The sequence below is a fragment of the Staphylococcus sp. 191 genome (genome assembly GCF_011174885.1).
GTDB lineage: Bacteria > Bacillota > Bacilli > Staphylococcales > Staphylococcaceae > Staphylococcus > Staphylococcus coagulans.
Genome location: NZ_PNRJ01000005.1, coordinates 57,672 through 173,014, shown reverse-complemented (window position 1 = coordinate 173,014; position 115,343 = coordinate 57,672). Strand labels below are relative to the sequence as shown.

The 115,343-nt window shown below is 35.5% G+C and carries 102 protein-coding genes, 1 pseudogene, 2 riboswitches and 2 other annotated features (2 of these 107 cut by a window edge); of the genes and pseudogenes, 80 read left to right on the top strand and 23 right to left on the bottom strand.

Annotation, left to right across the window (positions count from 1 at the left end):
• Together C1H58_RS05870 and C1H58_RS05865 are read left to right on the top strand one after the other, a co-directional pair.
• A protein-coding gene (locus tag C1H58_RS05870; protein WP_165545626.1) for a transaldolase crosses the window boundary here: on the top strand, positions 1–539 show its 3' portion. It extends 172 nt beyond the left edge of the window; the window shows 539 of its 711 coding nt (coding positions 173–711); its start codon lies beyond the left edge, outside the window; its stop codon occupies positions 537–539.
• Positions 540–786: 247 nt separating this feature from the next.
• Positions 787–1,236: a hypothetical protein gene (locus C1H58_RS05865; RefSeq protein ID WP_165545625.1), complete on the top strand. Its 450-nt coding sequence runs from the start codon at positions 787–789 to the stop codon at positions 1,234–1,236.
• 2 nt (positions 1,237–1,238) lie between these two features.
• Here C1H58_RS05865 and C1H58_RS05860 read toward each other — a convergent pair whose 3' ends face one another.
• Complete coding sequence (locus C1H58_RS05860) at positions 1,239–1,667, bottom strand: hypothetical protein (RefSeq protein ID WP_165545624.1); 429 nt, start codon at positions 1,665–1,667, stop codon at positions 1,239–1,241.
• Positions 1,668–1,669: 2 nt separating this feature from the next.
• Positions 1,670–2,158: a sigma-70 family RNA polymerase sigma factor gene (locus C1H58_RS05855; protein ID WP_082165720.1), complete on the bottom strand. Its 489-nt coding sequence runs from the start codon at positions 2,156–2,158 to the stop codon at positions 1,670–1,672.
• Positions 2,159–2,362: 204 nt separating this feature from the next.
• On the opposite strand from C1H58_RS05855, the gene C1H58_RS05850 reads away from it, so the two are divergent.
• Together C1H58_RS05850 and sagB are read left to right on the top strand one after the other, a co-directional pair.
• On the top strand, positions 2,363–2,584 hold the full coding sequence (locus C1H58_RS05850; protein WP_016425399.1) for a hypothetical protein: 222 nt from the start codon (positions 2,363–2,365) through the stop codon (positions 2,582–2,584).
• Between the two features lie 156 nt (positions 2,585–2,740).
• Positions 2,741–3,604, top strand: coding sequence for a peptidoglycan release complex glucosaminidase SagB (sagB, locus tag C1H58_RS05845; RefSeq protein WP_165545623.1), 864 nt, complete (start codon positions 2,741–2,743; stop codon positions 3,602–3,604).
• A 320-nt stretch (positions 3,605–3,924) separates the two neighbouring features.
• Here the strand turns inward: sagB and C1H58_RS05840 are convergent, their stop codons facing one another.
• Positions 3,925–4,812 (bottom strand): osmoprotectant ABC transporter substrate-binding protein, encoded by an 888-nt coding sequence (locus C1H58_RS05840; RefSeq protein WP_165545640.1) that lies wholly within the window; start codon positions 4,810–4,812, stop codon positions 3,925–3,927.
• A gap of 224 nt (positions 4,813–5,036) precedes the next feature.
• On the opposite strand from C1H58_RS05840, the gene C1H58_RS05835 reads away from it, so the two are divergent.
• From C1H58_RS05835 to ribH, 5 genes are all read left to right on the top strand, one after another.
• The gene (locus C1H58_RS05835; RefSeq protein WP_165545622.1) at positions 5,037–6,602 is read left to right on the top strand and encodes an FAD/NAD(P)-binding protein; all 1,566 of its coding nucleotides are present in this window, start codon (positions 5,037–5,039) and stop codon (positions 6,600–6,602) included.
• Positions 6,603–6,868: 266 nt separating this feature from the next.
• Positions 6,869–7,001, top strand: a riboswitch (FMN riboswitch).
• Positions 7,002–7,141: 140 nt separating this feature from the next.
• Positions 7,142–8,188, top strand: coding sequence for a bifunctional diaminohydroxyphosphoribosylaminopyrimidine deaminase/5-amino-6-(5-phosphoribosylamino)uracil reductase RibD (ribD, locus tag C1H58_RS05830; protein ID WP_165545621.1), 1,047 nt, complete (start codon positions 7,142–7,144; stop codon positions 8,186–8,188).
• Between the two features lie 4 nt (positions 8,189–8,192).
• Entirely contained in the window at positions 8,193–8,822 is a 630-nt protein-coding gene (locus C1H58_RS05825; RefSeq protein ID WP_050330632.1) for a riboflavin synthase, read from the top strand.
• A gap of 14 nt (positions 8,823–8,836) precedes the next feature.
• Complete coding sequence (gene ribB / locus C1H58_RS05820; protein WP_165545620.1) at positions 8,837–10,018, top strand: 3,4-dihydroxy-2-butanone-4-phosphate synthase; 1,182 nt, start codon at positions 8,837–8,839, stop codon at positions 10,016–10,018.
• An 18-nt stretch (positions 10,019–10,036) separates the two neighbouring features.
• Positions 10,037–10,495 (top strand): 6,7-dimethyl-8-ribityllumazine synthase, encoded by a 459-nt coding sequence (gene ribH / locus C1H58_RS05815; RefSeq protein ID WP_050345483.1) that lies wholly within the window; start codon positions 10,037–10,039, stop codon positions 10,493–10,495.
• A gap of 204 nt (positions 10,496–10,699) precedes the next feature.
• Here the strand turns inward: ribH and C1H58_RS05810 are convergent, their stop codons facing one another.
• Positions 10,700–11,683: a proline dehydrogenase family protein gene (locus C1H58_RS05810; RefSeq protein WP_165545619.1), complete on the bottom strand. Its 984-nt coding sequence runs from the start codon at positions 11,681–11,683 to the stop codon at positions 10,700–10,702.
• A 156-nt stretch (positions 11,684–11,839) separates the two neighbouring features.
• Positions 11,840–11,977, bottom strand: coding sequence for a hypothetical protein (locus tag C1H58_RS05805; RefSeq protein WP_165545618.1), 138 nt, complete (start codon positions 11,975–11,977; stop codon positions 11,840–11,842).
• Between the two features lie 217 nt (positions 11,978–12,194).
• Here C1H58_RS05805 and C1H58_RS05800 point away from each other — a divergent pair, with 217 nt between their 5' ends.
• The 4 genes from C1H58_RS05800 to C1H58_RS05785 all read left to right on the top strand — a co-directional run bounded on the left by C1H58_RS05800 (position 12,195) and on the right by C1H58_RS05785 (position 15,453).
• On the top strand, positions 12,195–12,527 hold the full coding sequence (locus C1H58_RS05800) for a hypothetical protein (protein ID WP_050330636.1): 333 nt from the start codon (positions 12,195–12,197) through the stop codon (positions 12,525–12,527).
• Positions 12,528–12,729: 202 nt separating this feature from the next.
• On the top strand, positions 12,730–13,554 hold the full coding sequence (locus tag C1H58_RS05795) for an alpha/beta fold hydrolase (protein WP_060829741.1): 825 nt from the start codon (positions 12,730–12,732) through the stop codon (positions 13,552–13,554).
• A 156-nt stretch (positions 13,555–13,710) separates the two neighbouring features.
• On the top strand, positions 13,711–14,664 hold the full coding sequence (locus tag C1H58_RS05790; RefSeq protein ID WP_165545617.1) for an L-lactate dehydrogenase: 954 nt from the start codon (positions 13,711–13,713) through the stop codon (positions 14,662–14,664).
• A gap of 378 nt (positions 14,665–15,042) precedes the next feature.
• Positions 15,043–15,453 carry a transcriptional regulator, SarA/Rot family gene (locus tag C1H58_RS05785; RefSeq protein WP_165545616.1) on the top strand — a complete coding sequence of 137 codons (411 nt, stop codon included), beginning with the start codon at positions 15,043–15,045 and terminating at the stop codon, positions 15,451–15,453.
• A 50-nt stretch (positions 15,454–15,503) separates the two neighbouring features.
• On the opposite strand, the gene mnmM is transcribed toward C1H58_RS05785, so the two are convergent.
• Together mnmM and mnmL are read right to left on the bottom strand one after the other, a co-directional pair.
• A complete protein-coding gene (mnmM, locus tag C1H58_RS05780) occupies positions 15,504–16,064 on the bottom strand; it encodes a tRNA 5-(aminomethyl)-2-thiouridylate-methyltransferase MnmM (protein WP_060829744.1) in 561 nt (186 codons plus the stop codon).
• Positions 16,061–17,014, bottom strand: coding sequence for a tRNA modification radical SAM protein MnmL/YtqA (gene mnmL, locus C1H58_RS05775; RefSeq protein WP_050345488.1), 954 nt, complete (start codon positions 17,012–17,014; stop codon positions 16,061–16,063). Before mnmL ends, mnmM begins: the two co-directional genes overlap by 4 nt.
• A gap of 144 nt (positions 17,015–17,158) precedes the next feature.
• Between mnmL and C1H58_RS05770 the strand changes: the two genes are divergently transcribed.
• The 3 genes from C1H58_RS05770 to C1H58_RS05760 all read left to right on the top strand — a co-directional run bounded on the left by C1H58_RS05770 (position 17,159) and on the right by C1H58_RS05760 (position 21,457).
• Positions 17,159–18,340, top strand: coding sequence for an MDR family MFS transporter (locus tag C1H58_RS05770; RefSeq protein ID WP_165545615.1), 1,182 nt, complete (start codon positions 17,159–17,161; stop codon positions 18,338–18,340).
• Positions 18,341–18,478: 138 nt separating this feature from the next.
• Positions 18,479–18,666: a binding site (T-box leader), on the top strand.
• Between the two features lie 49 nt (positions 18,667–18,715).
• A complete protein-coding gene (gene leuS / locus C1H58_RS05765) occupies positions 18,716–21,127 on the top strand; it encodes a leucine--tRNA ligase (protein WP_165545614.1) in 2,412 nt (803 codons plus the stop codon).
• Between the two features lie 18 nt (positions 21,128–21,145).
• Positions 21,146–21,457: a rhodanese-like domain-containing protein gene (locus C1H58_RS05760; RefSeq protein WP_165545613.1), complete on the top strand. Its 312-nt coding sequence runs from the start codon at positions 21,146–21,148 to the stop codon at positions 21,455–21,457.
• Between the two features lie 176 nt (positions 21,458–21,633).
• On the opposite strand, the gene C1H58_RS05755 is transcribed toward C1H58_RS05760, so the two are convergent.
• Positions 21,634–22,890 (bottom strand): BaiN/RdsA family NAD(P)/FAD-dependent oxidoreductase, encoded by a 1,257-nt coding sequence (locus C1H58_RS05755; RefSeq protein WP_165545612.1) that lies wholly within the window; start codon positions 22,888–22,890, stop codon positions 21,634–21,636.
• Between the two features lie 116 nt (positions 22,891–23,006).
• Between C1H58_RS05755 and C1H58_RS05750 the strand changes: the two genes are divergently transcribed.
• The 9 genes from C1H58_RS05750 to C1H58_RS05715 all read left to right on the top strand — a co-directional run bounded on the left by C1H58_RS05750 (position 23,007) and on the right by C1H58_RS05715 (position 31,309).
• Positions 23,007–24,641, top strand: coding sequence for a putative polysaccharide biosynthesis protein (locus C1H58_RS05750; RefSeq protein ID WP_165545611.1), 1,635 nt, complete (start codon positions 23,007–23,009; stop codon positions 24,639–24,641).
• The gene (locus C1H58_RS05745) at positions 24,641–25,354 is read left to right on the top strand and encodes a pseudouridine synthase (RefSeq protein ID WP_165545610.1); all 714 of its coding nucleotides are present in this window, start codon (positions 24,641–24,643) and stop codon (positions 25,352–25,354) included. The genes C1H58_RS05750 and C1H58_RS05745 overlap by 1 nt, the downstream gene beginning before the upstream one ends.
• A gap of 55 nt (positions 25,355–25,409) precedes the next feature.
• Positions 25,410–25,820, top strand: coding sequence for a YtxH domain-containing protein (locus C1H58_RS05740; protein ID WP_165545609.1), 411 nt, complete (start codon positions 25,410–25,412; stop codon positions 25,818–25,820).
• 203 nt (positions 25,821–26,023) lie between these two features.
• Entirely contained in the window at positions 26,024–26,188 is a 165-nt protein-coding gene (locus tag C1H58_RS12200) for a hypothetical protein (RefSeq protein ID WP_207623135.1), read from the top strand.
• Between the two features lie 88 nt (positions 26,189–26,276).
• The gene (pepV, locus tag C1H58_RS05735) at positions 26,277–27,686 is read left to right on the top strand and encodes a dipeptidase PepV (RefSeq protein ID WP_165545608.1); all 1,410 of its coding nucleotides are present in this window, start codon (positions 26,277–26,279) and stop codon (positions 27,684–27,686) included.
• Positions 27,687–27,688: 2 nt separating this feature from the next.
• Complete coding sequence (dat, locus tag C1H58_RS05730; RefSeq protein WP_103356443.1) at positions 27,689–28,537, top strand: D-amino-acid transaminase; 849 nt, start codon at positions 27,689–27,691, stop codon at positions 28,535–28,537.
• A 233-nt stretch (positions 28,538–28,770) separates the two neighbouring features.
• Positions 28,771–29,562 (top strand): phosphotransferase family protein, encoded by a 792-nt coding sequence (locus tag C1H58_RS05725; RefSeq protein ID WP_050330650.1) that lies wholly within the window; start codon positions 28,771–28,773, stop codon positions 29,560–29,562.
• Positions 29,563–29,574: 12 nt separating this feature from the next.
• Positions 29,575–30,222 (top strand): tRNA (guanosine(46)-N7)-methyltransferase TrmB, encoded by a 648-nt coding sequence (gene trmB, locus C1H58_RS05720; protein ID WP_050345496.1) that lies wholly within the window; start codon positions 29,575–29,577, stop codon positions 30,220–30,222.
• 265 nt (positions 30,223–30,487) lie between these two features.
• A complete protein-coding gene (locus C1H58_RS05715) occupies positions 30,488–31,309 on the top strand; it encodes a YtnP family quorum-quenching lactonase (protein ID WP_165545607.1) in 822 nt (273 codons plus the stop codon).
• Positions 31,310–31,349: 40 nt separating this feature from the next.
• On the opposite strand, the gene C1H58_RS05710 is transcribed toward C1H58_RS05715, so the two are convergent.
• Positions 31,350–31,667 (bottom strand): hypothetical protein, encoded by a 318-nt coding sequence (locus tag C1H58_RS05710; protein ID WP_016425369.1) that lies wholly within the window; start codon positions 31,665–31,667, stop codon positions 31,350–31,352.
• A gap of 94 nt (positions 31,668–31,761) precedes the next feature.
• Between C1H58_RS05710 and C1H58_RS05705 the strand changes: the two genes are divergently transcribed.
• The 10 genes and pseudogenes from C1H58_RS05705 to ccpA all read left to right on the top strand — a co-directional run bounded on the left by C1H58_RS05705 (position 31,762) and on the right by ccpA (position 43,932).
• A complete protein-coding gene (locus C1H58_RS05705; RefSeq protein ID WP_165545606.1) occupies positions 31,762–32,829 on the top strand; it encodes a M42 family metallopeptidase in 1,068 nt (355 codons plus the stop codon).
• 11 nt (positions 32,830–32,840) lie between these two features.
• Positions 32,841–33,149 (top strand): thioredoxin family protein, encoded by a 309-nt coding sequence (locus tag C1H58_RS05700; protein ID WP_165545605.1) that lies wholly within the window; start codon positions 32,841–32,843, stop codon positions 33,147–33,149.
• 92 nt (positions 33,150–33,241) lie between these two features.
• Entirely contained in the window at positions 33,242–34,108 is an 867-nt protein-coding gene (locus C1H58_RS05695; RefSeq protein WP_165545604.1) for a DUF1444 domain-containing protein, read from the top strand.
• Between the two features lie 5 nt (positions 34,109–34,113).
• Positions 34,114–34,713 (top strand): YtpR family tRNA-binding protein, encoded by a 600-nt coding sequence (gene ytpR / locus C1H58_RS05690; RefSeq protein WP_050330656.1) that lies wholly within the window; start codon positions 34,114–34,116, stop codon positions 34,711–34,713.
• Positions 34,714–34,731: 18 nt separating this feature from the next.
• Positions 34,732–37,932: a DNA translocase FtsK gene (locus tag C1H58_RS05685; protein WP_165545603.1), complete on the top strand. Its 3,201-nt coding sequence runs from the start codon at positions 34,732–34,734 to the stop codon at positions 37,930–37,932.
• 30 nt (positions 37,933–37,962) lie between these two features.
• Positions 37,963–39,276 (top strand): UDP-N-acetylmuramate--L-alanine ligase, encoded by a 1,314-nt coding sequence (gene murC / locus C1H58_RS05680; RefSeq protein ID WP_050330658.1) that lies wholly within the window; start codon positions 37,963–37,965, stop codon positions 39,274–39,276.
• A gap of 77 nt (positions 39,277–39,353) precedes the next feature.
• A pseudogene (locus C1H58_RS05675) lies at positions 39,354–39,815 on the top strand (DUF948 domain-containing protein); the annotation flags it as partial.
• A gap of 250 nt (positions 39,816–40,065) precedes the next feature.
• Positions 40,066–40,947 (top strand): hypothetical protein, encoded by an 882-nt coding sequence (locus tag C1H58_RS05670; RefSeq protein ID WP_165545602.1) that lies wholly within the window; start codon positions 40,066–40,068, stop codon positions 40,945–40,947.
• A gap of 545 nt (positions 40,948–41,492) precedes the next feature.
• The gene (locus C1H58_RS05665) at positions 41,493–42,584 is read left to right on the top strand and encodes a bifunctional 3-deoxy-7-phosphoheptulonate synthase/chorismate mutase (protein ID WP_016425359.1); all 1,092 of its coding nucleotides are present in this window, start codon (positions 41,493–41,495) and stop codon (positions 42,582–42,584) included.
• A 358-nt stretch (positions 42,585–42,942) separates the two neighbouring features.
• Positions 42,943–43,932 carry a catabolite control protein A gene (gene ccpA / locus C1H58_RS05660; protein ID WP_165545601.1) on the top strand — a complete coding sequence of 330 codons (990 nt, stop codon included), beginning with the start codon at positions 42,943–42,945 and terminating at the stop codon, positions 43,930–43,932.
• Positions 43,933–44,014: 82 nt separating this feature from the next.
• Here ccpA and C1H58_RS05655 read toward each other — a convergent pair whose 3' ends face one another.
• Both C1H58_RS05655 and C1H58_RS05650 read right to left on the bottom strand, forming a co-directional pair.
• Positions 44,015–45,169, bottom strand: coding sequence for an acetoin utilization protein AcuC (locus C1H58_RS05655; protein ID WP_165545600.1), 1,155 nt, complete (start codon positions 45,167–45,169; stop codon positions 44,015–44,017).
• A gap of 12 nt (positions 45,170–45,181) precedes the next feature.
• On the bottom strand, positions 45,182–45,814 hold the full coding sequence (locus C1H58_RS05650; protein WP_050330663.1) for a GNAT family N-acetyltransferase: 633 nt from the start codon (positions 45,812–45,814) through the stop codon (positions 45,182–45,184).
• Positions 45,815–45,969: 155 nt separating this feature from the next.
• Between C1H58_RS05650 and acsA the strand changes: the two genes are divergently transcribed.
• Both acsA and C1H58_RS05640 read left to right on the top strand, forming a co-directional pair.
• A complete protein-coding gene (acsA, locus tag C1H58_RS05645; protein WP_165545599.1) occupies positions 45,970–47,679 on the top strand; it encodes an acetate--CoA ligase in 1,710 nt (569 codons plus the stop codon).
• 639 nt (positions 47,680–48,318) lie between these two features.
• Positions 48,319–49,986, top strand: a complete 1,668-nt coding sequence (locus C1H58_RS05640) for a formate--tetrahydrofolate ligase (RefSeq protein ID WP_165545639.1) — start codon at positions 48,319–48,321, stop codon at positions 49,984–49,986.
• Positions 49,987–50,065: 79 nt separating this feature from the next.
• Here the strand turns inward: C1H58_RS05640 and C1H58_RS05635 are convergent, their stop codons facing one another.
• Complete coding sequence (locus C1H58_RS05635; RefSeq protein WP_165545598.1) at positions 50,066–50,968, bottom strand: biosynthetic peptidoglycan transglycosylase; 903 nt, start codon at positions 50,966–50,968, stop codon at positions 50,066–50,068.
• Between the two features lie 359 nt (positions 50,969–51,327).
• On the opposite strand from C1H58_RS05635, the gene tyrS reads away from it, so the two are divergent.
• Entirely contained in the window at positions 51,328–52,590 is a 1,263-nt protein-coding gene (gene tyrS, locus C1H58_RS05630; RefSeq protein WP_165545597.1) for a tyrosine--tRNA ligase, read from the top strand.
• Positions 52,591–52,969: 379 nt separating this feature from the next.
• On the opposite strand, the gene C1H58_RS05625 is transcribed toward tyrS, so the two are convergent.
• The gene (locus C1H58_RS05625; RefSeq protein ID WP_165545596.1) at positions 52,970–54,250 is read right to left on the bottom strand and encodes a S1C family serine protease; all 1,281 of its coding nucleotides are present in this window, start codon (positions 54,248–54,250) and stop codon (positions 52,970–52,972) included.
• Positions 54,251–54,404: 154 nt separating this feature from the next.
• Between C1H58_RS05625 and C1H58_RS05620 the strand changes: the two genes are divergently transcribed.
• Both C1H58_RS05620 and C1H58_RS05615 read left to right on the top strand, forming a co-directional pair.
• Positions 54,405–55,022 carry a lysophospholipid acyltransferase family protein gene (locus tag C1H58_RS05620; protein ID WP_165545595.1) on the top strand — a complete coding sequence of 206 codons (618 nt, stop codon included), beginning with the start codon at positions 54,405–54,407 and terminating at the stop codon, positions 55,020–55,022.
• A 169-nt stretch (positions 55,023–55,191) separates the two neighbouring features.
• Positions 55,192–56,331: an HAD family hydrolase gene (locus C1H58_RS05615; RefSeq protein ID WP_165545594.1), complete on the top strand. Its 1,140-nt coding sequence runs from the start codon at positions 55,192–55,194 to the stop codon at positions 56,329–56,331.
• Positions 56,332–56,794: 463 nt separating this feature from the next.
• Here C1H58_RS05615 and serA read toward each other — a convergent pair whose 3' ends face one another.
• The 3 genes from serA to C1H58_RS05600 all read right to left on the bottom strand — a co-directional run bounded on the left by serA (position 56,795) and on the right by C1H58_RS05600 (position 60,263).
• Positions 56,795–58,393 (bottom strand): phosphoglycerate dehydrogenase, encoded by a 1,599-nt coding sequence (gene serA, locus C1H58_RS05610; RefSeq protein ID WP_165545593.1) that lies wholly within the window; start codon positions 58,391–58,393, stop codon positions 56,795–56,797.
• On the bottom strand, positions 58,383–59,543 hold the full coding sequence (locus C1H58_RS05605; RefSeq protein WP_165545592.1) for a pyridoxal-phosphate-dependent aminotransferase family protein: 1,161 nt from the start codon (positions 59,541–59,543) through the stop codon (positions 58,383–58,385). The genes serA and C1H58_RS05605 overlap by 11 nt, the downstream gene beginning before the upstream one ends.
• 234 nt (positions 59,544–59,777) lie before the next feature.
• Positions 59,778–60,263 (bottom strand): SACOL1771 family peroxiredoxin, encoded by a 486-nt coding sequence (locus tag C1H58_RS05600; RefSeq protein WP_050330672.1) that lies wholly within the window; start codon positions 60,261–60,263, stop codon positions 59,778–59,780.
• A 76-nt stretch (positions 60,264–60,339) separates the two neighbouring features.
• Between C1H58_RS05600 and C1H58_RS05595 the strand changes: the two genes are divergently transcribed.
• Positions 60,340–61,083, top strand: coding sequence for a glycerophosphodiester phosphodiesterase (locus tag C1H58_RS05595; protein WP_165545591.1), 744 nt, complete (start codon positions 60,340–60,342; stop codon positions 61,081–61,083).
• Positions 61,084–61,185: 102 nt separating this feature from the next.
• Here the strand turns inward: C1H58_RS05595 and C1H58_RS05590 are convergent, their stop codons facing one another.
• From C1H58_RS05590 to C1H58_RS05580, 3 genes are all read right to left on the bottom strand, one after another.
• Complete coding sequence (locus C1H58_RS05590) at positions 61,186–62,142, bottom strand: ornithine cyclodeaminase family protein (RefSeq protein WP_165545590.1); 957 nt, start codon at positions 62,140–62,142, stop codon at positions 61,186–61,188.
• Positions 62,143–62,503: 361 nt separating this feature from the next.
• Positions 62,504–63,106, bottom strand: coding sequence for a 30S ribosomal protein S4 (gene rpsD / locus C1H58_RS05585; protein WP_050330675.1), 603 nt, complete (start codon positions 63,104–63,106; stop codon positions 62,504–62,506).
• A gap of 232 nt (positions 63,107–63,338) precedes the next feature.
• Positions 63,339–63,794, bottom strand: coding sequence for a GAF domain-containing protein (locus C1H58_RS05580; protein ID WP_165545589.1), 456 nt, complete (start codon positions 63,792–63,794; stop codon positions 63,339–63,341).
• Between the two features lie 182 nt (positions 63,795–63,976).
• Here C1H58_RS05580 and ezrA point away from each other — a divergent pair, with 182 nt between their 5' ends.
• The 9 genes from ezrA to C1H58_RS05535 all read left to right on the top strand — a co-directional run bounded on the left by ezrA (position 63,977) and on the right by C1H58_RS05535 (position 73,629).
• Positions 63,977–65,677: a septation ring formation regulator EzrA gene (gene ezrA, locus C1H58_RS05575; RefSeq protein ID WP_050331953.1), complete on the top strand. Its 1,701-nt coding sequence runs from the start codon at positions 63,977–63,979 to the stop codon at positions 65,675–65,677.
• 181 nt (positions 65,678–65,858) lie between these two features.
• A complete protein-coding gene (locus C1H58_RS05570; protein WP_050345509.1) occupies positions 65,859–66,992 on the top strand; it encodes a cysteine desulfurase family protein in 1,134 nt (377 codons plus the stop codon).
• Entirely contained in the window at positions 66,989–68,209 is a 1,221-nt protein-coding gene (gene thiI / locus C1H58_RS05565; protein WP_165545588.1) for a tRNA uracil 4-sulfurtransferase ThiI, read from the top strand. Before C1H58_RS05570 ends, thiI begins: the two co-directional genes overlap by 4 nt.
• 19 nt (positions 68,210–68,228) lie before the next feature.
• A complete protein-coding gene (locus C1H58_RS05560; RefSeq protein WP_165545587.1) occupies positions 68,229–69,005 on the top strand; it encodes a TSUP family transporter in 777 nt (258 codons plus the stop codon).
• A gap of 152 nt (positions 69,006–69,157) precedes the next feature.
• Positions 69,158–70,147, top strand: coding sequence for a signal peptide peptidase SppA (gene sppA, locus C1H58_RS05555; RefSeq protein WP_050345512.1), 990 nt, complete (start codon positions 69,158–69,160; stop codon positions 70,145–70,147).
• 8 nt (positions 70,148–70,155) lie between these two features.
• Entirely contained in the window at positions 70,156–70,740 is a 585-nt protein-coding gene (locus C1H58_RS05550) for an RDD family protein (protein ID WP_103356062.1), read from the top strand.
• A 61-nt stretch (positions 70,741–70,801) separates the two neighbouring features.
• Positions 70,802–71,296: a thiol peroxidase gene (gene tpx / locus C1H58_RS05545; protein WP_016425334.1), complete on the top strand. Its 495-nt coding sequence runs from the start codon at positions 70,802–70,804 to the stop codon at positions 71,294–71,296.
• Positions 71,297–71,403: 107 nt separating this feature from the next.
• Positions 71,404–72,351, top strand: coding sequence for a class I SAM-dependent methyltransferase (locus C1H58_RS05540; RefSeq protein WP_165545586.1), 948 nt, complete (start codon positions 71,404–71,406; stop codon positions 72,349–72,351).
• A gap of 78 nt (positions 72,352–72,429) precedes the next feature.
• The gene (locus C1H58_RS05535) at positions 72,430–73,629 is read left to right on the top strand and encodes an acetate kinase (RefSeq protein ID WP_050330683.1); all 1,200 of its coding nucleotides are present in this window, start codon (positions 72,430–72,432) and stop codon (positions 73,627–73,629) included.
• A 322-nt stretch (positions 73,630–73,951) separates the two neighbouring features.
• Here the strand turns inward: C1H58_RS05535 and C1H58_RS05530 are convergent, their stop codons facing one another.
• Positions 73,952–74,455 carry a universal stress protein gene (locus C1H58_RS05530; protein WP_050330684.1) on the bottom strand — a complete coding sequence of 168 codons (504 nt, stop codon included), beginning with the start codon at positions 74,453–74,455 and terminating at the stop codon, positions 73,952–73,954.
• 145 nt (positions 74,456–74,600) lie between these two features.
• On the opposite strand from C1H58_RS05530, the gene ald reads away from it, so the two are divergent.
• Positions 74,601–75,725: an alanine dehydrogenase gene (gene ald, locus C1H58_RS05525; RefSeq protein WP_165545585.1), complete on the top strand. Its 1,125-nt coding sequence runs from the start codon at positions 74,601–74,603 to the stop codon at positions 75,723–75,725.
• Positions 75,726–75,847: 122 nt separating this feature from the next.
• Here the strand turns inward: ald and C1H58_RS05520 are convergent, their stop codons facing one another.
• Both C1H58_RS05520 and C1H58_RS05515 read right to left on the bottom strand, forming a co-directional pair.
• A complete protein-coding gene (locus C1H58_RS05520) occupies positions 75,848–76,498 on the bottom strand; it encodes a copper homeostasis protein CutC (RefSeq protein ID WP_165545584.1) in 651 nt (216 codons plus the stop codon).
• Positions 76,495–77,550 (bottom strand): M24 family metallopeptidase, encoded by a 1,056-nt coding sequence (locus C1H58_RS05515; protein WP_165545583.1) that lies wholly within the window; start codon positions 77,548–77,550, stop codon positions 76,495–76,497. Before C1H58_RS05515 ends, C1H58_RS05520 begins: the two co-directional genes overlap by 4 nt.
• A gap of 218 nt (positions 77,551–77,768) precedes the next feature.
• On the opposite strand from C1H58_RS05515, the gene C1H58_RS05510 reads away from it, so the two are divergent.
• Positions 77,769–78,458 (top strand): metal-dependent hydrolase, encoded by a 690-nt coding sequence (locus tag C1H58_RS05510; RefSeq protein WP_050330688.1) that lies wholly within the window; start codon positions 77,769–77,771, stop codon positions 78,456–78,458.
• A gap of 152 nt (positions 78,459–78,610) precedes the next feature.
• On the opposite strand, the gene C1H58_RS05505 is transcribed toward C1H58_RS05510, so the two are convergent.
• Positions 78,611–79,024, bottom strand: coding sequence for a universal stress protein (locus C1H58_RS05505; protein ID WP_165545582.1), 414 nt, complete (start codon positions 79,022–79,024; stop codon positions 78,611–78,613).
• A 320-nt stretch (positions 79,025–79,344) separates the two neighbouring features.
• On the opposite strand from C1H58_RS05505, the gene C1H58_RS05500 reads away from it, so the two are divergent.
• The 28 genes from C1H58_RS05500 to clpX form a co-directional block, all read left to right on the top strand.
• Complete coding sequence (locus tag C1H58_RS05500; RefSeq protein ID WP_060829778.1) at positions 79,345–80,640, top strand: DRTGG domain-containing protein; 1,296 nt, start codon at positions 79,345–79,347, stop codon at positions 80,638–80,640.
• Positions 80,641–80,649: 9 nt separating this feature from the next.
• A complete protein-coding gene (locus tag C1H58_RS05495; RefSeq protein ID WP_060830511.1) occupies positions 80,650–81,585 on the top strand; it encodes a DHH family phosphoesterase in 936 nt (311 codons plus the stop codon).
• A gap of 15 nt (positions 81,586–81,600) precedes the next feature.
• On the top strand, positions 81,601–84,789 hold the full coding sequence (locus C1H58_RS05490) for a DNA polymerase III subunit alpha (protein WP_165545581.1): 3,189 nt from the start codon (positions 81,601–81,603) through the stop codon (positions 84,787–84,789).
• A gap of 145 nt (positions 84,790–84,934) precedes the next feature.
• On the top strand, positions 84,935–86,173 hold the full coding sequence (gene ystJ, locus C1H58_RS05485) for an NADP-dependent malic enzyme (protein ID WP_165545580.1): 1,239 nt from the start codon (positions 84,935–84,937) through the stop codon (positions 86,171–86,173).
• 38 nt (positions 86,174–86,211) lie between these two features.
• A complete protein-coding gene (accD, locus tag C1H58_RS05480) occupies positions 86,212–87,072 on the top strand; it encodes an acetyl-CoA carboxylase, carboxyltransferase subunit beta (protein WP_050330693.1) in 861 nt (286 codons plus the stop codon).
• Complete coding sequence (locus tag C1H58_RS05475; RefSeq protein ID WP_165545579.1) at positions 87,072–88,016, top strand: acetyl-CoA carboxylase carboxyltransferase subunit alpha; 945 nt, start codon at positions 87,072–87,074, stop codon at positions 88,014–88,016. The genes accD and C1H58_RS05475 overlap by 1 nt, the downstream gene beginning before the upstream one ends.
• Positions 88,017–88,686: 670 nt before the next feature.
• Positions 88,687–89,655: a 6-phosphofructokinase gene (pfkA, locus tag C1H58_RS05470; RefSeq protein WP_050330695.1), complete on the top strand. Its 969-nt coding sequence runs from the start codon at positions 88,687–88,689 to the stop codon at positions 89,653–89,655.
• A gap of 19 nt (positions 89,656–89,674) precedes the next feature.
• Complete coding sequence (gene pyk, locus C1H58_RS05465; protein WP_060829781.1) at positions 89,675–91,435, top strand: pyruvate kinase; 1,761 nt, start codon at positions 89,675–89,677, stop codon at positions 91,433–91,435.
• Between the two features lie 468 nt (positions 91,436–91,903).
• On the top strand, positions 91,904–93,022 hold the full coding sequence (locus C1H58_RS05460; protein ID WP_165545578.1) for a citrate synthase: 1,119 nt from the start codon (positions 91,904–91,906) through the stop codon (positions 93,020–93,022).
• Between the two features lie 44 nt (positions 93,023–93,066).
• Positions 93,067–94,329 (top strand): NADP-dependent isocitrate dehydrogenase, encoded by a 1,263-nt coding sequence (gene icd / locus C1H58_RS05455; protein WP_050345520.1) that lies wholly within the window; start codon positions 93,067–93,069, stop codon positions 94,327–94,329.
• Positions 94,330–94,680: 351 nt separating this feature from the next.
• Positions 94,681–95,385: a response regulator transcription factor gene (locus C1H58_RS05450; protein WP_050330698.1), complete on the top strand. Its 705-nt coding sequence runs from the start codon at positions 94,681–94,683 to the stop codon at positions 95,383–95,385.
• A complete protein-coding gene (gene pnpS, locus C1H58_RS05445) occupies positions 95,386–97,086 on the top strand; it encodes a two-component system histidine kinase PnpS (protein WP_165545577.1) in 1,701 nt (566 codons plus the stop codon).
• A 293-nt stretch (positions 97,087–97,379) separates the two neighbouring features.
• Positions 97,380–100,007 (top strand): DNA polymerase I, encoded by a 2,628-nt coding sequence (gene polA, locus C1H58_RS05440; RefSeq protein ID WP_165545576.1) that lies wholly within the window; start codon positions 97,380–97,382, stop codon positions 100,005–100,007.
• Between the two features lie 19 nt (positions 100,008–100,026).
• On the top strand, positions 100,027–100,899 hold the full coding sequence (gene mutM / locus C1H58_RS05435) for a bifunctional DNA-formamidopyrimidine glycosylase/DNA-(apurinic or apyrimidinic site) lyase (protein WP_165545575.1): 873 nt from the start codon (positions 100,027–100,029) through the stop codon (positions 100,897–100,899).
• A gap of 14 nt (positions 100,900–100,913) precedes the next feature.
• Positions 100,914–101,540 (top strand): dephospho-CoA kinase, encoded by a 627-nt coding sequence (coaE, locus tag C1H58_RS05430; protein WP_165545574.1) that lies wholly within the window; start codon positions 100,914–100,916, stop codon positions 101,538–101,540.
• Positions 101,541–101,902: 362 nt separating this feature from the next.
• Positions 101,903–102,916 carry a glyceraldehyde-3-phosphate dehydrogenase gene (locus C1H58_RS05425; protein ID WP_165545573.1) on the top strand — a complete coding sequence of 338 codons (1,014 nt, stop codon included), beginning with the start codon at positions 101,903–101,905 and terminating at the stop codon, positions 102,914–102,916.
• A 227-nt stretch (positions 102,917–103,143) separates the two neighbouring features.
• Positions 103,144–103,611 (top strand): transcriptional regulator NrdR, encoded by a 468-nt coding sequence (gene nrdR / locus C1H58_RS05420; protein ID WP_050330704.1) that lies wholly within the window; start codon positions 103,144–103,146, stop codon positions 103,609–103,611.
• 3 nt (positions 103,612–103,614) lie between these two features.
• The gene (locus C1H58_RS05415; protein ID WP_165545572.1) at positions 103,615–104,994 is read left to right on the top strand and encodes a replicative helicase loading/DNA remodeling protein DnaB; all 1,380 of its coding nucleotides are present in this window, start codon (positions 103,615–103,617) and stop codon (positions 104,992–104,994) included.
• The gene (gene dnaI / locus C1H58_RS05410; protein WP_050330706.1) at positions 104,994–105,917 is read left to right on the top strand and encodes a primosomal protein DnaI; all 924 of its coding nucleotides are present in this window, start codon (positions 104,994–104,996) and stop codon (positions 105,915–105,917) included. Before C1H58_RS05415 ends, dnaI begins: the two co-directional genes overlap by 1 nt.
• A gap of 315 nt (positions 105,918–106,232) precedes the next feature.
• Positions 106,233–108,170, top strand: a complete 1,938-nt coding sequence (gene thrS / locus C1H58_RS05405; protein ID WP_050330707.1) for a threonine--tRNA ligase — start codon at positions 106,233–106,235, stop codon at positions 108,168–108,170.
• Positions 108,171–108,226: 56 nt separating this feature from the next.
• Positions 108,227–108,398: riboswitch (Lysine riboswitch) on the top strand.
• 140 nt (positions 108,399–108,538) lie between these two features.
• Positions 108,539–110,047 (top strand): amino acid permease, encoded by a 1,509-nt coding sequence (locus C1H58_RS05400; RefSeq protein ID WP_165545571.1) that lies wholly within the window; start codon positions 108,539–108,541, stop codon positions 110,045–110,047.
• 41 nt (positions 110,048–110,088) lie between these two features.
• Positions 110,089–110,225: a sequence feature (ribosomal protein L20 leader region), on the top strand.
• Positions 110,226–110,249: 24 nt separating this feature from the next.
• The gene (gene infC, locus C1H58_RS05395; protein ID WP_081635164.1) at positions 110,250–110,777 is read left to right on the top strand and encodes a translation initiation factor IF-3; all 528 of its coding nucleotides are present in this window, start codon (positions 110,250–110,252) and stop codon (positions 110,775–110,777) included.
• Positions 110,778–110,802: 25 nt separating this feature from the next.
• Entirely contained in the window at positions 110,803–111,003 is a 201-nt protein-coding gene (gene rpmI / locus C1H58_RS05390) for a 50S ribosomal protein L35 (RefSeq protein ID WP_016425303.1), read from the top strand.
• A gap of 73 nt (positions 111,004–111,076) precedes the next feature.
• Positions 111,077–111,433: a 50S ribosomal protein L20 gene (rplT, locus tag C1H58_RS05385; RefSeq protein ID WP_016425302.1), complete on the top strand. Its 357-nt coding sequence runs from the start codon at positions 111,077–111,079 to the stop codon at positions 111,431–111,433.
• Positions 111,434–111,584: 151 nt separating this feature from the next.
• The gene (locus tag C1H58_RS05380) at positions 111,585–112,196 is read left to right on the top strand and encodes an NUDIX domain-containing protein (protein WP_165545570.1); all 612 of its coding nucleotides are present in this window, start codon (positions 111,585–111,587) and stop codon (positions 112,194–112,196) included.
• Between the two features lie 36 nt (positions 112,197–112,232).
• A complete protein-coding gene (locus C1H58_RS05375; protein ID WP_242681002.1) occupies positions 112,233–113,129 on the top strand; it encodes a hypothetical protein in 897 nt (298 codons plus the stop codon).
• Between the two features lie 87 nt (positions 113,130–113,216).
• Positions 113,217–114,539: a trigger factor gene (gene tig / locus C1H58_RS05370; protein WP_165545568.1), complete on the top strand. Its 1,323-nt coding sequence runs from the start codon at positions 113,217–113,219 to the stop codon at positions 114,537–114,539.
• 422 nt (positions 114,540–114,961) lie between these two features.
• A protein-coding gene (clpX, locus tag C1H58_RS05365; RefSeq protein ID WP_050345531.1) for an ATP-dependent Clp protease ATP-binding subunit ClpX crosses the window boundary here: on the top strand, positions 114,962–115,343 show its beginning. It continues 881 nt past the right edge of the window; the window shows 382 of its 1,263 coding nt (coding positions 1–382); the start codon lies at positions 114,962–114,964; its stop codon lies beyond the right edge, outside the window.

The window sequence follows — 115,343 nt, the reverse complement described above, 5'->3', positions numbered from 1 at the left end:
ATGCATCGATTTCATTCGAAGTTTTTGCTGATGACATGGAAACAATGGAAAAAGAAGCAGAAATCATCCAACAATTTGGTGAAAACATTTTTGTTAAAATTCCAGTTGTAAATTCTAAAGGTGAATCAATGATTCCATTAATTGAAAAATTATCAGCTAAAGGCGTTAAATTGAATGTCACTGCTGTCTATACGATTGAACAAGTTAAAGCTATCACTGAAGCTGTGACTGAAGGTGTAGAAACATATGTGTCTGTTTTTGCAGGACGTATTGCAGATACAGGTGTGGACCCTATGCCATTAATGAAAGAATCAGTTGAAGTGACACATAGTAAAAAAGGCGTGCAATTATTATGGGCAAGCTGTCGCGAGTTATTCAATGTCATTCAAGCTGATGAAATTGGCGCAGATATCATTACATGTCCCTCAGACGTTGTGAAAAAAGTGCCTAACATTGGACGTGACATCAATGAATTATCTGTAGATACAGTTAAAGGATTTGAGAAAGATATTAAATCTTCTGGATTAAGTATCTTATAATTTTTAACTTGTGAGACAGATTTGAATTAATTTCAATGGCTTGTCCCGCTCTGGAAGTCAAGCTACGAAAAGGTTAATTACAAGTTTAAGCGTGAAAAAGTGACTGTGTCTGAAGCATGAGTTGATGCCTCAGACGCAGTCACTTTTTAATTTCTAATGAGTGAAACTCTTATTAGGATCTGCGCTTGTGATATGATAAAGTGAACATAAAAAATGCTGCAAAGATGAAAGGGGGCGCATGTTGCACATGCAGAATCAAGCATTTCAACATCAAATTGAAAAAGATTTATGGTATCTCAATCAACGTGAGAAAAAAGCACTGCACACATATTTAAAATCGCGCGAGATGGATGATATACAAAATAAATATCGTACACCTCAGCGATTTGTTTCCTATTATTTAAAAAATCACATATTTTCGAATGAATTAAAAACGGCCAGTTATTTAACAATGACTTTGATTGGTTTGTTTGTTGTCAATGTGATGCTATTAGGACTATTTATAGGTGCATTACTCTTATGTTTAAGTTCAGCCCATTATTTTATCCAACCGAGCATGAATTTATCAGTAGGATTAGTCATCACGATTATGTTGACTGCACTGATTTCTTTAGTTCTCATTGTCTATTTGATGAAAGTAGCGAATGGGTATTTTACAAAGCGACTCATCGATTATAAATTTAATAAAGCAAAATAAAACTATAATAACTTGGAAAGCATCATAGCATCTTTCCATTTTTTTATAAATTGTATGAGCGGTATAGGTACGATGAGGGTGATATTATGTTCGAAATGGACTTTCGTTTGTTCAAAATAAGAAGAGGCCGCAATGACTTGAACCATATTGATGTATATCTGTACAGGTGCACGTTGAGGTTGCATGGGGCATAAGATGAGTTTTGGATTCAAATAGAAGGGTGATAAATGATACGTATTTAAAAGTTGAATAGAGAGATTTTTCTGAGTACGGAGCTCTTTTTGTGACGTTAATGCCAAATCGTTTAAGAAGCGAGGAAGTGATTGCTTGCTATGGTGCGTATGAGATACATATTTAATTAAAAGTGGATACTCTATATTTTCAGAAGTTTTGAAGTAAAGCATAGTTTCGTGCGCATATTGTATCGTCATCGTTAAAATCCTTTCTTAATATCGTCATATGTGAGAACTTGTTTCAAGTGTTTCAAAGCATGCGTCTTGTATTTCCTTATTGTTGTCGGAGAACGTTGCATCAACTGTTGAATTTCTTTTTGTCGATAGCCTTGTAAATAGTAACGGAACCATTGCTGTTCTGGAGGTTTTAATGCTTTTGTTAAATCACTTAACAACAAATGAGTGGTATTTAGAGATGTTGTTCGTAGCTCTATTTGCTTCACTTCTAGAGGTAAGGGTGTGGGCTGTTGAGATGATTGACGTAATAAATCAATAAGATAGAATTGTAAGTGATAGGTGATATATTTTTTGAAGCATTGATTAAAGGAAGGATCATACTTTAAAGATAGAGACCATAATTTGATTAATAAAAGTTGAAAATACTCATCATAATTATAATCAATATGATACTTGTGCAGTAAAAAATGGATTAACTTATAATATTGGACATAAAGTGTATTAAATTGCATGGACATGACTCCTCAATAATGAATGAACTGACCGGTCATTTCCTTTGTAACACAGCTAAAAGATTGAGGCATTTCACGATTTGTGCTATTTTATGTTTAATACAAGTTTTATCAATGACAAATAGGTTTAGAATCTTTGTATATTTGTTGTTGAATGCATTTTAATGACATTTAATTTATAAGTTAACATTCGAGGAGGAAATTATGGACTACGATCATTTAAATTTAGAGCATTTTTTTGCACGCAATGATGATTTAGATGTTATTCGAGATCGTTCAGAATTTGTAATGATTAACAATATGACAAAACAAATGATGTATCGAGATGGCGAAGTAGAAGGTACGATTGATCTCGCACGTTATTATTATAAAAACCGCTCTCAAGCTGCAAGTTTCATTATGATGGATTATCATCGCGATGAATAGTAATGAAGAACTTTACATATTCATTACTATTTTTTTATGAATGTGTAACAACGAGGGTATCTCGTTGTATAGATGCATTGAAGGTGGTAAAATTTGAATTCAAGCGGATAAAATAAATATATGAATTAAAATGAAACATTCTGAAGAGGTGTGTTTATGAGAAAGCACAAAAATGGCTCGATAATTGCTGTAATAGCGTCTTTTATTATTTTTGTTATTGCAGGTTTTTTCTTTTTTAGCATGATTAAAGATCAAATCTTTTTTAAATATGTTAATCAAGTAGAGCAGGTTGAGAAACTAGATGTAACACTTGATAAGGCAGCGAAGAAACAAATTGATAACTATACTAGTCAACAAGTTTCAAATAAAAATCATACGAATTGGCGTGACGCATCTGATTCAGAAATTCGCGATGCGATGGATAGTTCGGTGTTTATGGACGACAAGAGACAGAAGTATCAATTTTTAAATTTGTCGAAATATCAAGGTATTGATAAAAATAGAATTAAAAGAATGTTGAGAAATCATCCAACATTATTGGCACATACGGATGATTTTTTAAATGCTGCTAAAGAAAAACAAGTGAATGAAGTTTACTTAATTTCACACGCATTGTTAGAGACTGGCTCGGTTATGTCAGAGCTGTCGAATGGTGTCGAAATTGACGGTAAAAAGTATTATAATTTTTACGGTGTTGGGGCACTCGATGAAGACCCGATTAAAACGGGCGCTAAATATGCGAAGAAAAAAGGCTGGGATACGCCAGAAAAAGCGATTTATGGTGGCGCAGAATTTATCCACGATCATTACTTATCAAACCCAAATCAGAATACGTTATACAGTATGAGATGGAATCCTAAAAATCCTGGAGAACATCAATATGCAACAGATATTAATTGGGCGAAAAGTAACGCCGTCATTATGGCAGATTTTTACAAAGATATGAAAACAGAAGGTAAATATTTTAACTGGTATGTTTATAAAGATGACAAAAAACATCAAGATGGTAAAAATTACTAGTTTATAGAGAATTACAGAATATACGATTATCAATACAATAAAGCGGAACAGAACGCGAACACTTATGTGTAGGTTTCTGTTCCGCTTTATTATGTGCTATCTCTAGGAAGAAAGTGTATGTGAGTTTCAAAGTTGCTTTATATATGTGTTTATATGGTCGATGTCCCATTATTCCGCTTTGTTACGACGCCCTAATAAAAAAAAGAATGCAATTGTTAAAATGAGCACTTTACCTATTTTTTTAATCAAAATCAATCACCTCACGCTATTATAAGTTTGTTCAATTTCATTTTCCGTTTAGTTATTAAACATTGGCGTAATTAATGTTCAAAATAATGATGGGCTTTTAAAAAATCTTCTGCGACGACAGCAGGCTCTTTTCCTTCTCCATCAGCCTCATAATTCAATTTTTGCATTTGTTTCGTATTGATTTTACCCGATAAATCTTTTAAAGACTTTTTCAGTTCAGGATGTGTTTTTAAAATTTGATCCGTTGCAACGACACTAGCGTCATAAGGCGGGAAGAAGTGTTTATCATCTTTCAAAACAACAAGATCATAGGCTGAAATTCGACCATCAGTAGTATATCCTAATGCAACATCCAATTTTTTATTTTTTAAAGCATCGTACACTAAACCAATTTGCATCGGCCGGATTGTATCAAAATCAAAGCCATATGCTTTTGTAAAAGCAGGGTATCCATCACCGGCACGTTTAATCCAAGTACTATCTGTCCCTAAACGCAGTTCATCGCTATGTTTTTTTAAATCTGATACATTTTTTAGATGATACTTACGCGCTGTTTCTTTAGTGACCATAAATGCAAATGTATTTTCAAATCCATAAGAGTCAAACCAAGTTTGATGGAAACGTTTTTCAAATTCTTTTTGTGTAATCGCCATTGCTTTTTTAGGGTTTTTGATTGGATCCATTTCTAATGCACCGACAAGATCCGTACCCGTATAACGAGTCGAAGAAATATTTCCATCTCCGTTGATTAAAGCATTATGTTGAATCGTACTAGAGCCCAAATTATTAATGATTGCGGGTTTGATTTTTCCTTTTGTATCATGCTCGATTTTAAGGCGGACCATGTGAGCCATAATTTGTGATTCACTTGTTGATAGAGCCGTAATTTTTACACTATCTTTTGAAGTTCCACCTAAACCGGGAAGTGAACAACCAGACAAAATAATCAAACTTAACATAAATAAAGCCAATTTTTTATACACGATGACAAAGCCTCCGAATATTAATATCATACTTCAATTAAACAAAAAGGGTAAAAATATCTTGTGAGATTATTATACCATAGTAATTTTTTTATTGTTCTTTATCACAATTGGATATAAAAATAACGTTTTTTCATTATTTCTTATTATTAAGGGTATAATGAATTTGAGTGAGATACTTAAAATAAGGATGATGCAAGATGAGAGTAGCCATTATAGGAATGGGCACAGCAGGTGTGAGTGTGCTCAGACAATTAGTTAAATATAAGCATTTTAAGAAAATTCAATTAGATATTTATGATAACGAGGAAAATATGGGACAAGGCAAGCCCTTTCAAAATGATAGTGAGGATTTGCTCATCAATGTACCAGTTGATATGTTGTCATTGAATATAGATAATATTTTAGAATTTAGAGAATGGTATAACGAACAAGATACTTTTAATTACGGTGATGCGGACTACTTACCGCGTTATGTATTTGGTCATTACATGAAAAGCTATTTAGAACAATTTGATCATGAATTCGACAATGTAAATGTAATTAAAAAAGAAGTTAAACATATGTATATTGAAGAGCAAGCCAATGAAATTATTCCTAAGCGAATCATTGTATGTACCGATGATGAAGTGGAATCTTGTAAAGACTATGACTATGTGTTTTTTACAATTGGTACGATGTCATATCACGATCCATACCAACTCAAAGGTCAAAAAGGGTATATTCAAGCGCCTTACCCGGCTAATCAAACACTGTCAGAAGTTAAAAAAGATGACACAATCGCCATAATCGGTACGGGTCTGGCAAGTTTAGACGTCATTCGATATACATTGTCTCATCATCAGAAAAAGCCTATTATTATGGCGAGTCGCGGTGGTAAGTTGCCAAGTGTCCGGGGTGAGATGCAAACGATTGAATTCAAATATCTTACACTTGAAAATTTTGACCAGTTAAAAGCAGAAAATATGGGTGTGGTTCCATTAGAAGATGCGGTGGAATTATTTAAAAAAGAATGTGAAGCGCGAGAGATTCCACTTCAAAAACTACTTAAACGTCGAAAGTATGATGCGATCCGTGATTTAAATTATGACTTGAATCACCCTGAAGAATTAGGGGCTTTGCAGAGTGTGTTTGAGGCATTAAAAGAAAATATGGATTGGATTTGGAACAGTTTGAGTCGTGAAGGTCAAACACAATTTATATCTAAGTACCATAGATATTTAAAAGAAAATACAAATCCGATGCCGAGAGAAACAGCTTTATTGTTGATTGACGCAATTAAAGCTGGTGATTTAGAAATATTATCCGGACTCGAAAATGTACGCCAATATTATGGTAAATACCGACTTGCCTTTAAAAATAAAGAGGATGAATTAAAAGTGGATATTGTCATCAATGCTACGGGTCCGAAAAAACATTTGAGTCAGTTAGATGATGATGATGCCTTATTGTTGGATGTTGCGAATCGAGAAATTATACAACCGCATCCAATGGGAGGAATTCAAATTGTACCGTCGACAAATGAAGTGATTAGTCCATTGTATGGTACATTGCGCAATTTAAGAGCAATTGGTCAAATTACCAATGGTGTCAATTTTGAGCGCAACGGTGTCACAATGATTGTTCAACAAGCAGTAAGAGCTGTCGACAATTTATATGACACCTATAAAGCTAAAAAAGCACTTGATAAAGAGAAAAAGAAAGCACAGAAAAAGGCGCAAAAAAAGAAAAAAGATAAAAAGAAGAAAAAGAAAAAGAAAAAATAAGTTGTCCAACTTAAAAGATGACAATATGATTCGTCTGTTTTGTAAAGAAGATTGTGTCTACTTTCTTCAAAGAGTCAATATGATTGTTATACATTGGCAGGGCATAGTTTTAAAAAGGCATATTATTATGTAATAATGATTTTTATAGAATAAGTTTAATTCCTGATTTTATATTCAAACAATTGTAAAATTTAAAAAGTTACGGTAATATAGACGCATGGGCTTTGACAGTCCATGCGTATCTTTTATACTCAATACAATTTCATATATTCTTTCGGGGCTGGGTGAAATTCCCAACCGGCAGTAAATTAAAGCCTGCGACCCATATTGCAAAGCGATATGGCTGATCTAGTGAGAATCTAGAGCCGACAGTTAAAGTCTGGATGGGAGGAAGAATAGGTATGGCAATTTCACAAAGTATTGTGAAGCTTATTTGTCGTACCAAATGATATATGAATCCGACTGTCTTTAAAGAGATAGCGATTTCTAATTCCCACTACTCGATTTTAAACGAGTGGTTTTTTTATTGAGGTGAAAGATTGGAAAATTATTTAGAACAAGCAATACAACTCGCACAAATGGTCAACGGCCAAACAGGAACGAATCCTCCTGTAGGCGCTGTTGTTGTTAAAAACGGTAGAATCATTGGATTAGGCGCACATTTGAGAAAAGGCGACAAACATGCTGAAATTCAAGCCATTGATATGGCTGGTGAAGCAAATGTAAAAGATGCATCGATTTATGTATCATTAGAGCCTTGTTCTCATTATGGAAGTACACCGCCTTGTGCCAAAAGAATCATCGACACAGGGATTAAAAAGGTGGTATACGCAGCTAAAGACATCACTTTAGATACAGCGGGTCACCAAATGATGGTGGAAGCGGGTATTGATGTAGAATACCGTCCGATGAAACAAGCCTTGGATTTATATGCTGACTTTTTCAAAAGTAAATCAGAGGGACGACCTATTGTAACTGTCAAAGTCAGTGCAAGTTTAGATGGCAAACAAGCTACAGATCTTGAAGAGAGTCAGTGGATTACTTCAAAAACTGTGAAGCAAGATGTTTTTAATTTGAGGCATAATCATGATGCTATTATTACTGGTAATGGGACGCTTCGCAAAGATAATCCAAGTTTGACAACGCGTATCGAAGATGGACATCATCCGGCAAAGGTCATTCTTTCGCGTTCTGGTGACGTAAATTGGAATGCGCAACTCTTTAAAGATGAAACGACACCGATTTATATTTATACCGAAAACCATAGTTTAACATCGACAGAAGACCATATTCATATTATTAAAGCGAATCAATTAAATGTTGATTTTATATTAAAAGATTTATTTCAAAAAGGTTTCGGTCGGATACTTGTTGAAGCCGGACCGAACGTGACATCACAATTTTTAGCGTCACTTGATGTGACAAACTTCATCCTATATTTAGCCCCGAAAATCATAGGTGGTCAAGGTAAATATCAATTTTATCAAACAAATGATGTAATGCCTTTAGACCAACTACCACAATTTGAAATTGTACACAGTGAAATAATAGATACCGACATGAAATTACGAATGAAGAGGAAGTGAATCCATGTTCACAGGTATCGTTGAAGAAATAGGTACAATTGAAAAAATTCAAAAGCAAAATCCCACAACTGAACTGACTATACAGTGTCAACATATATTAACGGATATGCATATTGGTGATTCTATAAGTGTCAACGGCACGTGCTTAACGGTAACAACTTTTAATGCACACAGTTTTTCAGTGGAAGTTATTTTAGGTACTGAAAATAAAACATATCTTGCTGAACTTAAGACAGGAGATAAAGTCAATCTTGAGCGCGCGTTATTAGCAACTGGCCGCTTAGGAGGTCACTTTGTGCAAGGCCATGTAGACGGGAAAGGTCGTATCAAACAAATTCAATCATCACAAAATGAATGGATTTATACGATTGAAGCACCTACTCATTTAATGGAACAAATGATTTCACAAGGCTCTATTGCTGTTGACGGTATCAGTTTAACGATTTTTAAAAAGCACCCTCATGCTTTTGACATTCATTTAATTCCAGAAACAAGAAAATCTACAACTTTATCTACGAAGAAACAAGGAGATCCTGTTCATTTAGAGACGGACATGTTATTTAAATATGTCCAATCGATAACAACACAAAAATCAGACTTATCAATGGAAGATTTGCTGAAAGCAGGATTTTAATGGAGGCGTAAGTAATGAAATTAGATACAATTGATGAAGCGCTCAGAGCTTTAAAAAATGGAGAAATGATTATTGTTGTAGACGATGAAGATCGTGAAAATGAAGGCGACCTCGTTGCTATAACGGAGTGGATGCACGATGACACCATTAATTTTATGACTAAACATGGAAGAGGACTTATATGTGCACCTATCACAAAAGAAATCGCTGAAAAAGCAGGATTGGATGGAATGGTTAAACACAATAATGATCCGCACGGCACTGCTTTTACACAAAGTATTGACCATATTCAATCGACCACTGGGATTAGCGCTTATGAAAGGATGCATACTGCGCGTGCTTTAATCGATGAACAAATGGACCAATATACCTTTAATCAACCGGGCCATTTATTTCCGTTGATTGCAAAAAAGCATGGTGTTTTAGAACGTCGTGGTCATACAGAAGCCACAACTGATTTAGCACGGTTAACAGGTGCCACACCTGCAGGATTAATTTGTGAAATTATGAATGAAGATGGAACAATGGCTAAAGGCCCGCAACTTGACCAGTTCAAAGAGATGCATCAATTGAAAATGATTTCTATTGAGGATCTTGTTGGATACATTAAAGTGAATCGCAAAATCATAACTGAGCAAGCGAAAGTTAAGTTACCTACGCGATTTGGTACTTTTGATATGTATGGATTTACTTCTAATATAGATGGTACCGAACATTTAGCTATTGTTAAGGGTGAAATTCACCCAACGATGAATGTACGTATTCATTCTGCTTGTGCTACAGGAGATATTTTTCATAGTGCACGCTGTGATTGTGGAGATCAACTTGAAGCAGCAATGGCCTATATTGAACAACATGGTGGTATGATTTTATACTTACCCCAAGAAGGTAGAGGCATTGGCTTAATGAATAAATTAAAAGCGTATGAACTGATTGAGCAAGGCTATAATACGGTTTCCGCTAATGAAGCGTTAGGTTTTGAACCAGATTTAAGGGAATACGATATCGCTGCACAGATGCTAAGACACTTTAATGTAGATCATGTGCATTTATTGAGTAATAATCCAGAAAAATTTCATGGATTAAAACGCTATGGGATTCAAATTGGTAAGAGAATTCCACTCATAGCTGAAGAAAATGAACACAATCATGATTATATGCATGTCAAAAAAACACAAATGGGGCATATGATTTAAATATAGGAGGTACAAAAAATGAAATTTGAAGGTCAACTTATAGGTAAAGGTTTAAAAATAGGAATTGTCGTAAGTCGCTTTAATGATTTTATCACTGGTCGCTTAGTTGAAGGTGCGCTTGATGCTTTAAAACGCCACCAAGTCGAAGCTGACGATATTGATATTGCTTATGTACCGGGGGCATTTGAACTTCCAATTGTGGCCAAAAAAATGGCACAAACTCAAAAATATGATGCGGTAATTACGCTTGGCTGCGTGATTCGCGGTGCAACATCTCATTATGATTATGTTTGTAATGAGGCTGCTAAAGGCATAGCTAAAGCGGGAGATGATACAGGTATTCCTGTAATATTTGGTGTTTTAACAACTGAAAATATTGAGCAAGCAATTGAACGTGCAGGTACAAAAGCAGGTAACAAAGGTGCAGAAGTTGCAGTAGGCGCAATAGAAATGGCTAACTTACTGAAACAGTTTTAATGAAATATAGTTCGCGTGTTTCAATTTCGTAGCGATTACAAATTTTTTATAATTGAAAATGATAATTTGGAGTGGTGCTAAGACACGATATCAATATAGGCGACCACACCGTTTTGTTAACGTGATATCAATAAATAGAAGCCACAACAGCTATGATTAAGGCATGTTGTGGCTTGTTAAAATTGACATGAGCGTCAAACAATTTTACTTATTTTTTAATAGCTTAAATAATGTTCCGACTGCGAGTCCAATTGCCCCTATAGAGAGTAGGGCTTTTGGTTTAACAAATTCTTTGAAGGCTAATGTTAGGTTTTGAGGTCTTTCTGCTAATCGTCGCATAAAGTAACCAAACCAATCATCACCATAAGGGACATAAATCGTAAAATTATATCCTTCCTTTGCAATCGCCTCTGCTAAATCGCTTCTAAATCCATACAACATTTGAAATTCGAATTGAGATTTATCAATATGATTGTCCTCAACAAATTTTTTAACATGGTTAATTATTTTGTGATCATGAGTAGCAATTGAAGTGAAACTTTTAGAATTTAACAATCTTTTTTCGATAAGTCGAATATAATTTTGATCAATTTCTTCCTTAGTTTGATAGGCGATATGTGGTGATTCTTTATAGGCACCTTTTACTAGGCGTAAGCGGAGTTCAGGATATTTATCGATGAGTACATCTGCTTTAAATAAGTAAGCTTGAATCACTGTTCCAATATTTGAATAATTAGATTTTAATCGATCTAAAGTTTGTGTAATATCGAAAAGGCTATCATACTTTTCTGTATCGATGTTAATATGCATATGATCATAGCTACTTGCTTTCGAAACAATTTCTTCAATGTTTTCAAAACATAAGGCACGATTAAATTCACTACCTAACTGGCTGAGCTTAACCGACATATGCGCGTTGAGTTGATTTTCGTGAATCGCATCCATAACTTTTAATATATTTTCTTTAGCTGCAATTGCATCTCGCTCATTATTTACAAACTCACCCAGATTATCGACTGTTGCTGCGATATTTTTGTCGTTTAATTTCTTAATCGTAGTGACAACCTCTTCTATCGTATTACCAGCAACAACTCTATTTGCACCTAATGAAGGTCCTACAGTTTTTGCTAATGAATTTAAATAAGCATTGTTTGATAGTGTAATAAAAAAGTTTTTGATTAAGCTCATTTTAATTCCTCCCATATCCTTTGTTCATTGTCATAATGATAGTGTATCATGAACAGATAATGGAAGAAAACGTTTTCATAATACATAATTACAATTTTAGCGCGTATTTTTCTTTTAGAACTATGAATATTTAAATTTTTTATTTGTTTCTTGTGGCTAAGATGGTAAATTTTGTGAAGCGGTGAGTGGTGGTTTCTGTAAATCAGTATCAATCGGTTCTTGTGCTAGTGCTAAAAAGAGGGGCATCATAAGCAAAAACAATAAACTAATCACACATTTAACGATGATTTTCATTAACGACACCTTCAATTTAAATTTATTTTCAACTAAAACGTATCATACGATTATCAAGTAGGTGTGAATATGTTGTAAAGATGTGCTTTAAAAAGTAAACAGCGTCAAATATTAACGTAATGTAAAGTCCACAATTGAAACTTTACGATATCTTAAAATTTCAATCGGTATGTGCATGTTAAAATAAGAGTGAAATCTTTTTAAGGGAGATTATGACATGTTTAGAGATATGGCATTTTATATATTTGGGACGCAGTTAGATACGTTTGTACAGTACTTTGTTTTTGAACTTATTATTTTAGTTCTGATTGGATTAATTGTGGGGGTGCTTACACACCGAATGTGGCTAGTAGCTGTTGTAATTATAGGATTAAATCTTATTGATGCTGGCATTATAGCGCATTTTAATGTTTCTCAAGGAGATGGCTCACTGGTTGGTCAATTTTTCTTAATGTTAGTCGCAAAATTTTTTCCAACTTTTTATGAATTACTTTTAGCAATTTTATTATTACGTTTACCATTCATACGTAAAACTTTTAAATTATCTTAACGATGGAAAGAGCGACATCATAGTAAATATTTAAAGTCACACGCGCTTTTTTTTATATTCATCAGTGACTCATATCAACAGGATAGAAAATTTACGTCTCATGTAGATTTCTATCCTGTTTTTATGATTTCCTTTTTATTCGCAAACACGAATAAAATCACGCTATAATAAAAAAAAGAACGTAAAGGAAGGGTAATGTTGTATGTGGAAATGGGAAACAGATAGTAAAGCTAAAGGCGTCATCGTTATTGTTCATAATATGTTAGAACATACAGGAAGATACGCCTATGTCATTACACATTTAAAGCGTAATGGTTATCATGTGATTATGGGCGATTTACCTGGGCAAGGACAAACGTCACGTATGAATAAGGGGCAAATCGAAAGCTTTGAAATCTATCAAGAACGGGTACTTGAGTGGATTGAAATTGCAGAAGCGTATCATCTTCCTACATTTATTATTGGGGTCGGATTAGGTGGACTCATTTGTGTCAATCTATTAGAAAAAGTGCAACTTGATATTGAAGGATTGATTTTAATTTCCCCATTAATGGCTTTTCATAATAGTAATAAGACACGTAAAAATTTCTTAACAGCGAACATAGGTGATGTCTCTAAAAGTGCAAAATTTGATCTCGGTTTTCAAGTAACTGATTTGACTCGAAATCCTGAAGTTCAAGAGGAAACATTAAATGATGCAATGATGTTAAAGAAAGTAAGCTACCATTGGTACAAAGAAGTTATCAGAACAATGAAAGAAACTGCGGATCATATGGATCAATTCATGCGCATTCCGATGTGCGTCATGTATGGTACAGAAGATGTGATTTCAGATACAAAAGTAACTTATCAATTTGTGAATAATCTCAGTTACGATGAACTTTATTTTAAAGCGTGGGAAGGTTTAGCGCATGAAATTCATAATGAGCCTGAACGCGAAGCCGTTATGCGTTATATCCTTAGCTTTTTAAATAATAAAGTTTTTACAGCAGGATATTTAATCGATGACGAAAATAGTATTAAGTAATTATTTTAAACATTTTACATACAATGGAAAATAATTTCTCTTTGCATTACTAAAAATTTTTATTGAAATATTGTGATAAACATGGTAGATTATATGTGAAAAGAATCACAAATATTGTGATGAATATAAATTTGCAAAATAGGAGCGTGTTTTTCAATGGGAAAAAACAGTAACAAAGTCGTATTAGTTGGTAATGGCGCAGTTGGCGCGAGTTATGCATTTACAATGGTAAGTCAAGGCGTCGCTGATGAATTAGTCATTATCGACATTAATAAAGACAAAGTACTTGGTGATGTACTTGATTTAAATCACGGCGCGCCTTATGCTGAATCACCTGTAAAAGTTAAAGCAGGTGAATATAGCGATTGTGGTGACGCTGATCTTATTGTGATTTGCGCAGGTGCTCCACAAAAAGTCGGTGAAACACGATTAGACCTTGTAGAGAAAAATGCTAAAATTTATAAAGATATTATCACTTCCATTATGGACAGTGGTTTCGATGGTATTTTCCTTATTGCTGCTAATCCTGTTGATATTTTAACTTATGTAACGCTTAGATATTCTGGTTTACCTAAGCATAGAGTCATCGGTTCAGGCACAATTTTAGATACTGCACGCTTTAAACATTTAATTAGTGAAGCTTTTGACGTAGCGCCAAGCAGTGTTCATGCGAATATTATTGGTGAGCACGGTGATTCTGAAGTTCCAGTATGGTCAAGTGCAACAATTGCAGGTGTTTCAATTTATGATGAATTGAAAAAGGATCCTTCAAAATCACATCTAATTGAAGATATTTACGTACAAACACGTGATGCTGCATACGATATTATCAAAGCAAAAGGTGCAACATATTATGGTGTAGCTATGGGATTAATGCACATTTCAAAAGCAATATTGAGAAATCAAAATACAGTCTTAACTGTATCAAGCTACCTAGAAGGTGAGTACGGACATAGTGGTGTGTATACAGGTGTGCCAACAGTGATTAACGGTGAAGGTGCAACACGCATCGTTGAAACACCTTTAAATGAAGAAGAAAAAGAAAAATTTGAAAAATCAGTTAATATCTTAAAAAATATGCAACAATCTATAGAACATCTTTTTGATTAATCAAGACTAAATATTAAACAGACTCGGACATGAGTTCTCAGTCTCCAAAGAAAGCACCCCAAAAATCATTTAAGCGATTTTTGAGGTGCTTTCTTATTTTGTATATCCAACACGTCATAGACACCGGGAAATTATTTATGCACATCTAAAAGCATGTTGGGCTATGACATATTTAATTTACATTTATATTCATCTATGATATTTTCGGTTTGATAGAAATCATAGAAAGTTAACCAGAAACCTAGAAATGTCAGTCGGTATTTTAAGATTTAAAATTAATTTATTACCAATAAATCAAACTTTTATACATTATGATTGAATTATAATAATTTGGGTAAAGATTCATGATAGGCAGTCTAATTGAATGGGGGCTTAATCATGGCTAAAAAGAAAAACTATCAAGTAAGTGATATTGTGTTATTAGATAATCTTCAAAAAGAGGTTGAATATATTTTTGAAGCGATTGAGGAAAAGTATCATTTATCAAAAGAAGAATTTTTGATTTTACTTACACTTTGGGATAAAGGGTCAATGACGTTAAAAGAAATGGATCACTATGTCAAAGTCAAAACGTACAGACGGACAAGAACTTTCAACAATCTTGTAGAGTTGAAATGGTTAGTAAAAGAACGACCATCTGATGATGAGAGAACAGTCATAATTCATTTTAATGAAGAAAAAGAACAAGATAAACAAGAACTGATTAACTTTGCGTGTAACGAAATTGAAAACCGAGAACAAAACTTAAAAGATTTACTGAATTCTATTATAAACGGTTGCGATATATAATAAAAAAACTGGATTTGAGTCCAAAGAATGACTTAAATCCAGTTTTTGTTTTATCTTTTTTCAATACCTATAATAAAAGGGGGACGATTTTGTTGATTGATGAATTCGTACTTCAAGATATGTGCTTTTTGCTGATCAAATGCTGTTAAATATTGCAATAGCGCTTGACTTTCTTCATAACCTTCATCGTGACCAGGGTACACTGCTAACACGATGATACCTTGAGGTTGTAAAAGTTCAAAAATATGTTCTATCGCTTGAATTGTCGTTGAAGGCCGTGTGACAATAGATTTATCTCCTTTAGGCAGATAACCTAAATTAAAAAGTGCAGCGTGAATACGATCACGATGTTTCTCTGAAATAAATTGTGTAATTTTTTCATGACCCGTTTGGTAAAGTGACACATTTTTAAAATCGGCAACTTTCTTTGCGGTGTTTTCAATTGCGGTTGATTGAATGTCGCATCCATATACATGACCAGAAGGGACGGCCTGTGCTAAAAAAAGCGTGTCATAACCATTTCCACAAGTTGCATCGATCACAACGCTTTCTGGTGAAATATGACTTTGGATAAGTGATTTTGCGAATGGGAGGATACGTTCAACTATCATAGTTGTACCTGTGCTTCATAGTATTGACCTTGCACTGTACCACGTCTTTCAAGTTCAGTATCAATATCATTCAATACTTCCCATTTATTCACACTCCACATTGGTCCAATCATTAAATCAATAGGGCCATCGCCTGTGATTCGATGAACGACCATTTCAGGTGGCAGTTGCTCAAGTTGATCACATACTAAACTAATGTATTCTGATTTAGACATAAAAGTTAGTAACCCTTTTTCATACTGTTTTACCATTGGTGTCCCTTTTAATAGATGGAGAAGGTGAATCTTAATACCTTGAACATCCATTTGTGCTACAGTTTTAGCAGTCTCCATCATCATGTCATAGTCTTCACCAGGTAGACCGTTAATAATGTGAGAGCAGACATTGATATCATGTTTTCTAAGTTTAGCGACACCTTCATAGTAGCAATTCATATCATGTGCACGATTGATTAAGTCTGACGTAGACTGGTGGACCGTTTGGAGACCCAGTTCGACCCATAAATATGTACGTTGATTTAACTCTGCTAAATATTCAACAACATCATCTGGTAAACAATCTGGACGTGTACCAATTGATAAACCAACGACGCCCGGTTGTTTTAGAGCACTTTCAAATTTTTCACGGAGCACATCTACAGGGGCGTGTGTATTAGTAAATGCTTGGAAATAGGCAATATACTGACCTTCACGCCACTTTTCATGCATGCGTGATTTTATTTCTTTGAATTGTACTTCTATTGGATCGACACGATTGCCCGCAAAGTCTCCGCTACCCGCAGCAGAACAAAATGTACAACCGCCATGTGCGACAGTTCCATCTCGGTTGGGACAATCAAAGCCGGCATCGAGTGCCACTTTAAATATTTTTTGATTAAATTTATTTTTTAGAAGATAGTTTAATGTATGATAGCGTTTTTGATCAAATGCATATGGAAAATAAACCCCCATGATTATCGTCCTTTCAAAATTCATAATTAAAACGGATTTTTTGATACTGTGTTAAAATTCTTATTAACTGTATTTCAAGATTTTAACATATTTTAGACTAATCGTGTTATAGTGTGATTTAGATAGAAAAGGAGTGTGTCATCAATGAAAATGCCAAAAGAAATATGGTGGCTTGTAATTGGTATGGCAATAAATATTACGGGAGCGAGTTTTTTATGGCCACTCAACACGATTTATATGAGTCAAGCTTTAGGTAAATCGTTAAGTACAGCCGGTGTTGTATTAATGGTGAATTCATTTGGTATGATAGCGGGTAATTTGTTAGGTGGAACTTTATTTGATAAGTTGGGTGGCTATCGAACGATTATGTTGGGTACGGTTATCAGCTTATGTGCAACCCTACTATTGAATTTATTTCACGGATGGCCATGGTATGCAGTTTGGCTCATTATGCTTGGATTTGGAGGCGGCATGATTATCCCGGCTATTTATGCAATGGCAGGTGCTGTTTGGCCACAAGGTGGGAGACAAACATTTAATGCCATTTATTTAGCCCAAAATATCGGTGTTGCTTTAGGGGCGGCTTTAGGCGGTGTCGTAGCAGAATTAAGCTTTAATTATATATTTATGGCAAACCTTGCGATGTATGTTGTATTTTTCTTCATCGCTCTATTTAATTTCAACATGGATTATCATGCGACGGTTAAGCAACACGATACGATTGAAGAAATTGCACATCTGCAGAATAAAAAACATTTTAATGCACTTCTTTTATTGTGTGTCATGTTTGCTTGTTGTTGGATTACGTATGTTCAATGGCAAACAACGATTGCTTCATTTACACAAAGTATCGGCATTTCTATGAGTCAATATAGTTTATTATGGACTATTAACGGTGTCTTGATACTCATTGGTCAACCTTTAATTACACCAATCGTTCAATTTTTCAAAGGACAGTTAAAAAAACAATTATATTTCGGATTGTTTGTCTTTATATTATCCTTTTTGGTGACGAGCTTTGCCAAATCATTTTCAATTTTTGTCGTAGGTATCGTCATTATGACGTTTGCAGAAATGTTTGTATGGCCAGCTGTACCAACGATAGCAAATGCGTTAGCACCTAAGGGTCGTCAAGGTGTCTATCAAGGTATCGTCAATTCAGCTTCTACTGTCGGCAAAGCTTTCGGACCGTTAATCGGTGGGATATTAGTAGACCTCTTTAATATGCAAGTGATGTTTTTATCTATGATAGGATTGTTAGTTATCGCAATGATATTTTTATCTATCTATGATAGAAAAGTGGATCCAAAGATTTTATATCATTAACGATGCTAAAATGAGGCTTGCATATTTGTGTTAATTTTTTTAATATAGATAATGATTAAAGTCATCGGAAGCATAGTTTTTAACGGTTTCATCTCAAAGTTTCTTTAATAACGAAGTATTGAGTGTAATTGTACTATTTTCAAGTGATTAAAATGGAGTAGTAACTTAACTGTATTTCTTAAGAGAGCTAGTGGTGGTGCGAACTAGTGAAAACATTAAGTGAACTTGCCAATGTAATTAAATAATAATTAACATCTCTAACTATTTTTATGAAGTGCACGTTTAGCGTGAATAAGGGTGGTACCGCGGCATGAGTCGTCCCTTACCATTGAAGAATAGTTCGAGATGTTTTTTTATGAATAGGAGGATTTAGTAGTGAATTATAATCATCAAGAAATTGAAAAAAAGTGGCAAACGTATTGGTTACAAAACAAAACTTTTAAAACGGAAGATCATTTAGGTCAAAAGAAATTTTATGCATTAGATATGTTTCCATATCCTTCAGGAGCAGGCTTACATGTAGGGCATCCAGAGGGCTATACTGCAACTGACATTTTGTCACGTTATAAAAGAATGCAAGGTTACAATGTGCTTCATCCAATGGGGTGGGATGCGTTTGGCTTACCTGCAGAGCAATATGCTTTAGATACGGGTAATGATCCAGCAGAATTTACGCGTACAAACATCCAAACTTTTAAAAGACAAATCCAAGAGCTTGGTTTTAGTTACGATTGGGATCGTGAGTTAAGTACAACAGATCCAGACTATTATAAATGGACGCAATGGATTTTTATTCAATTGTATAAAAAAGGTTTAGCTTATATCGATGAAATCCCAGTAAACTGGTGTGAAGCATTAGGTACGGTTCTATCAAACGAAGAAGTTGTAGATGGTGTATCTGAACGTGGCGGACATCCTGTTGTACGCCGCCCTATGAAACAATGGGTGCTTCGTATTACAGAATATGCGGATCGTTTATTGGAAGACTTAGATGATCTGGATTGGCCAGAGTCCCTTAAAGACATGCAACGAAATTGGATTGGTCGTTCAGAGGGTGCCAAAGTTATTTATAAAGAAGCGAAATCAGAAAAAGCGATTGAAGTGTTTACGACGCGACCTGATACTATTTACGGTGCTACTTTCCTAGTATTAAGTCCTGAACATGCATTAGTCAATGAAATAACAACGACTGAACAATCGCAAGCTGTCCAAAAATATCAAGACGAAGCGAGTAAAAAATCTGATTTAGAGCGAACGGATTTAGCAAAAGAAAAGACGGGTGTGTTTACAGGTGCTTATGCGATTCATCCGATGACAGGCGAACAAATTCCAATTTGGATTGCAGATTATGTGCTTGCTTCTTATGGTACCGGCGCGGTAATGGCTGTACCTGGACACGATGAACGTGACTATGAATTTGCTGAGACATTTAATTTACCAGTTAAAACAGTTATTGATAATGACGCTGATACACCTTACTACACGGGTAATGGTCCGCATATTCATTCTGAATCGTTAAGTGGTCTTGAAAATGAAGATGCGATTGCGAAAGCGATTCAACTCCTTGAAGAAAAAGGCGTCGGTGAAAAGAAAGTTAATTATAAACTTCGAGATTGGTTGTTTAGTCGTCAACGTTATTGGGGTGAACCGATTCCGATTATTCATTGGGAAGATGGTTCAATGTCAACTGTACCAGAAAATGAATTACCATTATTGCTTCCTAAAACAGATCAAATCAAACCTTCTGGTACAGGTGAATCTCCATTAGCTAATATAGACGCATTTGTGAATGTTACAGATCCTGAAACAGGGATGAAAGGGCGTCGAGAAACCAATACAATGCCACAATGGGCTGGAAGTTGCTGGTATTATTTACGCTATATTGATCCTAAAAATGATCAAATGTTAGCAGACCCTGAAAAATTGAAACATTGGTTGCCTGTTGATTTATATATTGGTGGCGTTGAACATGCGGTATTACACCTACTCTACGCGCGTTTTTGGCATAAAGTGCTTTATGATTTAGGTGTGGTCCCAACTAAAGAGCCATTCCAAAAATTATTTAACCAAGGTATGATTTTAGGTGAAGGTCATGAGAAAATGAGTAAATCGAAAGGAAACGTTGTAAATCCTGACGATATTATTGTTTCTCATGGTGCAGACACTTTACGACTTTATGAAATGTTCATGGGGCCTTTAGAAGCTTCAATCTCTTGGAGTGAGAAAGGTTTAGATGGTTCACGTCGCTTTTTAGATCGCGTTTGGCGTTTATTTGTAAATGAAGATGGTACATTAACAGATAAAGTCGTTGATGATGATACGCCGGCATTACAAAATGTTTATCATCAAACAGTTAAAAAAGTAACGGAAGACTTTGAATCCCTTAATTTTAATACAGCAATCAGTCAATTAATGGTCTTTATCAATGATTGTTATAAGGCTGAGACGATTTCTCGTGCTTATGTGGAAGGTTTTGTTAAAATGTTAGCACCGATTGCACCACATTTAGGGGAAGAATTGTGGTCAATTTTAGGACATGAGACAACGATTACTTATCAACCATGGCCAAGTTATGATGAATCCCTTCTTGAAGCAGCAGTTGTCGAGATTGTGTTACAAGTCAATGGCAAAGTGCGTGCGAAAGTGGAAATTCCTAAAGACCTGTCAAAAGAAGAAATGGAACAAATGGCATTGGCCAATGACAGTGTAAAAACAGCAATTGAGGGTAAAGAGATTAAGAAAGTGATTGCGGTTCCGCAAAAACTTGTTAATATTGTTGCGAAATAATTGAAAGGATGAGGAAGTGTGAGAGAGATCAGTGTCGATCAATTAAAAGAAATGATTATGAGCTCAGAACCTGTTCATGTCGTCGATGTTCGTGAAGATGAAGAGGTTGCGATGGGAATGATTCCTGAAGCGGAGCACATTCCAATGAATCAAATTCCTGAAAAGCTCGATGATTTTAATAAAAATACAACATATTATATCGTTTGCGCTGGGGGCGTTCGAAGTGCAAAAGTTGTAGATTATTTAAATCAACATGATATTGATGCGGTCAATATCGAAGGTGGTATGCACGCATGGGGCGATGGGGGCTTAGAATATAAACGCATCTAATGATGTATTAGATAGGTCGCTTCATGATGGAGAGGGATAACGAAGGATTTTCCAATGTTATCCTCATTCCTACCCCATATAACTCAATATGAGTATTAAAGAAGTTAGACAGACGAGGTTGGAATACTTTTCCCAGCCTCGTCTATATTTTTGATTATTTAACAATTTATCATTGGTTACTCTACAAATCCTGCGAAGTAGCCCGCAACATAGCCTGTTACTAATGCACTTGTAATATTATAACCCCCGGTGTAACCATGAATATCTAAAACTTCACCACACAAAAATAAACCAGGTGTAATCTTTGATTCCATGGTGCTCGGCACAATTTCTTTAATATCCACACCGCCACCTGTAACAAATGCTTTTTCAATAGGGAGGGTTCCATGTACCTCGAAAGTAAAGGCCTTGAACAAATGCGTGAGTTCAGTCAATTTTTGTTGACTTAAATGATGATAAGTCATTTGAGGTGCAATGTTCGCTTCATCTATTATAAAAGATAAGTAACGTTCTTCTATAAGACCTTTGAGCGCATTTTTGATATGTTTATCAGGTTGAGATTTTAATTTCTGTTCAATTTGTTGTTTTAATGTACTTTCTTTAATATCAGGAAAAGCATCAATTTGCATTTTGATATGTGTTTGTTGTTGTGCTTTTTGTTCATAATAGACGAATTGACTACATCTTAAAGCAGCAGGACCACTAATACCAAAATGAGTGAAGATCATATCCATTTGATGAGTGATTCTTTTTTTGCCATTTTTTCTTAAAACTGAAAGTCCAACATTACTCAAGCTAAGCCCTTTTAATTGTTGTTTTTTAATAAAAGGGGCATTTGATTTAATAGGGACTTCAGTTGGGAAAAGTGGTGTAATATGATGACCTAACACTGTAGCAAAACGGTAACCATCTCCAGTGGAACCTGTTTGTGGGACACTTGTGCCACCTGTTGCAATAATTATGGATTTACCTTGATACGTTGTGCCATCTTGCAACTTGACAATAAAATGGCCTTCGTTTTGCTTTTCAACGGATGTGACCACATGTTGTTCTTTAATAGTGACATTATGATCATGAAGTGTTTTGATGAGTGCATCTAAAACATCTTGTGATTGATTCGATACCGGAAACATGCGTCCATGATCTTCTTCTTTTAAAGGCACACCCCGTGTTTCAAAAAATTCTATAATGGATTGATTATCGAAAATAGAAAAGGGACTATATAAAAATTTACCGTTTCCTGGTATGTTTTTAATGATCTCAGCATAGGGGAGACGGTTAGTTACATTACAACGTCCTCCACCAGAGATTTTTAATTTGCGACCTAAACCTTTCTTTTTTTCTAGTAATAGGACGGACTTACCATGTTGGCTCGCTGATATTGCAGCCATAAGCCCACTCGGTCCACCGCCGATGACGATTGATTGATACATATTGTAAAAACCCCTTAAAGTTGATATTTTGATTTTAACATATCTTTATTCGGTGTATAATAACCATATTGTGTTATAATTTGAGTTTGAAAAATTGAAGAGTAGGTAGGTTGGCTATGAGTGAAAATAAGGAATTGGTAAGAGGGACTTTTTTACTCACATTAAGTATCCTCATTACTAAAGTTTTAGGCATCATTTATATTATTCCGTTTTATCGAATTATCGGTGGCGCCGATAATTTAGCGCCTTTTAACTATGCGTATGGGCCATACAATATCGCGATAGCGGTTGCGACAGCAGGTGTTCCGCTTGCAGCATCAAAATATGTAGCAAAGTATAACGCATTAGGCGCATATCGTGTCAGTCAAAAGTTATACAAATCGAGTTTTGTGGTGATGAGTATCACCGGTATTTTAGGCTTTTTAGCACTGTATTTGTTATCTCCAACAATTGCGTCAATAACAATTGCAAACAATACAGATCAAAAAGCAGGATGGACAGTTGATCAAATAACTTCCATCATTAGAACAATTAGTTTTGTGGTGATTTTTATACCTGTACTTGCAACTTGGCGAGGTGTGTTTCAAGGTTATAAATCCATGGGGCCTACTGCGCTTTCAGAAGTGACAGAACAAATTGCGCGTATTATTTTTATCCTTTTAGGAAGCTATCTTGTATTGAACGTTTTTGATGGTTCAGTCTTATTGGCGAATGGTATCGCAACTTTTGGTGCGGCAATTGGGGCGATTGCAGGTATTTTGACACTATGGTGGTACTGGATTAAACGTCGTAAAGGAATACATGAAATGGTTGAATCCGATACGACAGGAATCGATGTTTCGTATAAACATATGTACAAAGAAATTATATCTTACAGTATTCCTTTCGTTATTGTGAGTTTGAATTTCCCATTATTTATGATTGTTGACCAATTAACACACAATCACGCTTTAGCGATTGCCGGTGTTGAAACACGTTTACAAGATATGTTCTTTACAATGTTAAACATGACGACTAACAAGATTGTCATGATTCCTACGTCTTTAGCGGCAGGTTTTGCGATTAGTTTGATTCCTTTTATTACGAAAACGTATGAAAAAGGTGATTTTGAAGAGATGCATCACCAAATTCAAACGGCTTTAGGTGTCTTAATGTATATTACTGTACCTGCCAGTTTAGGGATTATGTCTCTAGCTGTGCCATTATATACTGTTTTTTATGAATATAGTATTGATGGTAGTCGTTTATTGTTTTATTATGCACCAGTCGCAATTTTAATTTCTTTATTAAGCGTGACTGCTTCAATGCTTCAAGGTATTGATAAACAGAAACTTACTGTTTTCATTATTTTAGGTTCTGTCGTATTGAAATTCCTATTAAACATGCCGCTTATTATTATGTTTGAAACAGCTGGAGCGATTTTAAGTACTGCAATTGCATTACTCTTTGCGATTTTATGTAATTTTGTTGTATTAAAAAAATATGCACGTTTTAAATTCTATGACACGCTACTGGATACATGTAAAATTTTATTCTATGGCTTTTTAATGATGATTATCGTAGAAGCTATCTATTACGTGTTACAACTCTTTATTTCTCCAGCGAGTCACGTAGGTGCATTCATTATAACTATGATTTGTGCAGTCATTGGTGCATTAATCTACGGTGGCATTACAATAAAAACGAGACTTGCAGATAAGTTTTTAGGTAATATTCCAAATAAAATTCGTCAAAAAGTTGTTTTCTTATAATGAGAATTGATAAGTTTCTCTCTCAAATGGGATTCGGTACACGTTCTGAGGTCAAAGTATTAATTAAAAAAGGTGTTGTAACTTGTAATCAAGACCGTATTAAAAGTCCAAAATTTCAAATCGATGCGGATACCGATTTAATAGAAGTTAATGGTGAAAAAGTTCAATATGAGCCTTTTCAATATTTAATGATGAATAAACCTAAAGGCGTTATCTCAGCAACCGAAGACCCAGTCCATGAAACGGTTATTGATTTAGTAAAGGACAATTCACATTTAGACTTATTTCCTGTAGGTCGATTAGATAAAGATACTGAAGGCTTATTATTCATTACTAACGATGGGAAATTTAATCATGAATTAATGAGTCCGAACAAGCATGTTGCAAAAACTTATTGGGTTGAAGCTAAAAACCAACTTGAAATGTCGAATATTACCGCATTTGAAAAAGGGATTACTTTAAAAGAAGGATTACTCAAACCTGCGCAATTAGAAATATTAGAACCTCAAAACACTGCGCTTGTTACGATACAAGAAGGGAAATATCATCAAGTTAAGCGGATGTTTCATGCGATTGATAATGAAGTGTTGGCATTGAAACGGATAGCCATTGGTGATGTACAATTGGATGAGACGCTTAAGCCAGGTGAATGTCGGGCGTTAACTGCAGAAGAACTAACTGCTCTTTATCCCACTTTGAATTCAAAAAATTAATGTTTAAATCTTTGTTAGCCGGGTAACCTTACACTAAACAAATTGAGGTGATATCATGGCTAAATCTGGAAAATTTTTAAGAGCGGCTATCGGTATTGGAAGCGCTGTTGCTGCAGTTGTACTTTCTAATAAAGATAACCGTGACAAATTAAAAAAAGAATATAACAAATATAAAGAAAACCCAGAAGATTATAAAAAACGCGCACAAGAAAAAGCTTCGCAACTTGGTGAAGCTGCCACACAAGAATTTAATAAAGTGAAAGAGGATCCAAAAGCTTACGTGAATGAAGCTAAGCAATACCCAAAAAGTTTTATTAATAATAAAAAAGAACAGTTGTTAAATAATGATACTACAGACACAACGGATAAAAGAGCAGCCAAATTCGATGATGAAGGTGGCGGTAATCCAGCAAATAATTTGCGCATTGTGACTGAAGAGGAATTGAATAATAAGAATCAATCATAAAGTAAAGGATTTGTGAAACGATAAATCATTTTGATCTACTTTCATTTATTTAACTGGAAGTTGAGTGACATATACGTCTGAACAACCAATAGTGATTGCGTCATTTAATCGTTTTACAATGACTTTCTAGGGTTGGGGGATTATTACAAATTTGACTACAAATGGCTTTGTATTAATAATTCTGCAACCCTAGTTCATTCAAATTGAAGACATATCAATTTGAAATTGTCGACGAATCAGTATTTGGTGTATATCAAGTGAGCTGGTTCGTTTTTTTATTCAATAAAACCAAAAAAGAATGTACGCGTGCTGATGAGGGCAGATTGCGCTTCGTCTGTCGCAAACGATTGATTATGTTTGAAAAATAAAATGTGAGCCCATCAGTTTTACTGTTGTTTATTGAATAATTCATGTAGAATAGAAAGTACAATTATTAAAAAGGAAGAGATGATCAGCATGTGGAGAGAAAAAGTACAAGAATATGAAGCGCAAATGATCGAAGACTTAAAAGGACTTTTATCTATTAAATCCGTACGTGATGATGCAGCAGCTACCGCAGAGGCACCAGTTGGACCTGGTCCAAGAGCGGCATTAGATTATATGTATCAACTCGCTGAAAGAGATGGGTTTAACACATTTGATACAGATCACTTAGCAGGTCGTATTGAGATTGGAAAAGGCGCGGAGTTGTTCGGAATTTTGGGTCATGTCGACGTTGTACCTGCTGGAGACGGATGGGATACAGATCCATTTGACCCGGTTGAAACAGAAGACCGCATTATTGCACGTGGTACATTAGATGACAAAGGCCCAACTATTGCCGCATATTACGCAGTTAAAATTCTTAATGATATGAATGTGGATTGGAAAAAAAGAATACATATTATCATTGGAAGTGATGAGGAATCTGATTGGAAATGTACAGAGCGCTATTTTAAAACAGAGGAAATGCCGTCAATCGGTATTGCACCAGATGCAGAGTTCCCGTTAATTCATGGTGAAAAAGGAATTACAACTTTTGATATTAAACAACAAACATTGGCGCAAGATGAAGATGAACCTGAAATTGAGTTGCAACAATTTGAATCTGGTGAACGTTACAACATGGTGCCTGATAAAGCACATGCACACATTTTAGTTAAAGAAAATATGACGGATACGATTCAACGGTTTGAGGCATTTCTAGCAGCGCATCAATTGACAGGAGAACATGAAGTTGACAGCGGAATTTTAAAATTAAGTGTGTACGGTAAGGCTGTACATGCAATGGATCCATCTATCGGTGTCAATGCAGGATTATATTTGATTCATTTCCTAAATACATTAAATTTAAATCAATCTGCGAAAGCATGGGCCACATTGAGTGATCAATACTTATTCGAGTCACATTTCGGAGAGAAAATGAATATGCAATTTCATTCTGAGGAAATGGGTGATGTCACTACAAACCCTGGTGTGATTCATTATGATCGTGAAAATGGAGGTACTTTCGGCATTAACCTCCGTTATCCAGAAGGCTTTGATTTTGACGCTGCGATTGCAGCATTTGAAAAAGAATTAGTATCGAAAGGTTTTGAACTTGAATTGCATAAAGTTCAAACACCACACTTTGTTAATCCGGATGATCCATTCATTCAAAAACTGTTAACAGCATATCGTAACCAAACAGGCGATATGAAACCGTCATTTACAATTGGTGGCGGAACATATGCCCGTAATTTAGATAAAGGTGTGGCATTTGGAGCAATGTTTGATGACTCTGAAGATTTAATGCACCAAAAAAATGAATATATTACTAAGAAGCAGTTATTTAACGCAACGAGCATTTATTTAGAGGCTATTTATTCGGTTTGTGTGGAGGGATAAGTATGACAAAAATATTATTGAATCAAAGTTTTGTCGATGAAAGTGAAGCAAAAGTACCTTTTAATGATAGAGGTTACAATTTTGGCGACGGCATTTATGAATATATCCGTGTTTATGATGGTAAATTATTTACTTCAAAAGAACACTTCGAGCGTTTGCTAAGAAGTGCAGCTGAAATTGGTCTTGATTTAAATCATACTGTTGAATCTTTAACAGAGCTTGTGCGTGAATTAGCTGAAGTGAATCAAGTTGTCAATGGTGGAATCTATATACAAGTGACACGTGGTGTTGCAGCTCGTGATCACGCGTTTCCTACGCCACCTGTTGAACCTGTTATCACAGGCTTTGCTAAACACTATGATCGTCCCTATGAAGCACTTGATGAAGGTGTCTCTGCAGTCACTACAGAAGATATTCGTTGGTTAAGATGTGATATTAAGAGCTTAAATCTTTTAGGTAATGTGTTAGCTAAGGAATATGCTTCGAAATATAATGCAACTGAAGCCATTCAACATCGTGATGGCGTTGTAACAGAAGGTGCATCAAGTAACGTGTATGCGATTAAAGATAACGTTGTTTATACACATCCAGTAAGCCATCTTATTTTGAATGGTATTACACGACAAGTGATTAAATGGGTTTGTGAGGACGAAAACATTACAATGAAAGAGGAACCTTTCACAGTCGCATTTTTGAAAGAGGCAGATGAAGTCATCATTTCAAGTACCTCTGTAGAAGTAATGCCGATTGTCACTTTAGATGGTGAATCTGTAAACGATGGGAAGGTCGGCCCAATCACACGCCAATTGCAAAAAGGTTTCGAACGTTATATCCGTTCTCATTCACATTAAAAAATAAATCTAATTTAACTTATGATATTTTTATGAAATTTTGTGTTGCACAAAGGTAAAAAGTCACATTTTGTGTTCCATTTTTGGTTGAAAAAAAAGGCCAATAATTATAAAATTTAACTTGAGTGCAAAACGTGAACAGAAATAAAATCATTGAAAATTGATGATGTAAATATGGCTCTTGAATAATTTTTCATGAGCCTTTTCTAATTGGAAAGTGAGGTGAGTGAGTTGTGGAGCAGTTTTATCAGTTAGGATGGACGCTTGACTCTGCTGGCGGGGCATCAGGGGAAGCTTATATGGCTGAGCAAGATGGACAAAAACTGTTTTTGAAACGGAATTCAAATCCATTTATTGCGGCATTATCAGCTGAAGGTATTGTTCCAAAATTGGTTTGGACGAAGCGGATTGAAACAGGTGAAGTAGTCACTGCGCAACATTGGAAAAATGGGCGTGAATTAACTTCAGACGAAATGGCTCAAGATAGAGTCGCCTATTTATTAAGAAAAATCCATCAATCAAAACCACTATTAACAATGCTAAAACGCATGGAAATGGCACCCATCACGCCTGAAATCATGCTGAATAAAATTAATGCTTCTTTATCGAGAGAAGTATTGACACATCATGTGATTCGTAAAGCTTTGACTTATTTAGAAGAGCATATGCCTGAATATGATCCGCGTTTTTATACAGTGGTCCATGGTGATGTTAACCACAATAACTGGTTATTATCAGATACAGATGAACTTTTCTTAGTTGACTGGGAAGGTGCGATGATTGCTGATCCAGCGATTGACATCGGTATGTTGCTCTACAACTACGTACCTGAAACCCAATGGTCTGAATGGTTTGATATATACGAGGTTAAAGAGACCTTAAATTTGAAAAAGCGAATGAAATGGTATACTGTCATTCAATCTATCGGTATGGTACAGTGGAATGAAGAACATAAACGTTATAAAGATATGAACACGTGGCTTAAATTTTTAAATCAAGTGATGGAAAGTAACGTTTTTATATAAGGAGAACGAATCATGAGAATGAGAAATAAACCGTGGGCTGAGTCCTATCTGATTGAGCATAGTGATATTGTCGATTTGGACGGTTCACATGCGCAAGAAGTCAGTAACTGGTTTGAGAAGTCACAGCCTATTCATATCGAAGTGGGCTCGGGTATGGGTAAATTCATCACGACACTTGCAAGTCAAAATCCGAATATTAATTATGTAGCAATTGAACGAGATAAAAATGTGATGATTCGCGTGTTAGATAAAGTCAATGCGTTGAAACTGACAAATATCAAATTATTATGCAATGATGCGATAAAGCTAACAGATTATTTTAAAAATGATGAAGTTGATAGAATCTATCTTAACTTTTCTGACCCATGGCCAAAAAAACGTCATACTAAACGACGTTTAACTTACCATACATTTTTAAAAATATACGAGCAAATCTTGAAAAATGATGGTGAGCTTCATTTCAAAACCGATAACCGTGGATTATTTGCATATAGTTTAGAAAGTATGTCGCAATATGGCATGTATTTTACAAAAATCAATTTAAACCTACATCAAGAAGATGAAGGTAACAATATACCTACAGAATACGAACATAAATTTGCTGAAAAAGGCTCTAGAATTTATCGTATGGAAGCCAAGTTTCACAATAAAAACCAATAGATGAAGGATCGGGCTGATAAGCATGTCAATGTTTATCAATCCGATTTTTGCTTTTTACTGGTTTTTTGTAGAGGTAACCAATTGAGGTTGCGTATGATGATACTAACTACAAATATTATATCTAAACGGAGCGAGATAGATTTGTCAGTTGGTATCGGGATTAATTCTATCATCTGGTTTGTTTATAAATGTTGTAATTTATCTTGCAATTCGTTGCATTGAACTGTTTGAGCGTCTTACAATTAATATATTAAGGAGTGGTAACATGGAAATTGGTAAATTTAAAGTTGATGCATTAGATGGTGGCTTTACTCAAATGGATGGTGGGGCTATTTTTGGTGTTGTACCTAAACCATTATGGGAAAAACAATATGCAGTGAATGATAAAAATCAAGTTCCGTTAGTCACGCATCCTATTCTAATTCGAACAGGCGATTGTAATATTCTAATTGATGCAGGTATTGGCAATCAAAAATTAACTGAGAAACAATTACGTAATTATGGTGTGATCAATGAGTCTCGTATTAAGGAAGGATTAGCACATTTTTCATTAACGCCTGAAGATATAGATCTTGTCTTAATGACACATATGCACTTTGATCATGCGACAGGGCTTACTGACGCTGAGGGGAACGCACAGTTTCCAAATGCACGCCATTATATACAACAAGACGAGTGGCATGAATTTATAGCACCTAATATTAGAAGCCAAGCAACATATTGGCCAAGTAATAGAGGCACGTATGAAGATCGAATGATTTTGTTTGAAGATACGATTGAACCCTATCCGGGTATAAAGATGAAACATACAGGTGGACATAGCTATGGGCATGTTTTAATTGAAATAGAAAGTGAAAATGAAAAAGCTGTACACATGGCAGATATTTTTAGCACAGCGGCACATCGTAATCCGCTTTGGGTGACTGCCTATGATGATTATCCGATGCAATCGATAAGAGAAAAAGAGCGCTTAACACGCTATTATGTGGCAAACCATTATTGGTTTTTGTTTTATCATGATGTTGAATATTTTGCGATACAATTAAGTGATGACTTAAAAAACATTCAAGCGCAAATCTTGAGATAACAAAAAAGGGTGGACATTAAATTGTGTCCAATCCCCTCTGCTATATTTCTATAATGTCAATGATTTGGCCATCATATGCGTCAGCGATAAATTCATAGTGGTAAATTTTACCATTGCGCTCAGCACTGATGCCCCCTTTGTATACCTCATATTCGATACCAAATTTACGATATGTTGTCGGTTCATAAAGGATATAAGACCCTGTGACATGCTTAAAATAGCTTTTAACAGAATCTATCACTTTATTGGCTGGGATATATTTCTGTTTATTCATATTCAGCACATAAAAATAACTTCCTGCAAGAACCACGCCGATTGTGATTGGTATCAATAAAGGCCAGTTTTTTTTCGATAACATAATTCACATCTCCTTGTTGAAGACTTAATTCTAGTTTACCACAGTAGAGATGATATACTAAATAAAGAGATTAAAAAAATAAGGAGTGTGCGATATGACAACAAGTACGATTGAAAAAATTAAGACTTTAACGGAACTACACGGTGCTCCTAATTTTGAACATCGCGTACGTGAATATATGAAATCAAGTATGACCCCTTACGTTGACACATTTGTATATGACCGAATGGGCGGATTTTACGGTGTAAAGAAAAGTAAAAATAAAAATGCGAAACGTATAATGGTCGCAGCTCATATGGATGAGATTGGGTTTATGATAACAGAAGTAACAACACAAGGCTTGATTAAATTTACGGCACTAGGTGGAGTGGCAAACGATATTTGGCAAGGGCAGCGTCTTAAAATTTTGACACAACAAAATGAAGAAATCATAGGGGTTGTGGCGAATATACCAAGTCACTTTAGAACAGGGCAAGAAGGCGCACCACGTATTGAAGATTTACTTTTAGATATTGGAGAAAGTTCTAAAGAGGATGTTTTAAAGCGAGGGGTACAATTAGGAGACCCTATTGTGCCACATACAGAATTATTGCAGTTATCCGAACATCGATATGCAGCGAAAGCTTGGGATAATCGTTATGGCTGTGTCATCGGTCTAGAATTACTCGAACAACTTAAAGACGTTGATTTAGATTTTGATTTATATGTTGGCGCGAATGTACAAGAAGAAGTAGGTTTACGGGGCGCTGAAGCCGCTGCTCGGCTGATCAATCCAGATGTAGCTTTTGTCGTTGATTGCTCACCTGCAAACGATATGAAAGGGCGTCAAGGTCTTTCGGGTGTACTAGGAGAAGGTGCGTTGTTAAGAATTAAAGATGGTACGATGCTACTCAAACCAGCCTTTAAATCTTATTTACAACAAGTTGCAGCTGAACACCACATCCAATATCAACATTATATCTCACCCGGAGGTACAGACGGCGGCGTCATTCATAAATCGAATATTGGTGTACCAACTGCTGTTATAGGTGTGTGTGCAAGATACATTCATAGTGTTGATGCTGTTTTTGATATTCGTGATTATCAAGCAGCAAAAGCGTGGTTAACGGCGTCTATTCGTCAATTAGATGATGAGACGATAGAACAATTACAATATCAATAGGAGTGATAGTGATGATTCAATTAGAAAGTGAACAACAATTTAATGTATTTGCTCAAAAAAATACCGTTTTCTTATTTAGTGCAGATTGGTGTCCAGATTGTCATGTCATTGAGCCGGGTTTACCTGGACTGGAAGAAAAGTATCAACAATTTGACTTTGTAAAAGTGGACCGAGATCAATTTATTGATTTAGCAATTGAACACGGTATTATGGGCATTCCGAGTTTCTTATTTTATCAAAATGGTAAACAAGTGGGTTCTTATATTGGAAAAGAACGAAAAACAGTAGAACAAATCGATCAATTTTTGAGTCAATTTTAAATAGATTTTAACCCTTGGGACATAGTTTTTCTCTAGTCCTAAGGGTATATTTATTGTAAACTAATAAAAGGCATTAAATTAGGAGTGAAAAAATGAATGTCTTTAAAATGAGAGATTTGATTAAGTCACGATTAGAAGATTTAGAGGTTCATTATCAATTTAATCGTAAAGAAGAATCTTTGAGAATTTATCGAACTGATAACCATAAAGGCTTAACAGTTAAACTTTCCCCAATTGTTGCTAAATTCAACAAAGGGCAAGAAAATATTATTGATGAAATTATTTATTACATTGAAGAAACCATTCATCAAATGAAAGATGAATCCTATAAAGCATTAGATGAGATACGTGTGATGCCTGTCATACGTTCGACAAGTTTTAATGAGAAAACAGATGATGGTAAAGTGTTTATTACTGAACCCCATACTGCTGAAACACGTATTTATTTTGCACTAGATTTAGGAAAATCGTATCGTCTCATTGATGAAACACTTATGACATCATTAAAGTTGTCCAAACAACAAATTAAAGAAATGGCGATGTTTAACGTACGTAAACTTGATAATACGTTTACGACGGATGAAGTAAAAGGGAATATCTTTTATTTTATTAATCAAAATGACGGCTATGATGCAAGTCGCATCATGAACGCAAAGCTATTAAGTGAATTTGAAGAACGATGCCAAGGTGAAATGTTAGTCGCCGTTCCACATCAAGATGTGCTCATTATTGCAGATATACGGAACAAAACAGGTTATGACGTGATGGCACATATTACTATGGACTTTTTTGCTAAAGGATTAGTTCCGATAACCTCACTTTCGTTTGCTTATCAAGAGGGGCACTTCGAACCTATTTTCATTTTAGGTAAAAATAATAAGCCTAAAAATCAAGCGCAGCCTAATGTCGTACATCACTTACGCGCAACTAAAGATAATGATAATCAAAATGAGGAGTAATGAATATGAATTTATTTTATAATCCAACAGGAGTTGGAAACGTTGCATTTTTACAAATTGACCAAGTGGAAGGACCATTTGAATATGAAAATTATGGAGATGTTGTTGCAATAAAAAAAGAAGGTGAAATCGTCGGCTTCAACCTTTTTAATGCGACGAATCACTTGAGCCTTTCAGGAGAAGGACATATTAAATTGACGGCTTCACATATTGATGACATTCAAAAAATGATTGATGAAACAGATTTGAATTATCAACTTGAAGCAGATTTATCACCGAAATTTGTAGTAGGTTATGTGCAATCAAAAGAAAAGCACCCAGATGCTGATAAATTGAGCGTTTGTCAAATTGATGTAGGTTCTGAGACGTTACAAATCGTCTGCGGTGCACCAAACATTGAGCAAGGTCAAAAAGTTGTTGTTGCTAAAGTTGGAGCTGTAATGCCAAGTGGTATGATTATTAAAGACGCTGAACTAAGAGGTGTCGCTTCAAGTGGTATGGTTTGTTCAATGAAAGAACTGAACTTACCTAATGCACCACAAGAGAAGGGAATCATGGTTTTAGAAGATAGTTATAAAGTAGGTCAACCATTTTTCGATGAATAAAGGAAGGTTGTGAAATCAATGAGCTGGTTTGATCAATTATTTGGTGAAGATGATAAAAGCTATTCATCACAACGTTCAAAACGAAGAAAAAAAGAGCAACAGAAAAGTCAATTTAAAAGTAATCTTGTACCGCAAAGTAACGATATTTACCAAAGACCAAGAGGTAAGTTCCGCTTTCCAATTCATATGTATGAGCAGCAGAAAGAGACAACACAAGATTATACTGCAACGGCTGAACAACATAAAGAAAACGTGTCACAATATACGCCACACACTTTAATTACGGATCGTAAACAGCGTCGTCATCGCGGTATGCAACAGCAACCGTCGCAAGCCTCTGAACAAGTATCTAAACAAGATAACATACAATATTCCAACAATCAGCGTTATCAAAAAAGTCATCAAGTCGGATCACAATATACACGCCATGCTAAAAATCATTTTCCTGAAAAACCAAATTATCAGCAAAAGGAATTTAGAGCAAGTGAGGTGCCTTCAGCGATATTTGGAACAAAACAACATAAGAAAATTGAAAATAGTGGATTAAAGCAACCACCTGGCACGCGTCATGCTGAAGATAGCCATGAAGAATCAAAGGTAAAACCAACAAGTTCAAGCTATAAAAACGAATCCCAATCAAATAGCAAAGCAAAAAGTTCTCAAAAAGGCACACCTTCTGGTCCAAGAAGTAATACCGTTAACATTGAAAATATTTATGCTTCTCAAATTGTCGAAGAAATTCGTCGTGAACGCGAGAAAAAAGTACTACAAAAGAAACGTTTTCAAGAGGAACTTAAGAAAAAACGCGAACATCAAGCAAATGATACGCAAAATGAGTTACAAAAAGCGATTGACGACATGCATACGGCACAAGCACGTCAGTTATTAGGTAAGCAGTATGGTACGTCTATAGAGGATGAGGACGCGGGTGATGACGCACCTTCAACGGCTGAAGATGCACCACAATCAAATGTTGAAGAAACCGAATCACGAGATCATAATCATGATTATACGTATGAAGAAGTTGATTTGGCACAATTTGATGAGCCATCTCCTGCAAGTGAAGAGACAGCTAAGGACTCGTCAGTACATCAACCGCCAAAATTGCAAGTATCTGAGAGAACGACTGTGGATACGGCATTAGAAGAGCATGAAAACAATTTAGCACATGAATGGCATCAAGAAAATGAGAATAATGCAATTGATAGTGATGCGACCCATATGAGTTATGCCTCTGAAGTTGAGGATGTTGAAGAAAAAGACACTGTGGCGAGCTTGGATGATAAAGATATAAAAGCTAAAGATACCGTCCAGTTAGAACCTGTGCTAAAACCAGAGCTTCATCGTGATAAAACTGATGAATTCAATCGTAAAGAGGTCCAAAAATCGATGGATTCTAATGATGACGAAAGCCAATCAAATGACGATAAAGTCAACTCGACTACTGATAAAAAGCAAGCGAAAACGACCATCACTCCGATACGTAAAGGAAGTAAGCCTTTTAATGTCGTTATGACACCCTCAGATAAAAAAAGAATTATGGATCGACAAAAGAAAATCCAACAGTTCAATACAAGTCATAACGAAGTAAAAGATGATAGGCGTCAACAACCATCACAAGCGGAAGATGCAACTTCAAATGAAAATACACATGGTGCGTTGATTGCTGATAATCCATCGCAACAAACCCCTGTTAAGGACGATATGTCTATTACGTCAGAGCAACGAGAAACAGAGTCAAATATGACGAGGCTACATCATCAAAATTTTGTTGAAGATACACAGTCTACAGTATCAAAACAAGAAGAAAAGGTTGTTCGCCGTGGGCCTAATTTGAATTTGCCAAGTATTGAATTACTGGATGAGCCTGAAATTCAAGAACGTGATGAAGCATGGATTTCTGAGAAAAAACAGGAGTTAAATGATGCCTTTTATTATTTCAATGTTCCAGCAGAAGTTGTCAATGTCATTGAAGGGCCAAGTGTGACACGTTTTGAATTATCTGTCGAAAAAGGGGTCAAGGTTTCAAGAATCACTGCTTTGCAAGATGATATTAAAATGGCGCTTGCAGCGAAAGATATACGTATTGAAGCCCCTATACCGGGTACAAGTTTAGTAGGTATAGAAGTCCCTAATCAAAATGCAACGAAAGTTAATTTAAGATCGATTATCGATACACAAGCATTTAAAAATGCGGAATCAAAATTAACAGTTGCAATGGGAAATCGAATCAATAATGAACCGTTACTTATGGATATTGCTAAAACACCACATGCTTTAATAGCAGGTGCGACTGGATCGGGTAAATCTGTCTCTATTAACAGTATTTTAATTTCGCTATTATATAGAAACCATCCAGAAGAATTAAAACTACTTTTAATTGACCCTAAAATGGTTGAACTAGCACCTTATAATGACTTACCACATTTAGTTGCACCAGTGATTACAGATGTCAAAGCTGCGACGCAAAGTTTGAAGTGGGCTGTGGATGAAATGGAAAGACGCTATAAGCTTTTTGCACAAGCACATGTCCGTAACATATCAGCATTCAACAAAAAAGTATCCTATGACCAGCGTATTCCTAAAATTGTGATTGTCATAGATGAGCTTGCAGACCTAATGATGATGGCGCCTCAAGATGTAGAGCAATCTATTGCGCGTTTGGCGCAAAAAGCGCGTGCATGTGGTATCCATATGTTAGTGGCAACACAAAGACCTTCAGTCAATGTCATTACGGGATTGATTAAAGCAAATATTCCAACTCGAATTGCATTTATGGTATCATCGAGTGTGGATTCTAGAACCATTTTAGATAGTGGTGGCGCCGAACGCCTTCTTGGTTATGGAGACATGTTGTATCTTGGTGGTGGTATGAATAAGCCAATACGTGTTCAAGGCACTTTTGTGTCAGATGATGAAATTGATGCTGTGGTTGATTTTATTAAATCACAACGAGAGCCTGAATATTTATTCCAAGAGCAAGAGTTATTACAAAAAACGGAAGCACCTGTTAAGGATGAATTGTTTGATGACGTATGCGCATTTATGGTGCGAGAAAACCATATTTCAACTTCCTTAATACAACGCCATTTTCAAATCGGTTATAATCGAGCAGCGCGTATCATTGATCAATTAGAACAACTGGGTTTCATCTCTGGCGCAAATGGATCAAAACCGCGTGATGTATATCTTACAGAGTCTGAATTAAATGAGCTTTAGTGTGGAAAAAGAGAAAGGAGCGATGAAACAATGACGAAATACCATTTTGTTGGTATTAAAGGTGCTGGGATGAGCTCATTAGCGCAAATCATTTATGATTTGGGCTATGATGTTCAAGGATCAGATATAGACCAGTACGTTTTTACTGAAATTGCATTAAAAAATAAGGGGATTAAAATTTTACCATTTACTGCGGATAATATTACTGAGGGGTTAACTATTATTCAAGGTAATGCATTTAATGATTCACATGAAGAAATCGCTCGTGCACATGAACTCGGTTTAAAAGTGATTCGTTATCACGATTTTTTAAGCGAAGTCATCAACCAGTACATATCCGTTGCAGTGACAGGTGCGCACGGCAAAACTTCAACGACTGGTTTGTTGTCTCATGTAATGAATGGTGATAAAAAGACATCATTTTTAATTGGTGATGGTACAGGTATGGGACTGCCTCAAAGTGAGTATTTCGCTTTTGAAGCTTGTGAATACCGACGTCATTTTCTAAGTTATCAACCAGACTATGCAATTATCACGAATATCGATTTTGATCATCCAGATTATTTCAAAGATGTTGATGATGTCATAAATGCTTTCCAAGGTATGGCAAACAACGTTAAAAAAGCGATTATCGCTTGGGGTGATGACCCTTACGTAAAAGAGATTAATGTGGATATTCCAGTTTATTATTATGGTTTCGATCCATCAATGGATGTTTCTGCTCAAAATATCGAAGTTACAGATAAAGGAACAGCGTTCGATGTCTATATTAAAGGCGAATATTATGATCATTTTGTCTCACCACAATATGGTGATCACAATATTTTAAATGCTTTGGCTGTATTAACTATAAGTTATCTTGAAAAATTAGATGTAGACAATATTAAAGAAGCGCTGATTACTTTTGGCGGTGTAAAACGACGCTTTAATGAAACATTTGTACAAAATCAAGTATTAGTAGACGATTATGCCCACCATCCAAGAGAAATTAGTGCTACAATTGAGACAGCTAGAAAAAAATATCCAAATAAAGAAGTGGTTGCGATCTTTCAACCACATACTTTCTCTCGAACAAAAGCATTTTTACAAGAGTTTGCAGACGTGTTAAGTGATGCAGATCAAACTTATTTGTGTGATATTTTTGGTTCCATTCGTGAAAATCAAGGTGAATTATCAATTGAGGACTTATTAAAGCGGATTGATGGGGCACACTTGATTTCAGAAGATAATGTTGACCAATTAGAGAAACATGACGACGCTGTACTTCTTTTTATGGGTGCAGGAGACATTCAAAAGATTCTCAAAGCATATATGGAAAAAGTTAGTGTTGAACATGGGTTTTAATGTTTGAGTTTCAAGAGGTTGGGTATTAAAGTAAAATAAATAGCATATTATTTAATGTCATTAGGAGGCGTTTACGAATGGAATGGATTTTACCTATTGCAGGAATCATAGCAGCAATTGCATTTTTAATCTTGTGTATTGGTATCGTAGCTGTATTGGTTTCTGTTAAAAAGAACTTGGACCATGTGGCTAAAACACTTGATGGTGTTGAAGGTCAAATTCAAGGGATTACACGTGAATCAACTGACTTGCTACACAAAGCAAATCGTTTAACTGAAGATATCCAAGACAAAGCAAATCGCTTAAACTCTGTGGTTGACGCAGTAAAAGGTATTGGTGATTCAGTGCAAACATTAAACGGTTCAGTGGATCGTGTAACTCACTCAATTACACATAACATTTCACAGAACGAAGACAAAATTTCTCAAGTTGTTCAATGGTCTAATGTTGCAATGGAAATTGCTGATAAATGGCAAAATAGAAAAAGCCGCCGTGGAAGTGCAGCTTACAAAACGAACAACGTAGCAGATGATGCAAATCGTGGCCAAGGTCATCAACATTCACATTCTTTATCTAACGATGAATTAGTGAATAATGAATATAAAAATAAAGACTTAAACGATTTCTCAACTGACCCAGAATCAGTAAATACAAAGTATACAACTTTAAATGACTCTGATTCTAAACACAAATAATAAGTTCAGATTTTGAATAGGCTTTAAACAGAATGCACTTAAATGAGTTTAATACTTGATTTAAGTGCATTTATTAATAGGAGGGGACGATTGGATGGAAAAATATAATCGAGACTTATACACTAAAGGTTTAGAAAGTTATGAAGTACCTCATTATGAAGAAGGAAACAAAGGTTTAGATTTCGTATTCGGTTTTGTAGCAGGAGCTATTTTAGGTAGTGCGTTAGGTATTGTTTTAAAACCAGGATCAGCACAAAGAAAGAATAAAAATCGCAATCAAACTGTGAACGTCAACGATCAATCTACACAATTGAGAGAAGAAGCACAACGTAAAGCAGAAGCACTTAAAGCACAAGCAAGACAAATTAGAGATGAAAAAGCAAGTGCTACACAAAAAACTGAAAATAAAGAGAAAGTAACGTCTTCAGAACTAGAAGCGCAACGTCGTGCGATTCGAAGCGAAGTCGATTCAGATCGTTTACAACAACCCACTCGCAATCATGATCAATCAACAAAGTCTCCTGACAAAAAAGAGCATAAAAAAGACAGTGTAGCAACAGCGGCTGCTACACCTGTTCAACAAGAAAATTCTCAATCATCAACAGGTAAAACAACGCAAAACAAACAATCTGTACAAGATGATACCGTTGCTGCACAACAACGTGCGATTCGTAAAGAAGTGGATTCAGATCGATTAGCGGGTCAAGTTGCTGATCAAAACAATGGTAAAGCACAAGTAGATGATAAAGGTCAAAAATCAGATAGTCAGGCACATGCTACAGCACAATCATCAAATAAACCTCAACCGCATAGTGAAGCACAATTTGAAAATGGTGTGATTACGCATGATACCTCTCATAAAGAGAACAATCAAAAAGATGATTTTAAACTTTCATCTGAACATAATCAAGCAGTATCTGAAGAAGCTAAAAAAACAAATAGTAAAGTAGACAAACATACTTTCAACAATAAATAACATCAATTTAATAGAACGAAAATGGGATATTAATCTCAAAAATAATAGCGCTAAGATGATTTTTAATAGTAAAATCGTTTTAGCGCTTTCTTTTATGATATAACTACGTATGATATGTCTTTCTTTTATGATATAACTACGTATGATATGTCTTTGTTTTCTGATGTAACGGCCTCAATTTGTCGTTTTCGGTTAATCCTATTTTAATTTAGGCTTATTTCCCATTGTTTTTAACCCGTTCAATCTCCTCAACGCAGCTCTACTAAAATGTAATCACAGATTCGATTCGTTTTCTCTTACGCAAGAAAAGTTTATAATAAAACTAGAAAATGGTTTAATTGATATTAAATTTAAAATTTTCTGTCAAAATACATTGACTTAATGCGCAATATATTCTAAAGTTTTAATAATCAGTAGTTGATGTTTATATATAATTATGGATAATGGGTTGAAATTGAAGGATATTATTGATAATATACTCAATATCCACTTAAAGTTTTATTGCTTTAAAGCAAGTTAGAAAATGATTGGTTGAGGTGAAAGATATGACAAGTAAATTAGAAGCATACAGAAAGCAGATTGAAGATATCAATGGACAAATTTTAGATTTATTATCAAAACGTGGAGAGCTCGCTCAAAAAATTGGTGAGGAAAAACGTAAACAAAGTACAGTAGTTTATGATCCGCAACGTGAAAAAGAAATGCTCAATACATTAATTGATAAAAACCAAGGTCCATTTAACGATAATGTGATTAAACAACTGTTTAAAGAAATATTTAAAGCCTCAACAGATTTACAAAAGTCAGATAATGAAAAGCACCTCTATGTTTCTCGTAAACTGAAACCTGAAGATACCATTGTTCATTTTGATAATGGTGGCATTATAGGAGAAGGTGTAAAATCATTTGTTTTTGGACCTTGTTCTGTAGAATCATATGAACAAGTTGAAGCTGTTGCTAAGAATTTACACGCCAAAGGTGAAAAATTCATTCGTGGTGGTGCTTTTAAGCCACGTACGTCTCCATATGACTTCCAAGGATTAGGAGAGGAAGGCCTTAAAATATTAAAACAAATTAAAGATAAATATGATTTAAATGTTGTCAGTGAAATTGTACATCCAAACGATTTTGAAATTGCAGATCAATATTTAGATGTATTTCAAATAGGTGCACGAAATATGCAAAACTTCGAACTGTTGAAAGAAGCAGGGCGTACGAAAAAACCAATTTTGTTAAAACGAGGATTGTCCGCAACAATCGAAGAATTTGTATATGCAGCTGAATACATTGCTTCAGAAGGTAACCAAAATATTATTTTATGTGAACGTGGTATTCGTACATACGAAAAAGCAACGCGTAACACTTTAGATATTTCTGCTGTTCCAATTTTGAAGCAAGGTACACATTTACCCGTTATGGTTGACGTGACACATAGCACAGGAAGAAAAGATATTATGCTACCAACTGCCAAGGCAGCATTAGCTGTAGGTGCGGATGGTGTTATGGCTGAGGTACACCCTGAACCTTCTGTTGCGTTAAGTGATAGTGGTCAGCAAATGGATTTAAATGAATTTGATGCATTCTACAATGTACTCAAACCACTGTCAGATTTATATAATCAACAAAAAATTAAATAATTTTTGTGTAACAACCTTTAAAATAAACCAAAACAAACCAAGCTAAAATTCAATATGATTTTTCCTAAGCGGCGGAGCTATTTTTAATGAATAGTTTCGTCGCTTTTGGTGCTTCATATTTAAAATAATTATTTCCATTATATATATTGATAGAAAAGTAAATAAGATATCAATAAAACAATGAGTATATCTATCATTTTGACAATAATTACGTTATAATATTATTTTTAAATATGACAAAAATTTGACAAGAAAGCGTTTTAGATTTCTAAATTTGTCAAATTATGATAAACTTTGAAAATGACATGAAAACGTATTAAAATAAACAATAAAGCGTTTTCGAGGAGGGACTTTCAATATGACTGTAACCATTTATGATGTTGCTCGAGAAGCACGTGTCTCGATGGCAACAGTGTCAAGAGTTGTGAATGGGAATCAAAATGTAAAACCTGAAACAAGAGATAAAGTAAATGAAGTTATTAAACGTTTAAACTATAGACCTAATGCCGTTGCGAGAGGTTTAGCGAGTAAGCGTACGACGACAGTTGGCGTTATTATCCCTGATATTTCTAATATTTATTACTCTCAATTAGCACGAGGTCTAGAAGATATTGCAACGATGTATAAATATCATACAATCATATCAAACTCTGATAACGATCCTGATAAGGAAAAAGAGATTTTTAATAATTTATTAAGTAAACAAGTGGACGGTATTATCTTTCTTGGGGGCACTTTAACGGAAGATATTAAAGAACAAATTAGTCGCGCTTCAATACCAGTGGTGGTTTCTGGTACGAATGGTAAAGACGACGGTATTGCTTCAGTTAATATTGATTTTGTTAAAGCAAGTGAAGAAGTCACTGAAAAGCTTGTTCAATCAGGTGCAACGAAATTTGCTTTTGTTGGTGGAGGCTATTCAAAAAAAGCACAAGAAGATGCATATGATGGACTTAAAAAAGTGTTAGAAAAGCATAATTTAACAGTGGATCAACATCTGTTATATGTAGGGAATGAAACTTATAAAGATGGGTTACGTGCATTTGAGAAATTAAGTGAATATCGACCAGATGTTGTATTGTCTATTAGTGATGAACAAGCAATTGGCGTTGTTCACGCCGCTTTAGATCATGGACTAGAAGTACCTAAAGATATTCAAGTTGTTAGTTTTAACAATACACGCTTAGTTGAAATGGTACGACCACAATTATCAAGTGTCATTCAACCTTTATATGACATTGGTGCTGTTGGTATGCGTTTACTTACAAAATATATGAATAACGAAGAAATTGAAGATCATAACGTTATTTTGCCACATAAAATTCAATATCGTGGCACGACACGCTAATATTCAATTCAAACTCAAATAAGCTGTGAAGAAATTTATGAAAATAGATTTCTTCACAGCTATTTTTTAAAAATTTAGACTATTAAAACCAACTTAAAATGTTAGAAGCAACTTGTTCGTTCTGTTTTGTGATGGCTTCTCTTCTTGGAATTTCTTGATAATCTTCAAACTGTTCCTCCCAGTATTCAGGAATTGGAACAGGGCTATAATGACGCCACTTGTTCAGCCAAACTTCTGGTAATCTTCCTGATAACGGTGGCTGGTGTATTAAACTTAAATAAATATGACTCCAAGCTCTAGGTACGACACGCCAAATATTATAACCACCACCGCCTAGCATGATTTGCTTTCCATTACAATATTTTTCTGCTAACTCTGTAATAATATAGGGGATTTCATAAAGTGTATTTAAGTTGCAACTCATATGTGTCAGTGGATCTAAATAATGAATATCTGAACCATTGACACTCACAATAAAATCAGGTTGAAATGCTTCTGCGACCTTTTCTACTGTTTTTTTAAAGACATCGATAAAAGAATCATGCTCTGTATAAGGTTCTAAAGGTACGTTGATACAATAGCCAAAACCTTGATCGGTGCCTCTCTCAGTGTAGTGTCCTGATCCGGGAAATAAAAATTTCCCTGTTTCATGAATTGAATAATTCATAATTTGGTTTGAAGTAAAAAAACGCCATTGCACACCATCCCCATGGTGCGCATCAGTATCAATGTACAATACACGTTGATGGTATCGCTCATTGAGATATTTCATGTAAATGGCTGCATCGTTATAAACACAAAAACCACTCGCTCGACCTTCGTGTGCGTGATGAAGCCCTCCAGCAAGATGACAACCATTTCTAAACTGACCTGTCATGATGGCATCAACCAGATTTAATCCCCCTCCGATAATGGTAGCTGTGCTACGGTGAATGGTTGAAAATACATGTGTATCCTCATCCCCTAAACCATATTTTTGTTGTTCATCAATAGTTAAAATATTCTTTTCCCCACGTTTTACGGCTTCAATATAGTCATAATTATGAACGGTTGCAATCTCGTTTGTTGTGGCTTGTCTTGGCTTAATAATCTGTGAATCTGACAAGTAACCCGTTGCTTTTAATAATTCGGTGGTTAACTTAACACGCATTTGATTAAACGGATGTTTATTATGGAAGCGATACCGTAAAAGTGCGTCTGAATAGACATAACCTGTTTGTTGTGACTGTTCTTTCATGCCACACACCCCCTAGAAAAAGAAACGATTCATAAACCGTATATTGTCGAATTCTGTCATTTGATCGACAGTTATATTTTTGCCAATTCGAGCCATTAAGCAGTTTGCGGGATGACTCGTAATTTCAGGGTCATCTGTTGCAAATACTTCTAATCCGCCATGTGACATCATTGCTTGCATCAGTTTTTTATATTCAAAAACATCTAAACCAGAATTTTTCAAATCCCAATGCCAATAATATTCGGTTGTAATGACAATATAATTCTCAAATTCAGGGCTGCGTGTACTGACTTTTAACAACGCGTTTCCTAATCCCAGACCACGATAGGGTAGGCTGATTTCTATAGCACCTAATTCAAGTAAATAAGGGAGATTTCCTGTTGACCATCTTTCCATTGGATCAGGATATAAATAAGTGACGTAACCAATAATATGCTTAGCTTTTCGAATGATATAAATGCGACCTTCGTCTAAAGAACTTATATCTTGGATCGCTTCGAATTGTGCAATGGGTATACGAAACGCATCAAGTCCTTCGTCAAATGTCATTGTTTGTAAATATTCTTTTGAAACAGGACCTTCAATCACAAAGGTTTGACCAGCTTTTTCGTAACTTTCGTATTCGTATGTTTTTATATGAGACATGACGGTAGCTCCTTTCTTACGTATTACACTACATTTATTATAATGTAACTTTTGTGAATTTTCATCTTGTAGTCAGAATAAGTATAATATTTTGAAAACAATAGTCGAGTACGCTATAATACTTTTGAAAGCGATTACAAAAGGGGGTACTCGTGATGAAAGTCGAAGTATACAAAGGGGAACAAGGAGATTTCAATCTAACGAATTATCAAGAAACATATCAAAATTTCGATTGGAAAGAAGTTGAAAAAGCTTTTTCGTGGTATGAAACTGGAAAGGTCAATATGGCATATGAATGTATCGATCGCCATGTGAATGAAGGTAAAGCAGATAAAATTGCTTTAAATTATAAAGATGAGAATCGGAAAGAAAGTTACACATTTAAAGAAATGCAAGATAAAACAAATCAAGCTGCAAATGTGCTCAAAGAACAAGCGCATGTTCAAAAAGGAGATCGCGTTTTTATTTTTATGCCAAGAACGCCTGAACTCTATTTCGCTTTCTTCGGTATTCTTAAAATAGGTGCAATTGTTGGTCCGTTATTTGAAGCATTTATGGAAAAAGCAGTGAAGGATCGTCTAGAAAATAGTGATGCTAAGGTCGTTATTACTACGAATCAACTATTACCGCGAATTCCTAAAGAACAACTACCGCATTTAGAAACAATTGTGGTTGTAGATGACCACGTTGAAGCTGATTATGTCGATTTTAATCAAGCATTAGCTGAAGCGGATACATCATTCGACATCGAATGGTTAAACCGTGAAGATGGTTTAATATTACATTATACATCGGGATCGACAGGCCAACCGAAAGGCGTATTGCATGTTCAGAATGCAATGTTGTTACATTATATTTCAGGTCGCTATGTTTTAGACTTTCATGAAGATGATATTTATTGGTGTACTGCTGATCCCGGTTGGGTTACTGGTACATCTTACGGTATTTTTGCACCGTGGTTAAATGGGGTAACAAACTGTATTGCTGGTGGCCGCTTTTCACCTGACGGTTGGTACAGCATGATCGAGGATTTCAATGTGACCATTTGGTATACAGCACCGACTGCTTTAAGAATGTTGATGAGTGCTGGGGATGATTTGGTGGCAAAATATGATCTTTCCTCTGTTAAAAGTATTCTATCAGTAGGCGAGCCTTTGAATCCAGAGGTCATTAAATGGGCTAAAAAAGTTTATCATAAACGTGTTTTAGATACATGGTGGATGACAGAGACTGGCGGGCACATGATCGTTAATTATCGCAATATGGATATTAAATTAGGTTCAATGGGTAAACCATTGCCAGGTATTGAAGCTGCAATTATCGATAACGAAGGTCATATCTTACAGCCAAATCGCATGGGGAATTTAGCGATAAGAAAAGGTTGGCCGTCAATGATGCGTGAAATTTGGAAAAATCCTGAGAAATATCGATCTTACTTTATAGGTGATTGGTATGTTTCGGGTGACTCCGCATACCGAGATGAAGATGGTTATTTCTGGTTCCAAGGTCGTGTGGATGATGTCATCATGACAGCTGGTGAAAGAGTAGGTCCATTTGAAGTTGAATCTAAGTTAGTCGAGCATGAAGCTGTTGCTGAAGCGGGCGTGATTGGGAAGCCGGACCCTGTACGTGGAGAGATTATCAAAGCTTTTGTAGCACTTCGTCAAGGATATGAACCTTCTGACGCACTGAAAGAGGACATTCGAAAATTTGTTAAAGAAGGGCTTGCTGCACATGCTGCGCCGAGAGAAATCGAATTCAAGGAGAAATTGCCTAAAACGCGTTCAGGTAAAATTATGCGTCGTGTGCTTAAAGCGTGGGAATTAGATTTGCCAACTGGTGATTTAAGCACAATGGAAGATTAAAGTGTTTATTGAAAAGAATTCATCAAGCTTTATAAATTTAAATAAATGACAACATGAAATTAATAAAGATGCCTAGTTTGTTCAGGGTCTGTATGGTTAATGCTCTGCTCAATTCTAGTCATCTTTATTTTGGGGAGGACGATAAAATGATAATGCCGTTAGTCCTGCCCATTTATGATGTGATAGATGCCACTTGATTTAGTCTTGTTCCTTGTTATTTTTAAATAATAATATTAAAGATAAGACATTTATGTTTATTAATCAGTGTTGTTAACTCACTCGTTATCAAGACACTTTTTAAATATTTTCATTTTTTAAAGACGATTTATTTTATTTTTATATTTTATGGGACTCACTGATTAAGCTTAGCAATAAAAGGGATTAAAAAACATTATTGTCAGATAAAAATACAGAAATTCAGGGATAAGTTTTTCCGAAATATGTTTCATATTTTGTTCGACATTGCCATCATTGTTCGTTATGATGAGTGGTAAAGGGCGGGTAATATAAACACACTCTTTTTCTTGCAGTTAAGTGATTTAGATTGAATAGCGTGTTGACTTCAATTTTTCACGTGCTGTTCTGTTTCTAAACATTGATTTACATACTAACACTAAATTTTTAAAGGGGTTGACTATGGTGAGTCATTTATCAGATTTGGAAATTGCGAACCAATCGACATTAAGACCAATTCAAGAGATTGCTGAACGTGCAGGTATTTCTGAGGATGCCTTGGAGCAATACGGGCATTATAAAGCAAAAATAGACATTTCTAAAATAACAACGAAGGGGGCAAAAGGTAAAGTGGTCTTAGTGACTGCGATGAGTCCTACACCAGCTGGTGAAGGCAAATCAACTGTAACGGTTGGTCTTGCGGATGCATTTAAGCAAATCAATCAAAATGTCATGGTTGCTTTACGTGAACCTGCCTTAGGTCCAACATTTGGTATTAAAGGTGGCGCAACAGGCGGCGGATACGCACAGGTGTTGCCGATGGAAGACATTAACCTTCATTTTAATGGCGATTTTCATGCGATTACTACAGCCAATAATGCTTTATCTGCATTTATTGATAATCACATTTATCAAGGAAACGCATTAGGTATTGACCAACGACGTATTGAATGGAAACGTGTGTTAGACATGAACGATAGAGCGTTACGTCAGGTCATTGTTGGTCTTGGCGGTCCAACGCAAGGGGTGCCACGTGAAGATGGTTTTAATATTACGGTGGCTTCTGAAATTATGGCAATATTATGCTTAAGTACAGGAATTAAAGATTTAAAAGAAAATATTGCTAAGATTACAATCGGCTATACTCGTGATCGTCAACCTGTCACTGTTAGAGATTTAGAAGTTGAAGGTGCTTTAGCGATGATTTTAAAAGATGCGATTAAGCCAAACCTTGTTCAAACAATAGAAGGGACACCTGCATTGGTACATGGTGGACCATTTGCGAATATTGCACATGGTTGTAACTCTATTATCGCAACTGAAACAGCACGTGACTTAGCTGATATCGTAGTAACAGAAGCAGGTTTCGGTTCAGACTTGGGTGCTGAAAAATTTATTAACATTAAATCAAGAAAAGCTGGATTTGAACCCGATGCAGTTGTCGTTGTTGCGACAATACGTGCATTAAAAATGCATGGTGGTGTAGCGAAAGATCAACTAAAAGAAGAAAATGTAGATGCAGTTAAAGCAGGTATTCAAAATTTAGAGCGCCATGTTAACAATATTCGAAAATTTGGTGTAGAACCAGTCGTAGCTTTAAACGCATTTATTCACGACACCGAAGCCGAATTTGAGTATGTTGAGCAGTGGGCTAAATCGAACAATGTTCGTCTTTCTCTTACTGAAGTGTGGGAAAAAGGCGGTAAAGGTGGCGTTGATTTAGCAGAAAAAGTGTTAGAAGTCGTCAATACACCAAATGATTTCATACGACTTTATGAATTGGAGTCACCGCTTGAAGAAAAAATCGAAAAAATCGTCAAAGAAATTTATGGTGGTTCTAAAGTGACATTTTCTTCAAAAGCGCAAAAACAATTACAACAATTTAAAGAAAATGGTTGGGATCATTATCCAGTTTGTATGGCAAAGACACAATATTCTTTCTCAGATGATCAAACACAATTAGGTGCACCGACTGGATTTGAAATTACAATTCGTGAATTAGAGGCGAAAACAGGTGCTGGTTTCATTGTTGCATTAACAGGTGCGATTATGACGATGCCGGGATTACCTAAAAAACCTGCCGCATTAAATATGGATGTGACAGATGACGGCCATGCCATTGGCTTGTTCTAAATGGATGTGCAAAAGTAATAGTTTAATTAAATAAAAAATAAGGCAGGAATCAGAAGAGTTAGACTTCGATTGCTGCCTTTTACTGTGTTTGATAGAGGTGGTCGTATATATCATATGATAGGGCGCGTTGATATTGTTGAGGTGAAATCATTTTTTCAACACGCATGCGTTTTAGTACATAGTGTTGTCTGTTAATAGAAAGATTGAGTGCTTGCTTATCTTTCAACTGGCCGTCTTTAGTGAAAGGGGTATATACATAAGGACTTTGTAGTAACCCTGTAATATAAGCTGACTCAGCGATGTTAAGGTCATGAGGTGGTTTGCCAAAAATACCGTATGAAGCAGATGTAATTCCTGTAATATTTTGACCGTGTGTATCTAAGCCAAAGGGAACAAGGTTTAAATAAGTATAAATGATTTCTTGTTTAGTCATGATATGCTCAATGCGCATCGCAAACATTATTTCTTTTGCTTTTCTATCGTAGGTGCGTTCATTCGTAAGCACTTGATTTTTTACAAGTTGCTGGGTAATTGTGCTCCCACCTGTTGCAAATTTAGTATCAAAAATATCTTGATACATTGCACGTAATATTGCTTTTGGTAGAATACCGTTATGTGTATAAAAATCTGCATCTTCAGAAGCGACTAATGCTTTTGTCACATAAGGGGACACCTCGGCTGGACCTGCAATTAGAGGCGGCTCTTGTTGATTATAGACTGCAATTAAATTCTCTTTTTCGGGGTGCGCCAAGTTCAGTTCTGGAAGGTGTGTAATTTGACTCATTAATTCATGGTTATTAATTGACTTTGCCTCTGAGACAATACTCGCAAAGTAACCTAAAGTGAGACCGGATAGAAAAATCATCCCTAATAATAAAAATATAATAAAAGAGAAGATGGTCTGTTTAATTCTTTTAAAATAATAGTCATACCGTTCTAGAAATGAAGTCGCTTGATTTTGATGATTTGTTGTTAACTTCATACACCATGACCTCCATATATTAATCAAAGTATAGCATATTTTAAAAAAGGTGTCCGAGGTCATTTTAAAGTTGTATTTGACATCGATTTTGGAAGGTTATATAATAAAATGAAATTACATAACGTATTGAAATTGAGGACAAGTAATTTTTGTGATTATATTAAGAGAGTCAGTGGGTGGTGTGAACTGATTATAATACATTAATGAATACACCTCTTAATTGAATTTCATCGTTTGACAATGAACGTATCATTGTAAGAGTTCCAAGTATGGTGGTAACGTGTTTCAAAGCGCCCTTACATTTTGCATGTAAGTGGTGCTTTTTATTTTTGATAATTTTAATTAGGGAGGTAATATTTATGACAAATGCATTATTAGAAGAATTAAGCTGGAGAGGTTTAATTTATCAACAAACAGATGAAGAAGGCATAGAAGCGCTTTTAAATAAAGAGAAAGTCAAATTATATTGTGGTGCAGATCCAACTGCTGATAGTTTGCATATCGGGCATCTCTTACCTTATCTTACTTTACGTCGATTTCAAGATGCGGGTCATAGACCGATTGTCCTTGTCGGTGGTGCTACTGGTATGGTAGGCGACCCATCTGGTAAATCTGAAGAACGTTTATTACAAACTGAAGAACAAGTTGAACGAAATGTTCAAGGAATAAAGAAACAAATGGAGCAATTGTTTGATTTCAATACTGAAAATGGTCCCATTTTAGTTAATAATAAAGATTGGTTAGGACAAATTTCATTGTTAACATTTTTACGTGATTACGGTAAACATGTGGGTGTTAATTACATGCTTGCTAAAGATTCTATCCAATCACGACTCGAATGTGGTATTTCATATACTGAATTCACATATACGATTCTTCAAGCAATTGATTTTGGTCATTTAAACCGTGAATATGACTGTCGAATTCAAATTGGTGGTTCTGATCAATGGGGTAACATTACAAGTGGTATTGAATTAATGCGTCGTATGTTTGGTGTGAATGATGCATATGGCCTTACAATCCCATTAGTCACTAAAGCAGATGGGAAAAAATTTGGTAAATCTGAATCAGGAACTGTATGGTTGGATAAAGAAAAAACAAGCCCATATGAATTTTATCAATTTTGGATTAACACTACTGATGAAGATGTCATCAAGTTCCTGAAGTATTTTACATTTTTATCTCAAGATGAAATTGCTGACTTAGAAGTTGCTGTTCAAACAGAACCTCATTTAAGAAAAGCACAAACAACATTAGCTGAAAGTGTAACACGTTTTATTCATGGTGAGGATGCATTAAAGGAAGCGAAGCGCATTTCTCAAGCCCTATTTAAAGGTGACCTTAAAGCATTAACTTCACAAGAAATCAAAGCCGGGTTTAAAGATGTGCCTCAAGTGACTTTATCTCGTGAAACAACAAACATTGTGGACGCTCTTGTAGAAACTAAAATTTCACCATCTAAGCGTCAAGCACGTGAAGATGTTAATAATGGTGCAATTTACATTAATGGCGAAAGACAGCAATCTTTAGATTATACATTATCTGAATCAGATCGTTACGAGGATACATTTACAATCATTCGCCGTGGTAAGAAAAAATACTTTATGGTAAATTTTGAATAATTGAGATCAAATAAATAGGCTAATTATTCACTAATGACTACCGTTATTAATTGCCTTTTATGTGATGCATTATAAATAAGCGTTTGGATATAAAATCCAAATTCAATAGCTCTAAGATGATTGTTAATAAAAACCGTCTTAGAGCTTTTTTGATTTCTACTGGGTTGAATGGGATGATTGGTCTTCTTAGAGAGACAACTTCAATGCTTGTATCATTTCAATCCTCTGGGTAGGAAGTTTGATTAAACTTAAAAATCAATAGAGAAGTATTCAAGAAAAAATCCGAGATTTACGTGATGTTTTACGAAAACCTCGGATGAAGCCGATGATTAAGCTATTTTTACACCAAGCCCTTTTGTTAAGACTGGGTATTGCTCATTTATGAAGTTTTATTTGACTCAGATAATTTAACATCCACATCTTTTGTTTTGCCGTCACGATTGATTTTTAATGTGATATGTTCGCCTGGTTTTTTGTTTTTATACAGATAGGATCTTAAATCTGTATCACTATCTACCTTTTTGCCATCAATTCCTGTAATGATATCGCCTTTTTTGACGTCAATATCACGACGTTGAACTTCAGCAACATAAATACCAGAATCAGAGTGGATACCATTGCGATATTGTTGAGGTATTTCTGAAATATTAATCATACCAATACCAATAGATGGTCGTTTCACTTCGCCATGCTTAACCAATTCTTCAATCACAAGTTTCACTTCATTACTTGGGATTGCAAAGCCAATGCCTTCAACTTGAGGTGCAGAAATTTTCATCGAATTAATGCCGACTAAGTTTCCGTTAATATCGACCAGTGCACCACCAGAGTTACCAGGATTTATCGCCGCATCTGTTTGAAGCACTGTAACTTTATTGGGTCCTGCCGAAGTGTTAGCTTCAATTGTTCGTTCATTTGCAGAAATAATACCTGAAGTGACTGTGTTTGAAAATTCTAAGCCTAATGGGTTACCCATTGCAAACACGCTATCCCCAGTTTTAACTTTTGATGAATCAGCGAAAGTGATTGCCTTAATATCATCTCGGTCTTTAATTTTAAGCACAGCAATGTCAGTTAATGGGTCTGTTCCAACTAATTTAGCATCTACTTGTTTAGAATTATGTAATTGCACTTTAATTGAAGAAGCACCCTCAATCACGTGATTATTAGTGACAATAAATGCATCCCCATTATTTTTTTGATAAATGACACCTGAACCAATTCCTGTCGGTTCGGCCTTAGTCGATTTACCTCTTAACAGATCTTCAAGACTTTGTGCTTGCTGTTCATTGATCACACCTACAATTGCAGGTGATTGATCTTTTATCATTTCATTCACAGATTTGTATTTGTTGCTCTTTCCATCTAACATATTGCCACCATTATCGTTTTTGGCCACATTCACTTGCGATCCATTATGTCCTTCAAATAGTGAACCGTTTGAAAAAAGTCCTGCCACGCCTAATACTATTAAACCACCTAACAATCCTGCGATTAAAGAAATCAAAACGATTTTGAGCCAAGGCAGTTTCGGTTTTCGTGGAGGAGGTGGATTATAACTGTGAGTTGAAGAGAAGCGTTGATCACTGCTTCTTTGATTTAGATTGTCGTTTTCATGTGGTGTCCCATGAGTTTGTTGTTCATTATCAAAATCTCGCATAAAATTCCTCCTTTAATTCATATTATGATTGTTTTCAATCTATATTACCAGTATGATGTTATCAGACTTTAGATGTATCTTATGGAATGGTTGTTGAATCACAATCGAAATGATAGAATTTAAAGGGTTAAAAAATGATAAAGCAGGTGTGAGAATGTTATATAAAATTATAGGTAATGTGATTGATTTCATTATTGTAAAAGTATTGAGAAATTTAGAGGTGTTAGGAAAAGAAAATCAACCCGCAAACAATCAATATGTGGTGACGTGTAATCATGAAAGTTACAATGAAATCATTTTACTTGGTGTAGCTTTATTACCAAATCAGATTCACTTTATGGCTAAGCAAGAACTGTTTAAAAATAAATGGTTTGGTAAGTTTTTAACACAGTTAAATGCATTTCCAGTTAATCGTGAAAATCCTGGACCGAGCACGTTAAAAATCCCGGTAAAATTATTAAAAGAGAATAAAACGGTTGGAATTTTTCCATCTGGTCGCCGCACTAGTGAAGAAGTGCCTTTAAAACGTGGGGCTTCTACAATTGCGATGCTTGCTAAACAGCCTATATTACCTGCAGCATATGTAGGACCTACTCAAATTAGAGGGTTATTTACTAAAAAAGCTTATATCAAATTTGGTGAACCGATTAGTACTACGGATATTCCTAAAGAATTAAATCGCCAAGAAAAGGTTGATTATATTACACAGCAAATCAGCGCTCGTACGAAACAATTGCAAGATGAATTAAACGCATATGTTAATCAAAAATAGGTTTCAAATTCAACAGAAAAGTATAAAGAGATGCTTTTCTGTTGTTTCTATTTAAAGTAGCGTATATTAACAGGTTTAATTATAGTCAGATTAAGATACGGGGATTTTCCTAAAAGAAAATCATGTTATAATATTTTTGTCAGAATTTTCAGTTAGAGGAGGGGTAGGATTGGTAAAAGCTGTATTATTTGATGTCGATGGTGTATTCTTAGATGAATCTCGCTGTTTTGATGTTTCGGCATTGACAGTCTATGAATTACTTTACCATTCTTCATATTTAGGATTAAATGAACACAACACAGATTTGAGTCAATTGACGGATGAAACAATATCGAGCATTCGATCTCACATATTTAGGAATGATCAAATTCTTAATCAATTAAAATCACTTGGTATTAATTCGAACTGGGATATGTTGTTTGTTGTTTTTTCAATTCATCTTATCGACTATCTTAAACAAATAGCTCCAAAAGAAAGGGAAGCATTTTTGGAGATTGAGACTTGGAGTGCTGAGACATTAAGTGCTATTGGGAAAATAAAGACAGATTTCCACGTCTCTTTTAAACAACCATTAGAATTTATTGAAAATGTTGAGCCTGGTAAAAATCATATTTATGAAGCTTTACAAGGTCATGCGAAAAAACAACTCAATACTAATCAAGTGTCTCTTTTTGATATGAAAAGTCCATTGTGGCATTTGGCGCAAGAGCTTTATCAAGAATGGTACTTAGGTCATGAGTTATACGAAAAAGTCGAGTATAAAGTGCCTAAAACTCAATATAAAAAAGGATACATATACCACGAAATTGCACTAGCACCTATTGAGCCGATTAAAACATTATTAACAGATTTGAAACAAGCAGGTTATCTCATTGCAATTGCAACGGGACGACCACGTACAGAAACGATTGTTCCTTTTGAGGCACTTGGCTTGTTAGATTTATTTGATGCAGAACATATTGTTTCCGCAAGCGAAGTATTAGAAGCGGAAAAAATGTTCCCTGATTTAAAACCACTTGGAAAGCCTAACCCTTTCAGTTATATCACTACATATGAAGGGAATCAGCTTGAAAATTATTTTGACTATGCAACACAACAAGAAGGGCGTATGCATCCAGACTATGTCACAATCGTAGGTGATTCCTTAGCGGATTTATTGAGTGCCAAAGTGCTCAACGCAAGATTTATAGGGACGTTAACCGGCTTAAAAGGCAAAAAGGCAGCAGATGAACTCAAACAACATGGGGCAGAGATACTCGTTGACAATGTCCTTGATATACGGCCATATTTATTAACATCATCACATTAATAATCATTGCTTAAAATACGATATAAGTCGATTGAAGATACAATAACAAAGATTAATTAGATAATCACAAGAATCAAGAACGAGTCAGGTTAACTTCTCCTGACTCGTTTTAAATTTTATAAAATTTTTTGGCTTATGACTATCGAGATAATAGAGGAAGTTATAGCGCATATGAAAGGGCAGGTTGCGTCATTGATTTCAAAATAAAAAGCGCTAAGATGACTTTCAACAGAAAATCGTCTTAACACTTCTTTTTATAAGACGTCGTATTGTATGACTTCGCTTAGTAATGCCTTATTCTTTGCATAGTGGTTGTCTGACTTCGTATGCGCTCAAGTTCGCATTTGTAACATCGAGGCAACATTGAGTTGAGACTATACCTAATGCATGTATGTGCATTTAGGCAAGGCTATCAAAGATTTTATGTCCCGAACGCTCCAAAATTTTATTTATAAGGATATTATCAATTGTAAGGATCTAAAATAACTTGAACCACACTTTGAAAGCCGTCAATCTCTAGTAAGGCTTTTCGCACATCATCATTGATCGGATGGTCAATAGAGAGAATCATCATTGCGTCACCACCGAGTTGAGTACGTCCTAAATGCATAGAAGCAATATTGACACCGTGTTCGCCTAGCATTTGACCTGTTTTTCCAACGATGCCTGGACGGTCAAAGTGATTAATAATTAATTGATACTGTTCAGGTTTAAAGTCAACAGGATAATCATTAATACGAACAATTCTTGGACCAAAGCCATTTAAAACTGTGGCACCAATCTTTAAACTATCCGCTTTATTAATTAATTCAAGCTCAATATAATTGCTAAAACCTTTTTTCTTTTTCGTCTTTTCAATCGTATAAGTGACGTTTTGTTCATTAAGTAAAACTAAAGCGTTTATCAAGTTGACATGATCCCCCATATCTTGTTGTAAAACGCCAGTGACAAGATTTCGAGTAATGAGACTCGTATCGTCTAATGCGATATCGCCAGCGTATGTTATTTTAAGTGTTCTTGGCGCTTTAGGCAATATTTGAATACCGACTTGACCTGTAATTTTGGCAAGTTCTACAAAAGGTTTTAACTCTTCATCTTCATTAAAGACGCCTTTAGGTGCATTAACTGCATGTTTGACATTCCCATTTTTCAAAATATCGATAATTTCTTCTGCTACTGAGACAGCAACTTTTTCTTGTGCCTCGATTGTAGAAGCGCCTAAATGAGGGGTCACAATAATTTTTGGATGTTTCACAACTTCGGATTGATGCGCAGGTTCATTTTCAAAAACATCAAGCGCTGCTGCCATAATTTTATTGTCATCCAATGCTTCAATCAAAGCTTTTTCATCAATGATTCCACCACGCGCAACATTAATAATTTGAAGGTTCGGTTTTGCTTGATCAAAAAAAGATTGATTGATAATACCCTTTGTTTTTTCTGTTAGCGGCGTATGTACGGTAATAAAGTCAGCTTGCTGTGCGATTTCGTCTATTGATGCGCGTGTAAATTCAAGCTCTTTTGCTTTTTCTTCACTTAAATAAGGATCATAAGCCAAAACTTTCATACCGAAGCTTTGCAATCGTTTCGCAACACCTGTTCCAATGCGACCTGTTCCAATGACACCAAGTGTTTTTCGATACAATTCTGTTCCTCTGAATGTTTTTCTATCCCACGTCCCATGACTTAATGATTGATGTGCTTGTGGGATATTTCGCGCCATACTTAACAACATTGCGACTGAATGTTCAGTAGCGGATATCGTGTTACCGTCAGGGGCATTGATAATGATAATACCTTCTTTTGTTGCGGTATCGATATCAATATTATCAACACCTACACCAGCACGAGCGACCACTTTTAATCTTGATCCAGCTTTTAATACCTTATCTGTTACTGTTGTTTGACTACGCACGATTAAAGCATCGTAATCTTTGATTTTATTAATCAATGCCTCTTCAGACAATGCGGTATGATGTATCACTTCAAAATCTGGATTTTCATTTAAACTTTTAAGACCTTCTTCTGCGATTGGATCTGCAACTAAAACTTTATATTTCATTATGAACAACCTCCAAAAATGCTTGTGTTGCTATACCGATATAAGATTGGTTTCGGTATTTTGTTAAAATCAATTCTAGGCCTGCAATAAAAGGTAATAAATCAAAAGGCGAGATGAAGCCCATATGACCGACGCGTAAAATCTTTCCTTTTAGATGGCCTTGACCTCCAGCAATCGTAATATTAAACTGTGATGCTAATTGTGCCTTAATGTGCTTTACTTCTGCTTCATCTTTAGGTACAAAAGCGGTAACGGTTGGTGATGCATATTGATCTTCAACCAAAAGGGACAAGTCTAATTTTTTCAATGCTGCGCGTACAGCATTTCTAATAATAGAATGACGACGAATGACGTTGTCAAAGCCCTCTTCTGATATCATTTTTTGAAATTCGATGACCCCTCTAAATGTCGAAACATTAGGCGTAAAAGGTGTGGAATGTTTTTCGAGAGCATTGTGATGCTTGGCTAAATCCAAATAAAAGCGTGGCGTTTCTACTGATTTGAAGCGTGCTAATGCGCGATCGTTATAAGCAACAAAAGCAATGCCTGGTGGCAACATTAACGCTTTTTGGCTTCCTGAAACGAGGACATCAATATCATCTCGCGCTAAATCAACATCGACTGCACCGATACAACTTACACCATCAACAACATAGTATAAATTTGGATTGTGTGCTTTAAGGGCATGGCCGAGTTCAGCAACAGGGTGTAATACAGTGGTAGAGGTTTCACAATATTGTGTAAAAACGGCAGTCACAGGCGTCTCTATATTTTTAATAAATTCGATGACACCATCAACTTCAAATGATTTTCCCCATTTGACTTCATAGACGTGAACATGATTAAAATAAGTTTCGGCAATTTGTTTGTAACGGTTACCAAATGCGCCTGAAACAATGACAACTACTGTATCATCTGGATTTACAATATTTAACATGCTTGCTTCAAGTGCACTTGTACCACTTGAAGTTAGGATCATAATGTCATTTGTGCTTCCGAACACTTGCTTAAGTGACGAAAATGCCGCTTCAGCGATGGATTCAAATTCAGTTGACCGGTGACCGACCATAGGTAAGTTCATTTTTGCTTGGATGCGATGAGGTACTGGGGTAGGGCCGGGTGTTAATAGTAAAGAATGATGTGTATACATAGAGAACCTCCCTTAATAATATTTTCTAATTTTATCAAATTTTCCGACATATTAACAGGTATCAATACAAAATTTTGGAATTGTTGGTAATAAAAGGGGATGTGAGATGAGATCAAATGGAAGCTCTTGCCACATCCCCACAAGGATAAATGAGGTTTTGAAAAATATAGTTTTAATAGTTGTAATACATTATCTAATCATACCGTTGTATAACTTATTTACTATTTTAATTTCTTAAATAGACGTTTTAGAATCTGAAGATGACTTAGAAGGTTGGATTTTAATCGTTGGTTCAGTCATAACCGCGACGTTATCTCTCACACTATTTGAAATCATACAATTTTGATCTGCAATTTTAATCAATTGAGACAACCGTTTTTTTATTTGCTCTTTTTTAGATAGTTGGTCAACAATTATTTCGGGTTTATGTACGATTTTGACCATTTTAAATCGTTGTTGTTCAAATTGTGCTTCACCGTAACTCTGCATATTAATTGCTATCGGTGATAGATGCGCACGTTCTAAAGTTGCGGCTAAAGAAATTGTCATACAACTTGCTGCTGCACTGACTAAAAGTTCATCAGGGTTTGTGCCAACACCGACGCCTCCAAGTTCGCTTGGTATAGAAATCTTATGTTGGATATAATCCCCTGTAACTTCTCCAACACTATCGCGTCCACCAGTCCATCTCACTTGTACTGGAAATTGATGATGTGCCAAATGTCTCACTCCTTATAAAAATATGTTAAGTTAAGTGTAGTAGAATATAGATAGAATTGAAAGGAAGACTCATTGTATGAAATTGATTCAACCACCCAAACATTTTCAAATCGTAGCGCACAGAGGTTTTTCAAAAATGTACCCTGAAAATACGAAATCAGCATATCAAGCGGCACTTGGTAGACATATTCAAATGTTAGAAATTGATTTGCATATGACAAAAGACGATGTGCTTGTCTCTATTCATGATGATACGATTGATCGTACATCGAATCATACGGGTGAAATTAAATCCTATACTTTAGATGCATTACGAGAATTTGACTTTGGAAGTTGGAAAGAGGGGAGTAAGAAAGAAGAAATCATGACGTTTGATGAAGTCTTGACACTTGCTAAAAATTTTTCTAAAACGTTGTTGATTGAAATTAAAAAGCCTCATCTGTACCCAGGTATTGAAGAAGCAACCATACAAACCATTAAAAATCATAATTTTCCTTTTAATCGTATTATCATACAGTCTTTCGACCAGAAAAGTATTCAAAAATTGCATGACTTAGCGCCTTACATTCAATTAGGCGTGTTATTAAGTAAGCGGAAGTATTGGTTAAAACAACCATCATTTCAAGAGCTTGCTCAATTTGCAGATTTTGCGAATCCTAACTTCAAACTGGTAAATAAAAAATTTATTTCAAAAGCACATCAACATCACTTAAAGGTTATACCCTACACTGTTAATCGTATGGAAGATGCAAAAAGACTGATACAGCTTGGAGTTGATGGGATGATTTCTGATGCGCCTAATGAGTTATTTAAAGTATGAGTATGCTTATAGATAAATAGTAACAGGAGAGTGACAGAGGTCGAGTTGACTTTTGTTGCTCTCCTGTACTTTTAATCATGGATAAAATGAAAATGTCGGTAGTTATTGATTTTTTGTTAGACGTTCATATGCGCCTAAAGCAACCGCAAGGTCAAAGTACGCGGCACCGACACATTTAAAAACAGTGATACTCTCATCATTTGAGCGTTGCAATGTACCATTAAGTGACAATGATTTTAGATCGCCATCATAATCTTCAAATTTAAAAATACCTTTTTCATTTGCTTCGATGATTTCACCTGCTTCTTTTTTAACGCCTTCGACATCATCAAAGATGACTTTATCTGCTTTAGGTAAGATGCGATTATCAATTTCTTTCATATCTGGACGATAGGAGCCAATTCCGTTAATATGTGTTCCTGGTTTAACAGTATCCGCATCAAAAACAGGCTCAGCTGAAGAGGTTTGACAATTGATAATATCTGATTGTGTTACTAACGTTTCCACGTCATCAACGATTTCAACTTCATAATCTGAATACGTTTTCAAAATGCGCGCTTTTAAATCTTCTGCTTTATCTTTGGTTTGATTATAAAGCAAAATACGTTGAATGGGTCTTACCTCAAGATTTGCAATTAATTGTTCAAACGCCATGCCACCTGTACCAATCATGCCAATCGTCTGTGCATTTTCTCGGCTTAAATATTTCGTAGCAATACCGCTTAACGCTCCAGTTCTTAAACGTGTTAAATAACTTCCATCGATACTCGCTACATGTTCACCCGTTTTTAAATCCGTTACAATGATTGTCCCTTGCGTCGTTGGACGATGATGGTCTGGATTTTCGGGGGTGATAGAAGTGATTTTGATAATACCTAGTTGCTTGTTCAAGTGGATACAAGGCATATAAAGCATTGATTTGGCACCTTCACCAGTAGAAATTACAATTCTTTGTGCTTGGCGAACGCCCTCCATATCTTTAAATAACGCTTCAATATCTTGAATCGCATCTCCAATATGATAAGCATTTTTAACTGCTTCCTCATTAAAAACTTGCATAAATCGTACCTCCTCAGTTTATGTTTCTATCTCAAAGTATAAATTAAAGAAGGAACGATGTGAAATAATAAAAGAGCATCAATTGACGAGGACGTGTATGAGTAAACAACAAATTTATCTCTCTTTTATGAAAATTTGAATTGCCCAAGATTGTGGAACAGAAGAGGGGAATAAACCATACTTTTAAAATGAGGTGCCACTTAAAGAAGTATTGATGAAGAGATGTTTGAGGGGGCAGGATGAGCTGAAGTTTATAGGCTAGGGCTTGCACCTTGGGAAGTGGAGTCATAATTGTCGTCTCAAGCTCTGAATAAAAAAACACCAAGTATGGATTCATACTTGGTGTGATATAAGCTAACGATTAACGTGAGTAGTACTCAACGATTAATTGTTCGTTGATTTCTGCAGGTAATTCACTACGCTCTGGAAGACGAACGAAAGTACCTTTTAAGCTATCAGCATCGAAGTCTAAGTAATCAGGAACGAAATTGTTAATTTCAACTGATTCTTCGATGATAGCGAGTTTTTGTGATTTTTCACGTACTGAAATCACTTGACCAGGTTTTAAAGTATATGATGGAATATCTACACGTTTACCATCTACTTCAACATGACCGTGACCAACTAATTGACGTGCTTGACGACGTGTACGTGCTAAACCTAAAGCATATACAACTGCATCTAAACGGCTAGCAAGTAAGATCATGAAGTTTTCACCATGGATACCGCCTTGTTTACCAGCAGTTTCAAAAGTGTTACGGAATTGACGTTCAGTCATTCCATATAAATAACGTAATTTTTGTTTTTCACGTAATTGTAATCCATACTCAGATAATTTTTTACGTTGAGTTGGACCGTGTTGTCCTGGTGCGTAAGGACGTTTTTCTAATTCTTTACCAGTACCTGATAATGAGATACCTAAACGACGAGATTTTTTCCAGCTAGAACCTCTGAATCGAGCCATAATGTGACTCCTCCTTTTTCTTTTTTGTTGTTATGAAAAAACAAAAAAGAGTGTTGAATGCTCAATAGGATATAATGTTTTATGTGTCCTCGCCTCATAGCTCCGGTTACACGGCACGTCCGCTTCGGGAACATTATAGTGCCTATTAATATTCAACTGCTATTTTCGTTAATTCACACAAAATTCATTGTACCATTTTGATACGAAATGTCAAACATAAAATTTAATCAATTTACAAGTGTGATTCTAAGACGCGGACGATGTTTTCGAGTCCTGTTTCATCATCTGCACTAAAACGATTTCGAATAGGGGCATCAATATCTAAAACGCCGACAACCTCACCATTTTTATGCAATGGAATAACAATTTCTGACTGGCTATTGGCATCACATGCAATGTGTCCTGGAAAAGCATGGACATCTTCAACGCGTTGTGTTTTATCTTCTTGTACAGCTGTGCCACAAACCCCTTGTCCCACTTTTATATGGACGCATGCCGTTTTCCCTTGAAATGGTCCGAGAATCAGTGCGCCTTCTTTCATTAAATAAAAACCAATCCAATTGATTTGGTCTAAATTTTCATTGAGCAATGCCGAAGTATTACTTAAGTTTGCAATTAAATCCGTTTCTCCTTCTAGAAGCGCATCCAATTGTCTAGATAACAATTGATAATCAGTAGACTGTGTCATTTTTTTCACTCGCTTTCAATCAAATTTTATCAATATTATAGCTATCTCAATGCGAGTGCGCAATTTTCTAATACGAATAAAATAAAAATTTGGAAAATGTCTATATATTTTGAGATTTTATTTTAATGCGTCATGAAATTACGTTATAATGGTTTTATGTATTTAGGAGGAGACGAGTGGACATGGCACTATATATTATACTAGCGATTATCATCATTATTTTGATTGCAATCGGAATCTTATTTTATATGCGTTCAAATAAAAGGTCGATTATTCAGTCTGCTGAAGAGCGACGCGAAAAATTGAACGCATTGTCTTACGATGAAAGTTTAGAAAAATTACAGACATTACATTTATCTGGGGAGACTAAAACACAGTTTGATGCTTTAAATCAAAATTGGACAGAAAGTTCGACTGAATTTTTAGTTCCTGTAGATGAAAAGATTCATGAAGCGGAAGTTAATCTTGATAAATTCAAATTTTCATTGGCTCAAACTGATATCGATGATGCCCATGCATTAATGGATCAATATGAAGCGAGACATCAGGAGTTGATTGGAAAAGCAGACAAAGTTTTTCAAACTCATCAAGAAAGCGATACTATTTATGAGAAAGCGAAAGATGAGCATCGCAAATTAAAAAGAGATGTTTTAGCCAATCGTCATCAATATGGTGAAGCAGCAGGGCTTTTGGAAAAAGAAATTGAAGCTTTTGAACCTGAATTTGAAGTTTATGAATCGCTTAAAGAAGAAGGCAATTATCAAGAAGCCCATTCACATATTAAAGCATTAGATCAAGATATTTCTTATTTAAAAGAAGATATGGCTGAAATTCCTGATTTAATCAGAGAAGCACAAAAAGAGTTGCCAGGACAATTTCAAGATCTTAAATATGGTGTACGTGATTTAAAAGTAGAAGGTTATGACTTAGATCATGTGAAGGTGGACAGCACACTCCAAAGTTTGAAAACTGAGCTGAGCTTTGTCGAACCTATGATAAGCCGACTAGAACTTGATGAAGCCAATGATAAACTCGTTGAAATCAACGACCAGCTTGATGAAATGTATGATTTAATCGAGCATGAAGTTAAATCAAAAAATGCAGTCGAAGAATCAAAAGAACGTATTACAAGCGATTTATTTCATGCTAAAGATATGAACTATACATTACAGACTGAAATAGAATATGTGCGCGAAAACTATTACATAAATGAGAGCGATGTTCAAAGTGTTCGCCAGTTTGAAAATGAAATTCAAAATCTAATTTCAGTTTATGATGAGATTTTATCAGAAATGGCTAAATCGGCAGTGAGATATAGCGAAGTACAAGATAACTTGAAATATATCGAAGACCACGTTGAAGTTATTAATGAAAAACAAGAAAAGTTACAAAATCACTTAGTTTCATTACGTGAAGATGAAGCGGAAGCAGAGGAACATATTTTACGTGTCCAAGGTAAAAAGGAAGAAATCTATCGACGACTACTTGCTTCTAACCTCACAAGTGTTCCAGAACGCTTTATCATTTTGAAAAATGAAATTGATTACGAAGTGAGAGATGTTAACAAACGCTTTAGTGAGCGCCCAATTAATGTTCAACAGTTAAAAGACAAAGTGAATAAAGTCGTTCTTCAAATGAATAAATTTGAAGATGAGGCGAATGATGTATTAATCAATGCTGTCTATGCTGAACGTTTAATTCAATATGGCAACCGCTACCGAAAAGATAATCACGATTTAGATAAAAGTCTTAACGAAGCAGAAAGGCTCTTTAAAAATAATCGTTATAAACGTTCAAGTGAGATTTCAGAACAAGCTCTTGAATTGTTAGAGCCAGGTATCGCGCAACATATTGAAAGAGAAGTTTTAGAGCAACAACCATAAAATGCAATTAAACAACAGGATTTAAAACCGAGTGAACGATTTAAAATAGCGTCACTCGGTTTTTTGTGTGCAGGACTTGACCTTAATCAATAAATTTTAGAAAATAGCGATTGTATTTTACATGTAACGGTTGAGTTGTAGTACAATGAAACATGATATTTAAAGAGAGGGAGTTTATAACATGTTATATTTTGATAACGCAGCAACGACGAAACCCGATGCTTCTGTGTTGTCGAGCTTTGTTAAGGTCAATGAACAATTTTACTTTAATCCCAATAGTCCTCATGATAAAGGTTTAGAGGCCGGTCGTTTATTAGAAAATGCGAGAGAACAAATTAAAGCGTCTTTACAGTTAAAAGATGAGGCACTCATTTTTACAAGTGGTGCGACTGAATCTAATAATATGGCACTCAAAGGCGCAGCTTACCAAAAAAGAGCGTTTGGCAATACGATTATTACTTCAGTGCTTGAACATCCTTCTGTTTTAGAAGTGATGCGCGAACTTGAAAAAGAAGGGTTTAATTTAAAGTATGTCAAAGTGACTGAGGAAGGTAAAATCAATATTGAACATTTGAAATCTTTACTTTCCAGTGACGTCATTTTGGTAACATGTATGCAAGTCAATAACATCATGGGCCAAGTGCAACCTATTAAAGAAATGATAGAAGTTTTAACAGATTACCCAAAAGTTCATTTTCACGTCGATGCTGTTCAAGCGGTAGGAAAATATCCTATTCAAATGGAAGGGATTGATAGCCTCTCTATTAGTGGTCACAAGTTTAATGGACTTAAAGGACAAGGGCTACTTGTATTAAAGAATGTTCATCACATTCATCCAACAATACAAGGTGGTGGACAAGAATTTGGTTTGAGAAGCGGTACTGTCAATGTAGCGAATAATGTTGCTTTAGCTAAGGCTATTCGATTAGCTATTGAAAAACAACAAGACACAATGCAAGGACTTGAAAGCGTGAATCAATCATTAAAAGATTGGTTAAAAGATTATGAGGGTGTCTATATTAATTCACCTCATGATGCATCTCCTCATATATTGAATTTAGCTTTTCCAGGTGTACGTGGAGAAGTACTCGTGAACGCATTTTCTAAACATGGTGTCATGATTTCAACGACAAGTGCTTGCTCTTCTAAACATTCAAATATCAACGAAGTATTACAAGCGATGAATATTTCTGTTGATCGCATTTTAGGAAGTATTCGTCTGTCATTTGATCAATATACACGTGATGAAGACATTGAGCAATTTAAATATATTTTTGATTTGGTATATCGGGAAGTTAAGGAGTTGTTAAAATGATTTATGATCATATTTTAGTTAGATATGGTGAGCTAACATTAAAAGGAGGAAACCGAAAAACATTTGTAAGTCAATTACGTTCAAATGTGAAACGTGCACTCATGCCGTTACAAGGGTATGATGTTACAGCGAATCGTGACCGGATGTATATACAATTAGAGCCGAATGCAGATATTGAAGAGATGATGTCAAGAATATCTAAAGTGTTCGGTGTACATTCAATCAGCCCTGTTTTAAAAATCGAAAAATCAATGGATGCGGTTTATCAGCATGCGAAGCTTTTTGCAGAAAGTTATCAAGAAGGCGACACATTCAAAATTGATGTTAAACGCTCTGATAAAACGTTTGAACATGAAACGTTTGCAATTCAACGCATGGTCGGCGGTGAAGTACTCAAAAGTACACCGCAATTAAAAGTGGATGTAAAAAACCCGAAACATGAAATTAAAATAGAAGTCAGGAAAGATGCTATCTATATGTATGATCGCATTATCCCCGCTATTGGAGGACTTCCTGTAGGCACAGGTGGCAAAACCTTACTGATGTTATCGGGAGGGATTGATTCTCCAGTTGCAGGTATGGAAGTGATGCGTCGCGGTGTCACAATTGAAGCTATCCATTTCCATAGTCCGCCTTTTACAAGTGAAAAAGCGAAAGAAAAAGTAATTGAATTGACAAGAATTATGGCTGAAAGGGTAGGTACCATTAAATTGCATATCGTGCCATTTACAGAGGTACAAAAACAAATTCATAAAGTCGTCAATGAACGCTATACGATGACTTCTACACGCAGAATGATGTTAAGAATTGCAGATAAAGTTGTTCATAACATTGGTGCAGATGCGATAGTCAATGGTGAAAATTTAGGTCAAGTGGCGAGCCAAACACTCAAAAGTATGTATGCCATTAACGCGGTAACAAGCACACCGATATTGAGACCTTTGCTCACTTTAGACAAAGAAGAAATTATTAAAAAAGCGAAAGTGATTGGTACTTTTGAAACTTCAATTCAACCTTACGAAGATTGTTGTACGATTTTCACGCCTAAAAATCCAATTACAGAGCCACAATTTGATAAGGTGGTTCAATACGAATCAGGATTTGATTTTGAAGATATGATTAACAAAGCTGTTGAAAACATTGAGACAATCGTTGTCGATAAAAATTACAATGCATATCAAGCAGAACAAGAAGCATGGGATGGCGATTTGTTCTAGTAACTAGGGGGGCTTGACGATGATATTCGAAGTGGATGGGACACTGATATTAATTGTGATTTTATTAGGGTTTTTGGCTGCATTTATTGATGCGGTCGTCGGTGGCGGGGGCTTGATTTCAATCCCCGCCTTGTTAGCAATTGGTATGCCACCAGCTATGGCCCTTGGAACGAACAAGCTGGCGAGCGCATTTGGTTCTTTGACCAGTGCGATTCGCTTTATTCGATCTGGAAAAGTAGATTTAAACATTGTACTTAAATTATTTCCTCTTTCATTTATTGCCGCCATTATTGGCGCATACCTCGCTGTATTTTTACCAGCAAATTTACTTAAACCTTTAGTTATTTTCATTTTAACGATTGTTTTATTGTACACACTATTAAAAAAAGATTGGGGCAGTATTCGTACATACGAAAAGCTAACGCTCTTCAAAATTCTGCTACTGATTGGTTTCATTACAATCATTGGTTTTTATGACGGATTTTTAGGAGGCGGAACAGGGTCCTTCTTATTGTTTGTATTTTTATTATTTGGTTTTGATTTCTTAAGTGCAGCAGGCAATGCTAAAGTGTTAAATTTTGCATCCAATTTAGGTGCATTATTGCTCTTTATATTTTTTGACCATGTAGATTATGTTTATGGTTTGATTATGGCGATAAGTATGATTGCGGGTTCATATTGTGGTGCGTGTTTTGCAATTAAAAAAGGTGTAGGCTATGTCAAAGTCTTATTTATTGTTATTACACTCGTCTTAATCTTAAAAAATACATTTGATTACTTTCAGAGTTTTTTATAAAAGAGAACACGTTCATGAATAAAGTGAAAATTGTGAAGAGAAAGTAAAGGTCTTACAAATATTTAGCATTGCAAATAAACATTTTGAGAAATATCGCGAAAAAATTTTATATTTGTTATGATGAACGTAACCTAAAGGAAAGGACGTCAAAAATGTCGAAAAGAATTGTTGCAATTATTTTAGCGAGTGTCATCATTATAGGAGGAATTCTTACCAGTGCATTGACCTCAATTGTTTCCTCTTTTTTTAATGGAGAGGTAAATATTAATGCTGAAGCACCAAGTACAGTTGTACAAGAAGGCGACAAGTCAAATCAAATTGCAGAGATTACAGTCAATGGTGCAATACAAGATACAGGTGCCCCCGGCTTATTTGGTGGTGGCAGTGAGTATAATCATCAAGTGGCGTTAAATCAACTTGAAACAATTAAAAATGATGATTCAATAAAAGGTGTATTGTTAAACGTTAACAGCCCAGGTGGCGGTACATACGAAAGTGATGAGTTTTATCATAAATTGAAAGCAGTTAAAGATGCTGGTAAAAAGATTTACGTACAAATGGAAACTTTAGCGGCTTCTGGTGGTTATTATATTTCGGCACCAGCAGATAAAATTTATGCAGGGCCTCAAACATTGACAGGATCTATTGGTGTGATTTCTGAGTCAAAAGATTATTCTAAATTATTGGATGACTTAGGTATTAAGACCAATACGATTAAATCAGGTGCGCATAAAGATATTTTAAGTGGTTCACGTAAAATGACGGAAGAAGAGAGACAAATTCTTCAGTCAATTAATAAAGACAGTTTTGATCAATTTGTTGATGTTGTTAAAAAAGGGCGTCACATGTCAGAATCAAAAGTGAGAAAGCTTGCTGATGGTCGAATTTATAGTGCTCAACAAGCAAAAGCAAATGGTCTAATTGATCAAATTGCATATAAAGATCAAGCGTTAAAAGATTTAGAGAAAGCCATTAAAGTGGATGACCCGCAAATCATTACTTTTAATCAAGAATCAAGTGATTTAACAAGTTTCCTAGGTATGAAATCATTTGTAAATGGTTTACGCTCAGATGTTCAAAATATCAAACAAATCTTGAACAATGAAGCCCAAACGAGACCGATGTATAAATATGAAGGGTAGGTCGTATGATGGACAGATCAATACAGCAAAACTATAATCCTTCGCAACCAAACTATCATGATATGAATGGTCGGCAGTTTCAACACGCCAATCAACGTGCTAAAAAAACGATAGAACAATATCAATACGAATTAAACGCCTTCTTTTATGCAGGGTTTTGGAGACGTTTCATCAGTTATTTGATAGATTTAGGAATATTATGGGGGATAACACAAATCGTCCTTAATCCACTCTATGCCCTGACGGGTATTGATGAATGGAAATTATGGATTGATTATTTTAGTATAGGCCATATTTTGGATGCATTAATATACTTTGGTTACTTCATATTAATGACCTATTTCTTTCAACAAACAGTAGGAAAAATGATTATGGGGTTAAAAGTATATACGGTCGATATTCATAAACCTAATTGGACGGACATTCTATTTAGAGAATGGATTGGCAGACTAATATCAAATGTCTTGTTTGGTTTACCTTATTTTGCGGTGATATTCACACCGAAGCATATTGGTATACATGATTATTTTGCGAATACGGTAGTTGTAAAGAATAAATATCTTCAGTACATTAAAGAAAATGAAGGTGTCTGACGTGATAACATCATAGTAAGACGATATAATAAAAGAGTAATCTTTTAAGGAGGCACAATAAATGACACAAATTACATTTAAACAAAATCCTATTCAATTATTAGGTAAAGAGGTTAACGTTGGCGATCAGGCACCAGATTTTACTGTCGTTGATAACAGTTTACAAGGTGTGTCTCTCTCTCAATATGATGGGAAGAAAAAAATGATTAATGTCGTACCTTCTCTTGACACAGGTGTTTGTGATCAACAAACGCGTAAATTTAACGAAGAAGCAAGTACAGAAGACGGTTATGTTTTAACAATTTCTGTTGACCTGCCGTTTGCACAACAAAGATGGTGTGCATCGACGGGTTTAGATAATGTGATTACATTAAGTGATTACCAAAACCATTCATTTGGTGAAAATTATGGTTTAATCATGGAAGGCTTACAGTTACTAGCTCGCTCTGTGTTTGTTTTAGATGAAAATAATAAAGTCGTTTATAAAGAAATTGTACCTGAAGGCACAGATTTTCCGAATTTCGAAGCGGCACTTGAAGCTTATCGAAACGTTTAAACTGGCATTATTAGGCTAATCATAGTCATTATTGGGGGAGATGAAGAAGTCCCAATTGTATGGATAGACTTCTGATTCGTCCCCTGTTTTTGTGAAAGGATGATTTGATGACAGAATCAAAATCGATAATGGAAAAATTGTTCCAGCAAATCGATGAATTGACGCAACAATTAAATGAAGAAAATGGTCAAAGCTTTATTGAAAATTTAGGTTTAGCGATGGAACGCATTTATACATCACAACGCGAATTGCTAGAACAAGCGACATTACAAGATAGAAGAAAAGCTTTTCAATTTGCATATTTAAATCAATTGCAAAAAGAAGAAGTTCAAGCGAATCATCAGATTACGCCTGATTCTATTGGATTGATTTTAGGTTTCTTAGTTTCTCAATTTCAACAAGAGCAGTCCGAGTTACACATTGCTGATTTAGGTAGCGGTGCAGGTCATCTAAGTGCCACAATTCATGAGGTGATGACGGATTACACATTGATGCATCATCTTGTTGAAGTAGACCCCGTGCTTTCAAGAGTCAGTGTGCACCTGGCTAACTTCCTAGAAATTCCTTTTGATGTATATCCACAAGATGCAATCATGCCTTTACCTTTTGAAGATGCAGATGTTGTTGTAGGAGATTTGCCTATTGGTTATTATCCGAATGATAGTCGAAGTGCACAGTTACAGTTAGGCTTTGAAGAGGGACACAGTTTCTCACATTATCTATTTATTGAGCAAGCGGTTCACGCGGTTAAGCCATCAGGTTACGTTTTCTTAGTTGTGCCAAGCCTAATTTTTGAAGGCGAGCATGTGAAACAGTTAGAAAATTTCATTGCAACAGAAACAGAAATGCAAGCATTTCTTAATTTACCAAAGAATTTATTCAAAAATGAGCGTGCGCAAAAATCAATCTTAATTTTACAACGTAAGGAACAACACGTCACAACGGCTGTAGAAGTTTTACTCGCAAATATTCCAGATTTTAAAAATCCACAAAATTTTCAACAATTTTTATCTGAATTAACGGCCTGGTTGTCACAAAATCACCCTAAAAATTAAGCTGTTGCACTCTTGAAATCAAACTGTATTAATGGTTAAATAGATTTAAATAAATTAAAAATATTGGAGGCCGTTTACATGTCAAAGTTAATTTTGGCGATTAACGCTGGTAGCTCATCATTGAAATTTCAATTAATTGAAATGCCAGAAGAAAAACTTATCACAAAAGGTTTAATCGAGCGTATTGGTTTAAAAGATTCAATTTTTACCATTGAATTCAAAGGCGAAAAATTTAAAGAGGTAGAAGATATTAAAGACCATGAACAAGCTGTTAACATTATGTTAGAAAGCTTACAAAAACATGGTATCATCAATGATATTAACGACATTGACGGTACAGGTCATCGTGTGGTTCATGGTGGAGAAGTTTTCCCTCAATCAGCGCTTGTTAATGACCAAGTTATAAGTGATATTGAAAGCTTAACAGATTTGGCACCACTTCATAATCCAGCGAATTTAATGGGTATTTTAGCTTTTAGAAAGCTTTTACCTAATATTCCGCATGTGGCTGTGTTCGATACATCTTTCCATCAATCAATGCCTGAATCTGCGTACCTTTATAGTTTACCTTATGATTACTATAAAAAATATGGTATCCGTAAATATGGCTTCCACGGTACAAGTCACAAATATGTATCACAACGTGCAGCAGAAATTTTAAATAAACCTGTTGAAGAATTGCGCATCATTTCATGTCACATTGGTAACGGTGCTTCAATTGCTGCGATTGATGGTGGAAAATCAATCGATACATCAATGGGATTCACGCCATTAGCAGGTGTGACAATGGGAACACGTTCAGGTAATATCGACCCAGCGCTTATTCCATTCATCATGGAAAAAACAGGTAAAACTGCAGATGAAGTATTAAATATTTTAAATAAAGAGTCTGGTTTATTAGGTATTACAGGCACTTCTTCTGATTTACGTGATATTGAAGGTGATGCAAAAGAAGGCAACGAACGTGCAGAACTTGCATTAGAAGTATTCGCTTCACGTATCCATAAATACATGGGATCATATGCGACACGTATGCATGGTGTTGATGTAATTATCTTCACTGCTGGTGTGGGTGAAAACTCTGATACAGTACGTGCGCGTGTATTAGAAGGATTAGAATTTATGGGCGTTTATTGGGATCCTCGTAAAAACGAAGGATTACGTGGTAAAGAAGCTGAATTAAACTACCCACATTCACCGGTTAAAGTGTTAGTGATTCCAACGAATGAAGAAGTAATGATTGCACGAGATGTAATGACATTCGGTGAGTTAGATTAATTTGTTGTAAAAATTATTTTACATCGTATAAGCGACTTAAGTTATAAAAAATTCAAACTATGAAATAATATAAAAGGATGGCGTAAGGGTTTGTGAAACGTGTTTAGTCACGCGAGTCATCTGACTGAGGTAGAACTGAAATCAAAACGATTTTAGCTCTGCCTCTTTTTTGTTTTAGGGGGGAGGGGCGAAGAGGTTTTTGTATGCATTTAATTATTAAAATAAAACAGTGAGCGACTATTAATTAATTCGCCCACTGCATAAAAGATGTGCTCTAAAAAAATGACATCTTTAAATATAATTCACTTTATTAAGATTAGGTTTAAATGCTAAAGTCTTTTAAAAATTCTTCAGTCGCAACTTTAGGTTCAAAGTTTTCTGGGATTTGTTCAGTACGAACGACAAGTACGTCACAAGTTGCATGGCGAACAATCGCTTCAGATACTGAGCCGACGATAAAACGTTCAACAGCATTAAGTCCTGAAGTCCCACACATGACTAAGTCTACGCCTGATTCGTCTTCACTTGCTAACTTAGGAATGATTGATTTTGGAGATCCGAATTCTAAACGTGTTTCAACATTATGAACCCCTTCATCTTCGGCAACTTGACGGTAGCCGTCCAGTAATTTTTCAGCAAATGATTTTGATTTTTCAGTAAAATGCGAATCATATACTTCAAATGATGTGTACGTTCTAGAATCAATGACATTCACTACTGTTAACTTAGCATCGTTACGTTTTGCAACGGCAAGTGCTTTATTGAACGCCCATTCTGCTTCATGAGAACCATCAACAGCAATCAAAATATTTTTGTAAATAAACATAGCGAAAACCCCTTTCTTATTTCACTTTTATTATATCATAAAATTTTGAAAATGAATTGGATTTTAAATGTATTGATTTTACAAAAATTTAATGATTGCGCTTACATAATGTATGCGTTATCATGAATTTGGAGGTGTAAGGAGTATGAGAATTGGAATTCCAAGAGAAATTAAAAATAATGAAAATCGTGTAGGTTTATCACCAAGTGGTGTTCATGCGTTAGTAGAGGCAGGACATGAAGTCCTTGTAGAAACACATGCTGGTGAGGGGTCTTATTTCGAGGATAATGACTACGTTGAAGCGGGGGCTGAAATTAGCGATAGTCAATCACAAGTTTGGGACGTGGATATGATCATAAAAGTAAAGGAACCATTATCAGAGGAGTATGCTTATTTTAAAGAAGGTCTCATTCTGTTTACTTATCTTCATTTAGCAAATGAACCAGAATTAACTCAAGCACTCATCGATAAAAAAGTGGTAGCCATTGCATATGAAACAGTGCAACTAGCTGATCGAACATTACCACTTCTTACGCCAATGAGTGAAGTGGCAGGACGGATGTCGACTCAAATTGGGGCACAATTTTTACAACGCTTTAATGGTGGCATGGGTATTCTATTAGGGGGTATCCCTGGTGTTCAAAAAGGTAAGGTAACAATTATTGGTGGGGGCCAAGCTGGGACTAATGCTGCACGCATCGCATTAGGCCTTGGCGCAGACGTCACAATTTTAGACGTGAATCCAAAACGTTTGCAAGAGGTTGAAGATTTATTTGATGGTCGTGTTCAAACCATCATGTCGAATCCATTAAACATCGAGGCACATGTCATCGAAAGTGACTTAGTCATTGGTGCTGTTTTAATTCCAGGGGCAAAAGCACCTAAGTTAGTTACTGAAGCGATGATTAAAAAGATGAAGCCTGGCTCTGTTGTTGTTGACATTGCCATCGATCAAGGTGGTATTTTTGAAACGACAGATCGTATTACAACGCATGATAACCCAACATATATCAAACATGATGTTGTCCATTATGCTGTCGCAAATATGCCAGGTGCAGTACCGCGTACATCGACAATTGGCTTAAATAACGCGACATTACCTTATGCGTTGCAGCTTGCGAATAAAGGCTATCAACGTGCACTCATAGAAAATGAACCACTCTCACACGGATTGAACGTTTTTGCCGGACAAATTACAAATAAAGCTGTTGCTGATGCATTTAATTACACTTATACGTCTGTAAGCGATGCATTAAAAGAGACAGTATAATATTTGAAAAAGAGAGAAGCGGAACAGTGATTTAACCGATGCTGTTCCGCTCCTTATTTATATGAATCTTTCCGCTTAGTTTTTTCGTATTATGATTTATCTGCTTTAACGGATTACTGCTCTCATGGTGTTTCGAAATCTGCATTTACAATTGCGCTACCGTGTACTTCTTGGAATGGAAACAGCTCTAAAAGGTGGGGTAAATTTTGAGAGTTGAGACCACCACCAGGCATAATCTCTATTCTTCCTTTTGATTGTGTTACAAATTTTGCAATGCGCGGCAAATTATCAAACAAATCAGTTTCAGGTCGTCCGCCATGAGTCAGTAATCTTTGTACACCAAGGTCTATTAGTTCTTGTAATGCTTTCGTTTGGCCTGCTGGATAAATATAATCAAAAGCCATGTGACAGACAGTAGGGATTGGATGCGCAAGTGAGATGAGTGTTTTCATTTGAAATGTATTTAAAGTTTGATCGGAGGTTAAACAACCGAAAACAAAGGCGTCGATTGAAAGTGACTTCAACAGTTGAATATCTGCTTGCATCGCTTCAAATTCATACCAATTGTAACAAAAGTCACCACCTCTTGGTCGAATCATAACCACTAGTTCTGCACCATAAAGTCGACACATTTCACTTGCAATTTTAACCATACCATAACTTGGTGTTGTTCCTAACTGTGCCATGTTATCACAAAGCTCAATTCGATGTGCACCCGCTTTTAACTTCGCCTCTACTTCACGCAACGACGATGCGACAGCTTCCTTTATCATTTTGGATAATTCGATAAGCGGACATAACCATGTTCAGTAACGAGAATATCATCTTCAATTCTAACGCCAGCAACGCCAGGAACATAAATGCCTGGTTCAATTGTTAAAACCATGCCTGCTTCTAATAAATGATCGTTTGTATGAGAGATGTCTTGATACTCATGTGCTTCAAGACCTAAACCATGTCCAAGACGATGCGGGAAGTATTCACCAAATCCTGCATTTTCAATTATTCCACGTGCTTTGCGATCAAGGTCGCTAATTTTAACTCCGGGTTGAATCAGTTCGATTGCTTCTGTCTCAGCTTGTAATACAATTTGATAGATTTCTTGAGCTTTTTGATCTGGGTTGCCAAATGGAATCGTGCGAGTAATATCACTGCAATAATGTTTGTAAATGACACCTAAATCGAATAACACGTATTCATCAATTTTTAGTTTTCTGTCACCAGGGGTACCATGTGGGGCAGCAGCATGATCACCAAAAAGAACCATAGTATCAAAACTCATTTCTGATACACCGTAACGTTTAATCTCGTTTTCGATATGATTGACAACTTCCCTTTCAGTTACGCCTACTTTTAAAAAGGCTTTACCAATTTCCATACATTTGTCAGCTAATTGCGCAGCTTCTGCTAATGCTTTAATTTCACTATCTGTTTTAACATTCCGTAATTGCTTGATTGTTTGATCAATTGGCGCAAATGTTTTTGTCCCAAACGCCTTTTTCAAAGCATGATATCTTTGAACTGTTAAATGACTTTCTTCTATCAATAATTTGTCATAATGATTTTGGTGCTTGTCGAATGGATTTTCAGTATCTAAATAACCAATAATTTGACCTTCAAAAGGTGAATTTTTAACTTCTTCCACTTCGAGTTGTGGACAGAACAAAATAGGTTCACCATCTTTTCTAACAAGCAGTGCAAATAAGCGTTCATGTGGATCTGATTTATATCCTGTAAAATAGAAAATGTTGATGGGATGTGAAATCCATGCGGCATCCGCTTCATTTTCTTTTAATGCTTGTACGAGTTGATCTAATTTTGACATAAAAGCGCCTCCTTATATCTTTTCTTCTATTTTATTCTAGCTCCTCAAAGAATGCAAAATAGAGGGTATCGTTTTTTCACTTATGGATTAAAGCAGGTGAAGGTAAGACAAAAAAATAAACGAGGGAGAATAATAAAATTTAGATTTCAAAGGATTAACTTGTTAATATAGAGGTATAGCAATAAAGAGGCAAAGATGGTTAAAAGGAGGATACAAACATGAAGTTATCATTTCATGGTCAATCAACAGTTTATTTTGAAGCGAATGGGAAATCAGGTATTATAGATCCTTTTATTACAGGTAATGACTTATCAGATTTAAGTGTCGAAGATTTAAAAGTGGACTATATTGTACTCACACATGGGCATGAAGATCATTTTGGTGACACGGTTGAACTTGCTAATCGTAATCATGCCACTGTTATCGGTAGTGCTGAAGTAGCTAATTATCTATCTACGGCAAAAGGTATTGAAAATGTACATCCAATGAATATTGGTGGAAAATGGGAGTTTGATTTTGGTGTTTTAAAATTTGTACAAGCTTTTCATAGTTCAAGTCTAACGAATGATGAAGGTATTCCAATCTATTTAGGTATGCCAATGGGTGTGATTTTAGAATTAGATGGAAAAACGATATATCATGCAGGTGATACAGGGTTATTCAGTGATATGAAATTAATTGCTGAACGCCATCCGGTTGATGTTTGTTTCGTACCTATTGGAGATAATTTTACAATGGGAATTGAAGATGCAAGTTATGCAATCAATCATTTAATTAAACCGAAACTCACGGTACCGATTCACTACAATACATTCCCATTAATTGAACAAGATCCGGTTAAATTTAAGGAAGCGGTTTATGAAGGTCGAGTTCAAATTTTAAAACCAGGTGAAGCAGTCGAATTTTAATCAAAAAAGACAAGGAATTTGAGAGTAGAATCACTTTTGATTTCTATTGCTCATATCCTTGTCTTTTTGTTTGTAAATGGTAACACAGAGTGGTTAAAGTCATGAGGTGTTTATCCTTCTTGTAAAGTTACTACAATTGCATTCACATACGATTATTTAACAATCAGGACTGGGATTTTAGCACGCTTTGCCACTTTATGGCTGACACTGCCTAGTACGAATTTTTGAGCCGCTTCTGCTTTGCGATTGCTGAGCACAACAATGTCATATTGACCACTATTCGCGTATATCACGATTTTTTCTTTTGGATTGCCACGTTCAATCACTTCTTCATAATGAATACCATGTTCTTCTAGTGTTTCTCGTGTAGGTGCCATTTGCGTATGGCGAATATGTTTGAGCTCATCGATATGCGTCCCCATTTTCACTGAGGCTTGGGCATCTTGTTCTGCGATGATATTGAGCATTGTTACAGTTGTCGTCTCACCTGAAAGTTTCACAACTTCTTGCAATGCTTTTGTGTTTTTTAAATCTGTGTCAACTGCGAGTAAAATATTTTTATGCATCTCTATCATCCTCCTTATATCTAGTCTATACAAAATTAAAATGAAATGCCATCTTTTATAAGTATAAATATGCACGAAGATTACTTCGCAATACGATTTGAAAAACGTTATAATATACAAGTAATCAAAAATGTATGAATAAAATTAAAAGATAAAGACGAAAAGTAAAAAACAAACACACTTTCGTTTTGGTTTCAGATGACATATGAAGAATCAAATTTTGGCTTTATATTCAGGAGATGTCTAAACCGGTTGAATCTTTTTATATTGCCGTGACAAATGTAGTAGTATATTAAAATTAATCAAATTGAGGGAGACACATGACAAAGCATGAGCAAATTATTAAACATATAGAATCGTTATCAGTGGGCCAAAAGATATCCGTACGCAAAATTGCAAAAGACTTAGATGTCTCAGAAGGAACGGCGTATCGTGCCATTAAAGATGCAAATCAACGTGGTTTGGTTGCAACGATTGACCGTGTTGGGACAGTGAGAATAGAGAAAAAAACAAGAGCAAAAGTAGATCATTTGACGTTTAGAGAAATTGCCAAAATTGTGGATGGCCATTTGATTGCTGGCAGAGGTGGTCAATTTAACTCATTAACAAAATTTGCGATTGGTGCAATGGAAGTAGATAATGTCGTAAATTATGTATCGAAAAACACTTTGCTCATTGTCGGAAACCGTCTCGATGTACAAAAAGCAGCACTTGAAAAGGGTAGTGCAATACTCATTACAGGTGGTTTTGATACGACAGATGAAATTAAAACGATGGCGAATGATCAAAATCTGCCTATTATTTCGTCAAATTATGATACTTTTATGGTAGCTAATATAATTAATAGAGCAATGTATAATCAAATGATAAAGAAAGAAATTATGGTTGTTGAGGACATTGTGATTCCAATTGAAGAAACATCCTATTTATATGATGAAATGACTGTTGCCGATGTAGGGAAAAAATCTCACGAGTCTTCACACTCACGTTTTCCAGTAGTGGATCGCTATGAAAAATTAGCAGGACTCATTACAAGTAAGGATATTATTGGTAAAAATCCTGAAGAAAAATTACATAGAGTCATGAAAAAGCCAGCGATTAGTGTACAATTAAATACTACAGTTGCAAGTTGTGCACATTTAATGATTTGGGAGGGAATAGAATTGCTGCCCGTTATTAATGCACAAAAGCGATTAATAGGTGTCATTTCAAGGGAAGATGTCTTGAAAGCGATGCAAATTGTTGGACGGCAACCACAAGTGGGTGAAACAATAAACGATCAAGTTGCGAAACATATCGAAATTAGAAACCACCAAATTGTAGTAGAAATTACCCCTCAATTAACCAATCAATTTGGAACTTTAAGTAAATCTGTCACAGTGGCGATTATTGAAGAAACAATTAAGTCAGTTATGCGAAAACATAAAAAATTAGAGGTTATGATTGAAAGTTTAAACATTTTTTATATACGTACAGTACAGATTGAAAGCGAAGTCGAAGTGCTCTATACCATTTTAGACATGGGAAGAAATTTTGCTAAAGTTGAAGTATCAATGGAAAGCGCAAAACAACCTGTAGCTAAAGCTTTAATTATGTGTCAACTACTAGACCATTAGGGAGTGATAATTATGAAATTAATAGAAGAAATTCAAAATAAAATTCAGACATTTGATACCATTATTATTCATCGCCATGTGAGACCTGATCCAGATGCTATGGGATCTCAAATGGGATTAAAATATTATTTGAAAGCAAAATATCCTGGAAAATCGGTTTTTGCAGTGGGACAAGTAGAGCCTTCACTTGAGTTTATGAGCGATTTAGACCAAGTTGATAGTGAACAATATCAAGATGCACTTGTTATTGTATGTGATACCGCAAATGCACCACGTATTGATGATGCTCGGTACAGTCAAGGCCAGGCGCTTATCAAAATCGATCATCATCCACCGGTAGATGATTATGGTGACATTAATTATGTCGATGTCAATGCTTCGTCTACGAGCGAAATTATTTTTGATATCATTCGACAATTTGGAGACATTGAAATTTTAAATAAAGCCATCGCATCATCGTTATATCTTGGAATTGTTGGAGACACGGGGCGCTTTTTCTTCAGTAATACTTCACCTAAAACGATGGAAATTGCAAGTAAACTTTTAAAATATGATATTGGTCATGATCAATTACTCAACCAATTGGGTGAAAAAGAACCACGCTTAATGCCATTCCATGGTTACGTGCTCCAAAATTTTGAATTAGATGAAAAAGGCTTTTGTAAAGTTAAAATCACGGCTGATGTATTAGAAAAATACCAAATCCAACCGAATGAAGCATCACTCTATGTCAATGCTGTTGCAGATCTAAAAGGATTAAAAATATGGGTGTTTGCAGTTGATGAAGGTAAAGAAATACGTTGTCGCATCCGTTCTAAACAAATAACGATTAATGATGTCGCTGCACACTTTGGTGGCGGGGGACACCCCAACGCAGCAGGTGCTTCTGTACATTCTTGGGATGAATTTGAAACGCTTGCCACTGAATTAAAAAATAAATTGTAAAAGAAGGTGTCTACGATGGTTGCCCATTTAAATATTCATACTTCATATGAGCTTTTAAATTCAAGTATAACAATTAAAGGGGCAATTGCGCGTGCGATTGACATAGGCTACTCAGCTATAGCGATTACAGATTTAAACGTCATGTATGGTGTGCCTCAATTTTATGACGAGTGTACTAAAAATGGCATTAAACCATTGCTAGGGATGACGATTTATATAACAGACCAGCTGAACGTTTTAGAAGTGGTCCTCATCGCTAAAAATAACGAAGGTTTGAAAAATCTTTTTCAATTGTCAACAGATATTCAAGTCAATCAACGGGAACAAGTATCAATTTACGATATTCAAGCTTATCTACAACATAATGTTGTTATTTTTAAAAATATGACTGAGCAAACGTTGCATTGGTTAGACGAAATGCCTATAGAAAGTTCATATTATGTGGATCACCATTCTGTTGTAGACCGTTCTATACCTCAGGTTTATTTGGAAAGTGCGTATTATTTGAAAGCCGAAGATAAAGAAACATTAAAAGTCTTAAATGCCATTCGTGACAACACAAAGGTGAATTTTATAGACAATGAAGACGGACCATCACGTCATATGTTTACTATAAATGAATTGAGTGAAGCAGAAAACGATGCACAATATGTGAAATCTACTGATGAGGTCGCAGATTTATGTGAAGCAAAACTTGAGTATCATCAAGCGTTGCTCCCAGAGTTTCAAACTCCTGATGGTAGCTCTGCTGATTATTATTTATGGCGTGTATTGGAACAGTCATTACAAAATAAGGATTTATCAAAACCGAATTATATGGAACGGTTAAAATATGAATATCAAGTTATCACTAAAATGGGTTATGCCGATTATTTTCTCATAGTGAGTGACTTAATCCGCTATGCCAAATCAAATGGTGTCATGGTAGGTCCGGGTCGGGGTTCATCAGCAGGGTCTTTGGTCAGTTATTTGCTCAATATTACGACCATTGACCCCTTGAAGTATGACTTGCTTTTTGAGCGCTTTCTTAACCCTGATCGTGTCACAATGCCAGATATTGATATCGACTTTGAAGATACACAAAGAGAAAAAGTCATCCAATATGTACAAAACAAATATGGTGATTATCGTGTGGCAGGTATTGTCACCTTCGGGCATTTGCTTGCCAAAGCAGTGGCAAGAGATGTGGGGCGAGTGATGGGATTTGATGAAGCAACATTGAGCGAAGCATCTAAGCTTATTCCCAGTAAATTAGGTGTGACCCTCGATGAAGCTTATGCACAAGAGAATTTTAAAGCATTTGTGCATCGAAATCATAGAAATGAACGTTGGTTCGAATTTTGTAAAAAACTTGAAGGTTTACCTCGAAACACATCTACGCATGCAGCGGGTGTTATTGTCAATGATCAGCCATTATACGAATCCATTCCACTTACTGAAGGTGACACAGGGCTTTTAACCCAATGGACGATGACTGAGGCTGAAAGAATCGGTTTATTAAAAATTGATTTCTTAGGATTACGTAATCTCACAATCATTCATCAAATCATCAAACAGATTAAACATGATATGAAAACTGACTTAAATATTGAGGAAATTCCTTTTGATGACAAGGAAGTATTTCGTCTTCTCTCAAGAGGCGATACGACAGGTATTTTCCAATTAGAGTCAGACGGGGTCCGCCGTGTGTTGCAAAAACTACAGCCAGAGCATTTTGAGGATATAGTAGCTGTGACCTCTTTATACCGGCCTGGACCGATGGAAGAAATTCCAACATATATTCGGCGACGTCATGATTCTTCTCAAGTTCAATATTTACATCCAGATTTAGAGCCGATTCTAAAAAGGACTTACGGCGTGATTATATATCAAGAGCAGATTATGCAAATTGCGAGTCAATTTGCAGGTTTTTCATATGGTGAAGCTGATATTTTAAGACGTGCAATGAGCAAAAAGAATAGAGAAGTATTAGAAAATGAACGCCAGCATTTTATGGATGGTGCGATGAAGAAAGGATATGCCAATGCGTTGAGCAGTCAAATTTTTGATTTAATATTGAAATTTGCTGATTACGGTTTTCCTAGAGCCCATGCCGTTAGTTATTCAAAAATCGCTTATATCATGACTTATTTGAAAGTACACTATCCAACTTATTTTTATGCCAACATATTGAGTAATGTCATTGGAAACGAAGCAAAGACACAATTAATGATTCAAGAAGCTAAACAACAGCAGATTAAAATTCATGGTCCGCATATTAACTGGAGTCAATGGCGCTATGTAGCCACACAAAAAGGTGTCTATATCTCATTAGGTGCTATAAAAGGGATTGGATATCAAAGTGTACAAGCTATTGTTTCAGAGCGCATCGAGCATGGGCCTTTTAAAGACTTTTTTGATTTTTGTGTTCGCATTCCTAATCGGATACGTACGCGACGATTACTCGAAGCACTTATTTTAACTGGGGCTTTAGATTGTTTCGACAAGAATAGAGCGACGCTATTACAGTCAATAGATAAAGTGACCGATTCTAACAGTGATATTGATCAAAGTTTTGTAGATACGTTTGCGACTATCAAACGAGATTACCTAGAAACGGAAGAAATGCCAGAACAACAGTTAAGTGACTATGAAAAGCAATATCTTGGCTTTTACGTGTCGATGCATCCAGTGGAGAAACAATTTGTGAAAAAGCAATATCTAGGAATTTACCAATTAAATAGCAAATTAATCAATCAACCTATTTTAGTAACAATGGATGCGATTCGTGTTATTCGAACAAAGAAAGGACAACAAATGGCCTTTGTTGAGTTGAATGATGGTGAACACACCGTAGATGGTGTCATCTTTCCAAAAGTATTTCAAAGTTTCGCGCAACTTATACAAGAAAATGCTTATTACATTGTTTGGGGTAAATTTGAAAAAAGAAATGAAAAGATGCAAATGGTAATTCAAAAGATAAGTCCGCTTGAAAAATATGTAGAGGAAAAGATGAAAGCAGTGAAGCGAATCGTGATTAGAGAAAAAGTACCGGAAGATATACAAAATCAACTGTTTTCAACACAATCGAAAGCTACAGTGCCCGTCTACTTTTACAACGAATCATCGAATCAATTTCAACCTATAGGTCATATTGAAAAGAACTCTGAGCAACTGACCCAGTTATTAAAAGCGATTGAACCACAACATATTCGTTTGTTATAATGGTATATAATTTTGTAGGGTACCCTCTATGTACTCCGTGGCAGAAGGTCACTTTGACATGTTTTTAGAATGTGCTATATTATAATGGCGATAAAATAAGGACTTATTCATAAAATAATGAATTTATAATTGGAGATGATGGTGAATGTCTTTAAGAGACGATGCATTGCATATGCATAAAGAAAATCAAGGTAAACTAGCTGTTTGTCCAAAGGTTAAAGTAACAAATAAAGAAGAACTTAGTTTGGCCTATTCACCTGGGGTAGCTGAACCCTGTAAAGATATTCATGAACGACCAAGCCGTGTCTATGATTACACAATGAAAAGTAATACTGTAGCTGTCATTTCAGATGGGACAGCTGTTCTAGGATTAGGAAACATTGGCGCCGAAGCTAGTATCCCTGTTATGGAAGGTAAGGCTGTGTTATTTAAAAGTTTTGCTGGTGTTGATGCAATTCCGTTATCTCTATCAACGAATGATACAGAAGAAATTATCCGTACCGTTAAACTTTTAGAACCTAATTTTGGTGGCGTCAATTTAGAAGACATTTCTGCACCGCGTTGTTTTGAAATCGAAGCACGTTTGAAAAAAGAAACAAAAATCCCTGTTTTTCATGATGATCAACATGGAACAGCAATCGTAACTGTTGCTGGGCTTATTAATGCGCTTAGAATTGTAAACAAAGACTTAGCTGACATTAAAGTGATTTTAAATGGTGCAGGCGCAGCAGGTATTGCTATTGTTAAATTATTATATTCCTATGGTGTTCGAAATATGATTATGTGCGACTCAAAGGGTGCTATTTTCGAAGGTAGATCATATGGTATGAACCCTACTAAAGAAACTGTTGCGAAATGGACAAATAAAGACAAGCAAGAAGGTCAATTAGAAGACGTCATTAAAGACTCAGATGTCTTCATTGGTGTATCAGTTGCAGATGCGCTTTCAGAAGACATGGTGAAATCAATGAATGAAGATGCTATTATTTTTGCGATGGCTAATCCAAATCCAGAAATCACACCAGATAAAGCTAAAAATGCAGGGGCTAAAGTCATCGGTACAGGCCGTTCTGATTTTCCAAATCAAATCAATAACGTACTCGCTTTTCCAGGGATATTCCGCGGTGCGTTAGATGTTCGCGCAACACATATCAATGAAGATATGAAACAAGCTGCTGTTGAAGCGATTGCAAATTTAATAACAGATGAAGAAAGAAATGCAGATTATGTGATTCCTGGACCATTCGATTATCGTGTAGCACCTTCAGTTGCAAGAGAAGTTGCACGCGCTGCAATGGAATCAGGTGTCGCTAGAATCGAAGTTGATCCAGAAGCGGTATACGAAAAAACGTTATCACTTACTGATTTAAAAAAGTCAAAATAAGCTGATTGGTAGCCAATGGTTATGTGGAGGTAATAGAGATGTTCAAAGATTTTTTTAATCGTAATTCTAAAAAGAAGAAATATGTTACGGTTCAAGATTCAAAACAGAATGAAGTTCCAGAAGGCATCATGACAAAATGTCCTAACTGCAAAAAGATTATGTATACAAAAGAGCTAACTGAAAACTTAAATGTTTGTTTTAATTGTGATCATCATATACAACTTTCTGCATATGATCGAATCGATGCCATTGCGGATGAAGGGACTTTTGAAGAATTTGATAAGGGGATGACCTCTGCAAATCCATTAAACTTTCCTGGCTATGAAGAAAAACTTGAAAAAGACCAAGAAAAAACAGGATTAAATGAAGCAATTGTAACAGGCACTGCTGAACTTAATGGGAATAAATTTGGAGTAGGTGTCATGGACCCAAGATTCAGAATGGGGAGTATGGGTTCAGTTGTCGGGGAAAAAATTTGTCGTATTGTTGACCATTGTACCGAAGAACGTTTGCCGTTTGTTTTATTCACGGCTTCTGGCGGTGCTCGCATGCAAGAAGGTATTATTTCTTTGATGCAAATGGCTAAAACGAGTGTATCTTTAGAAAAGCACTCAAATGCTGGCTTATTATTTATTTCTTATATGACACATCCAACAACTGGTGGGGTTTCTGCAAGTTTCGCTTCTATTGGAGATATCAATCTAGCTGAGCCAAAAGCTCTGATTGGCTTTGCAGGTCGACGCGTGATTGAACAAACGATTAACGAAAAACTACCTGATGATTTTCAAACTGCTGAATTTTTATTGGAACATGGCCAATTGGACAAGGTTGTACACCGTAGCGAAATGAAAAAAACACTTGCTACATTATTTGATATGCATCGTGAGGTGAAAAAGTAATGCTTGATTTTGAAAAACCAATTCAAGATATTATGAACAAAATTGAATCTTTACAGGAGACTCAGGCAAAAAATGATGTTGATTTGTCTGATGAAATTGAGATTCTTGAAGCAGCATTACAAACAGAAAAAGAAAAAATTTATACATCTTTGAAACCTTGGGATCGTGTACAAATAGCAAGATTACCTGAGAGACCCACTGTTTTGGACTATATTCCATTTATATTTGATGATTTCATTGAATTACACGGTGATCGAAATTTCAGAGATGATCCGGCGATTATCGGTGGATTAGCTTATTTAGATGGCCGTCCAGTAACAGTAATTGGACATCAACGCGGGAAAGATACGAAAGATAATATTTATCGTAACTTCGGTATGGCTCATCCAGAAGGCTATCGTAAGGCTTTAAGGTTGATGAAAGAAGCGGAAAAGTTCAACCGTCCGATTTTTACATTTATCGATACGAAAGGTGCTTATCCAGGTAAAGCTGCCGAAGAACGCGGTCAAAGTGAATCCATCGCACGTAATCTGGTCGATATGGCGGGCCTCACTGTTCCTGTGATTTCTATTGTTATAGGAGAAGGAGGAAGTGGTGGTGCACTTGGTCTAGGTGTGAGTAACCGATTATTAATGTTAGAAAATAGTACATACTCTGTCATATCTCCTGAAGGTGCAGCTGGCATTTTATGGAAAGATAGTGCTTTAGCGAAAATTGCGGCGGAAACTATGAAAATTACGGCCTATGATTTATTAGAGCTTAATATAATTGATGAAGTGGTCAAAGAACCACTTGGTGGTGCACATCACGATGCGGAAGCTTTAGGTAAAAGCATTAAAGAAAAATTCACGCGCCATTTAAAGTCGTTTGAAAATATGACGCCTGAAGCGATTAAAGAGAATCGTTTCGAGAAGTTCCGAAATATTGGATCTTTTGTAGAATAAAATCTATCGTTTATTTTGAATTTAAAGTATACAGATAATGTGAAGTTTGTATAACGATAATTATTGTATCATTGTAGAAATTTTGAATAGGATAAATCTGAGATAAGACCCGAGATGATTTTTTAAAGAAACCTCGGGTTTTAACTTTTTAAAGTAAATATGCAGTTATTTACCATTGTATTTCAATTTCATCTTGATTAAGTACTTTAAGGGAACACATCTCTCATTTTGATTTGGCTTAATTATATTTATTATTTGAAGCGCTCAATTAAAAAAGTTACACTATTGAACGGTACAGTTGTTCTTGACAACAGGTGACGTAATAGAGGCAAATGAGATAATCTGAAATACCTTTTAAGAAGTACTCACTTTTATCTTAGTAAATCTATACAGTTCACTTGTTACTGTTTTTATATTAAATTTACACCTAATTGCATCAACTAAACATTAAATTGGCAATACCAAAAATGGAGTCGTAATATAAAATAAAATTGAATTATAACTTGGTTAATTTTTAAATGAAAATGTTATGAAAACGCCATTTGTGGCGGATTCATGAATTCATATTAAAAAACCGTTTTCATTTTTATTTGTACCTTTTTTTGATGGAATGCTTCATCAAATTATGGTATTTTTAACTTAACAACTATGCAAGAAAGGGTATGTCTACATGAAAAAAATTGCAGTTTTAACGAGTGGTGGAGATTCTCCAGGGATGAACGCAGCAATTCGTGCTGTAGTAAGAAAAGCGATTTATCATGATATTGAAGTTTATGGTGTTTATCAAGGTTATCAAGGCCTTATCAATGATGATATTCGCAAACTAGAGCTTGGTACTGTGGGTGATACAATTCAACGTGGAGGAACATTTTTATATTCAGCACGTTGCCCAGAGTTCAAAGAAAAAGAAATACGTCAAAAAGGAATCGAAAATCTTAAAAAACGAGGCATTGAAGGGCTCGTTGTCATTGGCGGTGATGGTAGTTACCGTGGTGCGCAACGTATTAGTGAAGAATGTAAAGAAATCCAAACGATTGGAATTCCAGGTACGATTGATAATGACATTAATGGTACTGACTTTACAATTGGATTTGATACAGCACTGAATACAATTATAGAGTCTGTCGATAAGATTCGTGATACCGCTTCAAGCCATGCGCGTACATTTATCATAGAAGTTATGGGGCGAAATTGTGGTGACCTTGCTTTATGGTCTGGATTAGCAGTAGGGGCTGAAACAATCATCTTACCAGAAACAAAAGTTGATATTCAAGACATTGCTGAAAAAATCCAAAAAGGAATCGATAGAGGTAAAAAGCATTCCATTATCATTGTTGCAGAAGGTTGTATGACAGGCCAAGCATGTGCTGGTGAATTGACAAAATTCATCAATGTAGACGCACGTGTATCTGTATTAGGACACATTCAACGTGGAGGTAGCCCTACAGGTGTCGACCGTGTACTCGCTTCTAGACTAGGTGGTTTTGCTGTTGAGCTTCTTATGGATGGTGAAACAGCGAAGGGCGTTGGTATTAAAGATAACCGCCTTACAGCGACAGATTTTGATACGATATTCAATTCAACCGAGCATCAAATTAATCAACACATGTTAGAATTAACTAAAGAATTATCTATTTAATTTTAGGAGGCATTTCCAAATGAAAAAAACTAAAATCGTTTGTACGATTGGACCAGCATCAGAATCAGAAGATATGTTAGAAAAGTTAATGAAAGCCGGCATGAACGTGGCGCGTTTAAACTTTTCTCATGGCTCTCATGATGAGCATGCAGCACGTATCCGTTCAATTCGTAAAGTAGCGAAAAAGTTAGAAAAAAACATTGGTATTTTACTTGATACGAAAGGACCTGAGATTCGTACGCACAATATGAAAAATGGTGTGATTACATTAGAAAAAGGTTCGCATGTTACAGTAAGTATGCATGAAGTAGAAGGTACACCGGAAAAGTTCTCTGTCACATATGAAGAATTAATTAATGATATTGAAATCGGTTCATTTATTTTATTAGATGACGGATTAATTGAATTAGAAGTTGAATCAATTGATCACGCTGCGGGTGAAGTACACTGTAAAGTTCTTAACACTGGTGAACTTAAAAATAAAAAAGGTGTGAACTTACCAGGCGTGAGTGTGAACTTGCCAGGTATTACTGAAAAAGATGAAGAGGACATTCGCTTTGGTATTGACCAAGATGTTGACTTTATTGCTGCAAGTTTCGTAAGACGTTCAAGTGACGTTTTAGAAATCCGTAGAATTTTAGAAGAAGTGAAAAACGATACAATCAGTATTATTCCTAAAATTGAAAACCAAGAAGGTATTGACAACATAGATGAAATTCTTGAAGTTTCTGATGGTTTAATGGTAGCCAGAGGCGACATGGGCGTTGAAATTCCACCAGAAACAGTACCAATTGTTCAAAAAGATTTAATCCGTAAATGTAATAAATTAGGTAAACCTGTTATCACTGCAACGCAAATGTTAGATTCAATGCAACGCAATCCACGTGCGACAAGAGCTGAAGCTTCAGACGTTGCCAATGCTATTTACGATGGTACAGATGCGGTTATGTTATCTGGTGAAACAGCTGCAGGTGCTTATCCAGAAGAAGCAGTTAAAGCGATGAATAACATTGCATACGCTGCTGAGCAAGCACAAGATTATAAAAAGCTCTTATCAGATCGTACAAAACTTGTAGAAACTTCACTTGTAAATGCAATTGGTGTTTCTGCTGCACACACAGCGTTGAACCTAAAAGTAAACGCAATCGTTGCTGCTACTGAAAGTGGTACAACAGCACGTACTATTTCAAAATACAGACCAAAATCAGACATTATTGCAGTGACACCATTCGCAACAACAGCACGTCAATGTACACTTGTATGGGGCGTTTATCCTGTTGTACGTGAAGGTAACTACACAACAGATGAGTTGTTAAATAATGCAGTTGCAACAGCAATTGAAACAGAACGTGTTGAAAAAGGTGATTTAATCATCATCACAGCAGGTGTACCGACTGGTGAATCAGGAACTACAAACTTAATGAAATTACATCTCATCGGTGAAGATTTAGCAAACGGGCAAGGCATCGGACGTAACTCAGCTGTTGGAAGAACAGTAGTTGTGAATGATGCATCAGAATTAGAGGGACAAAATCTTGAGCAAGCTGTTATCGTAACACCTTCAGTTGATGAAAAAATGGTGCCTTATTTAGATCAAGCAGTCGCGCTCGTTACAGAAGAAGCAGGTTTAACATCTTCAAGTGCGATTTTAGGGTTAGAAAAAGGTATTCCAACTGTAGTAGGCGTTGAAGATGTAGCTAAAACGATCCCAAGTGGTATTTTAGTAACGGTAGATGCAGCGCAAGGTAAAGTTTATGAAGGTTATGCCAACGTACTTTAAAATTAAATAGAATTCGTAATAAGTAAGAACGGAACACAGCGAGATGATTTTTTAAATCGATAACCGATATTAATTATTTCGAGTGTTTGTGGGGGCGAAACTAGGGTATCTAAATATAAAATTTAGACCGTAGTTTCGCCCTTTTGTTTTTGTTTAAGAGTTACATAAAAAGTGATATTGCACTTAAAGCGTGAAATTTTAATAAATCCAAGTCATCAAATCTTTTTATTATGAATGATAAGGAATGCAAATAATCGTGCATTGATGTAATGATTACGGATGAAAAGACAAAAGAAAACGTTTTATATCAGGGTTTTCGAAAAATATGAAATATATATTTCTGAGTTTGAAATAAGATTATTTTTAAATACGACCGTTCTTAAAATGTTCACAAATTGCTTCATATTGGCTATAATAATATATGAAAGCCATTACAAAGAACGAATATAAAGTAAAGGGGAAATTCATATGGCAGAATTAATGAGAGGTCTTGAAGGGGTAATCGCTGCTGAAACTAAAATCAGCTCAATTATTGACAGTCAATTAACTTATGCAGGTTATGATATTGATGACCTGACAGAAAACGCACAATTCGAAGAGGTTATTTTCTTATTGTGGAATTATCGATTACCTACAGAACAAGAATTATCTGAATTAAAAGAAAAATTATTTAAGTATATGACTTTAAATCCAAGAATGTACAGTCATTTTGAAGAATATACGACAGATGAGGTACATCCAATGACGGCGTTACGTACGTCAGTTTCTTATCTCGCTCATTTTGATGAAAATGCGGACGATAATGGGGAAGAAGCATTGCAAGAAAGAGCGATTCGAATTCAAGCAAAAATTGCGTCACTTGTTGCATCATTTGCTCGAGTAAGAGATGGGAAACAACCTGTAAAACCGGATGCATCATTAAGCTATGCAGCAAACTTTTTATATATGTTACGTGGCGAAAAACCGACAGATGTTGAAGTTGAAGGTTTCAATAAAGCTTTAATTTTACATGCTGATCATGAATTAAATGCGTCTGCTTTCACAGCACGATGTGCCGTATCATCATTATCTGATATGTATTCAGGTATCACTGCAGCGGTAGGTTCACTTAAAGGGCCTTTACATGGTGGAGCAAATGAACGTGTAATGAAGATGTTAACAGAAATCGGCTCTATTGATAATGTTGAACCTTATCTAGAAAAAGCATTTAAAAACAAAGATAAAATTATGGGATTTGGTCATCGTGTTTATAAAAATGGTGATCCACGCGCCAAATATTTAAAAGAAATGAGTCGTAAAATTACGGATGAGACAGGTCAAAGTGATCTATACAAAATGTCAGTTAAAATTGCTGATATTATGAAAGAAGAAAAAGGTCTACTCCCTAATGTAGACTTCTATAGTGCGACTGTTTATCATAGTATGGGGATAGAACATGATCTCTTTACACCTATCTTTGCAGTCAGTCGTACTTCAGGGTGGACTGCACATATTTTAGAACAACTTAGAGATAATAGAATTATGCGTCCACGTGCAACTTATGTGGGTGAAGTTGATCGTAAATATGTTCCAATTCAAGAACGCTAAACCTATTGCATTTAAGATGATTTAAAATTCGGAGGTATATAACAATGAGTGAAAAGATCGTAAAAACGGATAATGGTTTACAAGTCCCTAATCAACCTATCATTCCATTTATTATTGGTGACGGTATCGGGCCTGATATTTGGAAAGCAGCGAGTCGTGTTATTGATGCAGCTGTTGAAAAAGCATATTCTGGAGAAAAAGCAATTTCATGGAAAGAAGTGCTAGCAGGACAAAAAGCATATGATCAAACAGGTGAATGGTTACCTTCTGAAACGCTTGATACAATCAAAGAATACTTGATAGCGATTAAAGGACCTTTAACAACTCCAATCGGCGGAGGTATCCGTTCATTGAATGTTGCATTACGCCAAGAATTGGATTTATTTACATGTCTACGTCCAGTACGCTGGTTCCAAGGTGTGCCATCACCAGTGAAACGACCACAAGATACAGATATGGTCATCTTCCGTGAAAATACTGAAGACATTTATGCAGGCATCGAATTCAAAGAAGGTACAGATGAAGTTAAAAAGGTAATTGATTTCTTACAAAATGAAATGGGCGCAAAAAATATTCGCTTCCCTGAAACTTCTGGTATTGGTATTAAGCCTGTATCGAAAGAAGGGACTGAACGATTAGTACGTGCTGCAATTCAATACGCTTTAGACAATCAACGTAAATCTGTAACGCTTGTGCATAAAGGGAATATCATGAAATTTACTGAAGGTGCCTTTAAACAATGGGGATATGATTTAGCAGAGAAAGAGTTTGGTGATCAAGTCTTCACTTGGCAACAATATGACCGTTTAGTTGATGAAAAAGGTAAAGATGAAGCTAACCGTATTCAAGATCAAGCTGAAAAAGACGGTAAAGTTATTATTAAAGACTCCATTGCGGATATTTTCTTACAACAAATTTTAACACGTCCAGCTGATCATGATGTAGTGGCAACAATGAATTTAAATGGTGACTATATTTCTGATGCCCTTGCTGCACAAGTCGGAGGTATCGGTATTGCACCAGGCGCAAACATTAACTATGAATCTGGTCATGCTATTTTCGAAGCAACGCACGGAACAGCACCAAAATATGCAGACTTAGATAAAGTTAACCCTTCTTCTGTATTATTATCAGGTGTATTAATGTTAGAACATTTAGGTTGGCAAGAAGCTGCAGATTTGATTACGCAAGCAGTTGAAAAAACAATTGCTTCTAAAGTTGTAACTTATGATTTTGCACGCTTGATGGAAGGTGCAACTGAAGTTAAAACATCTGAATTTGCAGACGAATTAATTAAAAATCTTTAATCAATAAGATGATATACAATGGGAATCAGATCGAGACTTCAATGTAATAATGAAGATCTCGTTTGATTCCTTTTTTAGTGACTCGAATTCAACCTTTAATGAGACGCTCTATTTCGTTTCAATGCCATCATTATTATTTACTTAAAGTATTTGTATAGCGAAAGTAAGTTTCATTAATCGCGCTTATTGTAAAGTGTAAAAAGTTCTATTTAATGTATCCATGTATAACGAACCGCTTTTATATTGAAATTATTAACATTACATTAAGTTATTGTAAAGTTACTTAACTATATATTATTTTTGGGTTCATTTTAAGTTATAATGAAATTAATATCATAAGGAGGTAGATGTATGGCTCAAAGAGTGCTTGTCGTTGATGATGAACAATCAATCGTAACATTATTAAAATATAATCTTGAGCAAGCGGGGTATGTAGTTGAGATTGCCCAAGATGGTGAGGAAGCATTGCAAAAAGAAAAAGAAACAAAGCCCGATTTAATTGTTTTAGATGTCATGTTACCAAAAAAAGACGGTATAGAAGTCTGCAAAACGATTCGATCAGATAAAAATCAAGTTCCCATTTTAATGTTAACTGCAAAAGATGACGAATTTGATCGTGTGCTTGGTCTTGAATTAGGTGCAGATGATTATATGACCAAACCATTTTCACCAAGAGAAGTTGTCGCACGTGTCAAAGCGATTTTGCGTCGTTCATCTGTCGTTGATTCTGTAAAAAATGAAGACGAGGATGAAGATATTGTCATTGGCAATATTAGAATTCGTCCAGACTTTTTTGAAGTTTATCGTAATGATACATTACTAGAATTAACACCTAAAGAATTTGAATTATTATTATATTTAGTCGAACGACAAGGCCGTGTCATTACACGTGAACATATGCTGAATTCAGTTTGGAATTATGAATTTGCGGGTGATTCTAGAATTGTTGATGTCCATATTAGTCATTTACGAGATAAGCTTGAAGAGAATCCGAAACAGCCCCAGTTGATTAAAACAGTACGTGGTTTAGGGTATAAATTGGAGCGACCAAAATAAATGATAAAATTTTATCACAAGCTTTTAATTATACTTACAACGATCACTGTTGTAAGTTTTCTTTTATTAGGATTTATCGTGCATAATAGCATTTATTTAAAGTCAGTAGAGTATGAGAAAAAGTCTTTAATAAAAGAAGCGACACAAATTATCACTTTAAATAAAGAAAATAACCCCCAACGCATCCAAGAACTTGCACGTATTTATGATACGAACATGCTTATTATTGAAAAAGGGCAAAGAACGGAATTTAAGACGAATCACGATAAAATAGAATCACAAAAAGAAAAGCAAGTTTTACAACAATTAAAAAGTGACAATAATGCATATGAATTGGATGCTAAAACAAAAAAATATTGGTTTGGTTATCGTAAAGATGATACGACGTTATTGATTAATGGCTCTTTTGACATGGTTTACGAATTGCAATTACAATTTTGGAAGTATTTAATTTTAGTTGGTATGTTTATCATCGCACTTATCTTTTTTACAGTGCGTTATATCAACCGAACATATATCCAACCGATAAATGAAGTCTCTTATGCTGCCTCACTTCTCACTGACGGTAACTATCGAGTGAGAGTTCCTGAGAGTAGTGTTAAAGAAATGAGAGAGCTTTATGTAACGATTAATGTTTTAGCACGAAGATTGGAACAACTGAATAGCGAACAAAAGATTCAACGCAATCGTTTAGTCACGACACTCGAGAATATCCCAAGTGCAGTTTTGATGATAGATAAAAGTGGGAAAATTGTGGTAGCCAATCAAACTTACTATACGATTTTTAACGAGTCACATAATGTTGAAAATCAAGATTATGAGAAATATCTACATCCAACATTGAAAAAACTCGTTGTAGAAGGTTTTCGAACTGAAAAAGCGGTATATGAACAAGTTGAAATCTTAATCAATCATATTCATCAAAAATTTTTCGATACTTCGTGCGTGCCTATATTGTCTCGAACAAAAAAACATTTACAAGGGATGGTTATTGTACTTCATGATATTACGCAGCTCAAGAAACTTGAAAATTTAAGAAGAGACTTCGTAGCCAATGTATCTCATGAACTCAAAACACCGATCACGTCTATGAAAGGTTTTACAGAGACATTGATTGAAGGTGCGAAAAATGATGAAGCATCTTTAGATATGTTTCTCAATATTATTTTGAAAGAGTCAAATCGAATTCAATCTTTAGTAGAAGATTTACTTGATTTGTCTAAAATTGAGCAAAATACGACGGTTGAAAAACATCGGATTGATCTTTCTGAAGTCGCAAAATCTTCTTTTTCTGTAATAGAGCATATTGCCAATGAAAAATCGATACGCTTAGTTGATGAAATTGAACCACATATTTTTGCGATGGCAGATGAAGGTAAAATTTCGCAAGTGATTGTAAATTTAATGACAAATGCCGTCAATTATTCTCCAAAAGACAGTACTGTGAGATTATTAGTCTATCGAGATGACATGCATCCTGTTATCGAAGTCATTGACCAAGGTATTGGAATTGATGAACAAGAAAAATACCGTATTTTCGAAAGATTTTATCGGGTGGATAAAGCGCGAAGTCGAGAATCCGGTGGCACAGGTTTAGGGCTATCGATTACTAAGCACATTGTTGAATCCTATCAAGGAAGTATTGAAGTAGAGTCAGAATTAGGTAAAGGCTCAAAATTTAAAGTTGTATTGCCTGAGTAATATTAAAATAGAGACAGCGCATCACAAGAGAATGAGACGATGAAACTGTAATGAAAACAGCAAAGCTAAATTTTGACGTTACAGTGGCAATTAGATTTCATAAATGCCCCAAATGGAGGGTTTAAAGAAATCTTAATTATCATCGCTCATTCTTTTTATGTATTGATTGATAATGTGATCATCACAACAGCCTATTTTTTAATCAAAAGTGGTGTATGCTGATAAAAGAGTTAGATGACACCTCTATGCCTGAATATGATAAAATAAGGACAAACGATAATGGAGGGAATTGCGTGGATAAACTCATATTAATAGATGGTAATAGTCTAAGTTTTAGAGCATTTTATGCCTTGCCATTATTAAAAAATAAAGCTGGCATTCATACAAATGCCGTTTATGGCTTTGCACGATTACTAGAAAAGATTTTAAAAGAAGAACAACCGACTCACTTTTTAGTTGCGTTTGATGCTGGAAAAACGACATTTAGACATGAAACGTATAAAGAATATAAAGGAGGCCGTCAAAAAACACCGCCTGAGCTTAGTGAACAGTTACCTTATATTCGTCAACTGCTAGATGCTTATCAAATCAAGCGATACGAGTTAGAAAATTATGAGGCTGATGATATTATCGGTACCTTGAGTCAAGCTGCTGATGAAGCAGGTATGCAAACCATTATTATTACAGGTGATCGCGATTTGACTCAATTAGCGACAGATAATGTCACAATTTACTATACAAAAAAAGGGGTTACGGACGTCGATCACTATACACCGGACTTTATCTCAGAAAAATATAATGGATTAACACCTAAGCAAATTATAGATTTAAAAGGATTGATGGGAGATACATCAGATAATATTCCTGGTGTTGCTGGTGTAGGTGAAAAAACAGCAATCAAGCTTTTAAATCAATTTGAAACCGTTGAAGGTGTTTATGCGCATCTTGATGACGTGACTGGTAAAAAGTTAAAAGAAAAACTTGAAAACAGTCGTGAAGATGCATTAATGAGTAAGCAATTAGCAACTATCAATTGTGAAAGCCCGATTACAGTGACATTAAACGATGTTAAACGACCACAAGAAATCGATGAATCAGAAAAAGTGTCACTATTTAAAACACTAGAATTTCGACAACTATTAGAAGAAATCGATATTGAAACAATTCAAGAGGCACCGGCAAAAGAATTTAAAGTCACACAAGATATTTCAAAATTAGATTTGACTCAATTAAAAGAAGCAGCTATCCATGTTGAGGTTGCAGGACCTAATTACTTAAAAGATGATTTACTCACATTTGGTTTGTTCGATGGACAAAATTATTTCGTCATCCCATTTAATCAGTTAAAAGCGCATTCAGATTTAGTCCAATGGTTAGAAGATAAAGAGACCGAGAAATGGGTCTATGATGCGAAAAAAACATATATCGCAATGAAACGAAATGAGATTGCAATTCAAAATATTCGCTTTGATGTGATGCTTGCAAGCTATATTATTGATCCTTCTAGAACGATAGATGACATTGCTTCAGTTGTATCTCATTTTAAACGTACTTATGTAAAAGACGATATTGCCATTTATGGTAAAGGAAAATCTTATCACGTACCAAAAGATGAAATTTTGTACGTACATATTGCTTCTATTTTAGATGCAATTCATGAAGTACAACCTCAAATGATGGAAATTTTAGAGGCTCATCAACAAACAGTGCTGTTATCTGAAATTGAACTACCACTCGCTTCAATATTAAGTGAAATGGAAGCAGTAGGGATTTATACAGATGTCGAGACTTTAAAAAATATGGAACAAGATTTACAAGCACAACTGGATGATTTGATTCAAGCGATTCACGACCTAGCGGGAGAGCCCTTTAATATTAATTCACCAAAACAGTTAGGTGTCATTTTATTTGAAAAATTAAAGTTACCGATTATTAAAAAAACGAAGACAGGTTATTCCACAGCGGTGGATGTTCTTGAAAAGCTTCAGGGTGAACATCCGATTATTGAATATATTTTAACTTACCGCACACTTTCTAAATTACAGTCGACATACGTCGAAGGTTTACAAAAAGTAATTTGGGATGATCAACGAATTCATACGCGCTTTAATCAAACACTTGCACAGACAGGTCGACTGTCTTCCGTCGATCCAAACTTGCAAAATATTCCAATTCGCTTGGAAGAAGGTCGCAAAATACGTAAAGCGTTTAAATCAAGCCACGATGATTACGTTATTTTAGCTGCGGATTATTCTCAAATTGAATTACGCGTTTTAGCGCATATTACAGGAGATCCGACTTTACAAAAAGCATTTATCGACGAAGAAGATGTTCACATGACGACAGCGATGAAAGTGTTTAATGTTGATGCAGATCAAGTAACGTCAATGATGAGAAGACAAGCGAAAGCTGTTAATTTTGGAATCGTTTATGGTATTAGTGATTACGGCTTGAGTCAAAATTTGGGTATCAGTCGAAAAGAAGCGCAACGTTTTATCGATGATTATTTGGACCATTTTCCTGGCGTGAAAGACTATATGGATAATATTGTTCAAGATGCGAAACAACATGGTTATGTAGAAACGCTTCTAAAGCGTAGAAGATATATTCCAGATATTACGAGTCGAAACTTTAATAAGAGAGGTTTCGCAGAACGAACTGCGATGAACTCTCCAATTCAAGGTAGTGCAGCAGATATTATTAAATTGGCCATGGTTAATTTTGATAAAAAAGTTCGTGAGACCGATTTTAATGCCAAACTATTATTACAAGTGCATGATGAGCTTATTTTTGAAGTTCCGAAAGATGAAGTGCAAGCATTTAGCAAATTTGTTGAAGATATTATGGCAAATGCGTTAGAATTGGATGTTCCGTTAAGTGTAGAATCAGATTATGGGCGTACATGGTATGATGCTAAATAGAAAGTAGGTCAGTTCGAAAATGCCAGAATTACCAGAAGTTGAACACGTCACAAGAGGAATCAAACCATTTGCTTTAAACCAAAAGATTATTGATGTGTCTTTTTCTCAACCTGTTATTTTAGGAAAAGAAAATGGAAAGGCAACGATTATAAAAGGTATAAGTCTTGACGACTTTAAACGATATACAGTGAACTATACGATTACAAATATTCAGCGCCGAAGTAAATATATTTTATTTGAGATTCAACATGAACAATTAGAACGTATGTTAATTTCTCATCTAGGCATGGCTGGTGGATTTTTTATCGTAAATGAAATCGATGATATACCGATATTAAACTATCGAAAACATTGGCAAGTGGTCTTTCACTTAGAAAATGGTATGAAACTAGTGTATAGTGATATTCGTCGTTTTGGTGAAATTAGAAATGTTGAAGCATTAATGGATTATCCATCTTTATTAGAAATAGCACCAGAGCCATTTGAAGATGAGGCTTTAGCACATTTTCTGTCTAAAAGTAATGAAAAAAAATATTCAAGGATGGCAATAAAGGCATTTATTTTAGACCATCGTGTGATTGCCGGATGTGGCAATATTTATGCGTGTGAAGCTTTATTTGATGCGAAGTTGAATCCTAACACGACAGTGAATCAGCTATCAGATGCACAAAAAACTGAAGTATTCGATAGTGTTGTGAAAGTGCTTAATATGGGTATTTTGAATGGTGGGACAAGCGTCTCAGATTATGTTCATGCAGATGGACAAAAAGGAACAATGCAAGATTATTTAAATGTTTATAAGAAGAAAAACTGTACGTCTTGTGACTCGGCAATAGAAACGGCGATTATAGCAGGACGTAATACACATTTTTGTCCGGTTTGCCAAAGATAGGGAAGAGGGAGATTATGCCAAAAGTAATTGGATTAACAGGTGGGATTGCAACAGGCAAGTCCACGGTTGCAGCGTTATTGGAAGTTCATGGATTTAAAATTGTTGATGCAGATCTTGCATCTCGAAAAGCTGTCGAAAAAGGTTCTGTAGGTTTACGACAAATACAGGAACAGTTCGGCGAAGAAGCCATTAATGAAGATGGCGAAATGGACCGCGCTTATATTGCACAACAAGTTTTTTATGATGATGAAAAAAGAAAACAACTGAATCAAATCGTTCATCCGATTGTGCGTGAATTGATGCAAAAAGAGCGAGATCATTATCTAGCTGAAGGCCATGATGTCGTCATGGATATCCCATTATTGTATGAAAATGGACTTGAAGATACAGTTGACGAAGTATGGCTTGTCTATGCATCAGAGCCGATTCAAATAGATCGGTTAATGGAAAGAAATCAGTTATCAATTGATGATGCTAAAGCACGTATATACAGTCAGATTTCCATTGATAAAAAGAGCAGAATGGCCGATGTCGTTATTGACAATTTAGGCTCTAAGCTTGAATTAAAACAAAATTTAGAACAACTATTAGCGGAAAAAGGCTATTTAAATGCTGATGATGATTCTAATAAAACGATATAACAACTTAATATGATTTTTCAGCAACGCCACGTTGTAGCGCATGTCAAAACATTATTTAGCATTTTTGGCATGCGCGATATGTTACAACGGTGCGTTGCTTTTTTATTATAAAATTGTGACTCACTTTCTTGAAGATGGAGCTATTTAATTATGGACAAAAATGTTTCAGAGATAGGGCCTTCACTATAGAGCATCTTTAATTCATCAAACGATTTGAATGATATATATGAAAAACACAAACATCAAATGTTATTTATTGAAAGCAATAAGAAAAAATTATCAAAGAAAACGGTTTCAAATCGACTTTAATATGATATACTAATTTCTATAAGTATAACACATTATTAAGGAGTGCTTTTATCATGACGACAAAGATTGCGATTAATGGTTTAGGGCGAATTGGCCGTATGGTTTTAAGAGTAGCATTGAATAGAGAAGATGTAGAAGTAGTAGCTTTAAATGCAAGTTATCCACCTGAAACGATAGCCCATCTTCTTAAATATGATACAACACACGGTCGCTTTAATCAGACTGTTGAAGCAACTGAAAATGGTATTAAAGTAGATGGAAAAGAAATTAAACTCGTTTCAGATCGTAATCCTGAAAATTTGCCATGGGGTGAGCTTGATATTGATATTGTAGTTGAAGCAACAGGTAAATTTAATCATGGTGATAAAGCAAATGCTCATATTAAAGCAGGGGCAAAAAAAGTAATTTTAACGGGACCGTCAAAAGGAGGCGAAGTGCAAACAATTGTGAAAGGTGTAAATGATCATGAATTAGACGTCATGCAATATGATGTGTTCAGTAATGCTTCTTGTACAACAAATTGTTTAGCACCTGTCGCAAAAATTTTGAATGATCATTTTGGGATTGAAAATGGTTTAATGACAACGGTTCATGCTGTGACAAATGACCAAAATAACTTGGACAATCCGCATAAAGATTTAAGACGCGCACGTGCTGCCTTTGAAAGTATTATTCCGACTTCGACTGGTGCAGCAAAAGCATTATCACTCGTTTTACCAGAGTTAGAGGGCAAATTACATGGTATGGCATTACGTGTACCAACTAAAAATGTATCTTTAGTTGACTTAGTTGTTGATTTAAAACAAACAGTTACAAAAGAAGATATTAATCGTGTTTTTAGAGAGAATGATTTAGATCAAGTTATTGCAATTTCTGATGAGCCGTTGGTTTCAGATGATTTTACGACTGATGCGCATTCTGCAATTATTGATGCTGAGTCTACGATTGTAATGGGGGATAAGAAAGTTAAGGTACTCGCATGGTATGATAATGAATGGGGCTATTCCACAAGAGTTGTCGATGTATTACAGCAAATCGCATCACAACTCAAAGTCAAAGTCGCATAATAATACGATGTGTCAATAAGTTGGCATGAGACTGAGAACACCTTACAACAAATTATTAATATAACTAAAATCAATATAAAGGTTGAGACGATTTTGAAATTGTCTCAGCTTTTTTTGTGCAAATAAGGAAAATTGCGAATTCAATTGCGTTAAAATAGGCGTAACTTTTGAAATAAATAGGTTTGTAGTATAATTAAACAAAATTAAGATGAAGAGGTGACAAAGTCGTGAAATGTCCAAAATGTAATCATACGCAATCTCGAGTTGTAGATTCGAGACATGCAGATGATATGAATGCCATTAGAAGAAGACGTGAATGTGAACATTGTGGGACACGTTTCACTACTTTTGAACATATAGAGATGAGTCCGCTCATTGTTGTGAAAAAAGATGGTACAAGAGAACAATTTAACAGAGAGAAAATCTTAAACGGACTTGTACGTTCATGTGAAAAACGTCCCGTCCGATTCCAACAACTCGAAGAAATTACGAATCAAGTTGAATGGAAATTACGCGAATCCGGTATTGCTGAAATTTCATCGCGGGAAATAGGGGAGCACGTGATGGATTTATTGATGCATGTTGACCAAGTTTCTTATGTGCGCTTTGCATCCGTTTATCGAGAATTTAAAGATGTTGATCAGTTATTGAAATCAATGCAGGGGATTTTGAAAGAAAACAAGCGGAGTGAATAAATAATGAGTCAATTCATTTATCAAAGCCAATTAAGTCCACACGATGGATTTGTCGTCATGCGCCGTTTCTATTTTCATGCGGTTCATTACGATGTGTTAAGTCGTTTGTTCACACCTTTAATTGGTGCTGAAGCAATTGGCGTATATCAATTTTTAAACCAATTTGAAGGTGTATCTTTTGAAGAAGGTTATACCCATTATACAATGATGTCAGAATTAAAAATGGGCTTAAGACAGTTTAGAGAGTTTTTAGATTTACTTGAAGGAATAGGACTATTAAAAACCTTTGTTCAGCAATCTGAGAATACAACTCAGTTCGTTTATGAATTATTGCCACCTCCTTCAGCACAGCGTTTTTTTAACGATCCAATGTTATCTATATACTTTTACGAGGTTGTTGGTCAACAACGCTATCATCAAATTAAAAAAACGTTTATACCTACATCTAAAGATCTATCAGGTTATACAGAAGTAACTAAAAAATTTACAGATGTATTTAAAGTGCCAAAATATCAATTGGTGTCACAAGATGAAAATCTTAAAGAACGGCAATATGAAGGTTTGGACTTAACAGACGTTTCCTTTGATTTTGAGTTGTTAGCTGACATGTTACAATCTCATTATGTAAGTAAGAATATTCTTTCAGAGCCAACGAAATCTTTAATTATCCAATTGGCAACATTATATCGTTTATCACCGGATGTGATGAAAGCAATTATTTTAAAATCACTCAATGCCGATCAATCATTGTCAGTTACAAACTTAAGAAAACAGGCACAAAGCTATTACCTTATGGAACATCAGCAAGAATTGCCAGCGTTACAAGCACAGAATCTTGAACTTGCAAGTGATGAATCAAAACAATCAACTGAAGCCGTTGAAGTGTCAAACTGGGATGAATGGTTTGATTTAATGGATCATACAAGTCCGATTGTTATGCTAACATCTTATGGAGGATCTGAACCGCCACGCTATCAAAAAGAGATGATAGAGGAATTGATGCGGCGAGAAGGATTTAGTTTTGGTGTTATTAATATTTTATTACAGTTTGTGATGCAAAAGACGGATAATAATTTACCAGAAAAATATGTTTATTCTGTTGCATCGACTTGGAAAAAAAGTGGTGTAACCGATGCACGAACAGCGTATGATAAAGCAATGGAAGTTCAAAAAAATCAAGATAATGCAAATCAAAAACGCTATGAATCCACTGCTCAAAATCAAAAGCGTGGCTACCGTCATGCACCATCAGAAAAACAGCCACGTTGGATTACACATCCAGAAGAATATCAACAAAAAGAAGAAGATCAAGAAGCGTTAGCAAAGGATAGAGAGGCGTTTCTTAATAAACTAAAAAATAAAAGACGGGCAGGTGAAGATTAATGAAAAGTTTCAATAGTATTATGGGAAACCATCAAAACCTTGATCAAAAAATACAAGAGATTAAACGACAAGTATTAAATGATCCAGATGTAAAAGCTTTTTTGAATGCGCATCAATCAGAAGTAACGAACAGAATGATTGATGAAGATTTAAATATTCTTCAAGAATATAAAGATCAACAAAAGCATTATGATGGTTCGCACACGTACGAGAACTGCCCAAACTTTGTTAAAGGTCATATACCTGAACTTTATATAGAAAACCAACATATTAAAATTCGTTATAAACCTTGTCCATGCAAAATAAGACATGACGAAGAGCAACATGCTAAAAGTATGATTACATCTTTCCATATGCATCCAGATACACTCAATGCTAAAATTAAGGACATTTATATGACGAGACGTAATCGCTTGGATTTAGCTATGAGGCTGGATGATATGATTGATGCGATGATTGATAAACGACCTGTGAAAGGACTATACCTATACGGAGAGTTCGGCACAGGGAAATCCTTTATTTTGGGTGCAATTGCGAACGAATTGAAGGATAACCGTGTACCTTCAATGATTATTTATGTGCCTGAATTTATACGTACATTAAAAAATGGTTTTAAAGACGGTTCTACTTCCAAACGTATTCAACAAGTGCGTGAAGCACGAGTTCTTTTTTTAGATGACTTAGGTGCAGAAGATATGACGCCTTGGGTACGTGATGAAGTTTTAGGTCCTATTTTACATTATCGAATGATTCAAGAACTCCCAACATTTTTCAGTTCGAATATGAGTTTACAAGAATTAGAAGATCATTTGGCGACCACAAAAAATGGGACAGATGTGATGAAAGCGAAACGTATTATGGAACGTGTCAAAACTTTAAGTGAAGCATATTTATTAGAAGGAGAAAATTATAGAAAGCATTGAAAAAATAAATTTTAGCGTTATAATAAGGATAAATAAATATTGATTTTAAAGTTTGAGGATACGATACGAACGGAAGTTATGGTACAGAGAGCTACTGGCGATGAGAATGTAGTGCATAACCCTTTGTGTTACTCCCTCTATAGATTGGTATTTGTAATGAATACCCGGATCAAGACCGTTATCTTATGTAGAGATGTCATTGCAGAGATATGTATGGCAAATTAGGGTGGTAACACGAAGACCTCGTCCCTTTGTTGGGATGGGGTCTTTTTTATTTTCAAAACTTTAACGACAATCAATGATAGGAGGAACATTATGTCAGAAATTAAAGTACGTTTTCCAGATGGAAGTGAGAAAGCTTTCGAACATGGTACAACTACAGAAGAGATTGCACAATCCATTAGCCCAGGGTTAAGAAAAAAAGCGGTTGCTGGTAAATATAATCAACAGATGGTGGATTTGACTCGTCCATTAGAAGAGGATGGAACACTTGAAATCATTACACCAGGTAGTGAAGAAGCTTTGGAAGTACTGAGACATTCTACAGCGCATTTGATGGCACAAGCTTTAAAACGTTTATACGGCGACGTTAAATTTGGTGTTGGTCCTGTAATCAATGAAGGCTTTTATTATGACTTTGATATGGAAGAAAAAGTTTCGAGTGATGACTTTGAAAAAATTGAAAAAACAATGAATCAAATCATTAATGAAAATCAAAAAATCGAACGCCGTGTTGTTTCACGAGATGAAGCTAAAGCATTTTTTGCGAACGACCCGTACAAATTGGAATTAATAGAAGCCATTCCAGAAGATGAGTCCGTAACACTTTACAGTCAAGGTGAGTTCACTGACCTTTGTCGAGGTGTCCATGTTCCTTCAACATCAAAAATTAAAGCTTTCAAACTTTTATCAACTGCTGGCGCTTATTGGCGTGGTGATAGTAATAATAAAATGTTACAACGTATTTACGGTACAGCATTTTTTGATAAAAAAGACTTGAAAGCACACTTGAAAATGCTAGAAGAACGAAAAGAACGTGATCACAGACGTATTGGTAAAGAAATGGAATTGTTTACTAATAGTCCGCTTGTAGGTGCAGGTTTACCGCTATGGTTACCGAATGGCGCAACAATTCGTCGTGAAATCGAACGTTATATTGTTGATAAAGAAGTAAGTCTTGGGTATGACCACGTTTACACACCTGTGATGGCGAATGTTGATCTTTATAAAACTTCAGGCCATTGGGATCATTATCAAGAAGATATGTTCCCAACAATGCAACTTGATGCAGACGAAGCGATGGTATTAAGACCTATGAACTGTCCTCATCATATGATGATTTACGCTAACAAACCGCACTCGTATCGTGAATTGCCTATTCGTATCGCTGAGTTAGGTACAATGCATCGTTATGAAGCAAGTGGTGCCGTGTCAGGACTCCAACGTGTTCGAGGCATGACTTTAAACGACGCACATATCTTTGTAAGACCTGATCAAATTAAAGATGAATTCAAACGTGTTGTAAAAATGATTTTAGATGTTTATGAAGATTTTGGCTTTGAGGATTATAAATTCCGTTTGAGTTATCGTGATCCAGAAGACAAAGAAAAATATTTCGATGATGACGATATGTGGAACAGAGCGGAAAAAATGTTGAAAGAAGCTGTCGATGAACTAGGATTGCCATATGAAGAAGCGTTAGGTGAAGCGGCATTTTATGGTCCAAAACTTGATGTTCAAGTTAAAACAGCAATGGGTAAAGAGGAAACATTATCAACAGCACAACTTGACTTCTTATTGCCAAAACGATTTGAATTAACTTACATTGGGCAAGATGGAGAACAGCATCAACCTGTAGTTATTCATCGTGGTGTCGTTTCAACAATGGAACGTTTTGTTGCCTTTTTAACTGAAGAAACAAAAGGAGCATTCCCGACTTGGTTAGCACCACAACAAGTTGAGATTATTCCTGTTAATAACGATTTACATTATGATTACGCCCGTCAAGTTCATGATGAGTTAAAATCTCAAGGTGTGCGTGTGCATATCGACGATCGTAATGAGAAAATGGGCTATAAAATAAGAGAGGCGCAAATGAAAAAAATTCCTTATCAATTAGTAGTTGGAGATAAGGAAATCGAAAACAATGAAGTTAATGTTCGACAATATGGATCTAAAGATCAAAAAACAGTTGAAAAAGATACATTTGTGTGGGAATTGATTGACGAAATTCGATTAAAAAAACAGAGATAATTATTGCTACTACATGAAGACTGATGTATAGTATAATCTAAATATAAATATTATTTGATTGAGTTAGAGGCGCGATTTTAAAGAGTAATCCTTGGTTTGTATTGATGATACTGACACCATAAGATGAAAGGGAAAGTCGCCGAAATGAGAAGTGGTCATCAACACTTCTTGTTGGGCTAGTATTCGAAAGGAACTAGACTGTCACAACAGTGATGCGCTACCTATTAATATAAAATTAACAGAGGTTGCGTCCAGTTTTTGATGCAATCTCTGTTTTCGTTTCTATTAAGGTCGTTTTAATTTGCGTAATTCATCTAGCGACATAAGATTTGTCTAAACCTCTAAGCAATTGGGAAAGGATTAGGAAAATGAGTAACGAAAAAATTGAAAATCAAAATACAGTTCAGCGTCATTTGAAAGATCGACATATTTCTATGATTGCTATAGGTGGAGCGATTGGGACGGGTTTGTTTATGACATCTGGTGGCGCCATTCATGATGCAGGGCCTTTAGGGGCTTTGCTCGGTTATTCCATTATTGGGATTATGGTGTTTTTCTTGATGACTTCACTTGGAGAAATGGCGACGTATTTACCAGTTTCAGGATCATTTAGTACCTATGCAACACGATTTGTTGATCCTTCTTTAGGCTTTGCTTTAGGATGGAACTATTGGTTCAACTGGGTTATCACTGTTGCTGCTGATGTCACTATTGCTGCACAAGTCATTCAGTACTGGGCGCCTTTACAATTTTTACCTGCGTGGACATGGAGCTGCATTTTTATGGTCATTATATTTGGACTTAATGCTTTGTCTGTGCGAGTTTATGGCGAAAGTGAGTATTGGTTTGCATTTATTAAAGTCGCAACTGTCATTGTTTTCATTATCGTAGGTGTACTGACTATCTTTGGTATTATGGGCGGTAAAGCCGTTGGGTTTGACACATTTACTCAAGGTGATGCGCCATTATTAGGTAATGGTGTAGGCGGAAGCTTGCTCGCTATTTTTGGTGTATTTTTAATTGCAGGTTTCTCTTTCCAAGGGACAGAATTAATTGGGATTACAGCAGGTGAATCTGAAAATCCAGAACGTGCAGTACCAAAAGCGGTTAAACAAGTTTTTTGGAGAATATTATTATTTTACATTTTTGCCATTTTCATTATCGGTATGTTAATCCCTTATAACTCTCCAGCACTTATGGGTGGTGGAGATGATATTGCAACTTCACCGTTTACGCTTGTGTTCAAAAATGCTGGTTTAGCCTTCGCTGCTTCATTTATGAATGCTGTCATTTTAACATCAGTATTATCTGCAGGAAATTCCGGTATGTATGCAAGTACGCGTATGCTCTATTCAATGGGGAAAGATGGTTTAGCTTCAAAAGTGTTTAGTAAAACGAACAAGAATGGGACGCCAATAATTTCTATGCTTTCTACTGCTGCTATCGTTATTTTAATCTTTACAGTTCAACATCTTAGCGGTAACGCTTATGAATATATCGTTGCTGCCAGTGGTTTAACAGGTTTTATTGCATGGGTCGGTATTGCAATCAGTCATTATCGGTTTAGAAAAGCTTTTCACGCACAAAACTATGATATTGATCAATTAAAATATAAAGCGAAGTTATACCCATTTGGCCCAATTCTTGCTGGTGTGCTTTGCACCATTGTCATTATTGGACAGGACGTTGATTTAATCCAAGGTGGCGGTTTTGATCTCAATCGTTTCTTAATTACGTATATGGGTATTCCAGTATTTTTAATCTTTTTCTTTTATCATAAACTGAAATATAAAACGAAACTGATTCCAGTAAAAGAAGTTAACTTAGATAAAAATGTTGAAACAATTGAAAAAAACTTCCAAAAAAGCATTGACTAAAGTTTAATACGTTGGTATGATTGTATCTGTTGAATACGAAACGGACCAAGTAGAAGCTTCCCGCTTCTCACCTGTGGCGACGCAAAAAGCTGTTGGCAGGTTAACGATTAAACATGTGAAGTATGTTCATGTTAACGTGAAGAGCGGGGGTAACGCACCCTCGCTTTTTTTCGTGCTTGGACCATTCGTAAATTTTTTGGAGGTGTCAACCATAGCTAAGGATCAAACGCAAGTTAATGAAAAGATTCGCGCAAAAGAATTACGTGTCATCGGTCAAAATGGTGACCAAATTGGTGTAAAATCTAAAAATGAAGCATTGGAGATGGCAGACCGACTTGGTTTAGATGTCGTAATTGTCGCTCCAAACGCTAAGCCACCTGTTGCTCGTATTATGGATTACGGTAAATACAAATTTGAGCAACAAAAAAAAGAAAAAGAAATGAAAAAGAAACAAAAAGTCATCAATGTTAAAGAAATACGTCTTAGCCCGACTATTGAAGATCATGATTTCAATACGAAGCTTAAAAACGGACGCAAATTTTTAACTAAAGGTGATAAAGTTAAAGTTTCAATTCGTTTCAGAGGGCGTGCAATTACACATAAAGAAATTGGCCAACGCGTTTTGGAAAAATATGCTGAAGCGTGTAAAGACCTTGCTACAATAGAGCAAAAGCCTAAAATGGAAGGTCGCCAAATGTTCCTTATGTTAGCCCCAATTAATGAAAAATAAAAAGTGATTATAGGAGGAAAACATCATGCCTAAAATGAAAACCCACCGCGGAGCTGCGAAACGTGTAAAAAGAACAGGATCTGGTCAACTTAAACGTTCTAGAGCTTATACGTCTCACTTATTCGCAAACAAATCTACAAAGCAAAAACGTAAATTGCGTAAAGCTTCTTTAGTTTCAAAAAGTGATGCAAAACGCGTTAAACAATTATTAACATACGTAAAATAATATTTAATAAAGAATAAAAGATTGAGATGAGGTATGACAGAGCATACCCTAGAGACAAAAGGAGGAATTTATTATGCCACGTGTTAAAGGTGGAACGGTAACAAGAGCGCGTCGTAAAAAGACAATCAAATTAGCTAAAGGTTACTTCGGTGCGAAAAGCACATTATATAAAGTTGCAAAACAACAAGTTATGAAATCAGGTCAATATGCATTCCGTGACCGTCGTCAAAGAAAACGTGATTTCCGTAAATTATGGATTACACGTATCAATGCTGCTGCACGTCAACATGATATGAGTTACTCTCGTTTAATGAACGGTTTAAAACAAGCGGGTATCGATATTAACCGTAAAATGTTATCAGAAATCGCAATTTCTGACGAAAAAGCATTTGCTGAATTAGTCAACCAAGCTAAAGCAGCTTTAAAATAATTATATTTAGAAGCGTTAGCGTCTAAATCGCAAACTCTCTTCAAAGTAGATACTGCTTAAGTAACCACTTTGAAGAGAGTCTTTTTATTTAAGGCTTTACCATTTTTTATAAATTTTGTTACGATATATAAAAAACATAAAGGAGTTAACCATGTCAAAATTTGATGAGCAAATTACTGTTGTGCCACGTATGCGACTATTTAATAATGAAGAAAATGCCTTTAACGGTTTTCTACCTCGTATGGATAACAAAGGTCAGTCTATTTATCAAACGCTAGCCGATTATGAAGTAAAAAGACGCGGTGATATGGAAGAAGATCCTTCATTCAAGCAATTAATTAGTTATTGTTTATTAGAAAATGAAAACGGTGAAATTTTAGTTTATGAAAGATTAGAAGGCGGCGGAGAAGCACGTTTACATGGGAGTGCTTCAATTGGTGTTGGTGGACATATGAACGATGTTCCTAATGCTCAGAATATCGAGGAAGTCATTAAAATCAATGCGAGCCGTGAGCTTGAAGAAGAAGTTGGTTTAACCGTTGATGATAGTAAGGCGCTTAACTTTATCGGTTTTATTAATGATGATAATAATGAAGTTGGCCGTGTACATTTAGGTGTTGTTTTTAAAGTGAATGTAAAGCAAGAAGAAGTAGAAGTGCAAGAAACAGACACTTTAAAAATAGAATGGCAATCACTAGAGAACATTCAAGATTTATCTATATTTGAATCGTGGAGTGCACTGATTTTAGAAAAAATGAAATAGGTGAATGCAATGTCTGACATTATTCCTTTTCCAAAAATGAAGAACAAACTTATGAAGGATATCAATGAGGCAATGAAGCAAGCACAATACGAACGTGCCTATGATGCCTTTAATGCATATGAACGCCATTTTGAGTTGACGCCAGAGCTTGCTTTAATGAAGTGTGAAGTGCTTTGGCATCTAGGGTCTTACTTAGAGCTAAAAGAAGAATCTAACATTTTAATGGTGCAAGGTTTTCAGCCTTATGACACGTTGATGGTTTATTACATTAAAAGTTTATTTGCATTAGGACATTATCATTCAGTGGTCGAGATGATTACACAAGTGATTGATGAAGTACGCGAACATGAGACAAGACTAATTTTGCTACCGATCAAAGATCAAGCACAATCCAAATTAGACGAACGACAAGATTATATGGCACACCGTTTACAAAATTTTACTTATTTGGATCAAAGTGAACAAACACAGCTACTTTTAAGTTTAATCGATGATAGCGCATATCAATTTCGGTCAACGATTGCCTATCTCTTGCAAAATGAAATCTTGCAAATGAATATACAAAGTTTAATGCTTGAATATTTACGTTTTGCTCGTTACAATCAATGCGTCCAAGTGGAAAAGCCATTTTGCAATTTAGAAATAAAGCCAAGTGAACTCAGTGGCATTGAACAAACGACATTCAAAACCGAACTTTTACCACGCATTATACATCGTTTAGAATCAGAAATGCCATCCTTTGTTCATGAGGCCTATGTTCACCTTCATACGCATAATATCGCGTTATATCCGTTTGATATTTTGGAAAAGGCATCCTTAGATACATGGGTTGAGGGCTATATGAACTATTTTAAAGCGCTAATGGGTTTCGAATATGAAACAGAAGGCGCGATAACTGGAATATTTAACTTGATAAAATCATTAAATACATAGGTATCATTATTTCAAACACTGACAACCTATGCTATAATAAAGAAGTTGAAAAATTTTAAAAATGAAAAATCATGGAGGTTTTTATACATGACAGCAACTTGGGAAAAAAAAGAAGGTAATCAAGGGTTACTACAAGTAACTGTACCTGCAGAAGAAGTAGATAAAGCGTTAGATCAAGCGTTCAAAAAAGTAGTTAAGCAAATCAATGTACCTGGTTTCCGTAAAGGTAAAGTACCACGCCAAATTTTCGAACAACGTTTTGGTGTAGAAGCACTTTATCAAGATGCAGTAGATATCTTATTACCAAAAGCTTACAGTGAGGCTGTAGTAGAAGCAGATATCAATCCAGTTGATCAACCTGAAATTGAAGTAACACAAATTGAAAAAGGTAAACCATTTACTTTTGTTGCTACTGTAACAGTAGAACCTGAAGTACAATTAGGTGATTACAAAGGATTAGAAATCACAAAACAAGCAACTGAATTAACTGACGAAGAGCTTGAACAAACTATTGAACAACGCTTAGAAGCTATGGCTGATATGGTTATTAAAGAAGACGGTCAAGTTGAAGAAGGCGATACAGTTAACTTAGACTTTGATGGTTATGTAGATGGTGAACAATTCGAAGGTGGCCAAGCTGATGGCTACGACTTAGAAATCGGTTCAGGTATGTTTATCCCAGGTTTCGAAGAACAACTTGTTGGTTTGAAAGTTGGAGAAGAAAAAGAAGTTGAAGTGACATTCCCTGAAGAATATCACGCAGAAGAATTAGCGGGTAAACCAGCTACATTTAAAACAAAAATTAATGAAATCAAAACAAAAGAAGTTCCTGAGTTAGACGATGAATTAGCAAATGAACTTGATTCTGAAGCTGATAACGTTGAACAATACAAAGAAAACTTACGTAAGCAATTAACTGAACAAAAACAAACTGATGCTGAAAACTTACAAAAGGAAGAAGCAATTACATTAGCAACTGACAATGCTACAGTTGATATTCCTGAAGCAATGATTAAAACAGAAGAAGATCGTATGGTTCAAGAATTTGCGCAACGTTTACAACAACAAGGTCTTAACCTAGAAACTTATTTCCAAATTTCTGGTCAATCTGAAGAAGACTTACGTGGTCAAATGAAAGACGACGCAGAACAACGTGTAAAAACTAACTTAACTTTAGCAGCAATCGCTGAAGCTGAAAATATCGAAGTTTCTGAAGAAGATGTTGATAAAGAGTTACAAAATATGAGTGAACAATTCAACATTTCAGTAGAAGATATCAAAAACACTTTAGGTAATACTGACATCGTTAAAAATGATGTACGTGTGAAAAAAGTAATTGATTTATTAGTTGATGAAGCGAAATTAGTTGAAGCAAAAAACGAAGATAACGAAGCGAGCGAAGAAGCTTAATTAAAGGATGTTGAGTGATACGATGGTTAGATCGAACATTCACTCAATGTTGACTAGCGCAACTGTAATAAATTGACCCTTGAGGGGGTGGGATATTGAATTCTTGAACTCAAAGTTTTCTATAATCCCACTCTCATTTTCGTTTATTGGCTATTTCAAATTCGATGAGATGCATAGTTAATATAGAATCAGCGATTAGAATTTCAATTGATATGAAAGAACTAAGGGAATTGTATATAATAAAGTAGTAAGCATCACTTGTTAATGGTTTCTTGCTATTTACAAAATACATTACAGTTAAGGCTAAGAAGTTAATGACTAGTCCAATGATGCAACGTAATGCAAATAACTTGAAAGAAACTATATTTGCGTAATAGAATGCATTCTAGTATAGTCGTTAAAGAACAGGGGTGTAATAAAGTATGTTTAAATTCAATGAAGATGAAGAAAACTTAAAATGTTCTTTCTGTGGTAAAGATCAGGATCAAGTTAAAAAGTTAGTTGCAGGGAGCGGTGTCTATATTTGTAATGAATGTATCGAACTCTGCTCTGAAATCGTTGAAGAAGAATTAAGTCAACAAGAAACAGAAGAATTAACAGAACTACCCACACCAAAAGAAATCATGGAGCAATTGAATAATTATGTCATCGGCCAAGAAAAAGCTAAAAAATCTTTAGCAGTCGCAGTTTATAATCATTATAAACGTGTTCAACAGTTAGGACCTAAAGATGATGACGTAGAATTACAAAAAAGTAATGTCGCTTTAATTGGGCCTACAGGTAGTGGTAAAACATTATTGGCAC

Coding starts and splice junctions, on each gene's coding strand:
- C1H58_RS05865 (WP_165545625.1), top strand. CDS start 787: ATGCAGAATCAAGCATTTCAACATCAAATTGAAAAAGATTTATGGTAT.
- C1H58_RS05860 (WP_165545624.1), bottom strand. CDS start 1,667: ATGACGATACAATATGCGCACGAAACTATGCTTTACTTCAAAACTTCT.
- C1H58_RS05855 (WP_082165720.1), bottom strand. CDS start 2,158: ATGCAATTTAATACACTTTATGTCCAATATTATAAGTTAATCCATTTT.
- C1H58_RS05850 (WP_016425399.1), top strand. CDS start 2,363: ATGGACTACGATCATTTAAATTTAGAGCATTTTTTTGCACGCAATGAT.
- sagB (WP_165545623.1), top strand. CDS start 2,741: ATGAGAAAGCACAAAAATGGCTCGATAATTGCTGTAATAGCGTCTTTT.
- C1H58_RS05840 (WP_165545640.1), bottom strand. CDS start 4,812: ATGTTAAGTTTGATTATTTTGTCTGGTTGTTCACTTCCCGGTTTAGGT.
- C1H58_RS05835 (WP_165545622.1), top strand. CDS start 5,037: ATGAGAGTAGCCATTATAGGAATGGGCACAGCAGGTGTGAGTGTGCTC.
- C1H58_RS05825 (WP_050330632.1), top strand. CDS start 8,193: ATGTTCACAGGTATCGTTGAAGAAATAGGTACAATTGAAAAAATTCAA.
- ribB (WP_165545620.1), top strand. CDS start 8,837: ATGAAATTAGATACAATTGATGAAGCGCTCAGAGCTTTAAAAAATGGA.
- ribH (WP_050345483.1), top strand. CDS start 10,037: ATGAAATTTGAAGGTCAACTTATAGGTAAAGGTTTAAAAATAGGAATT.
- C1H58_RS05810 (WP_165545619.1), bottom strand. CDS start 11,683: ATGAGCTTAATCAAAAACTTTTTTATTACACTATCAAACAATGCTTAT.
- C1H58_RS05805 (WP_165545618.1), bottom strand. CDS start 11,977: ATGAAAATCATCGTTAAATGTGTGATTAGTTTATTGTTTTTGCTTATG.
- C1H58_RS05800 (WP_050330636.1), top strand. CDS start 12,195: ATGTTTAGAGATATGGCATTTTATATATTTGGGACGCAGTTAGATACG.
- C1H58_RS05795 (WP_060829741.1), top strand. CDS start 12,730: ATGTGGAAATGGGAAACAGATAGTAAAGCTAAAGGCGTCATCGTTATT.
- C1H58_RS05790 (WP_165545617.1), top strand. CDS start 13,711: ATGGGAAAAAACAGTAACAAAGTCGTATTAGTTGGTAATGGCGCAGTT.
- C1H58_RS05785 (WP_165545616.1), top strand. CDS start 15,043: ATGGCTAAAAAGAAAAACTATCAAGTAAGTGATATTGTGTTATTAGAT.
- mnmM (WP_060829744.1), bottom strand. CDS start 16,064: ATGATAGTTGAACGTATCCTCCCATTCGCAAAATCACTTATCCAAAGT.
- mnmL (WP_050345488.1), bottom strand. CDS start 17,014: ATGGGGGTTTATTTTCCATATGCATTTGATCAAAAACGCTATCATACA.
- C1H58_RS05770 (WP_165545615.1), top strand. CDS start 17,159: ATGAAAATGCCAAAAGAAATATGGTGGCTTGTAATTGGTATGGCAATA.
- C1H58_RS05755 (WP_165545612.1), bottom strand. CDS start 22,890: ATGTATCAATCAATCGTCATCGGCGGTGGACCGAGTGGGCTTATGGCT.
- C1H58_RS05750 (WP_165545611.1), top strand. CDS start 23,007: ATGAGTGAAAATAAGGAATTGGTAAGAGGGACTTTTTTACTCACATTA.
- C1H58_RS05745 (WP_165545610.1), top strand. CDS start 24,641: ATGAGAATTGATAAGTTTCTCTCTCAAATGGGATTCGGTACACGTTCT.
- C1H58_RS05740 (WP_165545609.1), top strand. CDS start 25,410: ATGGCTAAATCTGGAAAATTTTTAAGAGCGGCTATCGGTATTGGAAGC.
- pepV (WP_165545608.1), top strand. CDS start 26,277: ATGTGGAGAGAAAAAGTACAAGAATATGAAGCGCAAATGATCGAAGAC.
- dat (WP_103356443.1), top strand. CDS start 27,689: ATGACAAAAATATTATTGAATCAAAGTTTTGTCGATGAAAGTGAAGCA.
- trmB (WP_050345496.1), top strand. CDS start 29,575: ATGAGAATGAGAAATAAACCGTGGGCTGAGTCCTATCTGATTGAGCAT.
- C1H58_RS05715 (WP_165545607.1), top strand. CDS start 30,488: ATGGAAATTGGTAAATTTAAAGTTGATGCATTAGATGGTGGCTTTACT.
- C1H58_RS05710 (WP_016425369.1), bottom strand. CDS start 31,667: ATGTTATCGAAAAAAAACTGGCCTTTATTGATACCAATCACAATCGGC.
- C1H58_RS05705 (WP_165545606.1), top strand. CDS start 31,762: ATGACAACAAGTACGATTGAAAAAATTAAGACTTTAACGGAACTACAC.
- C1H58_RS05700 (WP_165545605.1), top strand. CDS start 32,841: ATGATTCAATTAGAAAGTGAACAACAATTTAATGTATTTGCTCAAAAA.
- C1H58_RS05695 (WP_165545604.1), top strand. CDS start 33,242: ATGAATGTCTTTAAAATGAGAGATTTGATTAAGTCACGATTAGAAGAT.
- ytpR (WP_050330656.1), top strand. CDS start 34,114: ATGAATTTATTTTATAATCCAACAGGAGTTGGAAACGTTGCATTTTTA.
- C1H58_RS05685 (WP_165545603.1), top strand. CDS start 34,732: ATGAGCTGGTTTGATCAATTATTTGGTGAAGATGATAAAAGCTATTCA.
- murC (WP_050330658.1), top strand. CDS start 37,963: ATGACGAAATACCATTTTGTTGGTATTAAAGGTGCTGGGATGAGCTCA.
- C1H58_RS05670 (WP_165545602.1), top strand. CDS start 40,066: ATGGAAAAATATAATCGAGACTTATACACTAAAGGTTTAGAAAGTTAT.
- C1H58_RS05665 (WP_016425359.1), top strand. CDS start 41,493: ATGACAAGTAAATTAGAAGCATACAGAAAGCAGATTGAAGATATCAAT.
- ccpA (WP_165545601.1), top strand. CDS start 42,943: ATGACTGTAACCATTTATGATGTTGCTCGAGAAGCACGTGTCTCGATG.
- C1H58_RS05655 (WP_165545600.1), bottom strand. CDS start 45,169: ATGAAAGAACAGTCACAACAAACAGGTTATGTCTATTCAGACGCACTT.
- C1H58_RS05650 (WP_050330663.1), bottom strand. CDS start 45,814: ATGTCTCATATAAAAACATACGAATACGAAAGTTACGAAAAAGCTGGT.
- acsA (WP_165545599.1), top strand. CDS start 45,970: ATGAAAGTCGAAGTATACAAAGGGGAACAAGGAGATTTCAATCTAACG.
- C1H58_RS05635 (WP_165545598.1), bottom strand. CDS start 50,968: ATGAAGTTAACAACAAATCATCAAAATCAAGCGACTTCATTTCTAGAA.
- tyrS (WP_165545597.1), top strand. CDS start 51,328: ATGACAAATGCATTATTAGAAGAATTAAGCTGGAGAGGTTTAATTTAT.
- C1H58_RS05625 (WP_165545596.1), bottom strand. CDS start 54,250: ATGCGAGATTTTGATAATGAACAACAAACTCATGGGACACCACATGAA.
- C1H58_RS05620 (WP_165545595.1), top strand. CDS start 54,405: ATGTTATATAAAATTATAGGTAATGTGATTGATTTCATTATTGTAAAA.
- serA (WP_165545593.1), bottom strand. CDS start 58,393: ATGAAATATAAAGTTTTAGTTGCAGATCCAATCGCAGAAGAAGGTCTT.
- C1H58_RS05605 (WP_165545592.1), bottom strand. CDS start 59,543: ATGTATACACATCATTCTTTACTATTAACACCCGGCCCTACCCCAGTA.
- C1H58_RS05595 (WP_165545591.1), top strand. CDS start 60,340: ATGAAATTGATTCAACCACCCAAACATTTTCAAATCGTAGCGCACAGA.
- C1H58_RS05590 (WP_165545590.1), bottom strand. CDS start 62,142: ATGCAAGTTTTTAATGAGGAAGCAGTTAAAAATGCTTATCATATTGGA.
- rpsD (WP_050330675.1), bottom strand. CDS start 63,106: ATGGCTCGATTCAGAGGTTCTAGCTGGAAAAAATCTCGTCGTTTAGGT.
- C1H58_RS05580 (WP_165545589.1), bottom strand. CDS start 63,794: ATGACACAGTCTACTGATTATCAATTGTTATCTAGACAATTGGATGCG.
- ezrA (WP_050331953.1), top strand. CDS start 63,977: ATGGCACTATATATTATACTAGCGATTATCATCATTATTTTGATTGCA.
- C1H58_RS05570 (WP_050345509.1), top strand. CDS start 65,859: ATGTTATATTTTGATAACGCAGCAACGACGAAACCCGATGCTTCTGTG.
- thiI (WP_165545588.1), top strand. CDS start 66,989: ATGATTTATGATCATATTTTAGTTAGATATGGTGAGCTAACATTAAAA.
- C1H58_RS05560 (WP_165545587.1), top strand. CDS start 68,229: ATGATATTCGAAGTGGATGGGACACTGATATTAATTGTGATTTTATTA.
- sppA (WP_050345512.1), top strand. CDS start 69,158: ATGTCGAAAAGAATTGTTGCAATTATTTTAGCGAGTGTCATCATTATA.
- C1H58_RS05550 (WP_103356062.1), top strand. CDS start 70,156: ATGGACAGATCAATACAGCAAAACTATAATCCTTCGCAACCAAACTAT.
- tpx (WP_016425334.1), top strand. CDS start 70,802: ATGACACAAATTACATTTAAACAAAATCCTATTCAATTATTAGGTAAA.
- C1H58_RS05540 (WP_165545586.1), top strand. CDS start 71,404: ATGACAGAATCAAAATCGATAATGGAAAAATTGTTCCAGCAAATCGAT.
- C1H58_RS05535 (WP_050330683.1), top strand. CDS start 72,430: ATGTCAAAGTTAATTTTGGCGATTAACGCTGGTAGCTCATCATTGAAA.
- C1H58_RS05530 (WP_050330684.1), bottom strand. CDS start 74,455: ATGTTTATTTACAAAAATATTTTGATTGCTGTTGATGGTTCTCATGAA.
- ald (WP_165545585.1), top strand. CDS start 74,601: ATGAGAATTGGAATTCCAAGAGAAATTAAAAATAATGAAAATCGTGTA.
- C1H58_RS05520 (WP_165545584.1), bottom strand. CDS start 76,498: ATGATAAAGGAAGCTGTCGCATCGTCGTTGCGTGAAGTAGAGGCGAAG.
- C1H58_RS05515 (WP_165545583.1), bottom strand. CDS start 77,550: ATGTCAAAATTAGATCAACTCGTACAAGCATTAAAAGAAAATGAAGCG.
- C1H58_RS05510 (WP_050330688.1), top strand. CDS start 77,769: ATGAAGTTATCATTTCATGGTCAATCAACAGTTTATTTTGAAGCGAAT.
- C1H58_RS05505 (WP_165545582.1), bottom strand. CDS start 79,024: ATGCATAAAAATATTTTACTCGCAGTTGACACAGATTTAAAAAACACA.
- C1H58_RS05500 (WP_060829778.1), top strand. CDS start 79,345: ATGACAAAGCATGAGCAAATTATTAAACATATAGAATCGTTATCAGTG.
- C1H58_RS05490 (WP_165545581.1), top strand. CDS start 81,601: ATGGTTGCCCATTTAAATATTCATACTTCATATGAGCTTTTAAATTCA.
- ystJ (WP_165545580.1), top strand. CDS start 84,935: ATGTCTTTAAGAGACGATGCATTGCATATGCATAAAGAAAATCAAGGT.
- accD (WP_050330693.1), top strand. CDS start 86,212: ATGTTCAAAGATTTTTTTAATCGTAATTCTAAAAAGAAGAAATATGTT.
- C1H58_RS05475 (WP_165545579.1), top strand. CDS start 87,072: ATGCTTGATTTTGAAAAACCAATTCAAGATATTATGAACAAAATTGAA.
- pfkA (WP_050330695.1), top strand. CDS start 88,687: ATGAAAAAAATTGCAGTTTTAACGAGTGGTGGAGATTCTCCAGGGATG.
- pyk (WP_060829781.1), top strand. CDS start 89,675: ATGAAAAAAACTAAAATCGTTTGTACGATTGGACCAGCATCAGAATCA.
- C1H58_RS05460 (WP_165545578.1), top strand. CDS start 91,904: ATGGCAGAATTAATGAGAGGTCTTGAAGGGGTAATCGCTGCTGAAACT.
- icd (WP_050345520.1), top strand. CDS start 93,067: ATGAGTGAAAAGATCGTAAAAACGGATAATGGTTTACAAGTCCCTAAT.
- C1H58_RS05450 (WP_050330698.1), top strand. CDS start 94,681: ATGGCTCAAAGAGTGCTTGTCGTTGATGATGAACAATCAATCGTAACA.
- pnpS (WP_165545577.1), top strand. CDS start 95,386: ATGATAAAATTTTATCACAAGCTTTTAATTATACTTACAACGATCACT.
- mutM (WP_165545575.1), top strand. CDS start 100,027: ATGCCAGAATTACCAGAAGTTGAACACGTCACAAGAGGAATCAAACCA.
- coaE (WP_165545574.1), top strand. CDS start 100,914: ATGCCAAAAGTAATTGGATTAACAGGTGGGATTGCAACAGGCAAGTCC.
- C1H58_RS05425 (WP_165545573.1), top strand. CDS start 101,903: ATGACGACAAAGATTGCGATTAATGGTTTAGGGCGAATTGGCCGTATG.
- C1H58_RS05415 (WP_165545572.1), top strand. CDS start 103,615: ATGAGTCAATTCATTTATCAAAGCCAATTAAGTCCACACGATGGATTT.
- dnaI (WP_050330706.1), top strand. CDS start 104,994: ATGAAAAGTTTCAATAGTATTATGGGAAACCATCAAAACCTTGATCAA.
- thrS (WP_050330707.1), top strand. CDS start 106,233: ATGTCAGAAATTAAAGTACGTTTTCCAGATGGAAGTGAGAAAGCTTTC.
- C1H58_RS05400 (WP_165545571.1), top strand. CDS start 108,539: ATGAGTAACGAAAAAATTGAAAATCAAAATACAGTTCAGCGTCATTTG.
- rpmI (WP_016425303.1), top strand. CDS start 110,803: ATGCCTAAAATGAAAACCCACCGCGGAGCTGCGAAACGTGTAAAAAGA.
- rplT (WP_016425302.1), top strand. CDS start 111,077: ATGCCACGTGTTAAAGGTGGAACGGTAACAAGAGCGCGTCGTAAAAAG.
- C1H58_RS05380 (WP_165545570.1), top strand. CDS start 111,585: ATGTCAAAATTTGATGAGCAAATTACTGTTGTGCCACGTATGCGACTA.
- C1H58_RS05375 (WP_242681002.1), top strand. CDS start 112,233: ATGAAGAACAAACTTATGAAGGATATCAATGAGGCAATGAAGCAAGCA.
- tig (WP_165545568.1), top strand. CDS start 113,217: ATGACAGCAACTTGGGAAAAAAAAGAAGGTAATCAAGGGTTACTACAA.